Below are 115,343 nucleotides of genomic sequence, written 5' to 3'. Positions count from 1 at the left end.
GACTTACGCCGTTGAAAACCCGGCTAATGGGACGGAGGTCGCGGTGGTTTCTTTTTGCGGCAGGGACGAGACGGGCCGGGCGATCGAGGCGGCCCATTGCGCGCTGCGTGATTGGCAAGCGCTGACGGCGAAAGCGCGGTCTGCGCATCTCGAAGCGTGGCATGACCTTATGATCGCCCATCAGGATGATCTCGCGAAAATCCTCACAGCCGAGCAGGGTAAACCTCTGGCCGAAGCGCAGGGCGAAATCCTCTATGGGGCCAGCTACATCAAATGGTTCGCCGAAGAAGCCAAACGCATTTATGGCGACACGATGCCGAGCCCATCGCCGGACAAGCGGTTTGTAACCATCAAACAAGGCGTCGGTGTTGTCGCCTGTATCACGCCGTGGAACTTTCCAAACGCCATGTTGGCGCGCAAGATTGCGCCAGCATTGGCGGCAGGGTGTACGGTCGTTTGCAAACCCGCCAACCAGACGCCTTTGTCCGCTTTCGCCATGGTGGAGTTAGCGGACCGGGCGGGAATTCCTGCGGGTGTGATCAATATCGTGTCTGGGGAAACTGTCGCCATTGGGGCGGTTTTAACCGCAAGCCTTCTGGTCAGAAAACTGACTTTCACAGGGTCGACGGCGGTTGGTAAGCGCTTGATGAGTGATTGCGCCGCGACAATGAAACGCTTGTCGATGGAACTCGGCGGCAATGCCCCGTTCATTGTGTTTGATGATGCGGATATTGACGCCGCTGTCTCGGGGGCGATGGTGAGTAAGTTTCGGAACGCGGGACAAACATGCGTGTGCGCCAATCGCTTTTTGGTTCAGGCTGGTGTTTATGATCAGTTCGTCGCTGCCCTGTCAGCCGCTATGGCTCAATTAAAAATGGGATCAGGCGACGACCCTAGTGTCACAATCGGACCGCTGATAGATGGCAAAGCCGCCGACAATGTTCGCGCCCTTATTCTAGACGCGACCGATCACGGCGCGACTCAAGTGAATACAGGTGTGAAGGCCGAGTTTGCGCCGACCTATGTCGCGCCGACTCTGCTGACGGACGTGACCTCAAAAATGCGGGTGTTCCGTGAAGAAATTTTTGGACCTGTTGCGCCGATTATCCGATTTGACACAGAAGCCGAGGCCATTGCGATGGCCAATGACACGGAATTTGGCCTCGCGGCCTATTTCTATTCGCGCGATATTGGCCGCGTCTGGCGTGTCGGCGAAGGATTAGAGTTTGGCATGGTCGGTATTAATACGGGCGCGATGTCAAATGAGATGGCACCGTTTGGCGGCGTCAAAGAGTCCGGCCAAGGCCGGGAGGGATCGAAATATGGACTTGATGATTATTTGGAAATCAAGTCCCTTTGCATGGGCGGATTAGACCAATGAAAAACGTACCTTTGAAAGCTGTCGCTGACATTTCGCCGACCAATGCCCGTTGGCAGGACCGGAAGGTCGCTGCCATCGCGCGCGGTGAAGGCAATCTCGCGCCTGTCTATATCGACCGGGCGCTGAACGCCGAAATGTGGGATGTCGAAAGCCGTCGCTATATTGATTTCGGAACGGGGATTGCGGTCTGTAATACGGGGCATTCTCATCCGAAAGTCGTCGCCGCCGTCAAAGATCAAGTCGATCGGTTCAGCCACACCTGCGTGATGGTGACGCCGTACGACACGGCTGTGCGCCTCGCGGAGCAGCTCAACCGTTTAGCTCCGGGCCCGTCGCCAAAGAAATCTATGTTCGTCACAACGGGCGCGGAAGCGGTCGAGAATGCGATAAAAATTGCGCGCGCACATACGCGTCGACGCGGCGTTATTGCGTTTAATGGTGGCTATCATGGGCGCACGAATTTTACCCTCGGTCTGACGGGTAAGAATGCGCCTTATAAGACGAACTTCGGGCCTTTCCCGGCGGACATCTACCGCGTGCCTTACCCGATTGAATATCACGGTGTGTCATTAGACGACACGCTGCACGCGATTGAAATGCTATTCAAATGCGACATTGTCCCCGAAGATGTCGCCGCCATCATTGTCGAACCTGTGCAAGGCGAGGGCGGGTTTTATCCGGCGTCTGACGAATTTTTACGCGCCATTCGCACCATTTGTGACACCCACGGGATCGTCATGATTGCTGACGAAATTCAATCTGGGTTTGGTCGAACGGGTCAGTTCTTTTGCATGGAACATTCCGGCGTCGAACCGGACCTGATGACTGTCGCAAAAGGCATGGCCGGCGGCTTCCCGATTGCAGGTGTGGTCGGCAAGGCCGAGATTATGGATGCGCCCGATCCGGGTGGATTGGGCGGTACTTACGCCGGGTCTCCCGTGGGCTGCGCTGCCGCTCTGGCCGTAATTGAGGTGATTGAGGACGAACAGCTCGTTGATCGCGCCAACCATATCGCGTCCGTGTTCGCAACGCGCCTACAGGCGCTGCGCGCGCAATACCCGGATTTGATTGGGGACATAAGAACGGACCGGGGCGCCATGATGGCAATGGAAATAATCCATGATGGGGACGCGTCAAAACCAAACCCTGATCTTGTCAAAGCCATTGTTGCGGACGCTTATAAACAAGGCCTTGTTATCTTGTCATGTGGTGTTCGAGGCAACGTCTTTCGTTTCCTCCCAGCCCTCACCATCCCAGACGCACTCATTCATGAAGGCTTAGATATTTTTGAGCGGGTCATGGCCAAGGTCACGTCAGAGAGTGCCGTTTCGTTATAAGCAGAGGATCAAACCGCGCTAATGGTGAGGGGGTGCCGGCTTATCCGCTATCGCTGCAATGTGACTTGCGCGTGTTATTTTGCGCGACATTAGGGAGCAGTCGATCAAAGGCTCAGACGTCTGATGATTTTGATTGTCAAATCGGCTGTAGATTTTATCGGGGTCGTTAGACGTCTGCGGGTCCGATAATTATTCACGGACAATAAATCTGAAAGAGTCATGCCATGACACATCTGACAAAAATTACCCTGAGCATCCTCTCTGCAATCAGTCTCGCGGCCTGCAATGGCGAGCCGGACCCTACGGCCACGGCGGATCATGGTGGGGTCGATCACGCGGAGATGGACCACAGCGAAATGGATCCAAAGAGCATGGTCCCTGCGGGACCTATGGAGGGTGAAGGCAAGAGTAATATGGGGCAAACAACCGGCACGCTTGTGTCCGTTAGCCCAGATGGCCAATCAGCGACAATCCAGCATGAAGCTATCGACGGCGTGGGTATGGGGGCGATGACGATGGGCTTTGAGATCACGTCTCGCGTTGATCTATCAGCCTTTACCGCAGGTGACCCGGTTAGCTTTCGGGTCAAGCGCGGTCTCGATGGGAGCTACCGGATCACCGCGATCTGTAATACGGAAACTGACGGCGAGAATTGCTTGCCCGCGCAGATGGATCATTCCGAACGCTAAAGGGGGATGACCCGCGAACTGACAGTCGCGGGTCTAAACTAAAACATGGCCTTGTGACCGTCATCCATGGCTTTTTCCATGGTAAGAAATCTTTCTTCGACCAGCGATCTGGACGGCTGCACGAATAGGCTGACAAGAATTGCGGCTAAGCCAGAGAGAAAGAAGCCCGGCACGATCTCATAAATAACATTTGATAGAGATTGACCCCCAATTTGAACGGGAGCGTAGAGCCAAAATAGCACCGTGACCGCGCCGACAATCATTCCGGCTAAAGCGCCTTCGCGCGAGAGGCGCTTCCAATAGAGGCTCAAAAGAATGATCGGGCCGAACGCGGCGCCAAATCCAGCCCACGCGTTACCGACCAGCGAGAGAATATTGCTCGACCGATCAAACGCGAGTGCGATGGCGGCGAGTGAGACGAGAAGAACAGACACGCGGCCCACAGCCACAAGTTCGGTTTGACTGGCGTCTTTTCTCAAGAAGGTGCGGTAGAAATCTTCGGTCAATGAACTCGACGACACAAGGAGCTGTGACGAAATTGTTGACATGATCGCTGCAAGGATAGCGGCGAGAAGAAATCCAGCCATGTAAGGATGAAAGAGGATCTGGGACAGGAGGATAAAGATCGTTTCAGGGTCGCCCACCTCAAGATCCTGGGACTGGGAATAGGCGAAACCAATAATACCCGTCATGACCGCTCCGATCACGGTCACGATCATCCAACCCATGCCGATATAGCGCGCGGTCGCAATATCTTTCAACGTTCGGATGGCCATGAACCGGACAATGATGTGAGGTTGGCCGAAATATCCGAGACCCCACGCGAGCAGCGAGATCAGCGCCATAACCGTCATGCCTTCTGGCCACCACGTGAAGTAGGATGGATCTATCGAAGCCATTGACGTCGACAGATCACCGGCGCCTTGGAGAACGAAATAAGTCACAAGCGGGACTATAATCAACGCCAGGAACATGATGCAGCCTTGAACGAAGTCCGTCAGGCTAACGGCCAAGAAGCCGCCAAAGAGCGTGTAAGCGACGACGACGCCCGCCGTTAGGAACAAGCCAAGTTGATAGTCCAATCCAAAGGACGCTTCGAACAGTTTCCCGCCCGCAACGATCCCGGCCGACGTGTAAAGCGTGAAAAAGACCACAATGACGACGGAGGATAAAACCCGAAGCGCCCGCGTTTTATCATTGAACCGTTTTTCGAAATAGTCTGGAATTGTGATCGCGTCGTCGGCCATTTCGGTGAACACGCGTAGGCGCGGGGCCACGAAACGGTAGTTGAGATAAGCCCCAATGACCAACCCGACCGCAATCCACGCAGCGCTAAAGCCTGAGATAAAAACCGCCCCTGGCAGCCCCATCAACATCCACCCGCTCATATCCGACGCGCCTGCGGACAGCGCCCCAACAGCCGGGTGTAGTTTGCGCCCGCCCAACATATATTCCGACACATCGCTGGTGGATTTTCGATAGGCGTAGAAACCGATACCCAGCATCAAAGCAAAATAGGCGGTCAGGGAAATCATGGCTTCGATGTTCATGGGGTCGCTTATTTCTAAAATGCCAATGGCCCGCCAGAGACGGCAAGCCGGATGAGAGGGTTAGGCGCGGATTATGGTCGTGTTTGCCCGTTGCCATGAACAAGATATTTGAAACTTGTCAGCTGCTCGAGGCCCACCGGGCCGCGCGCGTGCATCTTACCCGTCGCAATGCCGATTTCCGCGCCCATGCCAAATTCGCCGCCATCAGAAAATTGGGTCGACGCGTTATGCATGACGACCGCGCTATCAATCACTTTCAGAAAGCGCTCAGCGGCTTCGGCGTTTTCTGTGATGATCGCGTCTGTGTGGCCCGACGAATAGGTTGCGACCATGTCTAAGGCTTGATCAAGACCGTCAACAATGCGGATGGATGCGACCGCGTCGAGATATTCTTGGCCCCAATCTTCATCCGTTGCGGGAAAAAGGCGCGCATCAAGGGCGCACGCTTCTGCGTCGCCGCGTAATTCGCAGCCGACCATCGCGTCAGCGAGAGCGGGCACGACATCAGCCGCAATAAGGCGGTCAATGACGATACTCTCCGTCGCGCCACAAACACCTGTCCGTCGCAATTTTGCATTGGTCACAATGTTGACGGCCTTGGTGATGTCGGCATCCGCATGAATATAGCTATGACAATTTCCGTCCAAGTGCAGCAAAGTCGGAACTCGCGCTTGGTCTCGCACCAGCTCGACAAGCCCGCGTCCACCGCGAGGAATAACGAGATCGATAAAATCGACGGCTTTGAGCAATTCGGCGACCGCCTCACGGTCTGTCGTGCCGACCGTTTGAACAACATCGACAGGGAGACCGGCGGTTTTCAATCCGTGTTGCATACAGGCGACGATTTCGCGGGTCGAGTTGCGACTCTCTGAGCCTCCGCGCAGAATGATGGCATTGCCGGACTTTAAACACAGCGCGCTGGCATCAGCGCCGACATTGGGCCGGGATTCATAAATCATACCGATAACCCCAATGGGGCAGGCCACCCGTTCGATTTTCAGCCCATTCGGGCGGTCAAAGGTCGCAAGATTGCGCCCGACAGGGTCGGGCAGGGCGGCAATGTCGTCTAACGCTGTGGCCATGGCCTGGATCCGGTCAGGCGTGAGTTCCAACCGATCAATAAACGCGTCATTCTTACGACCCGCAACACTGGCGACGTCGTCTGCATTGCCTTTTAAAATTGCGTCCATGCGCTCGCGTAAGGCCGCAGCGGCGGCGCGAAGGGCGTTGTTCTTCTGATCCGTACTGGCGGCCGCGATTTCTATACTTGCGCGGCGCGCTCTTTTGCCAAGGTCCGTAATATGGGCTTTGGGAGTTTGGTCCGGGGAAATCATGAAGGGTCCAATGGGAAGAATGAGGGGGAGGTCAAAATGCAAAGACTATCGAAGTTCCACGGCTCGATCATAGGCAGCCCGCGTCGTGGCTTGCAACCGTTGTGTCAGGCCGTCATCGCCATTTAGGGCATTCAGACCCGCTTCGGTTGTTCCGGCTTTGCTGGTGACGGAGTTGCGAAGATCGTCGAGGCCGTCGCCGGTGCTCAGCGCCATTTCGACGGCACCCGACAATGTCCCGAGTACAAGGCGTTTCGCTGTCGCCGCGTCGAACCCTAGGTCAATAGCGGCCTGCGTGTAGGCGCGAGCGATTTCAAATACATAGCCCGGACCACTGCCCGCAATCGCGGTCAAACGGTCAAGGCCATCTTCATCGTCAACTTGGATCACGTCGCCTGTGGCGCGCATGAGGGTCAAGACATGTTGCAGGTGATCAACGGATGCAGAGGGCGTTGCGAACACCCCGCTCATGCCTTTGCCAACGCTGGCGGGCATGTTCGGCATTATCCGGATAACGGACCGTCCGTTTGCCAGTCCTTGTAAGCGGTCACTGGAATAGCCCGCGGCAATGGATACGACCGTGCCCGAAGCTGATAAATGAGACAGATAACCGGGAATAATTTTATCAATGAGCTGCGGCTTCACAGCGACAATCATGAGATCAAACATCTCATCGCCTAGACCGTCCCCATCTTTCAATTTCCGAACCTTCGGGTGGCTGAAATCTGATATGGGGTCGATGACTGTGAAATGAGCCGTCTCGATATCTGTCCAGCGACGCAGCAGGGAAGACCCCATATTTCCGCAGCCGATCATAAGTGATCGCATTTTATCTCCTTGTTCTTGACTCGCACATAGGCGCTAAAATTTAGAATTCAAACCATGTCCGTGCAATTCATCTGTGCTTAGTTAGGGTAATACGTGGACTTTTGCGCCCTCAGACCCCAAATCATCCTTGAAATCAGATATCGCCATCCATGTTTTTATTTTGTAATCAAAGTAAATAGGCATTTTATCGTCATGGACCGGCAAGAGAAAGACTGGAGTGCATCGTGGCGTCAAACAAGCGCATCGTTATAAAAATCGGATCAAGCTTACTGGCGAATGCTGAGCTTTTAACCCCGCGTTGGGCCTTTATTCAGCAATTACTCGAAGATGTGAAGTTGTTGCGTGATGACGGGTTTGAAGTGCTGCTCTGTTCCTCGGGCGCCGTGGCATTAGGGCTTAATATGCTGGGTGAACGCCCGGAAACCGCGGGCTTGCGGGATAAGCAAGCCGCTGCGGCTTGTGGGATGCCGCTATTGCTCAATGCGTATAAACAAGTCGCGCATGAATACGGATTTGGCATTGCCCAAGTCCTTGTGACCCTGCGAGATTTGGAAGATCGTAGTCGTTTTCTCAATACTAAAAACACCGTCCATAGACTTCTCGAATCCGGGATTGTCCCAATCGTGAATGAGAACGATTCCATCACGACGGAAGAAATCCGTGTCGGTGATAATGATCGGCTGGCGGCCAAAGTGGCCCAGATGGTTCAAGCGCACCAGCTTATCATCCTGACTTGCGTGAATGGTCTTTATACCAAAGATCCGGCCGAACCGGGTGCGGAGCTTGTCGAAACTGTGAGTGACGTCACGCCGTATCTGGCGGTGACTGAAGGGGTCAGCAGTCTGGGAAGCGGAGGTATGCTGACAAAAATGCAAGCGGCGAACATGGCCCAAAACGCGGGGTGCGAGACACTCATTGGGAATGGCCAAGCGGAGCGCCCTGTTACATCCTTGCTGGACGGTAGCCGGAAACATACGCGCTGCTTGGCCGCAATTGAACCGGCGTCCGCGTGGACGGCATGGCTCACGGATCGTCTTCAAATGGCCGGGAGTATTGTTATTCCAACCCTGTCCGCCGCCGCACTTTGTCGGGGCGAGCGCGGGGTTCAGCGTGAGGATATTCAATCGGTACAAGGCACTTTCGTGCGCGGCGATGTCATCCATATTTATACAGAGGACGGGCATGAATGCGCGCGCGGGCTCGCGAATTTCACGGCGGAAGAAACCCTGATCATGGCCCGCAACCCAAATATTTCTGCGAAACAATTGCTCGGGTTTCAAACCAATGGGACGTTAGTCAGTCGCGATAATTTGATCGTTCTGGATGAGAGTCATATTCTTTGGGACACACCGCCCGAAGATCAAGTTGAACAAGTCAAAATTGGCTAGAGGGTTTCAACTCTAAGATCCGATTTTAATCTGGTGGCGGGGAAATATCTCCCAACTCGAGAATAGGGGCCGCGTCTATGGATTCCGCATCCATCATCGCCGCTAATCTCTGTAGGCTTGAAACGAGAAGTGTCTTCTCCCAATTTTCAAGATTGTCGAATGTTGCGAGAAATTCTTTTTGTAACAGGGCTGGAGCCGCGTCGAGCTTTGTCCGCCCGGCCTGTGTTAAAATTATATCGACACTGCGCCGATCGGCTTCGCTGCGGGCGCGCGTGACGAGTTCGGCTTTGACCAATCGGTCAACGATTGAGGTGATGGTCGCTTGGCTCAAATGAACTTGCTTGGCGACTTCACTGGGTCGTGCGCGACCCGATTGCCCGACCTGCTGCAGCACAAGTAGTTGCGGCGTCGTCAGTCCAATATCTTTCATCAGAGACTTGGAGTGAAGGTCGATGGCCCGCGTAATCTTACGCAGGGATGTCAAAACATCATTATGGTAGGTCATGACATCGCTCTAGGGTGTTTCGCGGCACTTGTCAGGGAAGCCGCGTAAATCCGCACAGACACGCGCGAGTATGATGCTCGCGCGTCTAATCCAACACAGCCTTGATGCTCGGACCAAAGGGAGAGTTTCCGAGGACGGCGAGCTGGGTCTTGGCGGACACAGTGTTGATCATTTCTTGGGGTCTCGCGACCGGGTGTAACGCGATCCGCAAAGGCCGTGAGCCGATTGGCATCGCAATGGTTTTGGCGATGGCATGCGGGATATCCATCGGATCGGAATCGCCGCCGCCGTTGCCCTCTGTCCCCATCCCGGCTGTTAATTGCGGATAAGCGGTCAGAATATCGTCAGGCAAGCGTGATTTGAGCTCGGACGTCGGCGTGATTTGATTAGTCCAAATTTTTGTAGGGTAGCCGCCGGGCTGTATAATCGTGACTTCAATACCGTGTGAAGCCACTTCATAGGCAAGCTGCTCGCTCATTGCTTCAAGCGCAAATTTTGTCGGTGAATATTGCCCAAAGCCCGGCACAATCACGCGTCCAAGTTGAGAGGTTACATTAAAGATTTGCCCCCGTCCGGCGGCGCGCATTGGCGGGAGAACGGCTCGCGTCATTCTGTGGGCGCCAAAGACATTCGTATCAAAAATGCGTTGTGTTGCGGCCATGTCCTGCGCTTCAATCGGTCCAGAAATTGCCATGCCCGCATTATTGATCAAGACATCCAGCGTTCCGCCTGTCGCTTCGAGGGCTTGAGCGACGCCCGCTTCGATTTGATCGTCAAGGGTGACGTCAATTTCCAGCACCGATATATCTAGGTTTTCGGTGGCGGCTAAAGTTTCAAGCTCCGTGGCTTCAGAGCGCGGCAAATTGCGCATTGTGGCGAAAACTTTCGCGCCAAGCCGTGCATAATGCTCGGCTCCCAATCGACCAAAACCGGATGAACAGCCTGTGATCAAGATCGAAACCCCTGTCAGATCAATGGGGTTTGCCGCTGTGTCGTCAGACGCATAGGCCAGTTTGGTGGTCAAGGTCGCCGCAATGACGCCTGCGCCTAACATCAGATTGCGTCGATTTAGCTTGTAGTTTTCTGGCATGAACAGTCCCTATGGTTGACGTAAGCTTAGCAAGGTTGCGCCGCCTGTCAGCAGGCATTTTCAGACAAAGAGGTCGGCTTCGCCCGACTCACGGTCGCGTCCTTGATTCACAGGGAATTTACCGGCGGGCAATTGTGACCCCTAAAGTTGGTATAAGTGGCATTTTATATTAATAAATCAGTGGTTAAGAGTGTATGGATCGGGATGGCCCTTCTGAAAAATTCGCGCTATGAACACGATCAAGACGACATGATTAGGATGTGAAAATGGGCTCTCTTTTGTTTTCAGAAAGTGCTTTCCTTGAAGCAGCCTCCCGCGAGGAGGATTTCACTAATTTGGGCGCGGGTGATTTTGAGCGCGGCGCAGAGGCGTTCTTAACCAGCTTTTATAAAGACGCCCTCGAAAACGAATTTCTGGATTACAATCTTGCTGACTTGATCCTTTTGGCGCGAGACTTTTGGATGACGGGCAACCGTCGTCTCCCCTCAGAATTTTTAGTATCTGTGAAATCCTCGCCCGTGCTTGTGGAGGCCTCTAAAGCCGACACAGTCGTACAAGTCGTCTGTGATGACATGTCATTTCTGGTCGATTCACTCGTCGCGGCTGTGTCCTCCTTAGGTATAAATGTCAGCGGCCTTTTCCATCCGATTGTCGAAGGGTGGCGCGATGAAAAAGGGAAATGGTGTGCTTCGGGGACCGAAGTCACGGAATCGATGATCTTACTGTTGATCGCCCCACAAGGCCGACGCAGCCAAAAGCGTCTTGAAGAGGAAATTCGTAAAACATTAGAGGAAGTCAAAACCATCAATGAAGACTTCCTGCCGCTTGTACAAAATGTCCGGATGCGCGCAGAGGCGCTCAAACACGCGCACGGGAAGACCTCAAAAGACGATGTCGATGAAGGTGTGGCTTTTCTGGAATGGCTCGCGGACGGGAACTTCGTTCTCTTTGGCGCGCGGAGTTATGATTACACGCAAAGCTCCACGACTGACGCGAGCGATTTTGACTATATAAACCCAACAATTGTGGACGGCGAATCCCTCGGGCTTTTACGCGATCCACTAGTCACGATATTGCGGCAGAGTAGTGAGCCGTCTTCCATTTCCACGAATGTTGAACGGTTCGTGTTGGAAGCCCCACCCGTTACCGTCGCCAAGTCGAACTTGGTCACACGCGTCCACCGGCGTGTCCGGATGGATTATGTTTCGGTCAAACATTTCAGCAAAAGTGGCAAGGTGACAGGTGAAACGCGCTATGTTGGTTTGTTTACTTCGGATGCCTATAATCGGTCCCCTAACTATGTGCCGTTGATCCGGCAGAAGGTCGCACGTGTGACGGAACGATCCGGATGGCAGCCGGGATCGCATAACGCAAAACGGCTTGATTATGTTTTGACGTCGTACCCGCGCGATGAGCTGTTCCAAATTAGCGATGACGAGCTTTTGCGGATTGCGACCGGCGTGGCGCAGGCCTTTGATCGTCCGCGTACGCGTATATTTGTCCGCCGTGACCAGTTTGAGCGGTTCGTCTCTGTCCTCGTGTATGTGCAGCAAGAGCATTATAATACGCGGGTTCGCCAACGCATTGGTGAGCAGTTAAAGGATGCCTTTGGCGGCCGGCTGTCAGCCTTTTACCCGCAATATAGCGACGCCCCGATGGCCCGCGTCCATTACATCATTGGGATGGACCCGGACCAAGGGCTTCACCCGGATATTACAGAACTCGAAGCGCAAGTGGCCCGCATCGCTCAGCCTTGGTTTGAAGGCGTCCGTCACTTGTCAGAGGGCAGCGACGATGATCATGCCTTTAAGGCAATTGATAATTACAAAGGCGCATTTTCCGTCGCCTATCAGGATGAGTATTCATCGCATCAGGCCTTAGCCGATATAATCGTCTGCGAAACACTCTCTGAAACCGATAGCTTATCTGTGCGTGTTTTTGAGACAACGCACATCGAAGACCGCGTGTTTAAAGTGAAAATTTATCAGCTTGGCGAGCGGTTAGAGCCCTCGCGCATCATGCCGGTCTTTAGTCACTTTAATTGTCATATCGTTGAAGAAAGAGGCTATGAAATAACGCGCCAAGACGGGAGCGTAATCTGGGTTCATGATTATGAAATTCGTCTGGATTTTGTGCCGTCTGATACGGACAAGCTGACACAGACATTTGAGACCGCCTTTCTGGCAACTTGGAATGGGCTGAATGAGGACGACGCTTTTAACAAACTTATTTTGCCACAAAATGCTGAATGGCGGGATATCGCGTTCTTGCGTCTCGTAGCCCGATACCGGCGCCAAAGCGGCCTTGATCCGTCAGAGGCGACGCAAATCGAAGCGTTAGAAACCTATCCATCGCTGACACGTTTATTGCTGGCGCTGAAGACGGCGAAGTTTGACCCGTCTGCGTTCAAAAAACACGCGGATCGGAAAGCCGCCTGTGAATCGCTGAAACAGTCAATCACAACTGAGCTCACCTCGGTGTCGTCACTGGAACATGATCGTGTGATCCGCCGGATGGCCGACGTTATTATTGCGGGCCTTCGGACGAATTTCTATCAGCCCGCTGGCGCTCAGGTGAAGCCTTATATTTCTCTGAAAATTAAGAGCGATACGCTTGATAATTTACCCGAGCCGAAGCCCTACCGCGAAGTTTATGTCAGTTCCCCGCGCGTAGAAGGTGTCCACTTACGGTTCGGCCCTGTTGCGCGTGGCGGCCTGCGTTGGTCTGATCGTCGCGATGATTTTCGCACAGAAGTTCTGGGTTTGGTCAAAGCACAGCAAGTTAAGAACGCTGTTATTGTCCCTGTCGGGTCCAAAGGCGGCTTTATCCCAAAACAACTGCCCAAAGACGGGACACGGGATGAGGTTCAAGCTGAGGCGATAGAGGCCTATAAAACGTTTATTTCGGGAATTCTTGATCTGACGGATAATTACATCGGTGATGGCACTGTGCCGCCGGCGAATGTCGTTTGTTGGGATGACCCCGATCCATATCTTGTTGTTGCGGCCGATAAAGGCACAGCGACGTTCTCGGATATAGCGAACGGCATTTCTCAATCCTACGGATATTGGCTTGATGACGCATTCGCCTCTGGCGGGTCTGTTGGCTATGACCATAAAGCCATGGGAATTACCGCCCGTGGCGGCTGGGAAGCTGTGAAACGGCATTTCCGGGAAACGGGCAAAGACATTCAGTCTGATGTCTTCACCGCTATCGGTGTTGGCGACATGTCCGGCGATGTCTTTGGCAATGGCATGCTTTTGTCCAAACACATCAAGCTTGTGGGCGCGTTCAACCATCTCGATATTTTCATTGATCCGGACGCTGATCCTTCGGTGTCGTTTAAAGAACGTCAACGTCTCTTCGCGCTCCCACGGTCCAGCTGGCAGGACTATGATACATCTCTGATTTCGAAAGGCGGAGGAGTCTTCTCTCGCCAAGCGAAATCTATTCCTCTTAGCCAGGAGATCAAAGACCTTACGGGCCTATCCGCAGACAACGTCACGCCCAATGAATTGATGCAAGCCTTGTTGGGGGCTCCTGTCGAACTCTTATGGTTCGGCGGAATTGGCACCTATATCAAAGCCAAGACACAGTCTCATCAGGACGTCGGCGACAAGGCAAATGACTCCATCCGAGTTGATGGGGCCAATGTGAGAGCCAAAGTTATCGGCGAAGGCGCGAACCTAGGTGTCACGCAGGCGGGACGGATTGAGTATGCTCAGGCCGGGGGACGCATCAATACAGATGCGATCGACAACTCGGCTGGCGTTGATTCCTCTGACAATGAGGTGAACATAAAAATTCTATTGGGGGCCGCGATTGAACACGGCGAACTCAAACGGGAAGCCCGCGATGATTTACTCGCGAGCATGACAGACGAGGTCGCAGACCTTGTTTTAGCGCATAATTACGATCAAACGGGCGCGCTCTCGGTCGCGCAAATGCGGGCGACCTTAGACCATGACGCTTATGAACGTTTGATGGTTTCACTGACGGCCAAAGGTGTTTTGAACCGAAGTGTCGAGGGTCTGCCGGGAACGGAGGCCATGCAGGCCATCGCGTCCAGCAATCGCGGTCTGACACGCCCGGAGATTTCTGTTCTCCTTGCCTATGCAAAGAACAGCTTGTTTGATGAGCTTGTTAAGACCGATGTTGCGGACGACCCTTTTATGGCAGATGCCTTAAAAGCGTATTTCCCAACCGCTTTGCATAGTTTCGAAAAGGCCTTGGAAAATCACAGACTGCGGCGGGAGATTATTGTCTCTCGATTGACAAACTTGATGATTGACGTTTGCGGTCCTGTCTTCACATTGCGTCTGCAAGAGCAAACCCAAGGGTCCGTTGATAAGATTGCGAAAGCGTTCGTTGTTGCGTTTGAGACGCTTAAAATCGCTGATTTGCGTGAGAATATCGCCGCGCTCGACAATAAAGTTGAGGCACAGGCGCAGCTTCGATTGCACAATGAAATTTCTAATGTTCTGCAAAGAGTTGTCGCGTGGTTGGTCCGGCATAATGAGACGGAATCGATCGCAGACCGTGTCGCAAAACGCTCTCAGCTCTCGGGTCTCATTGATAATGCGTGGTTAGAGCTTCTGTCACCTTATGATCAAATGCGCGCAGAAAAGCGGATTAAAACCTACACCAAGCTCGGTGTTTCCAAAGATCTGGCGACAGATGTCGCCCTATTGAAATCCCGCGCCTCTGCGTTTGATGTGATGAGCCTTGCTGAGGCGACAGGGTGGTCACCGCAACGCGCAGCAGAGCTGTTCTATGACATTGGCGGTCGTTTTAAAATTGACCGGATCCGGTCGGCTCTTCTCAACACGAAGTCAAATTCGCATTGGGAACGGCTCGCGATGCGGCATTTGCAAGAGGACTTTTTCAAAGCCCAAGCGCGTTTCTCTCAGAACGTAGCCGTTTATGCGGCCACCACTAAGCAAGATCCTGACCTCGCTGTCCGGTCTTTGATAGCTGATTGGGTGCGGGCCGAAATTCCTCAAATGAAGACCTATGAGGAGTCTGTCACAGCGATGTCCCGGGCGGGTGGCTGGACGGTTTCGAAATTTGCGATTGTGAATGCACAACTCAGCGATCTACTGGATGGGATTTAGCAGTCCCTGTCGCTATCGCGCCGTATGGAGGACCATCCACACGGCGACCGCTGCGAGCAGTACGGCCAAAATGCGGGCCGTCGTTTTCCGTAAGCGGTCTTTTTGTAAGACAGGCTGCAAACTCCCTGCGAAGACGACGATCAGCACATGAATGAGAGACGCGATGCTGACGTAAATCAATGTCAGGCCGATGGCGTCTAACACCGTCGATCCCGCGTTGTTATCGCTTGTGTTTAGGTAGGTCGGTAAGATCGCGATATAGAACACGGCTGCTTTAGGGTTCAGCAGGTTAACGGCTAATCCATAGCGAAAGTATTGACGAATTTTCGAAACGCTCGGTTTTAGTTCGAGAAGGCTGCCATCGGCTTCCCGCCATTGCTGCCACGCTAACCACAAAAGATAGGCGCCGCCGCCAAACCGCAGAGTCTCATATAAGAAATCTGATCGGTCGATGATCGTGGCAAGACCAATCGCGGCTAACAGCCCAACGGTGAGTAAACCCAGTGTGATGCCCGCGACCGTGTAAAACCCAAGCTTTCGGCCTTTCGTTGCCGCAACGAGGGCGAGAAAACCCATGTTTGGGCCCGGCGTCAACTCTATGAGAAGACACGTCAGTAAATAGGGTGCGATGGTCGATGATAACATCAACGCAGACTCAAATCAGCGGGATAGAAAAACGGGGCAGGGCGGAGAGTTCAGAATGCTAACCGTCACGCCACCGAATATCCGTTCTCGCAAACGCCTGTGATGATACGCGCCGAGAATCATAAGGTCTGACTCCTCGCCGACCTTTCGCAAGGCTTTGATGTCGCTGCCATGGGCTTTAATATTTTTGTATGACGCGACAATATCATGACGCCCCAACGTTTCGATCATACGCGTGGCGGACTGACGCCTTGCATCCATATCGGCCCTGTCGACATTGACTGAAATTAGCGAACATTGCGCATAGTGACGCAAAATCGGAATTGCATCAAACACGGCCCGTATACATTCACGTGATCCATCCCAGCCGATCGAGACTGTGTCGAATTTCGGATTATAATCCGACTTCTCTGGGACGATAATAATTGGGCGTCCGGCGCCTTCGATGATCTGTCCGAGCGCATCGGACTGCGAGACAGCATTATCGTTCCAATCCGTATCTATCCCGGTGATAAACACATCGGCGAGGCGAACCTGCGCAATCAACGTATCCATCGGGTCCGAGGGTATCGTGCTGACATGCCGAAATTCATAAGACAGGCCTGTATTGGCCAAGGCTTTGGTAATGGCCTCTTCGGCTTTCGCCCGCCATGTTACCTCAATGGCGCTCGTGTCAGGATGGATGTAAGGGCTAGTCAAACTATAAAGGCCCGTGAAGGCCAATCGTGCATGGGTGACATAAAGCCCAACTACATGCGCGTCGTTTTTTCCTGCAAGGGCGACCGCGGCGTTCAAGACATTGTCTCGCGCATCGAATGGGGTGACGTCAACAAGGATGGTTTTCATCGGATGATCTCCTTAATTCGACAGAAGAATAGCGCAGGGAGGATTGCGCAGAATATATTCGGTCGCGCCGCCTAAAATACGCTCTCGTAATCGCGAATGCCCATAGGCCCCGATGACAAGCAAGTCGGAGGCGTTTCTAATCGCCTGCTCAACAATGGCTGGTCCGGCTTTGCTAGGGCTGGAAATCGGATTGTCGGTGATCTTAATATCGTGACGCGCGAGAACGGTGGCAATTTCAGCGCCAGCGATATCGACGTTGCCCGATGGCGTGTCTTGGGGATTGATCCAAACAAGCTCGACCTCAGCCGCCTTGCTGAGCAGAGACACCGAGTCGAAAGCGGCGCGGGCTGACTCGCGGGACGCGTTCCACGCGACGGTCACGCGCTCATACGCGAAAGCCCGTGATGTTTGCGAGGGTAAGGCCAAAACGGGTCGCCCGCTGGCCATGACAATATCGGCAACGCTTTCGACGCTGTCGGCAGTCACTTTGCCGCCAGACTGCCACATTTGCACAATACAGAGATCACTCGTGCGGGCATGAGCAATAATGCCGAGTGAGAGGTTTAAGCTCGTTTGCTCATCAGACCGAAATTCAAATGACAGACCTTCGGTTGTCATGCGTTTTTCGAACGCGGCTTTAACGGTTGGGAGCATCTCTCGAAACCGGGTTCGCATCGTGTCATCAAACGGCACCATGGTCATCGGCGAGGCCACAGGCATCAGGATGGGGCCGGGGATCGGCATATAGCCGATAATATGAGAGCCGTGTTTGTGCGCAATTGTGATGGCGGCATCAAGACTGGTATCAATGTCTTCATCAGGTAGCAGGGCAACAAGAAGCGTTTTCATCGTGTCCTCCAAATTTGGATTTGTACGATGACTATCACAGAAACGGAGCCCATACGACGTGACAGCGGTCACTTCTCATAATGCTTTATATTTACCGTGATTTAGCGACGAGGGTTTTTCCTATGCGCTCAACCGAGAGCCATAAGTGGTTCGTATTTTTCAGGGTCACGGTGGTCGTGTCCCTGTGGGGAGGATGACCACAGGCGCTCGGTCAGGAAGCCGACCGCCCGTAGCGTAGATCCAGCGTATAAGGAAAATGCGGATTAACCCGTTCTATCACGTCCGCGACTTTTCCAGTTGAATGTCCGATCGTCTCGAACCGCGCCATGCGTCGCCCTTCAGCGGCGTTTTCATTGACAGGGTAGGTGTCGAAACTGCGGCCTCCGGGGTGCCTGACATGATACGTGAAACCGCCGACAGATTTGTCATTCAGCAGATCAATCACGTCAAAGATGAGCGGCGCATCCACGGGCAATTGCGGGTGTAGGCTGGAAGGCTGTGCCCAGGCTTTAAATCGGATACCCGCGACCATGCGGCCTTCTTCCTGCGTCGGATTTAGCGGAACAGCCCGGCCATTACAGGTAATCTGGTGTCGCCCTTTGACAAGGCCTTTGACGCTTAACTCGAGGCGTTCAACGGTCGCATCGACTGATCGGCTAATGCCACCACCGGCGGGTTCTTCGCCCATGACAGGCCAAGGTTCCAGCGCGCTGCGGAGTTCTAACGCAATATCCCCAATTTGAGTGCGTCCGCATTCTGGAAACCGGAACGCAAAGAACGGTGTGAACCAGTTTTTGTCAAAGTGGAAACCGGCGTCACGGAGCTTACTCATGACATCCGATAAGTCCTGCTCCACGAAATAGGGCAACATGAATTTGTCGTGCAACTGTGTACCCCAACGGATCAGCTCACCTTTATAAGGGGTCTTCCAGAACATGGCGAGGCAGGCTCGGATGAGTAGGCTTTGCAATAGCGCCATTTGCGGGTGGGGCGGCATTTCAAACCCGCGCATTTCTAACAGCCCCAGCCGTCCGCGCTCACTGTCCGGGCTGAACAGCTTATCGATGCAGAACTCGGCTCGGTGGGTATTACCTGTCAAATCGACGAGCAAATTTCGGAACAAGCGGTCAACCAACCAAGGGGCGATGTCGCCATTGTCAGGGATTTGAGCGAAGGCGATTTCCAACTCATACATGGAATCATGACGGGCTTCGTCGATCCGCGGAGCCTGACTGGTTGGACCGATATAGCTGCCTGCAAACAGGTAGGAGAGGGACGGGTGGTTTTGCCAGAATGCGATAAAGGACCGCAAGACATCCGGACGGCGCAGAAACGGACTATCGTCCGGGTGCATGGCGCCCATGACGATATGGTTGCCGCCCCCCGTGCCGGTGCGGCGGCCGTCGAGCATGAATTTTTCGGTCGAGAGGCGGGCGAGGCGCGCTTCCTCATAAACGGTCTGGGTGATATTTTTGAGCGCAGTCCAGTTTTCAGCGGGCTGCACATTGACTTCAATGACGCCCGGATCGGGTGTGACGCTCATGCTGACCAATCTTGGGTCTGACGGCGCGCCGTAGCCTTCAAGGACGATCGGAATGCTCGTGTCTCTCGCCGTGGCTTCGATGGCAGCGATCAATTCGAGAAAATGTTCGCTCCACGCGATTGGTGGAAGGAAAATATGTAACACGCCGCCGCGCACTTCGGCGCAGATAGCCATTTTGATCAATCCGTTTGGATCATCCCGATAAGAGCCTGTGTCCCAATCTTTATGGCCCGACAGTCGCTCTTTGATCGCAGCGGCCGAGGGTAGCGCGCCTTTCATATCATTATAGGTTCGGTCCGGGACGATTTCAGTTTCCGCTTCAACCGGGTTGGGAAGGCTGGACAGGGGCAGTCGTGTCCCGATCGGTGAATCCCCGGCCAGTAAGACGAGATGACCGCTTTTGAAGGTCCAGAGATTGCTGATCCATTGGTTTCGCGCGTGAGAGTAATGCAGAGGCAGAACGAAACCGACGGGCTTGTTCAGATCGCCATCGAGTAGTTTTTGCAACCGTTCCCGTTCAGCTTTCTCATAGACATCAGCCTCCATGATTTCGTCTGACAATGGCATGCGGCGGTCTTTCCACAGGTAGTAAGGCGTGTCTTCGCGCGCCCCTAAAACGTAGGCTGTGGGAATTCCCAGTGCTTCGCCAAGCGTGGTGAGGAAATCTTTCGCATCGTCCAACGTATGATCAAGGTCAGTATCCGGATCGGCCAATAGCTTTGGGTCTGTCCAAACAGGGACATTATCGGCGCGCCAGATACACGGCATGGCCCAGCGCGGCAAAATTTCGCCCGGATACCATTTGCCCTGCGTGAACATATGCAATGGCCCTGTCGCGAAGCGGTCCTTCAGGCGGTAGAGCATATCCTTTGCGAGCGCCTTCTTATCGCCGCCCAATGCGCCGTAGTGCCAGGCATTATCCTCACGATCATCGATGGAGACAAAGGTCGGCTCCCCTCCCATCGTCAGGCGGACGTCACCGGCTTCCAAATGTTGTTCAACGACGTCGCCGAGCGCATCAATTTTACGCCATTGGTCGTCCGAAAAAGGTTTCGTCACGCGCGGCATTTCAAGGATGCGATCTACGGACATTTCGTGGTGCAGCTCAGCCTTCACACCAGCTTCAAGGCTGCCTGAAATCGGAGCTGCACTCGACGGGTTCGGGGTGCAGCACAAAGGCACATGGCCTTCGCCCGCAAATAAACCTGACGTTGGGTCCAGACCCACCCATCCCGCGCCGGGTAAATAGACTTCGGTCCATGCGTGCAAATCGGTGAAGTCGACATCGGTCCCAGACGGTCCGTCTAAGGATTTTACATCGGCGGCAAGCTGGATCAAATAACCGGACGCAAACCGCGTCGCGAGGCCAAGGTGACGCAAGGCTTGGCATAAAAACCAGGCCATATCGCGACAAGACCCAGACCCTTTTTCAAGCGTTTCTTCGCAGGTCTGCACGCCGGGTTCCATCCGTAGCGTGTAGGCGAGAGACTGGCTCAGCGTTTGATTGACGGCGACGAGGAAATCGATGGTGGGTTTAGGCGTGGTATCGCAGTCCTTCAGCCAAGCCTTCAGGCCGGCCCCCTTATCTTTGATTTCTAAATAAGGTGCGAGCTCGTCTTTGAGGCCTGCTTCATATTGAAACGGGAAGGATTCTGCGGTTTCATCCAAGAAAAAGTCAAACGGATTGAATACCCGAATTTCAGTCACCAACCCTACATCAACCCTGAAGTGCGTGACCTTTTCAGGAAAGGCGACACGCGCGAGAAAGTTGCCAAATGGATCTTGTTGCCAATTGATGAAATGCTCTTGCGGCTCGACCTTTAGGCTATATGATTTTACAAGATTGCGAACATGCGGGGCAGGTCGCAAACGAATAGTCTGCGTGCCAAGCGAGACGGGCTTATCGTACGTGTAGTGGGTCGAATGATTCAAGCTAACGGTGATGCTCATCAATCTAGTCTCCGGTGGGGCTTCACAGCGACGCGCTTCATAAAAGACTATGAGTGCATTTGCCTAATATGTCGTCTCTCTCCCAAGAAAGTAGTCAATTGTTCAAAATACCTGATCTGACCAGCGATATTCTGCTGTTGAACTTTGATGCACCCAGTTCGCCCTCAATCGATATAAATTTGTCCAGCAGTCCGGTGGGGTCACATTCATTGGGGTGGGGTCTCGGCTGGTATCCGGGCAATCAATCCTCCTCAATGGTGATCAAAGATCCGGCGGCCCGGTCGACCCAAGTCTTCACCGACAGTTTGACCGATTGGTCTAATTTTAGATCGAACATCTTCTTCTGTAAGATCCGCGGTGCAGAGAGTGACTATAATCAATCTGAAACGCAGCCGTTCTCGCGTAGCTTTGCGGGCGCAGATTGGTTGTTCATGCATAACGGAGATTTGGACAAACAGGCGCTCACGAAAGTCTATCAAGGCGATAGCCGTTTGCTGGAACCGATCGGGACAACGGATTCTGAACTCGCTTTCTGTAATTTGCTCGCGCGGATGGAAAAACATGGCGCGCGTAGCCTGTCTGATGTTGACCCAGTGGAAATCCTCTCTTGGTTCCAACGCTTCGACCAATTTGGCAGTGCGGATATGTATCTGAGTGACGGCCAAACCATTTGTTGTTTCCAAGGGACGCAGTCGCCCAAACCCCTGCGGTATGCGCGTTTGCTCCCCCCGAATAACCTGCAATCACTGTCATCGGGCACGGTGAATGTTGTCGTCGACAATGCGCATGACACATTCCGGACCGCGCTTGTCGTGACGTCAGCCCAGTTCTCTCATGGGCAATGGACGACGATGCAGCCGGGTCAAATGATCATGGCTAATCGGGGTAAAATCATTTGGAACAGCGCCAATAATGAACCGAAATGGACGCCGCTTCCGAAAATAATTTCCGCGCCGGATGAGCCTTATCTCAGTCGCGTGTTGCATCCCTCGCGCGCGCCGCAGGTTCAGATGTCGCCGTCCGCGTCGACTGGAAGTTCGCTCGTTCAGGATTTTGTCACCACGCCGCGCACCATCACCCAATCCATGGGGGGACGAAGCCTGTCTTGTCGGACATTTGATGTCACCCATTCGACCCATTATGAATATCGTGAGCCAGTTGAGCATAGCACCCATCTCTTTCGCCTCATGCCGACGCATGATTTGGTGCAGGAAGTCTTACACTCCAAACTTAGTCTGACCGCCGGAGCCGAAGAAATTCAGTTCGAGGATGTCTTCGGAAATCAGTCCGTCCATTGCGAAATTGCGATGCCCTATAAAAGCTTGACCGTCACGGCGACGAGCCGGGTGAAGCTTTTTCAGACGCCGCCCGATGATCACGGCGTTCTTCTGCGTCAGACCTCAATTCCGCTAATTTGGATGCCGTGGCAGCGGCAAATGATGCTGCCTTATTTGCTGCCGCCAGAATTGCCGGAATCCCAACTCCGGGAGTTGACTAATTACGCGATGAGCTTCGTTGAACGGAATGACTATAATTTGCTGCGGACGATCGAAGACATAAACACCAGCATTTACAATGATTTTGAATATGTCTCGGGTAGCACAAAAAACAGCACGACGCCGTTTGATGTCTATGCCAGCCGTAAGGGCGTCTGTCAGGATTTCGCGAACCTGTTTATCTGTCTGGCGCGTTTGCTGAGTTTACCCGCCCGCTATCGGATGGGATATATTTACACTGGCGCCAATTACGAAAACAAAATCCAGTCTGAAGCCTCCCACGCGTGGGCAGAAGTCTATCTGCCTTATGTTGGGTGGCGCGGGTTTGACCCGACCAATGGCTGCCGCGCGAACCAAGACCATGTGCGGGTCGCCTGCGGACGAAACTATATCGACGCCACACCGACATCGGGGACAATCTATAAAGGCGGTGGATTTGAGACCTTACGCGTCGACGTCAAAATGACGGAAGTCCTCGAATAAACTGGACTGAAGTTGAGCTTTTGATCGGTCGCGTTTTCTTTGCGCGCTATGTCTCCCTCGCGCCCTGAAGATTGCCACCCGTTAATGATCATCACGAATTTATGATCATCCTGTCACGACTAATGTGCGCCATGGTTCGCCCGTATGTCTTAAGACGAATCTCATGCGCGTTCACAGTCATGTTCGAGATATGATGGTGATCGATGAAATAAATATGGCTGAAGGAACGTCCCGGATGTTCAGATCGAAAAAGGATGAGGATTCGCGTTTTGGACCGACTAAAGTTTAACCAGGTGCCGCGTTCAGGTAAGTCTTTGATGGCAACATGGCTGTGCGTCAGCCTATCGGCGTGTGCATCGATTGATGTGCCGTCCGTCCCTGAACAGCCTGCGCTCAATTTGGAGTCGACATCCTTCGCGAATGTCCCGGTCGCAGACACACCAGACAGCATGAATGATGTGCCAAATTGGTGGACCCTTTTCGATGATCCCGTGTTGGTTGACCTTGTCCAGAGCGCTTTATCCGAAAATCGTGATCTCGCTGTCGCGCAAGCCAATATCACTGCGGCGGATGCGTTACTCAAACGGGCCAGTTTGGACCGGAGCTATAGCACATCCAGCGGGACGGGACTGACACTCGATAACCCCACGCGGTCGAGCGATGTTGATTTAAACCTCAGTGGGACACTCGGGGCGAGCTGGGAAATTGATGCGTTCGGACGTATCGATGAACAAATTCGTGCGCAGACTTTCAATCGCGACGCTTTGGTGCAGGCCCGTCGTGATGTGGCGGTGCTTGTCGCGTCTCAGACGGCGCAAGCCTATGTCGATTTGCGGAGTGCTCAACAACGTCTCGGCGTGGCGCAAGAAAACGCGGCCCTGCAGGCTGAAGGCCTCAGTCTCTTGAATGAATTGGTGGACGCGGGACGCTCAAACGACCTTGATTTGAATCGCTCTCGGGCGCTTTATCTGACGACTCGCGCGTCATTACCGGCGTTTCGGGCCGCCGTCGCATCGGCGACAGCGCGGTTAAATGCCCTGACGGGCGCTTACGCGTCTGGGGATGAAAAAAAGGGTCGATCTATCGCGTCAGAGCAGGGCGCAATTCCGCAACATGTCGGGGCGATGGCAATCGGTTCCCCGGCCACATTGGTTCGCCGCCGACCGGATATTCGGGCGGCCGAAGCCCGCGTTGGAGAACGGCTCGCACTGGGCGAAGTCGAACGCGCCCGCCTTTTCCCGACTTTGTCATTTAATGCCGATATTGGCGCCTTCTTCGGCAGTTTTGGTGATGTGACGGAGGTGAATAGCCTTGGCTTTGGCATTGGTCCGGCGCTGAGCTGGGAAGGACCGGATTTACGCCGGGTCCGCGCCGACATTGACGTGACCGACGCGCAAACTGAGGCAGCTTTCGCGGCCTATGAACAGACGGTGTTTACCGCACTCTCCGAAGTGGAAACAGCGCTGGCGCTCTATGCCGGGGAGGTCGAGCGCCGTGATGATTTGGCTGGCGCAACAGACGCCGCCCGCAATGCGCTCAAATTGGCGCGTCTTCGTTTTGATGAAGGCTTGGATGATTTTTTAGATGTCCTGGATGCGCAACGGACCTTGCTCGATGCGCAGGACGACCTTGTTCAAAATGACACGCTGATAACGACTTATGCGATTTCCGCTTACCGTGCCTTAGGCGGGATGTGGACGGACGCCGAATTGGATGCCCTTGGGCAGCCTACCGAAACTGTAATGAGACCTGACGTCTTACCCGTCGAAAGCCTGACCCCATGATCCGCCCCATGACCCAGATGACACGTTCTCTTCCGCTTATCATGGCCGCGTTCATCCTGATTGGATGTGGCAGTGAGGCGTCTACGGCGGGTGCGCCCGCTGGCGGAGGTCCACGCGCCGCTAATGTCTTTGTCGAAACTTTGCAAGCCCGTGAATTTGCGTCGCGGATTGAAGCGCTGGGGACGTTGAGCCCGAAAGAGCAAGTCGACCTGACCCTAAACGCGGCCGACCGGGTGCAGAGCCTTTATTTCGATGACGGTCAACGCGTCCGCAAAGGTCAAACCTTGGTAAGTCTCGCACAGCGTGAACAGCGGGCGCTTGTCGAAGCCGAGGAGGCCCGCGTGGCCGAAGCCCGGCAACAGCTCGACCGGGTCAATCGTTTGATCGAGAGTAAGGCCGTCAGCCAATCCGAAGTCGATCAGGCGCAGCGGGATCTCGACAGTACGTTAGCGCAGCTGCGCGCGGTGCAGTCCCGCCAAAAAGACCGTGTTCTTGTCGCCCCGTTTGATGGGGTGCTCGGGTTTCGACAAGTGAGCGTCGGCTCCTACGTGCAGCCCGGTGCGGTTGTCGCGCGCCTTGTTGACGATAGTGAAATGAACCTTGAATTTGCCGTGCCATCGATATTCCTGCGCTTAATGGGGCCGGGAACCGACGTGACGGCGCAGACTGACGATCTGCCAGGTCAAATATTCACGGGGACAGTGGCGTCAGTCGATAATGCGATTGATCCTGTGACACGGACGGTAATGGTCCGCGCTAAACTTCCCAATCCTGAGCAGAGTCTTGTGTCGGGGATGTTTATGAATGTCACAGCCCGTGCAGAGGCACGTCGCGTTCCAGCTGTCTTAGAAGAAGCCATCCAGCCCGTCGGGCCGAGGAATTTCGTGTTTGTTGTTGAAACGCGGGATGGCGTTGACGTGGCCGTTCGAAAGGAAGTCCAATTGGGCCTCCATCAAGATGGTTATGTTGAAGTGAAGTCAGGCGTCGCGGCCGGCACACGGATTGTCACAGACGGGATCATCGGCGTGCGCGATGGCGGCGCGGTCAAAATCCAGTCTCCCGATATCCTAAAACCTGTCACAGGGGGGCTGTCCGGGCCGTCAAGTGACGCGCTCGTCAGGGACTAACACCATGGTTCTGTCAGACATTTCTGTAAAACGTCCGGTCTTCGCGTCCGTCATTTCGTTGATTTTGATTATTTTCGGGATCATCTCTTTTGACCGCTTATCCTTGCGTGAATATCCGGATGTGGACGCCCCCATTGTCACGATCGATACGAATTATCGGGGGGCATCCGCGTCTGTGGTGGAAACACGGATCACACAAATTATTGAAGAACGGATCGCTGGGATCGAAGGCATTCGCACGATTAGTTCAAGCTCGACCGATGGCCGTTCGCGCATCAGTCTTGAGTTCAATGTGGGGCGGGACATTGACTCCGCGGCTAATGATATCCGGGACCGAATTTCAGGCGTAGCGGACAATTTACCCGAAGATGCCGATCCGCCTGAAGTCGAAAAAGCCGATTCCAATGATGATGTCATCATTTGGCGCAATCTCGTCAGTTCCAATATGACGACTTCAGAATTGTCTGATTATGCGCGCCGCAATCTTGTGGACCGCATGTCGGCGCTCGACGGCGTGGCGCGGGTTCGCGTCGGCGGTGCCCGAGATTATGCCCTGCGCGTGTGGATCGACCGTCGCAAGCTTGCCGCGCGCGGCCTTGCCGTATCAGACATTGAGACCGCACTTCGCTCTGAGAATATCGAGTCTCCCGCGGGGTCGCTCGAGAGCGCCCGCCGAACCTACACAATGCGAATTGATCGGTCATTTTTAACGCCGGAAGATTTTAGCCAGCTCGTCATCGCGGAAGGCGCAGATGGCTATTTGGTTCGTCTTGGCGACGTGGCGAGGGTGGAACGCGGGACGACGGAGGACCGTAATTTGTTCCGCGGTAATGGCGTGCCCATGGTTGGGCTTGGCGTGGTCAAACAATCGACAGCCAACACGGTCGACGTCGCCCAGAACGTCCGTGATCTTGTCGAGCAGCTCAATAAAACCCTGCCAGACGGCATGTCGATCGAGTCCAGTTTTGATAGTTCTGTCTTTATTTCGGCCTCCATCAGCGAGGTCTATAAAACGCTGTTTATCTCTGTCGCTTTGGTGACATTGGTCATCTTTCTGTTTCTCGGCAGCCTCCGGGTGACGATTATTCCCGCCATAACAGTGCCGATTTCACTCATAGCGACTTTCTCCGTGCTGTTTGCGTTGGGTTTGTCGATCAATCTTTTGACGTTGCTGGCGCTGGTTTTGGCGATTGGTTTGGTTGTCGATGATGCCATCGTTGTGCTTGAAAACATCGTGCGCCGGATGGAGGAGAAGGGCGAAACCCCGTTGGTGGCGGCGTATAGAGGGACACGGCAGGTTGGTTTCGCCGTCGTATCAACGACGATGGTGCTCGTCGCTGTGTTCATTCCGATCACGTTTATTGAGGGTGAAATTGGTCAGCTTTTCCGTGAATTTGCCTTCACGATTTCTGCGGCTGTCATCTTTTCAAGTCTGCTGGCACTTACGCTGACGCCAATGTTGGCGTCGAAACTCCTCAAAGATAAACCGGAAACAGGTTTACTAGCAAAAATCCCCGCCACAATTGATCGGGGCTTCAACGTTGTTTTACGCGGTTACAGCTGGGTGCTGGATAAGCTTTTGCTCCGCCCACTTTTGGTTGGGATCGCCTTTTTTGCGTTGCTTGGCGGGAGCTGGCAACTGTCGCAAAATATCCAACAAGAATATGTCCCGCAGGAAGATCGTGGCGGATTTTTCGTTGGTATCCGGGGGCCGGAAGGCGCGTCATTTGCCTATATGGAACGCTATCTTGATGAGATTGAACGGCGGCTGCTGCCCTATACGGAAAGCGGTGAGATTGAACGGCTTCTCATTCGTGCGCCGGGTTTCGGGGGTAATAGTTTCAACCAAGGCTTTGTCATTGTGACGCTGGATGATTGGGCGCGACGCCGCCCTGCCGACGAAATTATTGCGGAAGTCAATGGCGAGCTGTCTGACTTGCCGGGTATTCGCGCGTTTGCACGGATGCGCCAAGGTCTAGGCGGCGGCACCGGCAAACCGATTCAATTCGTTATTGGCGGCCCGTCATATGAGAAATTGACAGAATGGCGCGACACGTTCGTCGAGGCCTTGGAGGCCAATAACCCTGGAGTTCGGGATATTGATTGGGACTATAAAGAAACCCAACCGCAGTTTCGTGTTAAGGTCGATTATGACCGCGCTGCCGACCTGGGGGTGACCGTCAACGAAATTGGCGCGACTATGCAGACCATGCTCGGGTCCCGAAATGTCACAACCTATATTGACGGCGGGCAGGAATATGATGTCATTTTAGAAGGGGTAAGATCGGAACAAAACAGCCCGAGCGATGTCGACAATATTTATGTCCGCTCGAGCCGTTCAGGCGAATTGATTCCGCTTTCGAACCTCATCAGCATTGAATCCCAAGCGGATAGTGCGACGCTGAGCCGATATAACCGTGTGCGCGCGATTACGATCGAAGCCGACTTGGCTGAGGGCGTGACGATGGGGTCTGTGCTGGACTCGATGACGCAAATTGCCCGCGATGTCCTACCGGAAGACGCGACAATTGATTTCAAAGGGCAATCGCTGGATTACCAAGATAGCGGAAGCTCAATGGGCTTTGTGTTCGGGGTTGGATTGATCATTGTCTTTCTTGTGTTAGCGGCCCAGTTCGAAAGTTACCGTCACCCCGTCATTATTATTCTGTGTGTTCCCGTCACGATTGCGGGCGGATTGCTCGGGCTTTGGCTGACGGGCAACACACTCAATATTTATACGCAGATCGGGCTAATCATGTTGATAGGACTGGCAGCGAAAAACGGCATTCTCATTGTCGAGTTTGCCAATCAGTTGCGCGACGAGGGGCGAGACTTTGACACCGCCATTAAAGACGCCGCTCTAACGCGGTTCCGGCCGATTGTGATGACAAGTTTGACGACGGCGGCGGGCAGTATTCCGTTGATCTTCTCAACGGGTGCAGGCGCGGAAACGCGCGCCGCCATTGGTGTGGTCATCCTGTTCGGTGTGATCGCGGCTGCGCTCGTTACCGTGCTCTTAGTACCAACCGCTTACGCCCTGATCGCCAGAGGGTCAGGATCTCCGAAGGACGTCGCGCGACGGTTGGAAAGTGAGGGCGAAGCGCCCGTGATGGCGCCGGCAGAGTAAGCCCTGAACCGATTAGGCGGTGAGGCCGTACGTCTGGTTGGCCAGCCGCGTCACGGAGACGTAGTCAAGCTTTCCTGTGCCAAGCACAGGGAGACTATCAACGGAAATAATCTTTTTGGGCACGGCGATTTCCGGCACGCCGTGTGTCTGCGCCCATCGCAACAGCTCGGGACGGTTTGGGTCAGGGTGATTTGTGACGAGGATTATCCGTTCCCCTTTTTTGGGGTCGGGGACAATGGCGGCTGCGTGCATATGTTCTGGCCAGACGGCGGACGCACAATTTTCGACCACGGTCAGAGACACCATTTCGCCGCCAATTTTGGCAAATCGTTTGATCCGGCCGCGCACGACGTAATAGCCATCTTCATCGACCGACACGACATCGCCCGTATCGTGCCAGCCCTCATTGAGAGGGATCACTTCGCCGGGTTTGTCCGGCGAAATATACCCTTTCATGATATTCGGGCCGCGAACCCAAAGGCGTCCAGCGTCTTCGAGACCCTCGACAGGCTCTAATCGGGTTTCGATGCCGGGCAACATTTTTCCAATCGTCCCCGCGCGAATGTCGCCGGGTTGGTTGGCGGCGAGGACGGGCGCGCATTCCGTGACGCCATATCCTTCTAACACTTCGAACGAGAACATCTCTTCCGCTTTTTTCCGCGTCTCTTCGCGAACCCGTTCAGCGCCGCACACGGCGATCCGCAGAGAGTTCAGCCCGTCCTTCGCGCTGGCGCGCATATATTGTTGTAGAAACGTATCGGTCGCGAACAGGACTGTGGATTGTGTCTTGAATATTCGTTTTGCGATGGTTTTAGTCTGGAGCGGTGAGGGGTGCAGCACGACCGGGTAGCCGTTAAAAATCGGCCATAACGTGCCTGCCGTCAAACCATAACAATGAAACGTCGGGAGCGGGTTGAAGAAAATATCGCCAGCCTGCAACTGAACATGTTGTTCAATTTGTTCAATATTGGCGAGGATATTGGCGTGGGTTAGCACAACCCCCTTGGGGTTGCCTTCTGTGCCTGACGTAAACAAGATAATCGCCAAGTCATCCGGCGCTGACTTTGGCGCAAAGAGGGCAGGCATTATGGGGCCAAGAACGGCGCGGATCTTGCCCGTAAAGCCGATCTCCTCGCGCATGTCCTCAAGATACAGGACGTTGACGACGCGCGAGAGCTCTTCGATCAAATCGTGCAGCCCTGCGATCTCGATAAATTTATGCGCGGTCACAACTGTTGAAATGGGGGCCGTGTTGATCGCCGCTTTGAGGTTCTTTATCCCGGCCGTAAAATTGAGCATGGCCGGCACCCGCCCCGCCGCATGAATCGACAAAAGGGCGATGACGGCGCCCGCGCCTGTTGGCAAAAGAATGCCAATGTTATCGGTCGGGTCTGTGCATTTGCGCAGCGGCGAGGATAAGGCAAAGGCAGCACGCCGAAGTTCGCCATAGTTTAGCGTACGCCCGTCGCCATCTGTGACGATGTCTTTTTTGGCCCCTTGCGTTTTGCAAGCCTCAAGGAAGGCGTCGAACAGGTTACGTTGAATGCGATCCTGCCCGCGAACAGATAAATCTTCAGATTTTAAGGCTGCAATCTCCACCCAATACTCCCCTGTACCGCTTTTTTTATTGAGCGTATAACACTGACTTCGCTGTGGCGCGAGGGATCATGGTGGTGAGGGCACGGCCCTCTATTTACAATCATATGAGAGACGATCCTAAGACACATCTCAGGCACGCCACCCTTTTTTATGCGTCCGAGACGGAGGGCTAGCCAGGGGCTTTTTGACCCAAGGTCGAGACATAGACAGGGCCAAATTCAACGGTCTGGGCCGCTTTGCCTAACTGATACTCGACTTTCATTGTGCCTGCTGGATAGTCCGCGCCAGCCGTGCCTGTCAGGTTCATGAGTTCCCATTCGCTGCTCGGAAAAATATCTTGAGAGAGGACGTAATCATAGGGTTCTTCGTTACGTCCGATGAACAAGGAGACAACACCCGTGTCACGTCCTGCCGCTGGTTTTACCGTGCGAACATAGAAGTAAATTTGAACCTCTTCGCCTTTCATGACCGCCTCAGAAACTTGAACGCTTAAGTTCGAATCCCACGGCTTGGGTTGCTTCTTTTTAAGACGTGCACTGATGGCTTTGCCTGAAGAAAGCGCCTCGGCGTCAACAACTTTCATTTTCAAATCATTGCCTTTTGCGTCCCATTCTAGGTCGAACGGGTTATGCAGTAGTTGACCGGGGAGCGCGTCATCCAGCGCTTGTAGGGCCGCGGCAGTATCTTGGGCCTGCGCCGTAGGTGTGACCATCATCGCCGATGCGGCCAGTAAGCTCATCAGAGCCGTTTTTGTAGTCAACATTACTATTATCCCCTTCACGCCGTCATTGATTGCGGCCTTGATAAACCCCTGTGAACACAGGGAGTCAGATTTACTGCGCGTCAACAGCCTTGGTAATTTGTTTGGCTAAAACCATAGTAGCCCTTCGCAACGCGTCTAAATCATCACAGCTGAGCCGTTCACACCGTCGTCTTTGTTTGTTGAGCGTCTCGAGTTGCTTGGCCGCTGCCTCGAAATCCGCATCCATCACATCCAAAAGCCCTAAACGCATACGGGCATCATAATTGGTTTCGTCGTAGCGAAGCGACTGTTGCAAGGACACGCGGGCTTCATCAAACTTGCCGAGCTTAATCTCGGATAGTCCTGCCATGTAGCGGGTGAAACCGAAGTCCTCATAGGTGACTTTTCCGTCTGTCAGGATAGTTCGGCCTTCCCCTCGGCGGCTGACAAAATTTGATGTAACGCTGGAATTACTACCGGTTGATCCGGACGATGATGACCCTTGGAAGCCACCCCCGCGTCCCCCTGCACCGGCTTGTGCACCGGTATTATCCCCCGCGCGGGCCTGCATTTGAGTGCGGTCTGCGGATATAACGGCATCCTGCACGGCATTTTCTCGGGCGCTTTCAAACCGCTTCAGGCCCTTAAATTCGCGTTCAAATTCTATTTCTGCCGTTTCGAAATCGCCCATGAAAAAGGCATCCATGCCGTCATGCTGACCCGTGACGATGGTTCCCGACGAAATAATTTCATCAAGTATGGCTGTCTCGGCATCGACGCTCACAGCCTCGGGTTGGGGCGGTATTGAGCTGGTCGCGTCAGAGTTCGCGGTTTGCGCGAAACTGTGACTGGCGCCAAGAAGGAGGGTCGTGCCAGCGAGAAGCGGGAGATAAAGGCGTTTTGCGAAATTCTGCATGATCCGTAGCTTCCAAATTGACGTGGCGACAATGATTGCCTAACCGTAACGGTGTTACCGCTACCATTTTTAAGAATATTGACTGGCAAAAGTCAAATAGGTTCAATTCGGGGAGATAGAAAATATGCACGGCACTAGAAATATTCGGCTGAGCGCAATGGGCGCGGCATCGGTTTTCATTCTTGCAGCGTGTGCGGCATCCAACACGCCCATCACTGAAGACAGCGCGCCGACGGTTGACGCGACAACCATCCATCCGGAAAAATGGCCTGAAATTAAGACGGCGGCCCTTGATCCTGCTGTTGAGGACCGCGTTGATGGTCTTCTGGCTAAAATGACGTTGAAGCAAAAGGTCGGACAAGTGATCCAAGGGGACACGAATTCCCTGACGGCTGAGGATGTCAAAAACTATCGGCTTGGCTCGGTCCTCAGCGGCGGCAACTCTGCGCCTGGGGACAAGCCCTATGCGGCCACACAAGCGTGGTTAGACGCAGCAGATGAATATTATGCCGCGTCAATTGATCCGGAAGGGGTCGAAGTCGCCATCCCGATGATCTGGGGTATTGATGCCGTGCACGGACACACAAACCTGATTGGGGGGGTCGTCTTTCCCCATAATATCGGTCTTGGCGCTGCAAACGATCCAGACCTGATCCACCGTATTTCTGAAATTACCGCGCAGGAACTCAATGTTTCCGGTCATGACTGGACTTTTGCGCCAACATTGGCGGTCCCGCAGAATGATCGCTGGGGCCGGGCCTATGAAGGGTTTTCCGAGAACCCAGACATTGTAAAGTCTTACGGCGGCGAAATCGTCACGGGTTTACAGGGCGAGCTTGGATCTGATGGTTTCATGGGCCCAGACCGGGTTATCTCAACTGCGAAACATTTCTTAGGCGATGGGGGCACTGAAAACGGCATCGATCAAGGGGATGCGCGGATATCTGAGGAAGAGCTGCGCGACATTCACTTGCCCGGCTATGAAACTGCCGTTGCTGCTGGCGCGCAATCCGTCATGGCAAGCTTCTCATCGTGGCAAGGGCAACCGATGCACGGCCAAAAAGAGCTGATGACGGATGTTCTTAAGGGACGCATGAATTTCCATGGCTTCATTGTCGGCGATTGGAACGGCCATGCATTGATCCCGGACTGCACGGCAACCGATTGCCCGCAAGCGCTCAATGCGGGCCTCGACATGTATATGGCGCCCGACAGCTGGAAGGGGCTCTATGAGTCGACTTTAAAGCACGTTGAGTCCGGGCGTATCCCAATGGCGCGTCTTGATGATGCGGTGCGGCGTATTTTACGGGCCAAAGTCAACTCCGGCATTTTCGAAAAGCCGCAACCAAGCCTGCGGCCTTTGTCTGGACGTACGGATTTGCTGGGATCCACGGCACACCGCGATGTTGCGCGCGAAGCCGTGCGTAAGTCTCTCGTGTTGCTCAAGAACAACAACCAAACGCTGCCTTTGGCGGCCAATTCACGGGTTCATGTTGTAGGCGCGGGCGCAGATAGCATCACAAAACTCGCGGGTGGGTGGACCCTGTCTTGGCAGGGGCGTGATCACGTCAATAGTGATTTCCCAAATGGCGAAAGCTTCTTGAGCGCCTTGAAACGGGAAGTCGAAGGGGCCGGGGGTACGGTCACATTTGATGCAGAGGGCGGGACCGTGCCGACCGATGCCGACGTTGTGATCGCAGTCTTCGGGGAGGACCCCTATGCGGAGTTCCAAGGAGATGTTCAAAATGTCGATTTCGTTCCGAATGATTTTGACACGACGCGCTTGAATGGTTTCAAGGCGGCAGGTTTGCCAGTCGTGTCCGTCTTTATCTCCGGGCGTCCGCTTTGGGCTAATCCGGAAATGAATGCGTCTGACGCCTTTGTTGCGGCCTGGCTGCCGGGCAGCGAGGCGGCAGGTATTACCGATCTCTTGTTCCAAACTCAGCCTGATTATGATTTCACCGGACGCCTGTCATTCTCATGGCCAAAGCTTGCCACACAAGTTTTGCTGAACAGGCAACACCCCAATTATGACCCACTCTTTGAGCTCGGCTATGGCCTTTCGTACAGCGACGATGTCGAGCTTGGGAGGCTCCCGGAGGAGAGTGGCGTCGCGCAAGCGGGCGCGCAAAAGGGGGTTTTCTTTGCGAAAGGGGCGACCTCACAGCCATGGCGTCTTACAGTTGATGGCACGACTATTGACCTTCCCTATGATGATGGATCCGTTGCAGTGGCGGCGTATGACATGGCCGCGCAAGAAGACTCTCTGCGCTTGCGCTTTTCCGATGATTCAGTGTTCTCAATCGCGTCAGGCTATACGCTGGACTATGCGCGTGAGGCCAATGGCGCGATGGAATTATCGGTCATGATGAAGTCTCTATCCGGAGATAAAACGGTCCGAATCGGTGCGGGATGTATCGATTTGGATAATTGCACGAATTTTCATGCTGTCGATCTAGGGTCAGATTGGCAAGAAACCCGCATTTCGCTTCGTTGTGCGGTGAAAAATGGCGTGGATATGGCTTATTTGAAGAATGCTTTCACTGTTGAGGGAGAGGCGGGACTCGATCTCGCTGTCGCCGATGTGGTGCTGAAACAGGAAAGCGCAAACTCGATTAAATGTGATTGATGGGCTTAAAATCGTAAGAAGTGTGACAAAAACGTCACGTTTTAGACAGCGACCCACTTTTATTGCGAGAATGTCATTGACAAAAAAACCGTCCTGTGGCGGAAGAATGTTAGCGGTAACTTTTTTGCTGATTTGGCGAAAAAGATCGAAAAATAAAACGTAAATGGCGGAATCGCCAACAGGGGAAGATATATGACTCATGCAGATTCATTGCGCATGCCTTTAGCCAGCCGGCTGTTGCTGTCGGGAACGACAGCTCTCGCGCTGGCCTTTATGGCACCACAGGTGTTCGCCCAAGATGCGCCGGGCGAAGAGCTTAGCGACCTCGCGGACGAAGAAATTGATGAGGTTGTTTCCACCGGTATTCGGAGCGCGCTGCGTAAAGCTCGCGATCTCAAGCGCGATGCCGACACCGCTGTTGACTCGATTACGGCGTCTGATGTCTCGACCCTTCCTGATCTCTCGGTCGCTGAAGCGCTTGCCCGCATCCCTGGCGTGGTTGTGCAGCGTATCGCGCTCGGTGCCAGCGAAGGCGACTTTCCGTCCCCAGAAGGTGGCGGCAACCTTATCCGCGGCCTGACATTGGTCCGGTCCGAATTTAACGGTCGCGATGCGTTCTCTGCCAACGGTGGACGGTCACTTGATTTCGGGACAATTCCCCCTGAGCTCATCGGCGCTGTTGATGTGTATAAGAATACGTCAGCTGATTTGATCGAAGGTGGTATCGGCGGAACGATTAATCTCCGAACTTTGGAGCCGTTTGACCGGAGTGGCCGTATCGCGGTTGCAACGATTGATGGAACTTATACGGATCTACGCGACGAGTGGAGCCCAGATTATAGTATCTTGCTCGGAGATCGCTGGCAGACAGATGCGGGCGAATTTGGTCTTTTGGGCTCATTTTCTTCTTCAGAGTTGAAGTCAGACCTTCACGGGTTCCAAATTGGACAACTTAACCCCCTCACGATTGGTGGCCAGACAGTTGCTGTTCCAGCAGGTGTTCAGCTTCGTACGAACGATGTAGATCGTTCGCGCGACAGCTATTATATCGCAGGACAATACCGCAATAATGAAGGCACCTTCGAAGCCACGGCCAAATACTCGCTAATCGAAAATACAGTCGATAGTGATGAGCGGACTTTGGAATGGTTCTCAGACGGTGAAAGCTGGGGCGGAACATCGGTTCAAGGACTGTTAACGACCCCATTTGACTCTGCCGGAATTCCGCAATGTAACGGCAGTAACGACCCGACACCGGCCAACCCAACCTGTGAAATGACACAAGCCGTGACAGGTCTTTATGAGTCAGGGCTGATTTCTAACAACCTACGAGATTGGACAGGAGCCCGCGGCGCGAACTTCTCTAACCTTGGTATCAATCAGCGTGACACGTCCAAGACTGATGATCTGAGCTTAAACATTAAATGGCGTCCAAGTGATCAGTGGTTTGTGCAACTCGATGGTCACCTCACGTCAGCTGAAGCCACGCGTCGTCGCCTCTGGGCTGGGTCTCGTTTCTTCTCAGACTTTAACTTCAATGCGGATTTGGATGATCCATATCTCACGTTGATACCCGACCCAACAAATAACCCAAGCCGTCGTGCGGGTGGTGGAGCCCCCATTACAGGGTCTCTTAGCGATCCAGAAACAGCGTTCCTGTTGTTCGCGGCAGATGAGTTTGCCGACAATGAAGGGGACATGTATGCTCTTCGCGGCGATGTTGAATATGAATTCGACAATGATGGTTGGTTTGACGGAATTAAGTTTGGCGCGCGTTATGCTGAACGAGATCAAATTAACCGTGCAGCAGGACTAAACTGGGCGGCTGTTGCCCCACCATGGGCAGGCGGCGGCTACCTTCCGTTCTCTGAATTGTCACAACCGTCAACAGAAACTGTTGATTTCAGTGATTTCTTCCGAGGCGGCGTGGTTCGCGGGCCAAATACAGAGGTCGCTTTCGTCGACCGTGCTCTGCTTCAAGATTATGATGCATTTGCAAATTTGATTGCGACTGACCCGCTTATAACCGATCCCGCAAACGGTCGGAATCCTGACTGGAGTCCATTACGCGATACGAGCGGCGTTGTTGATTACGCAGGTCGCGGCAGTATTGGCGATATCACAGAGAAAACGACGAATATTTACGCGCGTCTCGATTTCGGTAATGAATTCAATAATGGCATGTCCATCGACGGTAATGTTGGGGTCCGTTACACGACGTCTGATGTCTCCGGTGACGGCTCACTCCAATTTATCGATGTTGTCGACAGCGGTGTCGTTGGTCAAAGACCATCGGATTTCAGCCCAGAAGCCGTCGCATACTTTGCTCAAGCTGACATTCAACGCAGCGGAAATTTCAGTTCCGATGAACGGTGGTTGCCGTCGTTAAACGTCAAGTGGAATTTGAACGACACTTCATTGATCCGATTTGGCGTCAGTAAAAACATCACACGTCCAAATATCGCGCAACTGCGGTCGGATCAGTCAACGGGCGGAGCCTTTAGGTTCGTTTCGAGCACCGATCCAACAGTTCCCGTGAACCAACGGATCACTGACATTACCCTAAATCAGATCAACATTTATGGTGGTAATCCTGATCTTAAGCCGATCTTGGCGACAAATTATGATCTATCGTTCGAGCATTATTTTGGCGATGAGAACTCATTTACAGTCTCTTTCTTCCGTAAGGAAATCACCGATAATATCATTTATGGGTCAGAAACTGTCGATACTGTCACACTAGACGGCGAGCAGACTGCAATCGTTTATAATGGTGACATTAACCAAGATCAGGCGGACTTAAATGGTGTTGAGGTTGCTTATCAGCAATTTTATGACTTCCTTCCCGGGTTCCTCTCAAATCTAGGCTTGCAGGCCAACTACACCTATATTGATGCGACAACGAACCCACCGTCTGCGAACGTCGCTCAGGACGATCCAAACTTTAACTTTGAGCGGATTTATCGTTACGGTGTTACTGATTTCTTGGGTCTGTCAGAACACGCAGCCAACATTATCGGTATCTATCAGGATGATAAACTTGAGCTACGCCTCGCCTACAATTGGCGCTCGGAGTATCTGAGTTCATATCGTGACTTCGTCACGGGCAACCCGATTTTCCAAGAAGATCGTGGTTATCTGGATGGGTCGGTGAAGTATGACTTTAACGATCACGTTCAGTTCCGTTTCCAGGTAGCAAACATTCTGGATACGAAAGCCAATGCGACGCAGCAAATTGATGCTGCGGGCCAACGCTTTGGTCGGACGAGCTTTGTTGGGGATCGCCGGATCCGTGTTGGTTTCCGCTTCCAATACTAGACTAAACGGACAGATAGATTTGAAAGGAGGGGTTCGCCCCTCCTTTTTTTATGCGTGTGTGTTGGGATAACGAGCACCCGCGAGCGGACGGGATCGATTAGAATTTAGAGATCTGATTTACAATTCGCGTCGATGAACGCTTGATGGTCTGGCATCGACTCAAGACATTTTCCCCATGTCCGATGAATATCGGACATGCGCTGTTCAAGCTCGGTATCCGGCATCATATTGGCCAGTGGATGGTGGCGTTTGGGGGTGAGGCCTTGACCGTGCATCACAGCAAACCAGCTTGCTTCGCCGAAGACTTCATTGTCATGGCGATAAACCCGCGCATTTTCCTTATAGATCGCAATGCGGTCTTTCAGACTTTTCGGAATATCCATCGTCCGACAGTAATTCCAGAACGGGCTGTCATCGCGTTCGGTGACGTAATAATGAAGTACGAGGAAATCTCGGACTTGCTCATATTCCAACCGTGTGCGCGCATTATAATAATCAATATCAGGCTGGTTAAAGCTTTTGTCCGGGAAGTTGGTGAGCAGGCGCGCGATGCCGGTTTGGACCAAATGAATGGACGTCGATTCAAGCGGTTCCATAAATCCGGCCGCGAGACCCAATGTGACAACGTTTTTATTCCATGTTTTCTTACGCATACCTGATTTGAAGCGGAGAAGTTTCGGCTCACCGATGGGCCGACCATCCATACCCTCTTGGAGTATTTTTAACGCCTCATCGTCGCTCATATAATCGCTGCAATAGACATGACCGTTGCCTGTTCGAGATTGCAGGGGAATGCGCCATTGCCAGCCGGCAGATTTCGCCGTGGCTTGCGTATAAGGAGTGGGGGCGCCCGTACTTTCGCAGGCCTGCGCGACGGCGCGGTTGCACGGTAAGACGTCCGACCAATCTTCATATCCGGTTTTCAGCGCTTGTTCGATCAAAAGACCTCGAAAACCGGAACAGTCGATGAAAAGCTCGGCCTCATGACGCTCGCCATTTTCGAGAGTTACGGCGTCGACATGTCCGGTTTCGGCGTTCAAACTCACGTCGTTAATTCGTCCCTCGACCCGTTTAACGCCGCGCGCTTCTGCAAATTCGCGCATAAATTTCGCGTACAGGCTGGCATCGAATTGGAAGGCATAGGTGAGGGTACTAAGCGGTGAATTGGCAAGGTTAATCGGCCGCTGAAACTTTCCAGCATCCGCCGCAAGGATTTGAAGATTATAATCATCGATGGGCGGGACAGGGCCTGTTTTTGTATGACGCATCCAGAAATGATGGAAGTGCAAACCATCCATTGGCACACCATAAGGACCAAAGGAATGGATGTAGCGCTCGCCCAAATGCCCCCAATCCTTGAACTTAATTCCGAGCTTAAACGTCGCATTTGTTTTGTGAACAAAGTCGTCCTCGGTCAGCCCCAAAAGGCGATTGAAATATAATATATGTGGGATGGTGGATTCGCCAACGCCAACGGTTCCGATGGCCTCGGATTCGATCAAGGTGATGTCGACATCGTCGTGCTTGATCAACCGCGATAAGGCGGCCGCCGCCATCCATCCCGCCGTGCCGCCACCCACGATCAGGATTTTTCGGATATTTGTCTCAGGCAGCATATCAACCATTCGCTTTGCAGTATTGACCAATAAAGGCGGCGTGCGTCGGCATTTTTTCGGCCGCATCGGCCATCGCGCGGTGCATAGAGTTCAAGCTATGATCGACTTGTGCTTGTTCAAGCGTGGCCACGATCGGATCGCAAACCTTCGGCACAATATTTTGACCCAGCATCACCGCGATCCAACTGGGGCGAGAAAAGAGCTCATCTTCGTATCGAAACACCCGTCCGGCCTCTCGGAACAACTCGATTTTATGCTCTAAACTATCGGGTATCGCCATTGTCCGACAGTAATTCCAAAACGGACTGTCGTTGCGCTCGGTTGCGCAATAATGGAGGATGATGAAGTCACGCACTTGATCAAATTGCTGGCGCATCTGCCGATTATATTCGGCAACGACAACGGGTTGCAACGCGCCGCTTGGAAAGAGCGAGATGAATTTGCTGATCCCCATTTGGATGAGGTAAAGGGAGGTCGACTCTAAAGGTTCCAAGAACCCGGATGACAAGCCAATTCCGATACAGTTTTTATACCAGAACTTTTCTAAACAACCCGTCTTAAACCGTATGGTCCGAGCCTCGTTGATCGGGGCGCCATCAAGGCCCTGCATTAAAATCTGATGCGCCGTATCGTCGTCCATGAAATCCGTACTGTAGACATGTCCATTACCTGTCCGCGATTGCGTCGGAATACGCCATTGCCAGCCCGCCGAATGCGCGGTTGAGCGGGTGTAAGACGGCAGTATATCTGTATGTTCACACGCGACGGTTTGGGCCGAATTACACGGCAACCAATGACGCCAATCTTCAAATTTTACGCCCAGTGTTTGGCGCATGAGAAGCGAACGAAAGCCCGTGCAGTCAAAGAAAAAATCACCCTCTATGGTCGTCCCATTGTCCAAACGAAGCGTTTGAATATGACCGGATTCTGGGGCGACTGAGACGGTTTCAACCTTCCCTTCAATCCGTGTGACGCCACGTTTCTCCGCGTAAAATCGTAAAAATTTTGCGTATTTCGTCGCGTTGAAATGATAGGCGTAGCGCAGTTTCGACAAGACGGACTTCGGGTTTTGTGAGGGGAGGCAGAACTTGTTGGCTTTACCAGCTGCGGCACAGAGGCTGTAATCCTCAATCGGGTGATCACTGCCGCTTTGGTGCGATAAAAGCCAATATTGGTGGAAATCCACGCCCTGCATATCAACGCCATGTTCGCCGAACGGGTGGAAGTAACTGTCCCCTTTGCGACCCCAATTGGCGAATTCGATGCCGAGCTTAAAGGTTGCGTCAGTCGCTTTCATGAAGTCGACTTCGCTGATTCCTAACATGCGGTTGAAATTGATCATGTCGGGAATCGTCGCTTCGCCGACACCCACTGTCCCGATTTGCTCTGATTCCACCAAAGTGATTTGAATTTTGCGGCTATCGAGCAGACTGGACAGGGCGGCGGCTGTCATCCACCCGGCTGACCCGCCACCAACAATCACGAGACGTTTCAAGCGGATATCATCCATTGCGGGTATATTTTCTCTGTAAGTAAGACAGGAATTTGCCCATATAAATGGGGTGCGGCGGCATTTTTTTGACAACGGACTGAATCGCGTTCTGAAGGGCGTCCAACCGTGTGTCGATCGTCGCAGGATCAACTAAGGCGGCTAAGGGGTCGCGTCGTTGCGGCGTACGCCCCATGCCATCATGGAGAACGGCCCAATCAACGTCGTCAAACGGCTCATTGTCATAGGCCGCTAAATACCCACGGCTCTCATATTGGGTCAGCTTCCGCACCAATTTAGGGTCTTGATTATGAGCGGCGGTCCCCTGCCAATAGGGTGTTTCCGGATAATCAGACATGGCGAAGTGAGCCTGATTAAACAGAGACGCATGCGCGTAATCGTCTCGGAACAGGCGATTATATTCTTGCGCGTCAATCCGCATATCCGTTGAAATTGGGAAGAGTTTAAGGACGCGGTCTATGTCCCTTAGAAGAAGTTTCATGGGGGCCGTCGTAAAGGGTTCTATGACATAGGCGGCCTGGCCAATGGCAATGCAGTTTGTGCGCCATCCCTCGGGTCGGCTCCCGAGGGTTAGGGTTGTGCTGACGTCAGGTCCTGCCGATGTCTCGGTTTGCGCGTTTGCGTCACACACTGTCAGACGACGTGCGCCGGAGCGAAGAATGACCTCTGAACGCCAGCCATAACCCCCACTTCGCACATATTGGAGAGCCGCGCCTAAGGGTGTGCCGGACGTCTGCTTCAGAGTCGCTTTGACCGTGCGGTCTGTCGCGGCGGTTGCCGTTGTTTTTTCTTGCAGTTGCGCGAGGGGGCCTGTGCAATCGATGAAGAGGTCTGCGTGTAGGGTTTGGCCATCAGAGAGGGTGAGTCCGGTAATGCCCGTGCTGGCGCGTTGGACAGATACGATTTGCGCCGTGATAAGCGGGATCGGCCGCCGCAGGGTCGACGCTTTGTAGAGCGCGCTGAGTTGATTTGGATCAACCGCATAACCGTATTCAGCGCGCGATAAAAGGTGTGCCCCGTCTTCTGACGGATGAGCGAAAACGCCCTTCAAACCCGCTTGTGCGGTAATCAATATGGATTGTAATGACGCATGAGGCCGCTGATGGATCAATTTTGTTAGCGGCACGCCGTCCCACACGGGGAGGGGTTGGTGGAACGCTTGGACCCAAGAGCGGTCGGTTTGGGCCCAGCTTTGAAATTGCGTGCCGAGCGCGAACGTCGTGCCTGTGTTGAGCAAGAGTTCAGGTTCTGACAATCCGATTGAGAGATGGAACGCGTAGGCTTGAGGCGGCAGGATTTGGCCGTAAAAAATATCGTCGACAGGATTAACGCCCGTCTCGACTATCGTGACCTGAATGCTGTCAGGGAGGCTACGCGCCAAAGCGGCGGCCGTCATCCATAAGGCTAATCCACTGCCGCAGATTGCGACGGTTTGTACAGGGGCAGATGTCATGATGCAGGCGCGCGGGCCGATGATGCTAACCCGCCTATTTTTTCGATAAAGCTGACATGTGCGGGCGCACGCGCGACGGCGCTTTGGATAGAACGGTGCAGGGTCTCAGTTTCACTCTGTAAGATTTCGGCGCTCAGACGGTTCAAACGCGGGTCTTCTGCGGTTGGCAAAATCCGTTGCCCCGCAAAAACGGCAATCCAACTGGGTGGCAAGAAGACACTAAATTCATAGGACGGGACAAGACCGCGATGGGTCCAAACGTCGATCTTGGATTGCAAGCTATCAGGTAAGGTAAGAGCCCGGAAGTGACGCCACATTGGACTATCGTCACGTTCGGTCGCAACATAATGTAGCAACAGAAAGTCCCGGACGCGTTCGAAATTTAAACTCATCCGTTCGTTATACTCGTCCTGATCGGAGGAGGCGAAAGAGCGGTCAGGGAAAAGCTCGAGCAGGGCGGTAATGCCTTCTTGGATGAAGTGGATTGAGGTCGATTCGAGCGGTTCCAAGAACCCCGCAGACAAGCCAATGGACACAACATTTTTGTTCCAGAACAGATTGCGCCGTCCGGTCATGAAATAGAGCTGCTTGGGTGTGGTGAGGAGTTCCCCTTCAACGGCGCTCAACATTTGTTCACGCGCTTCGTCGTCGGAAATATAGTCGCTGCAATAGACAAAACCGTTGCCCGTCCTGTGCTGGAGCGGGATTCGCCATTGCCATCCCGCCTCGCGGGCCGTGGAGCGCGTATAGGGCGGGATGTCCCCGACGGTTGCGCTTTGCACGGCAACAGCCCGATTGCAGGGCAACCACTCGCTCCAATCTTGATAGCCTGTCTTGAGACATTGTTCGATCAGAAGACCCCGGAAACCCGAGCAATCTATGAACAGCTCACCTTTGACGGTTTCGCCTGACTCGAGCTGTAACGTCTCCACATGGCCCGTCTCTGGATTTTGTACGGTGTTGACAACTTTGCCTTCGATCCGGGTCACGCCGCGGTCTTCCGCGAACTTGCGCAGAAACTTCGCATAGTGAGAGGAGTCAAATTGATAGGCGTATCCGAATGTGGATTCAATCTTGGCTGGGTCTGGATCGGGATGATGAAACCGCCCGCTTTGCGCGGCGATAATCGGGTAGGAAAATTCCTCTAGCGGCGTTTTCAAACCGGATCGTCGTAATTTATTCCAAACGTGGTGGAAATCGACCCCATCAATAGGTTGCCCAAAGTCGCCAAACGGGTGGATATATTTGTCGCCGATCTGACCCCAATCGCAAAACTCGATCCCGAGTTTGAATGTGGCGTTGGTCGCGCGCATAAACTCGGCTTCATCAATGCCAAGCGCCTGATTGAAAAACCGAATATGGGGCAGCGTCGCTTCACCCACACCGACCGTGCCGATTTGCTCCGACTCGACGATTTGGATGCGAACATCAGAATCGTGGAATTTGAATGCCAATGCGGCGGCCGTCATCCATCCCGCTGTGCCGCCACCCAAAATGCAAACGGACATAATCTGCGATGTTTGGTCATTCATGACGGCAAAATCTCCGAAATCATAACACAAGGCTGATTTAATGAGGATTCGATGCCGTAGGCTAGGTCTGAACTTGACATGCTTCTCTCCCCTTAGCATCGATATGAATGTTAGCGTTAGCTTTCGAGATTCTCTGGTGCTTTGTCAATTACATGGCCGTAAGTTCACCAGAGACTTAATATTTAAAATGCCCTGTGATCGTTCACGCGCGATGACAGATATTAGGTAGGGGCGCGAGAACATGACAGAGTCTCGCCATACAGTGAACATTAAATCTCGCCATAGTGTGACTATTAAAGAGGTAGCTGAACGGGCTGGGGTTTCCCTGATGACCGTTTCGCGTGTCGTGAATGACAAAGGACTGGTCAAAGAGGTGACCCGTGAAAAAGTCCAAAAAGCGATTGAGGACCTCAATTATCGGCCCAATATCAGCGCGCGTCGTTTGGCGGGGGGGCAGGCCCTTTTTATTGGCCTCCTTTATCACAACCCCTCTCCGGGTTATCTGACAAAAATTCTGCTCGGCAGCCTGAGCGCGTGCCGCCGCAATGGGCATCACCTATTGCTTGAAGATCTTGGCGAGAAGACACCGGATAGCGAGCCGAAAGAAGTGGCCCGGTCTTTGAAAGCTGCCGGATTGGACGGCGTCATCATCACGCCGCCCATGTCCAACCATATGCCATTGATCAAAGCGATTGAAGCGGCGGGGCTTCCGGTCGTTCGTGTTTCGCCCGATAATATCCATACGACAAAACCGCGTGTTGCCATGGATGATGTCCTCGCCGCCCGGCATATGCTTCAGCATTTGGTCGATAAAGGTCACATTCGAATTGGGTTTGTAAAAGGACCAAGCGATCACCCGTCGGCTCATCATCGATTTGAAGGTTTCGAGGCGGGCATGGCAGAAAATAATCTTGCTCTCGAAGACGCTTTAATTCTCGAAGGCGATTTTACATATCGATCCGGCCTCGATGCCGGACGCATTTTATTATCACTGGATCAACCACCGACAGCGATCTTTGCGAGTAATGATGATATGGCCGCAGGTATTGTGGCTTCGGCGCATATGTTGGGGTTAAACGTTCCCGACGATGTCTCAGTCGCCGGCTTTGATGATACGGAACTCGCAACCAACATCTGGCCGGAGCTGACAACAATTCAACAGCCGATTGTCGAGATGTCCCGCAGAGCGGTCGAACTTCTGATCGCTGTCATCAGGAATGATAAGGACACAGTAAATGCCTATCGTGGACTGATGGATTTCAAACTGATGAGCCGAGATTCTGTTCAGTCAATAGACTAACATGTGCGCTCAATTGATACGTTTGACTTATATAAATGATAGCGCTATCATTTTGTGGGGAGAATAAGTTTTGTATCTTGGAATCGACATAGGCACCTCAGGGGTCAAAGCGGTTATCGTTGATGACGCGGGCGCTGTTTTAACGGACGGTCACGCGACGTTGAGCGTGAATCGTCCAAAGCCGCTTCATTCTGAACAAAACCCGTCCGATTGGTGGGAAGCCACGAACAGTGCCGTTATGGCACTGGAGCCCAAGTGGCGCAAAGCCGTGACGGCCGTGGGATTAACAGGCCAGATGCACGGCGCAACCTTAATCGGTGATGATGGCAAAGCTCTACGACCCGCGATCTTATGGAACGATGGGCGGAGCGCTGTTGAATGTGAAACTTTAGAGCGCTCGGTTCAGGATTTGCGCGCAATCACAGGCAATTGCGCGATGCCGGGTTTTACGGCGCCCAAGCTGTTGTGGGTTAAGAACCACGAGCCGGATATCTTTTCAAAGATTCGTAAAGTGCTGTTGCCGAAGGATTATGTTCGCTTGCGGATGACGGGTGATTACGCCTCTGACATGTCGGATTCAGCGGGGACGCTCTGGCTGGATACAGAGAACCGGCGTTGGTCGGACGCCGTTTTAAATGCGACAGGTTTAACGACCGACCATATGCCTCGCCTTTATGAGGGCACAGAAGTCACGGGACGTTTGCGCGCCGAACTGGCCGAAGCATGGGGCATGGCGCGTGTCGACGTGGTGGCGGGCGGCGGTGATAATGCGGCCGGTGCTGTTGGGTCCGGTGTGGTCGAAAAAGGTGAGGGATTTTTGTCGCTGGGCACGTCGGGTGTGATTTTCTTAGCCGACGATGCGTACCGGCCTCATCCTGACGGGGGTATCCATACTTTTTGTCATGCGCTTCCTAATCGGTGGCATCAGATGGCGGTAATGTTGAGCGCCGCCAGCGCGATCGATTGGGTGGCTGGTATTTGCGGTTTTGATGACCCGGCGGCGCTCTATGCGACGGCGGAGACATCCAACCGTCTCTCGCGCGGTGAGATATTCCTGCCTTATTTGTCCGGTGAACGAACACCGCATAATAATCCTTCCGCGCAAGGTGTCTTTTTTGGTCTGACCCACGCAACAGGGACAGCGGAGTTAGCGCAAGCGGCGCTCGAAGGCGTGGCCTTTGGGTTAGCCGACGGCGTGAAAGCGTTGCGCGACTCAGGGGCTGAAATAAAATCCTTATCTGTCATCGGCGGTGGATCGAAATCAGCGTATTGGGGGAAAATCCTCGCGTCGGTTTTCGACATTCCTTTGATCTACCGCGACAGCGGGTCTGTCGGACCGGCTTATGGCGCCGCGCGCTTGGCCCGCCTTGGTGTGACCAAAGTGTGCATTGAGGATGTTTGTAAGCCCCCCGCGATCCAAAATATTATCGAACCCGACGCCGCTATGCGGGACCATTTGATGGAACGGCTCGGTCTGTTCCGGTCACTATATGCCTCCTTATCCGAGGCCTTCAAGGAGAACCAATCGTGAGCCACCCTTACTTCAAAGACATTCCGAAAATCGCTTTCGAAGGCGCGGAGAGCGAAAATCCGTTCGCTTTTAAACATTACGATAAATCGAAAGTGCTGCTCGGGAAGACGATGGAAGAGCATCTTCGCGTCGCGGTTTGCTATTGGCATAGTTTCTGTTGGGACGGGTTCGACGTATTTGGCGGCGGAACGTTTAATCGGCCTTGGCACGGATCCGTCAATGATAATCAAGCGGCGTTGGCCAAGCTTGATGCGGCTTTCTCTTTCTTCGATAAACTGGGTAATCCGTATTTCTGTTTCCACGATACGGACGTGATGGCAGCGGCGGAAACGCCGCGCGAACATGTCGAAAACTTTCGCTTCATCGTCGATGCGATTGAGGAAAAAATGGACAGCGCAAAGGTCGATCTCTTGTGGGGCACCGCCAATATGTTCTCCCACCCACGCTATATGGCTGGGGCGTCAACCAATCCCGATCCTGAAGTCGTCGCGTTCTCCGCGCTGCAAGTCAAAGAAGCGCTTGAGGCCACGCACCGTCTCGGCGGCTCTGGCTATGTGCTTTGGGGCGGGCGTGAAGGCTACGACACCATTCTCAATACCAATGTGAAACAGGAAATGGATCAACTCGGTCGCTTCCTCAATATGACAGTCGAGCATAAGCATAAGATTGGGTTTAAAGGCGATATTTGGATTGAGCCGAAACCTCACGAGCCGACCAAGCACCAATATGACCGCGACGTTGCGACGGTTTATGGCTTCCTCAAGGAATATGGTCTGGAGAACGAAGTCGGCGTTAATATTGAACCGAACCACGCGACTTTAGCCGGGCATAGTTTCGAGCATGAAGTCGAAATGGCCAATGCGTTTGGTATTTTTGGATCGATCGATTTCAATCGCGGCGATCCCCAAAATGGCTGGGATACGGACCAGTTCCCGAACGATTTGCGCGAAAATACGATGGCGCTTTATTACATTCTCAAAGGCGGCGGCTTTAAAAATGGCGGGGCGAATTTCGATGCGAAAGTCCGTCGTCAAAGTCGGGATGGGGAAGACCTATTCCACGCCCATATTGGCGGAATGGATTTGCTCGCGCGCGCCTTGGAAAATGCGGTCACGTTGATTGAATCCGAAAAACTGAGTTCGTTTGTCGAAGACCGTTACGCCGGTTGGAATACGGGCGTGGGCGAAAAAATGATGGACGGGTCAATGGATCTTGACGCCATGGCCGCCCATGCGCTCGCGCAAAATGTCTCTCCTGAGCCTCGCTCAGGACGACAAGAATTTCTCGAAAACATCGTCACCGCCGCCACGCGTTAGAGCACACACAGGATATTATTATGAGCCAGTCATTTCTTCGCACACTCCTTGTCTCAGCGGCCTTTTTCGGTGTGACAGCTTTGCCCGTCCTTTCAGGTGTCGCCAACGCGAACCCGTCGACAACGACGCAGGGCGATACCATCGATATTGACGCGCTGCTTGCGCAGATGACGCTGGATGAAAAAATCGCTCAGATCACCTGCGTGTGGTTTGGCAAATCTGACATCTACAATACGGATGGCAGCTTCAATCCTGTGGCGATGAAGGAAAAGTTCCCACATGGCATTGGCTGTTTCGCGCGCCCGCAAGACACAATCGGCATGGAAGGTCCAGAAGAAGACAGAGACGTCAATGACTCGACGGTCGTGCGACGCGCATCGGCGCGAACGCCATCGGAAACCGTTGAGCTGACTAACACAATACAGAAATGGATGGTCGAAGAGACACGGCTCGGCATTCCAACCTTATTCCACGAAGAAGGATTGCACGGCTTCCAAGCCCGTTATGCGACCTCTTTCCCGCAAAGCATTGCCTTGGCCTCGACGTTTGATCCAGATCTCGTCGAACAGGTTTTTTCCGTCACGGCGAAGGAAATTCGCGCCCGCGGCGCGCATCATGTGCTCTCACCAGTGGTCGATGTGGCTGTCGATCCGCGGTGGGGCCGGATTGAAGAAACCTATGGCGAAGACCCGTATCTTGTTACGCGTATGGGCGTAGCCGCCGTGAAAGGATTTCAGGGGGACAGTTTTCCGATTGCTGATGACAAAGTGCTGGCGACGCTCAAGCATATGACGGGGCATGGACAACCCGAAGGCGGCATGAATATTGGTCCATCGCAAATCTCGGAACGAATTTTGCGCGAAGTCTTCTTTCCGCCGTTCGAAGCCGCCATTAAGGAAGCTCATGCCGCGTCCGTTATGGCGTCCTACAATGAAATCGACGGCGTGCCGTCACACGGCAATAGCTGGCTGTTAAACGATGTTCTACGTGGGGAATGGGGCTTTGATGGGGCCGTTGTGGCCGATTATTTCGCCATTGCAGAGCTGGGCGTTCGCCACGCCGTGGTTGCCACGCAACCCGAAGCCGGGGCCTTGGCGCTTCGGTCCGGGGTCGATGTTGAACTGCCGGATGGCGCGGCCTTTATTGCCATGAAAGATTTGGTCGCCTCCGGCGATCTGGATCTCTCATATATCGATCAAGCCGTCCGCCGTATGTTAGAGATGAAACAGCGCGGCAATGTCTGGGCGACGACAGTCTCTGATCCCGACTATGCGGACCAGATTACAGGGGATGATAGTGCCCGTGCGTTGGCTCTGGAAGCGGCGCAAAAGGCGCCTGTGCTGTTGAAAAACGAAGGGGGCATCCTGCCGCTGTCCGCGTCAAAATATAAACGCATTGCCGTCATTGGTCCGAATGCCGACGTCACTATTCTGGGCGGCTATTCCGACGAACCGCGTCAGACAGTCTCCATCTTGGACGGATTGAAAGCCAAAGTTGGGAATGACGTCAGCCTGTCACATCATAAAGGTGTCAGCTTGACGGACAACCGGTCATGGTGGGACGATGAAGTCAGCCTTAGCGACGCGGATGAGAATATGTCCTCAATCGCTCGTGCCGTAAAAGTGGCGAAGAAGGCTGACTTGGTCATACTTGCTATTGGCGGTGATGAAAGCACGTCGCGCGAAGCTTGGTCTGAAACCCATATGGGCGATCGCAACGACATTACCTTAATCGGTCAACAAAAAGAACTGGTCGACGCGTTGGCAGAGACGGGTAAACCGATGGTCGCGGTGATTATCTCGGGTCGTCCGTTGAGCCTCGCCAATGTCGAAGATAAACTCCCCGCCATTCTTTATGGGTGGCAGTTGGGTCAGGAAACGGGAACGGCCGTGGCCGATATTTTATTCGGTGATGTGAATCCGGGCGGTAAAATGCCGGTCACAGTTCCGCGCACCGTGGGTCAAATTCCGGCATTTTATTATCATAAACCGTCGGCCCGACGTGGCTACGCCTTTGACGATGCGTCGCCTTTATATGCGTTTGGATATGGTCTCAGCTACACGACGTTCAAAATGTCTGAGCCGACGCTGGATCACGCCGTGATTGCGCCGGATGGCACTGCGACGATGTCCGTGACGATTACAAACACGGGGAACCGCGTCGGTGACGAAGTCGTGCAAATGTATATTCGCGATAAGGTCAGTTCGGTGACGCGGCCCGTCAAGGAGTTGAAAGGGTTCGCCCGTGTCACGTTGAACCCAGGCGAGACAAAAACGGTCTCTCTGCCGATCACGCCCGCCGCGCTTCGCTTCTATAACCTTGAAATGGACCGGGTGGTTGAGCCGGGCGAGTTCGACATCATGGTGGGTAATAGTTCCGACAATGTCCAAACAACCACGCTGACAGTTCGCTAGCGATCAGACATGGCAGTATAGGCGTGCTTGTGTAGGCGTTGCTGTGACGGTGGGGGAGAAACTGGTTTCTTGGAAAGCGTCATGAGTCGCAAACCACAAGAGGACTGAAACCTGTAACACGGCCGTTACAATTTCTGTCGCGCAGGGCCGACGTCAATGCGATAGGGAGACCGTTATGGTAACCCACACGCCCCATATTCTCGTCGTCGATGATCAAGCGTCGATTGTGCATCCGTTGTTGCGCAATCTTGAAACGAATGGATTTCGGGCGACAGGCGCGGAATCAGCAAGCCGTGCGCGCGTCTTGATGAAACGAAATGCGTTTGATCTGGTTATTTTGGACGTGATGATGCCCGGTGAAGACGGGCTTAGCCTTTGTCGCTATTTGCGGGCTGAAACAGATATTCCCGTTATTCTGCTGACGGCGTTGGCCGACGATAGTGATGTCATCCTCGGTCTCGACGTGGGGGCGGATGATTATATGACGAAGCCATTTAACCCCCAAGAATTGGTGGCCCGTATTCGGTCTGTGCTGCGCCGGGTTCAATCGAATTCTCGGATTACGCCGTCACGACGGTTTCAATTGGGGACATGGAAGCTCGACATTGACCGTAGTGAGTTGACCCGATCCGATGGACTGGTCGAGACGCTTAGCACGGGCGAATTAGAAGTTCTGAAAGTGTTCGTCGCGGCTCCTTTTGTCACATTGTCGCGCGATGATATTCTGAACCGGACGAAAGGGCGCGAAGCATTGCCCTTTGAACGCAGTGTGGACGTCATGGTCAGTCGGCTTCTTCAGAAAATTGAACTCTCAAAAGCCAATCCAGATTACATTAAAACGGTCTGGGGGAGGCTACCGTTTGGCCGTGGACGTGACGCAATTATGAGACGATTCCGCCTCAGCGTGGCGCAGCAATTCATGCTCGTATTATTCGCGGTGCTAACCGTTGCACAGGGCGTCAATCTCGTTTTGTTGGTGGGTGAGCGAGCCTTGGTGCGGCAGAATGATTTGAACCAACAGGTTTTGCAGACGGTGGAAGATATTCTTCTTAATCCGCCTGAATTGGAGGGGGTGCGTCTCCCGTTTTATTTGCCCGAAGTGAGAGGCCTGCGCGGTGCGTTTTTCTATTCAGACAGTAACCGCGCGGTTGGTATTCCGACGGGTAAAAGTAAGCCCAAATTAGAAGCGGCACTGCAAAAACAACTCGATGCGAATGGCCTGTCAGTCCTTGGCGTTGATGTGACACTTTTGCGCGAGGGGCCGAATGCCAAGCGCGCAGGGGATGAGACCCTCAGAGTGGCTCAGGCCGATCGACCCGGCGCAAGACCGAGGCCTGGATCAGCAGGCCCGAGGCCGTTGGATGGACGCCCTGATGGCCGTCCGGGGCCGCCTCGACCTGCAGGAGAGCCACACTTTCGTCCGCAGACCCCGCCGGGGGGATCAGGAGGTTTTGCTCCCGGAATTGAGGAGCTTCTCGTCTCTGTCCAAGTGGAAGACGGCTTGTTTTTCAATGCGATGGTTCCACATTATCCAAGAGGGCGTTTGGCGCCGCGAATCCTTTTGGCGACAGGCGTATTGCTTCTTTTGACTTTGCTTGTGGGCGGGTTCTTCATTCAACGCATCGTCTCGCCTTATGGGAAATTCGCAGAATCGGCGAAGCGGCTGGGCCGCGGTGAAACTCCGATTGCCTTGTCAGAGACCGGGCCGGATGATGTCCGTAATGCGGCCATCGCGTTTAACCGGATGCAGGATCGCCTTACGCGATTGATCGAAAGTCAGCGCACCATGTTGCGGGCTGTCGGGCATGATTTGCGCACGCCGTTGACGGCGATGCGTATAAACGTCGAAAATATGCAGGGTGGAGACACGAAAACCGCCTTGATTAATTCTATCGGTGAAATGACGGCGCTAACGGAAGACGTTTTGGGATGGGCCAAAGACCTATCCGGCAATGAGGCGTTAGCGCCCGTTAATTTGCCATCCTTTCTCCATGCGCTTGTCGAAACCTATCACCGACAAGGCGACAGGGTTGCCTATGAAGAGAACGGTCCCATTGTTGTAAAAATGCGCCGTGACGCAATGCGGCGCGCGCTTCGAAATTTAATTGATAATGGCGTGCGTTATGCCGGCGCTGTCACGCTCAGAGCTGAGGCGTCAGACAACCATGTGACGATCTTAATCGAGGATAACGGGCCCGGTATTCCTGACCGAGACTTGTTGCGTGTCCTAGATCCGTTCGTGCGGTTGGAGACGTCTCGGAATAAGAAAACGGGTGGAACTGGGCTTGGGTTGTCAATTGCGCAATCCGTTATTCAAACTGATGGTGGGCAACTCATTTTGGTAAACCGCCCAGATGGCGGTTTACAGGTGAAGGTGATTATTCCGCATTAGCGCGGTTAAGGCATTATCGCGGTGGACGCCCACCACCTTGCCCTTTTTTGCCACCACTGGGTTTGCTTTGAGAGCGGTCTTCAGTGTTGCGCTGTTGAACGTTGAAAATCAATTCTGAGCGCATCAATTTGCCATCTCCATTTTTATCGAGCCGATTAAATTCACCGATCAAGCGGGTCTCAAATTCAGACTCTGTAATCACACCATTCATATTGGTATCAAAGCTGAGAAACGTTGGCATGGCAGACCCGGAACCGAGGGCGTTGAGGCTCCAACTTTGAAATTGCGTAGCGCTCGGGTTGCGGCCAAATTTGGCCCAGTCCATTTTTATACCCGCGTCTAATTCGGTGAGGGTCGTGACCCGGTTATTATCTGTATCATGTCCAACAAAATAAAGCCCAACGGGGTGAGCGAATACGCCAGAGGATTGGCCGCCGCCCCCTCCGCCTTGAGGTCCGCCGCCGCGTTTTGGGCCGGACGCACAGGCCGTGAGGCTGCAAAGCGCGATGAGTATCGCGGGGGTCGTAAGGAAGGTTAGGCGAGCCATGAGCGGTCTTTCAGTGATTTGACCCCGTCCGTAGCGGACAATCCCGTAAAACGCATCTTACAGTCGCTCAATGATGTTTCACCGTTGTTACAATCAACGCCTTTGTCGCGGGGGCGGGCCGTCTCGCCGCGCGTCCGGGTCTGGTGTGCCCATGACGCATCGCGGGACAACCGGATAGTCCGTGGTTAGGAAATAGGCGTAGGTACCATTGGGGAAATCCGGTGTTACCGTCAGTTTTCCATTACACTCATCCAGATCGCCCAAGCCGGGGACATAGACGTAATCTGCCGTAAATGTGCCGTCATAGTTTCCGCCCGGCTGGTCGCCACCCGAGGGGCGCTGACCTGATTTAAGGCGGTAGCTTGACGTCATGTCCGACACTTCGGTTCCGTCGGCATGAGTGTAGCCGTAACGCGCATAGATCGGAAAGCCGTCGACCGCCCATCCAATTTGCTCAGAATGGGTCGAAGCATCCACCGCGAGTCGATCCATCAACCCGGTTGGCAATCCGTGATAATGATATTTCCCAGTCGGCTGGACGTGAGCGTGATTATCATCCAGCCCGAGCGCGACTGCGCCAGACAGAGCTTCATACGACCAACCGAGTGAGGGGTCGCCGCGATAGAATTCGCCTGCGCCCGGATCGAAGGTGACGCCGTTTAAAGCGACCCCTAGATCTTTTACTCGTGTGGCCCGACCGGAATGGACGGGGTTAAGCGGAACGCGAATATCAATCTCAAATTCGGAAATGGTGTTTGGATTGCCGGGGTTGGGGAACGCCCCCGTCAAATGCTTAGAAATAGAATTAGACTTAATATATCGCCATTGCTCATCGACCGTCACGGTCACTTGGTTCTCTGTGATCGGCGGAACCGTGGCAGGATAAATTGTCGGGGCGTGTTCAATTTGAACGATACGGTGATCGCGCATGTGTCGCGGACCGGGTCCTCCCGCTGGACCACCATCAAATCCGACTCTTGAAGTCCCATCACGCATTGATGGCGGCGGGATATGATCCGGGGGGATGATGGTCTCAGTCGCACAGGCCGACGTGAGCAAAAGCAAGGCGAGGGGAAGGTAGGAAAGTTTTGGTGACATAAACTTAGATCGCGCGCTGGACCGTGCAAAACAAGCAATCGAGTGTATCCAAATGTAACGCCTTGATCGCTCGGTTTATGTTGCGCGCAGACCCAAGGGCTGTTTTAAAGGTGATAAGCAAGGATATCATGGCGGCTCGTAAACCAGAGACAGAACAAGGTGAGGAGGCCGTCGTGAAACCGACGGTATTTTTTAGCTATTCTCGCGCCGATCAACCTCAAGCTCTACCCATTATCGACGCGATTGAAGCGGCAGGATATCATGTTTGGTGGGACGGAATGCTTGAGGGCGGAACGGAGTTCCTGTCCCAAACGGAAGCAGCACTCGAATCCGCCAAAGCCGTCGTTGTGCTGTGGTCGCGTCAGGCGGTTGGATCGCATTGGGTACGGGACGAAGCGACGAGTGGTCGAGAGCGCGAACGGCTGATCCCGCTCACCTTGGATGGCACTATGCCGCCGCTCGGTTTCCGCCAACTCCAAGTCATTGATATGCGCAAATGGTATAATCGACCGGACGTGCAGGATGAACTCATGCGGGGGTTGGCCAAGCTGCACGACCGCGAATATGAGCCGCTGGACCCCGCCAACCGCTTTGGCGGGACCGTGTCTTCAAGACCCCGGATGTCACGCCGCACGCTCATGCTGGCAGGCGGCGCCGTGGCTGTCGTTGGAACGGTCTTGACCGTGCGGACGTTCCAAGAGGCTGGACGATCTCTCGGTCGCAATATTGCCGTCCTGCCGTTTCTCAACCGCGCGGGTGAGCCGTCTCTCGACTATGTTGCGGACGGTCTTGCTTCCGCCGTCCGGGACGGGTTGTCGATTAACCCTTTGCTAGAGGTCATCGCGCGCTCATCATCGCAAGAGGCGACGCGTGAAAGTACCGATCCGACGCGGATCGCCAAAGCACTGAGCGTTGATCATATTTTGGAAGGCCGTCTGGAAATATTGCAGGGGCGGCAACAATTTGTGGTGAGCTTGGTCAATGGTCGCAAGGGTGTTGTGCAATGGATAGAAACCTATCCCTATTTAGCGGACCGAATTTCGGTGGTGCGGGACGTTATCATCCAAAATGTTGTCAAGATAATGACGAACTCGACCTCGGAACCGCTCGGCGGCTTAACGGAAAACCCCGAAGCGTATGACGAATATATGCGCGCCAATGAACTCCTTTACCGTGCGGCGACGCCTGAAAATATTGACATTGCCACGCAACGGTTCCGACGGGCGGTTGAACTCGACCCGCAATTCGGACTCGCCCACGCAGCCTTGGCCGAAATATTGCTCCATAAGGGGGCCACGAGCCCGGACAAGGCGGCATCATTGCGTCTAATTGAGCAAGCCATAAAAAGCGCGCGATTAGGCGTTGAGGTCGCGCCAGATGTGGCGAGTACGCATATGACGTACGGCTTTGTTTTGATTTCAGGGCGCGCCGATTTCAAAGCGGCCAAACCCATTTTGGAAACAGCGGAGAGGATCGGGCTCACGCTCGTCAAAGACATCAACCGCTATGCGATCTATCTCGCCGGTGTCGGTCGATCCGAGGACGCGATCAGTATGGCGCAGCGCGGGGTGGCGCGCGATCCGCTCAATCCCAATGCGATGGAGACGGTGGCTTATGCCTATTATTCAGCCGGGCAATTCGAACGCGCCATCACACTTTATCAGAATGTTCTGGCGTCGGATCCGAGCCGTTTAACGGTGCGGGCCTGGCTCGGTCTGGCGAAAATCTATTCCGGTGACGCCGGTGGCGGCCTCGACGCCTGTCAGGACGAAGCCAACTTGATGGAAAAATATACGTGTCAGGCGATTGGGTCGGCGCGGCTCGAAGATAATGTTGGCTCAGCGCGCTATTATACGGCGCTGATGGACCGATTTGGAGATGCTGCCGCCTATCAACAGGCGCAAATCCTTGCTCAAATGGGGGACGTAGACGCCGCTATGGAAACATTGCTAAAAGCGGAGAGGCTTGAGGATACAGGCCTTTCGCTCACCTTGATCGACCCGGCTTTAAGGCCCCTGCGTGATCGCGATGATTTTAACGCGCTGCTTGTGCGTTTGGGATTGGGCGACTAGCATCAACGTATTAACGGGAGCATCATCATGAAACATATTCTTCTCGGCACACTTGCCGCCTTCGCTTTATCCGCCTGTGTACCTGCAGACAACGTCGATGACGCCGAACCGAAGGCCGTGACGGAAGCCGTCGACATGAATACGAAGACAATGGAGATGGAATGCGCTGTGCCCGGCCCGGATGATACGTGTGCTTGCAAAAAAACTGATGCGAATGGTGACTGCGTCGAAGGCGGCGGATCCGGTGTTATTATTCAAGGCGACACCTCAGTTTGTGCCGTAATTGCGCCTGATGGCAGCTGCGCCTGTGAGGTGCTGGATGACAATGGCGACTGTGTCGAAGGCGGCGGCTCAGGCGTGATTATCCAAGGTGGCACCAACGAATAGGCTGAGCCTAGCTCATGGGGTCTGTCGCGGCGCAAAGCGCGGGCAGGTAGGTCGCTTGACCGTCATTCGGCGTGACATTGCAGACGACGTCTTTAATCCAGTCTGTCGCCTTCGGGACTGACGCGAAAGTTGTTGGCGCGTCGTCGGACCAACAGAGACCGGACCCTCGGCTAACCACACCGATTAAATCTGTTCCAGACAGGATCGGGCCGCCGCTATCACCGCGACAGGTTTTGCGGCCCGATCCAAGGGCGCAAAATGCGCTTGGGTCTGTCTGTGATGGTCGAATTGTCCGGCCCGTTCTTGCGGCGTTCGTCGCGTTTCTTTTGTCACGCAGCTCATTGCACGCGTCCCAACTAATCGCGGTGAGGGATAATTTCCGCAACAGGGCAGAGGCAACATTCGTTCTCTCAAAATGGGTTTTGCCCCAACCATAAGCGGACAAATATTCCTCAAGATCAGGATCAGGGTTGGCGATACCCAAACGAACCGTCTGAATGCGGGCCGGGTCGTTAGGCACCGCGGCAAAGGTGGTCCGATCGAGGACTTCGGCGGTATGGATATAGTGCAAGGTTTGTTCGCCGGTTTTCAGATCAAAGAGCCGGACGCGACCATCATCTGTCCACGTCAGCAGACTGTCCTCATTAAAGTCAGTTTTGACGATGTAACCGCCATGAAAGGCTCTGAACGGCACGGTCTCAGTGTCGATGTCCAAAAGTTCCACACTGCCTAACTCACCCTCAATAATGATCAGTCGCTCTGGACCCTGTTTGGCATCATAGACGGGCAGACTATGATTGATCGTTTTTAGGAGTTTTCCAGAGTCTGTTTCGCGAATTTGGCTTTCACCATTTCGAGACCAAAGGTGGAATTTTTTCCCGTCCCTAGAAAAGTGGATTGCATCACGCGGGTAAAAGACGGGAAGGACGTCGAAGATGGCGAGGCGGCGTTTTTGCGGAACACTCCAGACTTCGCCGCGCCCTTTATTGCCAATCAAAATGACCCGCGTTCCGTCTGAGCTGACACCTTCTTTAGAAAACTCCATGGCATTCCGACCAATTTCCGTCCGGACACCTGTGGTCATGTCCGTAACGTAAATTTTGCCAGTAGTCTGGTGCTCTGCGATGTATCGCGGCCTTTGTTCGGGACGATCAACCGCCGCGAAATTGTTCTGAGACAGTCTGCGTGTTTTGGGGTCCAGCAACAGTTTCTGTGAATTAATGTCTTCGATTGCGATCCCTTGCGGCGTGAGCGTGACATCATAAAGACGGTTGTCTTTCGAAATGCCCGTTCCTTCGAACCACGATATTCTACCCTGTGACGCCAAATCGTCAGTGTCGAATTTGACCAAAGCGAGATCATTCAAATTGGTTTTAATGTCGTAACTCGGGTGAATGATAATGTCGGCAACCTTTAAAGTTTTGGACTGTGTTGTGGCAATGTTTTCGACGTCCAAGCGCATTGAGTAGGCGAAAGTTGGAACGCTAAACCCGCTTCGATCTGCATTCGGCGCGACAAAACAATGTGCTGCGGTCAGGGCCCAGCCAGCTGCGATGAGTGACCCGCCGCAGACATGGCGCGCTTCCCATTCCTGCAGATTTGGAAACTTCGCGAGTAATAAATCGGTCGGCGCGCCTTGTTCATTCATCAAAAATTGCACTTGAAAGGGGGCTGCAAACCGAGGGATCGTGATGGCGTTCATTGAGGCGGGCGTCGATATATAGTGGCAAATTAGCGGCATATCTTCCCGCGCACCCTCACACAGACCTGCGGCTTCTGCCGCTTCACGCGCCGCTATTTTTTGATCTATTTCAAGGCTGATCCGCTGTTGCTCGGCCACTTCTGCGGCGATTTCATCTGGGGTTAAAGGCGAAAAAGGATTGGGATCGACCGCAAAGGCCGTCTTCTGTTCAATCTTGTCGAGCATGACGAGCGGTAGATCGACCAAACGATGGTCCGATACCATCGCTGGCGTCACGGCCATTGTTTGTGTCGCCTCTGAGCTTGAGTTGGGGTCGTAGTGTGCGGCTAATTCTGCAGGGTTCGACACAGTCGTGCAGGCGGAGAGCGCGACCGGGATCGCGAGGAACGCGCTGAGTTTGGTCCGAAAAAAGATCTGAATCATAAGTTGCGCCCCTGCGTAAGTTGCTATCACCCAAACCTGTTTTGAACAAATAATCTATGGGCGGCTTTCTTCGTGCCTATGCTTGCTCCGGGCTCGCAAGCTGATAGGCCGTGGCAAGCAGGAGCGCGTTATGAATATCGCCAATCGAGATATGTTCCCCAGTGACGCCACGCAGGCGCGCTTTGCGGATATTGGCCCATTGCTCGAAAATTCGCTGCTTGATGAGGCCTTTCACCAGCATGAGGCGAAGGCGGTGCGCGCCAAACGGATATATCACCGCGTCGGCCGGTTCGCGATCTTGTTGATCGCGATCAGCGCGATTTATACGATTTCAGATGCGCTCGTTTTGGACGCAACCCGGTGGACGACATCCCTCACGCTCGGCGCGGCGGTCTTGGCGATCCTTGGGATTGCGATGCAGGCGATGATCATTGTGACACGGCAAAAGCAAGTCTGGTTGCTCAATCGGTTCGCGTGTGAGCGGATCCGGAGTTTGAAATTTCAGAGCTTCCATCTTGGCGATAATGTGCGGGATAAGGCGGGGCTTCAAACGGCTGTGACAGAATTCACGTCACGGCATTTATCGCGCTTAGAGAATGATCTGAACGCTGGTATGGCCGTGTTGGAACGGTTTAGTCCGGACAAAGCACTGGATACGCCAGACCATGAAAAGTTAGGCGACGCGGACCCGACGATGGCGGCTCAAGCGCGAGAAGCGTTCGAAGAATTGCGCGTCCGCTATCAGATCAATTTTGCCAGTAGTGAGGTCGCGTCTTTGCGCGGCAAAATGCGCAGCGTCACCTCTCTGCAAGACGTGATGTATTTCTCAGCCGTCACGCTGGCTTTTATATCGTTGGGCATCAAAATTTTTGATCCAGCGCACGACTTGCCAACACATTGGGTCGACTTTGCCGCGATCACACTGTTCATTTCCGGCGCGACGAAGGCCATTACCGATAATGCCTTGCTACAAGAACAGTCCCAAGGTCGTTATGAGACTTATATTGGGGCGCTGGAGCACGCCATGGTGGTCGCCAATGGTCGACGCGCGTCACTGGATGAGATCGTGGACGCGATCGAACGTGTTTGCCTCGTCGAGTTGGACCTGTTCTGTCAGGACGCGTTGCGGGTGAGTTACCGTTTCTAAGCCTTCGACCTATTTGCGGTAGATAAAGCGTTTCAGGCCCTCGGCTTCAAACGGTGCCCAGTCACCCTCTGGTTGGGCGAGACGATCAGCCAGAATATTCATGACCAACGGATTGACGCCGAGACCCGTATGGCTGGCCGGGACGCGGATATTTTCTGTCTGGCCACCAGGGGCTTGGATTGACCCGCGCCACGCGACGATGCCGTCGGTTTTCGAGTAAACGGACGTTGTTGGTACCGGGGGCGCGACGGAGAGCGTGGACAGTCGCGTTTGCATATCTTTTGTCGGTGCGCCGTTCATGAATTCATATAAACGACTGGCATTGGTTTGATCCATGTCGCCCGAAATCGGACTGCCGAGTGTGATGACACTGCGGACCGCGTCAGGATTATGCTTGGCCATTTCGCGCGCAAATACGCCGCCAAGGCTCCAGCCAATCAGTGTGACTTTCTGGCTCTCACGTTCATGCACAGTCTTGAGGAGATCGCGCATTTCGCCTTCGCGCTGGTCATTGAATTTCAGGTTTCGCCCGAGGCCCCAGCCATAAGTTGAATATCCGAGATCGGTGAGTAAGCGGCGCATCGGTTGGGTTGACCGATCGCTCGCGACAAAGCCGGGCAGGGCAATGACTGGATGACCGTCGCCTTTGGGCAGCCGCTTCATCAAGAGGCGGAGGGCATAAAAGGAATTAAGCTCAAAGAGGCTTCGTCCTTCAGTGAGTGTCCAAAGAAGGGACGGTGCTTTGCTGGCCATGGTTCTGCTCATATCGTCTTTCGTCATGATCGTCGGCGACCCCTAGGGGGCTGCCTTATGTATTCTTACGCGATTGTTGGTTAACGAATTTCGGCGCATCGGTTAGCCCGAATGGCTGTTGGCCGCTTTCGTGTCCGCTGATTTTGTAATGATAGTCTTGGTTCTGACTGTTTTCGTTGCGGCTTTCACAGGTTTTTTGACAGGCTTTTTCTCAGCCGTGGGTGTGGCGCCTGCAGCTGCCTTACTATTCGTGGATTTTTCCAGCGCGGCGGCGGCGGCCAAATGAGCCTCAAAACTGTTCTGGATACATTCCGAATAGAAATCGGGGTCTGGAATGGCGCTACGGCAGGCCGTGAAGTTCACGGTGATTTCACCACAATAACTGTGGATCACATGGCCCAATTTCACCCCGTCGACGAGGCACAACATACCGTGCATCCCGATCAGTTTCGCGCCCGCTGAATAGATAGGCACGGGCGGTCCCGGGACATTGGTGACGACCGTATTGATGATAGGCTTGATATGATCGGCCAGTTTAAACCGGGAATAGAGCATCGCGCCGATATTCATAACCGGGGCGGGCGCAAGCTTTGACATTTCGGCCATTTGCCGTGCGCCAAGAGCGGTCGTGAAGGATTTCGCTTTGACCGTTTCTTCCGTCACATAGCGAATACGTTCTTGTGCGGACGGGATATGCGAGCCCAATGGTACGAACATCGCCGCGACCTGATTACCTGCTGTGTTCTTCTCATTATCGGACCGAACTGAAATCGGGGCCATCGTTGTGACCGACGTGTCGGGGAGTTCGCCGTAATGATCGAGATAGAGACGCATCGAGCCGCCAACGACAGAGAGCATAACATCGTTCAATGTTGAGCCTGTGGCGAGCGCGCGAATGCGCTTTATGTCTTTCATGTCAAACGTGCGCGCATCAAACATGCGGTGCGGTGACACGACGCCGTTAAACCGCGTTTTTGGCGCTTTCATCAGCGCGCTAAAGTCGAAATCCCGCTGGATCAGTCCTTTGGCCGCACGGACCATGCCCGGGGCTGCATGACGCATGGCCATCGCTTGGCGAACTGGATTGAGTAGGCTGCGGGCATAGCCGCGGGCGAACATGCCAATCTGGCTGGGGTCCGGTTCAGGTCTCCAATTATCGCGGGGCAGTATTTCCGTATCGTCATTCGTCAATGTGTGCAGAACGTTCATCATGTCCACGCCCGACACGCCGTCGATGGCCGCGTGGTGGACTTTTGTCAGCATGGCGTAGGAGCCTTTGGGCACGCCGGGGATGTTGTCTAGCCCTTCGATGATCGTAAATTCCCACGGTGGGCGGTTCAGGTCCAAGGGACGGGCAAATATGCGGGCTGCTTGAATGCAGAGCTGTCGCCAATCACCGGGTTTCGGCAAAGCGATATGACGACAATGATATTCAATATCGAAATTACTGTCCTGAACCCAATAGGGGTAGTCAATCCCGAAGGGGACTTTGACCATCTTCTGGCGCATTGTATCTGACATATGCAGACGGGATTCGATGAAGGACAAGATGTCTTTGAAGCGCACGAAGCCGTCTTTGGCTGTGCTTGGGTCATAGATGAGAAGCGAGCCAATATGAACGGGAGCCGCTTCGCGCTCCATCGACACGAAAACCGAGTCGAGACCCTGCATCTGTTTCATTCTGTTCCCCTTATTTTTTTTCAAGCCTACACGAGAAAATTAGAGGAGTCATACTAATGCATTAGGTTACGTGGTATCTGGCATTAGCGTTTGATTTCATTTGTTTTTATCGTGGGAATTCCCGGATTATTTGGTCTAAGTTTTTCAACAAAGCGTCACGTTTTGCGTCCGCCAAGATCATTTCACCTGTCGCTCCGGTGCGATCAAGTTCCCTCACAATATGCGAAAATGTCTCGCGTCCACTGGTCGTCATATAGAGGTGAGACACGCGACCATCTTGATCAGACGCCTGCCGAATGAGGTAACCTTGTGTCACGAGACTGGCGACGGCGCGTGAGACAATGCCTTTATCCATCGGCGTCATGTCGACGACCTGGCTCGCCGTCCGGCCTTCTTGATCGCCAATCGCCGCGAGGACGCGCCATTGGCTAAGGTTGATTCCACCGACCGTTGCGGCCACATGTGAGACGCGGCGCGCGATGAGATCTGCGATCACAGTGACCTTATAGGCCACGCTATCATCAAGCGGGAGGCTCTGTGGAAGCCCTTCAGTCTCAGGGGCGGATTTCATAGGACTATTCATACTGCTCATGAGGCCGTCCCCTAGTTAAAAGTTGCAATCACAACTGATTGTCTATACAACTATATGCAATGCTGCAACCCAGATAGCGAGTGAATGACGATGGCTGACCTTTTCGAAAATCCTGCAGGCCTTGATGGCTTTGAATTTATTGAATTTTCATCGCCTGAAAAAGGTGTGTTGGAACCTGTCTTTAAAACGATGGGCTTTCAGCATGTCGCGACTCACCGCTCCAAAGACGTTAATCTCTGGCGACAAGGCGGGATCAATCTGATCACTAATTACGAACCCAACTCTGCGGCTTATTACTTCGCCCGCGAACATGGTCCATCCGCGTGTGGCATGGGGTTTCGGGTTCGGGACGCTCAGGCGGCTTACACACATTTGCTAGAACAAGGCGCTGAGCCGGTTGAGGTCAGCACAGGCGCGATGGAGCTACGCATTCCGGGCATTCGCGGCATCGGTAATTCGATCATCTATCTCATTGATCGGTATGCGGATGAGGGGGATGACGGACTGTCGATCTATGACATCGACTTTGAATTTTTGCCCGGTGTTGAGAAATTCCCTGAAGGCTGTGGTTTCAATAAAATCGATCACCTGACCCATAATGTCTATGGGGGGCGTATGGCCTATTGGGCCGATTTCTATGAGAAGCTCTTCAACTTCCGCGAAATTCGCTACTTTGACATTAAGGGCGAATATACGGGCCTCACGTCCAAAGCGCTCACGGCTCCGGACGGTAAAATTCGCATTCCTCTCAATGAAGAAGGCGAAGGCGGCAAAGGCCAAATCGAAGAATTTCTGCGCGAGTATAATGGCGAGGGGATCCAGCACATCGCCTTGATCTGTGATGATCTCGTGGATTGCTGGGACCGCCTGAAAAAGCAAGGTGTCCCCTTCATGACGGCACCGCCAGAGACGTATTACGCTATGCTTGACAGGCGTCTGCCGGGGCATGGTCGTCCGATTGACGCGCTGAAATCACGCGGCATCCTGCTCGACGGGACGACGGAAGACGGCACACCGCGTCTACTTTTACAGATTTTCGCAGAACCACGCGTTGGTCCGGTCTTCTTTGAATTTATCCAGCGCGTCGGCGACTATGCCGACGGGTTTGGCGAAGGCAATTTCAAAGCCCTTTTTGAATCTATTGAACGCGACCAAATTGAACGCGGCGTTTTAGACGTCGCTTAAGCAGCAGAGGCTGTCGCGAAACACTCTATTCTCATCTGAGATAAGAAAGGGACGTTATGAGAATTCCACCCCTCATTATATTCACGGTTCCTGTTCTGCTTGGATGGGTTGCCGCGGGGTTCGGTGTCGTCGGTGACGACCCAATGACGGGGCAGGTACTTTTTGCGTCGGCTCTGTTTTTGAGCGGAATTATTTTCATGGGAGTGGCTGTTTTTGGTTTCAAAATGAAACGCACGACAGTCGATCCAATTCGCCCCGAAGCGGCAAGCGCGCTTGTAACAAATGGGATTTATGCGATTAGTCGAAACCCGATGTATGTCGGCATGGCAGCGTGTTCGATAGGCGTTTGTGTTTTCTTTGGATTGTGGGTCGGTCTCGCGATGGCTGTCATTGCTGTGGCTTACATCACGCAATTTCAAATCAAGCCCGAAGAGAAAGTTTTGACGAAAATTTTTGGCAAAGACTATTCTGATTACCGCCAAAACGTTCGGCGATGGCTATAGAAAGGCACGATATGACATCCACTCCCAAGCTCGGCGGCGTCCACCACGTGGCATACCGTTGCCGGGATGCGAAAGAGACCGTAGAGTTCTACGAACGCGCGCTCGGCATGGAATTCACCAAGGCTTTCGCCGAAGATCATGTGCCGTCCACGGGCGCCTATGATCCCTACATGCATGTCTTCTTGGAAGCCGGGAACGGCAATGTTCTCGCCTTTTTCGAATTGCCTAATCAGGCGGATATGGACCGCGACCGCAATACACCGGACTGGGTGCAGCACTTGGCGTTTAAGGTCGGCTCGGAAGATGAACTCCTGTCCGCGAAAGCGCATCTGGAAGCGATGGGCCTCGACGTGCTTGGCCCCACACACCACGGTATCTTCAAATCGATCTATTTCTTTGACCCGAACGGACACCGCGTCGAACTCGCCGCTGATATTGGCACGGATGAGCAATATGCAGAGCTTAAGCGCGTCTCTCGCCCGATGTTGAATGAGTGGAGTGAGACGAAAAAAGCGCCTCGCCACGCCGCGTGGCTACATGAAATTGCCAATGCCGCGAATGCGAAAAATAAAGCCCCTGAAAAGAAAGAAGACATATGATCGATGCGCTGACACTCTGGGGCTACTGGCGGTCTTCGACCAGCTATCGCATCCGGATTGCGCTGGGTCTCAAGTCGCTGCGTCATGACTATCGTCCGATCAATTTGAAATTGGGCGAACAAAAGAGTGAGGACTATCTGGCCGTCAATCCACACGGAACGGTGCCGCTGTTCCAAGCGGGTGATGTGCAAATGACCCAGTCTCTCGCCATTCTCGATTGGCTGGACGCGACCTATCCGGACCCTGCCTTTGTGCCGACGGATGCGCCGGAACTCTGCCGCGATCTCTATTATGCGGTGGCGACAGAAATTCATGCGCCCAATAATCTCGCGGTTTTGAAATATCTGCGCACTGAATTCGGCGCGGATCAAGCCGCTATTGAGGCGTGGTATGCCACATGGATCGCAAAGACCTTTGCGCCTGTCGAAGCGCGCCTGGCCGCGCATACATGGGCAAGCCCTGACTTACCGTTCGGGCAACCCACACTGTTTGAGATCGTTTTGATCCCACAGGTTTATAATGCCCGCCGTTGGAAGACTGACCTGTTAGCCTATCCGCTGATTGCAAAAATAGACGCGCATTGCGCGACCTTGGAGGCGTTCGACCGAGCGCGTCCTGAAAACCAAATAGACGCTACTTAAGGAAACGCCCGTATGAAACTCGCGACCCTCAAAAATGGCAGCCGTGATGGCGCCCTCATCATTGTCTCCAAAGACCTGTCCAAATATACCGATGCCTCCGATATCGCGCCGACACTGCAATCCGCGCTTGATGCGTGGGCGACGATGGCTCCGCGGTTGAAAACGCTGTCAGAGGCTCTTGAGTCCGGCGACGCGCCGAGCATGCCGTTCGATCAAAGCGCCGTCGAAAGCCCGCTGCCTCGCGCCTATCAATGGGTCGATGGCTCCGCTTATATCAACCATGTTGAATTGGTCCGCAAAGCGCGCGGCGCAGAAGTGCCGGCCAGTTTTTATGATGATCCATTGATGTATCAAGGCGTGTCCGGCCCGAACCTCGCGCCGCATGATCCGATCCCGTTCACGGACATGGCGTGGGGCTATGATATGGAAGGCGAAATCGCCGTTATTACCGATGATGTTCCGCTCGGCGTATCTGAGGCCGACGCGCTCGGTCACATCAAGCTGATCTTGCTGTGTAATGATGTCAGCTTGCGCGGCCTGATTCCAGCAGAACTCGGCAAAGGCTTTGGCTTCCTGCAATCCAAGCCACCGTGTGCGTTCAGCCCCGTTGCGATCACGCCAGACGAATTGGGCGCGCATTGGAAAGATGGTCTCGTCCATCTTGCGCTTCAAATTGACTATAATGGCAAGCCCTTTGGCCGCCCGCTCGCGCATAAAGACGCGACTTTCTCCCTCGCGCGCCTCGTCAGCCACGCCGCGAAAACACGGCCGCTCACGGCGGGCACAATTGTCGGGTCCGGCACTGTGTCGAATAAAGGTCCGGACGGTGATCCGGGTAAACCTGTCTCCGAAGGCGGTCTCGGCTATAGCTGTATCGCGGAAATTCGGATGATTGAAAAAATTGCTACGGGTGAATCCGTGACACCCTTTATGAGTCCCGGTGATACGGTCAAAATCGAAATGCTAGACGATAATGGCCAGTCCATCTTTGGCTCTATCGAGAATGAAGTGAAAGCGGTCTAATGAAGAATAAAGTTTACGATTCAGCCGAGGCGGCGCTCGAGGGTATACTGTTTGACGGCATGACTCTCGCGGCTGGCGGATTTGGCCTCTGCGGTATTCCGGAACTGGCGATTGCGGCGATCCGCGACGCCGGGACCAAAGACTTGACCGCTTATTCCAACAATGCGGGCGTCGATGACTTCGGTCTCGGCCAACTGCTGCAGACCAAGCAAATCAAAAAGATGGGCTCGTCTTATGTCGGTGAGAACGCCGAGTTTATGCGTCAGTATCTGTCCGGCGAACTGGAACTTGAATTCATCCCGCAAGGCACATTGGCCGAACGGATGCGCGCAGGCGGCGCAGGCATTCCGGGGTTCTATACGAAAACGGGTGTCGGCACAGTTATCGCCGAGGGCAAAGAAGAAAAGCAGTTTGACGGCGAGGCCTATATTTTAGAGCGCGGTATCGTCGCTGATCTCGCCATCGTCAAAGCGTGGAAAGCCGACACAACGGGCAACGCCGTTTTCCGCAAGACGGCGCGTAATTTCAACTTGCCTGCGGCGACCTGCGGCAAGATTTGCGTCATGGAAGTCGAAGAGATCGTTCAACCCGGCGAGCTTGACGCCGACGCGATTCACTTGCCCGGCATCTATGTTCACCGCTTGATCCAAGGTGACCATGAAAAGCGAATTGAACAGCGCACCGTGCGGGAGTCAAAATCATGAGCTGGGATAGAAATCAAATGGCTCAGCGCGCGGCGCTGGAGCTGGAAGACGGAACTTACGTTAATCTCGGCATTGGTATTCCGACGCTGGTGGCGAACTATATTCCGGACGGCATGAGTGTCACTTTGCAGTCCGAGAACGGCATGCTTGGCATGGGACCGTTTCCGCTGGCCGGGGAAGAGGATGCAGACCTGATCAATGCGGGCAAGCAGACGATTACAGAGTTGCCGCACACGGCGTTTTTTGACAGCGCGACCAGTTTCGCGATGATCCGCGGCGGCAAAATTGCCATGGCAATTTTGGGCGCGATGGAAGTGGCGGAAAATGGCGATCTTGCCAATTGGATGATTCCCGGCAAACTCGTCAAAGGCATGGGCGGGGCGATGGACCTCGTCGCGGGCGTGGGCCGTGTGGTCGTGATCACCGATCATACGAATAAGCGCGGCGAAGCCAAATTGCTGAAATCCTGCACATTGCCCCTCACGGGTCAAAAATGTGTCGATCGAATTATCACGGATCTGGGTGTCTTTGACGTCACAGAGGCCGGATTGAAACTGGTTGAACTGGCCCCGGATGTCAGCTGGGATGAAGTCGTGTCCAAAACTGAAGCAACTCTCGTTCGCTAAGTGACGGTGAACTGTTAGAGAGGCTCTATGACGCGCCTCACACTCTCGTTTGCCATCGACGCCCCAAAACTCGTCCGTCCTTTCGTCATTTCGACGGGGGCACGAACGCATCAGCCCTATCTGTCAGTCCAACTGTCGGATGGGCTTCATATTGGGCGAGGGGCCGCAGCAGGCCTCCGTTATTTCGGTGAAACGCCGGAGAGTTTAGCCGCGCAAATTGAGACCGTTCGCGCCACGTTAGAGCGCGGCGTCACGCGGGATGCGCTATTGAATATTCTCCCGGCAGGTGGCGCCCGCGCCGCCGTTGATGCGGCGCTGTGGGAGTTAGAGGCCGCGCGCGATCACACGACGGTCGGCGCTGCGCTCAACATCATTCCGAAACCCGTTGCCAGTGCCTTCACCATTGTCTTGGACGATCCAGATGCCATGGCGGCGCAGACGCGGGCGGAAAGCTGGCGGCCTTTGCTCAAGGTAAAATTAGGTGGATCGGCTGAGCTTGAACCCGATCGAATGCGCGCCGTTGCGCAGGCAGCGCCGTCCACGCGAAAAGTCATTGATGCCAACGCCGGGTGGACGGTCACGCAGCTCGGGGCGCTGGCTCCGATAGCGGCGTCCTTAGGCTATGAATTGTTAGAGCAGCCCTTAGCGATTGGATGTGAAACTGACCCCGCAGCCCGGGCGGCCCTGTTGTTGGCTGCGCAATCTCTCCCGCTCTGTGCCGATGAGAGTTTTCAGACAGCCGCTGATTTTGACCGGATCGACGGGCTCTACCAAGCGGTGAATATTAAGCTGGATAAGTGCGGCGGATTGAGCGCGGCCTTAGCCATCCGGAACGCGGCACGGGCGAGGGGGCTGGCCGTGTTTATTGGCTGTATGCTCGCACCGACGGTGGCGATTGCCCCCGCCCATCTATTGGCGCAAGATGCCGATTATGCAGACCTTGATGGCCCGTTCTGGTTTGCGGACGAGCCGGTCACTTTGAACCGAGACGGTTTATTTGAACCGATTGATCCCAGCTTATGGGGCGCAGGCGGTCGCGTGTAAGGCGTAGATACTGTTTATGTTAACGCTCGCATCTTGATTGACACGCTTATCATTATGGCGGATGAAACCCCAAAATAGACCGCCCGAAGGATAAGAGGGTGGTCGGGAAACAAGGGGAAAAATAATGGCGACAGCCACATCAACGCCTGAGGTCGGGCGCGCGAATTCAAGCTTCATTCTGTTAATCACCATTGTCGCGACGCTGGGCGGGTTCCTGTTCGGTTTCGACTCTGGCGTTGTGAACGGAACAATCGATGGCCTCCAGCAGGCCTTTAATTCTGACAGTGTCGGGACTGGATTCTCAGTATCTTCGATGTTGCTGGGTTCGGCAATTGGGGCGTTTTGTGCGGGTTGGCTCGCGGATAAATTTGGTCGACGGAACATGCTGATTGTGGCCGCGGTCTTATTCATCATCTCGGCCTTCGGGTCAGGTATCGCGGGCACGCCATTCGAGTTTATCCTTTATCGTCTTATTGGTGGTTTGGCTGTTGGGGCGGCGTCCGTCATGGCGCCAGCTTACATCGCTGAGATTGCGCCCGCCCACCAACGGGGGCGTTTAACGTCGATCCAGCAGGTTGCGATTATTGTCGGTCTCACCCTCGCGTTCTTGTCGAACTACTTCTTGGCCAAGACGGCGGGCGGATCGACGACGGAATTCTGGGGTGGTTTCCAGACATGGCGTTGGATGTTCTGGATGGAATTGGTCCCAGCGGTCTTGTTCCTTGTCTTATTGTTTTTCATTCCGAAAAGCCCACGCTTCTCAATGTTCAAAGACGATGAAGCCGGCGCAAAAGCAACGCTCTTGAAACTGTTCGGTGATCCGAAGGCGACAGAAAAAGTCTCTGAAATTCGGGCCTCTTTGGCGAACGATCACAAGCCCCGTTTGTCGGATGTGCTGGCAACGAAAACGAGCGGCGGGACAGTCTTCCGTTCAATCGTTTGGGTCGGTATTGGCCTCGCCATGTTCCAACAACTCGTTGGGATTAACGTGGTGTTCTACTACGGCGCTGTGCTGTGGCAGGCGGTGGGCTTCACGGAAAATGATGCCCTGTTGATCAACGTTATGTCCGGCATGTTATCGATTGCAGCTGTGATGATCACCTTGTTTACGATCGATAAAATCGGTCGGAAACCGTTCCTCGTTTGGGGTTCTGTCGGCATGGCGCTGAGCTTGGCGGCTGTCGCCTTTGCCTTTTCGCAAGGCACGCTGGACGCCGAGGGAACATTGCAACTGCCGGGCAAAATGGGCCTCGTCGCCCTGATTGCGGCCAATGCCTATGTCGTATGCTTTAACATGTCATGGGGTCCGGTTATGTGGGTCATGCTTGGTGAAATGTTCCCGAATCAAATCCGCGGCTCCGGCCTCGCGATTGCCGGTTTGGCGCAATGGCTGACCAATTTTGCCATCACGTTCACTTTTCCGATCTGGCTTGCGAGTATCGGGCTTGCAGCGGCTTACTCTATCTACGCGGCGTTTGCGTTGATTTCGGTCTTCTTCGTCATCTGGTTCGTTAAAGAAACCAAAGGCAAAGAGCTGGAAGACATGGAAGGCTAGGGGTTTTACCCGCTTCAAAAAAGTTTCATATCAAGGCGGCTAGCGCGCTGCCTTGAATGCTGCTAAGCTGTCGCCATGATCGAAGCGATAAAAACCTTCTTGCTCGCTGTGCTGATGTTCTTTCTCGCCTTACTTTTAGGCCTTTAAGACTCTCATTCTCGCGTTTGCAGACATAAAAAAACGGGCGCAGCTGCGCCCGTTTTTTGTTGCTTAAATGAGGGCGGGAGCGGCTTAGCTCTCGCGCCGAGTCAAAAACGCTAGCCGTTCAAACAGATGCACATCTTGTTCGTTCTTCAGCAGCGCGCCGTGCAGTGGCGGGATCATTTTTGTCTTATCAGTCTCGCGCAATGTTTCCGGATCAATATCCTCAACCAGTAACAATTTCAGCCAATCGAGTAATTCTGAGGTCGAGGGTTTCTTCTTTAAACCCGGCATCGCGCGGACTTCAAAGAAGCGCTTAAGCGCAGCGGACAGCAGACGCGGCTTTAAGTCTGGGAAGTGGACATTGACGATCTCTGCCATGGTTTGGTCATCCGGGAACTGGATGTAGTGAAAGAAGCACCGGCGCAGAAACGCATCGGGCAAGTCTTTCTCATTATTTGACGTGATGATGATGATCGGGCGTTGTGCCGCTGTAATCGTCTGTCCCGTTTCATAAACATGGAAGCTCATCTTATCGAGTTCGTGCAGAAGGTCGTTCGGGAATTCGATATCGGCTTTGTCGATTTCGTCGATCAGGAGGATCGGGCGCTGTTCGCTCTCAAACGCGTCCCAAACTTTGCCCTTTTTGATATAGTTGGAAATATCATGGACTCGGTCATCCCCGAGTTGGCTGTCGCGCAAACGCGCCACGGCGTCATATTCATAAAGCCCTTGTTGAGCTTTGGTTGTCGATTTGATGTTCCATTCCAACAGCGGTGCATTGAGACCTTTGGCGATTTCATGCGCCAGAACGGTTTTGCCTGTGCCCGGCTCCCCTTTGATCAGCAACGGCCGCTCCAACGTAATGGCCGCATTCACCGCCATCATCAGGTCCTTAGTGGCAACGTAATCTTTTGTGCCTTCGAATCGCATAGGGTCACTTTCACTATCAAAAATCTATCGGGCTATATTTCCAGCGTCTCTCTGAGGGAACGTCGCCTGTTGCAAGGGCGTATCGCGCAAAAAATACGTGTTTTCAAAGGGGCGAATGAAATTATCAGCCATATGTCACGCACCCTCTTGAGCTTAGGGCGATTGCGACATATCGCGTGGCCATGAACGTCGTTCAGTCGCCTCGATGGGATGGGGGCGAAGCGGATTGATAGAAGGCGATAACGCCCAGGAGTCTCTATATCTTTGTGAATCGTTTACTCGGGAAACGACCATGGCCAAGAAAAAGTCCACGACTACTAAAACTGTTGCTGTGCCCAATGATTATGTGCCGGGCGACGACGAAAAATTTATGAATGATCGCATGCGGGAATATTTCCGTAGAAAACTCCTCGCATGGCGCGAAGAGATCACGGCGCAAACGCGCGGAACGGTTGAATATCTTCAAGGCGAACGGGTCAATCATCCCGATCCCACGGATGTCGCAACCTATAATGCGGATCGTCAATTAGAACTTCGCACCAAAGACCGCCTTCGCAAGCTCGTGCGCAAGATCGATAGTGCCATGGCCCGGATTGAAGACGGGACTTATGGCTATTGCGAAGAGACGGGTGATCCCATTAGCCCGCGCCGTCTTGATGCGCGGCCGATAGCGACCTTATCCCTTGAAGCGCAAGAAATGCACGAACGCGGCGAGCGCCTGCGGGCCGGCTAAACGGCCAACCCGCAAACGTTCCGCGACCTAACGGGTCGCGGTGATATAGGCGTTGACCCGTTCTTCCATAATGCTGAGCGGCACAGGGCCGCTGGCAATGATGACATCGTGGAACTCACGAATATCGAACGCGTCGCCGAGCTCGGTCTTGGCGTGTTCTCGCAGCTCCAAAATCTTGATCTTGCCAATCATATAGGCAGTCGCCTGTCCCGGCATGACGATATAGCGTTCAATCGCCTTGGTGATGTCACCTTCAGGGTTGGGCGTATTCTCTTTCAAATAATCGATCGCTTCTTCGCGGGTCCACTGTTTGTGATGCAAGCCCGTATCGACAACTAAGCGACACGCGCGCCACAATTCCATCGCCAGCCGGCCGAAGTCTGAATAGGGATCTTCATAGAAGCCCATCTCTTTGGGGAGAAACTCCGAATAAAGCCCCCAACCTTCGCTATACGGTGTGTAGCGACCATATTTACGGAACAACGGCACGCCTTCGAGTTCTTGCGCAATGGCGATCTGCATGTGGTGGCCGGGAATACCCTCGTGATAGGCGAGTGCCTCCATCTGGTATTTCGGCATCTGGGCCATGTCGTACAAATTGGCATAATAATAACCGGGACGGGACCCATCAGAGGCCGGGGCATTATAGAAGGCTTTGCCCGCGCTTTGTTCGCGGAATGCTTCGACGGCCCGGACTTCTAGGGCTGATTTGGGCTTGCGTAGAAAGACGTCATCCAAGCGGCCTTTCATCACGTCGATTATCGCCGTGGCCTCGGCTAGATAGTCGGCTTTCCCTGCTTCCGTGTTCGGATAGTAGAATTGCGGATCTGTGCGCATGAAGGCAAAGAAGGCCTGTAAATCGCCGTCAAATTTGACGGTTTTCATGATCTCGCGCATTTCTGCGTGGATCCGATCCACTTCACGCAGGCCAATATCGTGGATTTCGTCGGCCGACAGATCGGTCGTTGTCATCAGGTTTAATCGGTACGCGTAATAGTCAGCCCCATCGGGCAGTTTCCAGACACCATCGTCAGCACTGGCGCTGGCTTGTTGACGCCGCAGCTCAGCGTTTAGTCTTGCGTAGGCGGGCCCGACTTGCTCATCCATCGCTTGAATAGCGTCCGCGAACAATGTTTCGCGCGTTTCGTCCGAAAGGTCGAGCAACTCGACTTTCGCGCGGAAGTTTTCGAGCATCAGGTTTAACTCTGCGTCGGGCTCAAACGGGGCGCCGGACGTGATATTATCAATATCGCGGAGCAAATGGGCATAGACGAATTTGGGCGGCGCGATGCCTTTGTCGAAACTGGTCTTGGAGCGTTCGATAACAGGGTCCATCTTTGCGGGAATGGTCTTTAGCCGCGTAACATAGGCTCGCGCATCGGCTTCATTCTCGATTTTATGCTGGTTGAGCAAAAAGGTCGGGATTCCCGAATGCGTGCCGTACATTTGGTTGAAGGAATAATTATAATCATACCAGCGCATGCCTTCGAGCGTGGTCTCGGCGTTTCGGACATACAGGCGGTGCGACAGCGCTGTATCTTCGTCCAGCGCGTCAACATCGACCTCCTGTGTCAGAAATTCGAGATCGGACCGGACACGATCCATACGATCGAGCCAAGCCGCTTTGGTTTCATCATTCCATTCATCATTGCGGTCCTTGCGGCCAAGGCGAGCCAGATATTCAGGACTCTCCATCACATTTTCTTCGAACCGACGTTCGAACCACGCATTCAACATGGCTGATTCTGTTTGCTCACTGCTGGGTGACTCGGCTTGCGCGACGTCTGAGGTCGCGGGCGCTGTCGCTTGGGTCGATGTGTCCGCTTGTGAACAGGCGCCAAGCAGAAGCAGCGTGACGGCGAGGGGGCGAAGATAGGTCATTATTGGTCTTTCTTATCAGCGATATAAATGTCGATATTAGCTTCGAGAATGTCGAGCGGCACGGATCCATTGGTTAGGACGGCATCATGGAATTCCCGAACATCAAAGGCGTCACCCAGCGCGGCTTCGGCCTTGCGGCGCAACTCAATAATCTTGAGCTTACCAATCATATAGGCGGTCGCCTGACCCGGCCAAACGATATAGCGGTCGATTTCCGCGCGCACGTCGCCTTCGGGGTTCGGGATGTTAGCAAGATAATATTGCGCCGCCTCTTCACGCGTCCATTTCTTCGCGTGGATACCCGTGTCGACGACGAGCCGGGCCGCGCGGAAAATCTCCATGCCGAGTTGCCCAAATTCCTTATAAGGGTCGGTGTAGAGCCCCAGTTCCTTCGGAATTTCTTCGGCGTAAAGCCCCCAACCTTCGATGAAGGCCGTGTGGCCGCCGAGGGCGCGAAACTCTGGTAACCCCTGTAATTCCTGCGCAATGGCGATCTGCATGTGATGGCCCGGAATACCTTCGTGATAGGCCAGCGCTTGTTGCAGGAATGTGGGCTGATCCACCATGTCTTTCAGATTGATATAATAGGTGCCTGGCCGTGATCCATCGAGCGCGGGACTGTCATAAAAAGCGCCAAACGCTGTGGCTTCACGGAACGGCTCAACTCGTTTGACGATCATGTCCGCTTTGGGTTTTGTCAAGAACAGGCCGTCTAATCGCGCTTTCATCTCATCAATAATCGCTGTGGCGTCTGTGATATAAGCCGCACGACCATCGTCATCATTGGCGTAAGTGAATTGCGGATCGGACCGGAGAAAGCCATAAAAATCTTGTAAGCTGCCGTCAAACTCAACGCGGTCCATGATGTCTTGCATCCGCGCTTGAATGCGGGCGACTTCGGACAGGCCAATGTTGTGGATTTCATCGGCGGTGAGGTCCGTCGTGGTGTAATGTTTCAGGCGGGTCGAATAATAGGCTTCGGCATTGGGTAATTTCCACGCGCCATCTTCATCCGTTGTCATGGCCGCATGTTTTTCAAACATTACTAGCATGGAATCATAGGCGGGCTTTACGGCGGTCAGGAGCGCCTCTTGCGCGTTTTGGGTCAGTTCCGCTTTCAGGGCCCCGCCAATATCGCTGGCGTCCAATTTGGCTTTGAAATCTTTAAACAGAGGGCTGTCATCACCGGGGGTAAAGGGTGCGCCCGTGATGATGTTTTGGGCCGGGCTTGTGATTTTATCATATACGAAGCGCGGCAGGAGCACGCCGGCATTGGCTTGCGCTTGAGCGCGGGCTTCGGCTTGACCCAAGAAATCATCAAACGCGTTTAGACGAGAGATATAAGCCCGCGCATCGGCTTCCGTTTCGATCTTGTGAAAGTTGATAATGAAACTCGGCAGGCTCGAATGGGGACCGCTCATATGTTGGAAAACATAATCATTTTGAGCCACCGCGTGGGTCGCCAGCCAATCCGCCTGCTCGACCTCGAACAAGGTGTAGGACAGCCGCGTTTGCGTGTCTAAGCGGTCGACATCGAAATCGCGGCGCATTTCCGCGAGCCAGTTCTGGCGAAGGGCAGCTTCTTCATCCTGCGCGATCTGACTATTGTCGTCGAGTTTATCTTGGTTATCGCGCTTGCCAAAATAAGTTTGGCTCATCGGAGACCGGGCGAGGCCTTCGGCAAAGCGCTCAGCGAACCACGCGTTCAGGCGGTCTGATTCTTGTTGGACAATGGTGGCGCGGTCAACATCGGGGCCGCCCCCAGCGCGACAGCCCGGTAGAATCGCCAATCCGATCATGAGACTTGCCAAGGCCGTGGTTGAGAGATGTTTCATCAGCTAGAATTTCCGTAGATTTGCCATAGGTCCGGTGTATGGTCCGAAACTATCGCCACAATGTCAATTTAAACGCTAAAGCGTAACGTCATGAATGATGTGATTCCTAAAGAGACCGATCGTTATCGGTCCCCTGATCAGCGCGCTGGCTGGATCGGCCTCGCTGTGTTGATCATTCTCGTTCTGATCGGCAGTGTTTGGGGCGCATTGGCGTGGAGCAGTCTGGAGCCTGGACTGCAAGTGCTGGTTGGCGGTGTCATTGCTTTGGCAGTCTTGCTGGCAGCAGGGTTGTTGATCGTGATGCGCGCGGGCGGCGGTGAAGATCGCCGGGCCGCCAGTCGGGACTCACTCTATAGTGACGCGTTTTTCAAATCGATCCGCCCGCAGTTGATTACGCGTAATGGCAAGCCGACGCTAGCGAACCGCGCCTATCTCGATGTCGTCAAACAGCTCGATGTTGATGTCTTAGGCGACGCGCTCCCGGCTGTGGACCGCCTCTTTTCGACAACGGAAAAAGATGGTTCGGCCGCGATTTTCCGCCTGCACCACATTGGGCCTGACACGAAACGGGCGGAAGAAGACATAAACCTCGTCTTGCCTGATGGAACGCTGTCGCGTTTTCGCATCACGGTTTCCCGTCTTGCGGCCGGATCAGGGACGGATGTCGTGCTGTGGCAAATCGATGAAGTTGACGCTCTGGATGAATCTGAATCGACTCTCTCGAATGCGCCGATTGGATTGTTCTCTGTCACGCGGGATGGTCGTGTCATTTCTATCAATGCCACGATGCAGCGGTGGTTGGGCGGACCGGAGGCGCTAAGCCCCGCTCATATCAATGAATTTATCGAAGATCCCCTTATACTTCTGGATTCAGAGGCCGTTCACGGGAAAACCGTTCGGGCCGATACGCGGCTGATTACGCGCAAAGGCGTGGTGACGCCCACGGTTATGATCGCGCGCTGGACCGCTACGGACACGGGCGACCTCATCGCGTCTGTTGCCCTGCACGGCCATACGTCGCGCCCCGGCGCAGATCACCGTAAGCCGATCGCCGCCACTCAGCCTGCCGTGGGGCAAATGATCGAACAAGCCTCGGCCTTTGCCTCAGTGCCCTTTGGCGTCCTGCATGTTGATGGCGCGGATATTATGACCGCCCGCGTGACTTATTATAACAAAGCCTTCCGTAATCTCTCGGGCCGCGACGTACCTGCGAACCAATCGTTCCTGTCACTGTTTGACGGGGCGACGGTGCAACAAACTTTAGCGGGGCATTCTCCGGCGGATATGGCCGAGCTGGGCGCGATCGACGTGCTTCTGGCTGGACCCAAGGCCGTTCCCGTCGCGCTTTACGTTGTGCCGGACCCGGTCATTCCAGAGCGTCTTTGGGCCTATCTCGTCGATATTAGTGCGCGCAAGTCGCTCGAAGAGCAGGTGCGCCAGAGCCAGAAGATGCAGGCCATTGGACAGCTGACCGCGGGGGTCGCCCATGATTTCAATAATTTGCTCACCGCAATTCGTCTGAACACGGATGAGTTGCTACAACGCCATCCTGTTGGCGATCCGTCCTATCCGGAGCTGCAAAATATTAATGCCACCGGCGCGCGCGCAGCCGCGTTGGTCAAAAAACTGCTCGCCTTTTCTCGGCAACAGACGCGGCGCGCTGAACGGATTGATGTGTCCGAAGCCCTGTCGGACATGTATCTGACGCTGAAGCAAACCTTGGGTGGTCAGGCGCAATTGGAACTGAGTCACGCGCGCGATTTGCCCGCCGTGATGGTTGACCGATCACAGTTTGATAATGTCGTCATGAACCTGTGCGTGAATGCGCGTGACGCGATGGAAGCCCAGGGTGGCGGCCGCATTACAATCGAATCTGAACGGCTCTCCCGCCCTCATATTAAAGATCAAGTCTTGCTCGCGGCTCTGCGTGATTTCCCATCAGATGATGTCGTGCGTATTGCGGTGTCTGATACGGGCACCGGGATGACCGATGCGGTCAAGGCGAAGATTTTTGAGCCGTTCTTCACGACAAAGGACTTGGGCAAGGGGACCGGATTGGGTCTCGCCACCGTTTACGGCATTATCCAACAATCGGGCGGACACCTCGCCGTTGATAGTCAGCTCGGTCAGGGCACGACCTTTAATATCTATCTGCCTGCGGCCTCAGAGCCGACCGCCGAGGAAAAAGCGGCGGCAATTCCTGTTGTTGTGGCCGAGCGTAAGCCTGCCGATCTCGCGGGGCAGGGCAACATTCTATTCGTCGAAGACGAAGCCGCTGTGCGAATTATTGCGGCCAAAAGCCTGCGCAAGCGCGGCTATCAGGTGACAGAGGCCGAGGACGGCGAAGAAGCGCTCGAGATTCTCGAAGATGCGGTTGAGCCGTTTGATTTACTGTTGTCGGATGTCGTCATGCCGGGGCTCGATGGTCCGGGCTTGCTGAAACAAGGGCGCGCACTTCTCGGGAATGCCCGGATCGTGTTTATTTCGGGCTATGCGGAAGAGAAATTCTCAGACCTTCTGGCCGAAGAACCCGATGTCACGTTCTTGCCTAAGCCCTTTACGCTGGCAGAGCTGGCGGAGAAGGTGAAGTCCGAGATTGGTGAGGCGCAATAGGAGCGGGCTTTCGGGAGCGTACATTTTCTAATGGCGCGGGTGGGCGTGTGTCCATCGTCTGCTCTTTTGGTGCAGGGCCGAACTGCGACAATCTGTACCCGGCACACAATAGGCTGTGTCTGTGACCTTAAATAATCTTACGGGCACAAGATGTTGTGCTAATGTGACCTGATAAAATTGTTCGGTGTTTGTTCTTTTTGCTTGCGGGGTGAGAACAAACATGAAACATAGTGCATCACGGCAGTCCGATTAAAGCCGTTATATCTTGGGGCGCCGAAGGGCTCCGGTCCCCGCGATTGGAGAAGTCTCATGGCGAGAAATAGCACCCCCCTCAAGGTTGTCTCAAAGGCAACAGACAAGAATCGATCAGCGGCGCTCGACGCGGCTCTGTCACAAATCGATCGATCCTTCGGCAAAGGCTCGGTGATGAAGCTGGGCGATAAATCATCTATGGATGTGGAGAGCATTTCGACGGGCTCGCTCGGTCTGGATATCGCGCTCGGTATTGGCGGTCTGCCCAAAGGCCGGATCATTGAAATTTATGGCCCGGAAAGCTCCGGTAAAACAACGTTGGCGCTGCATGCCATCGCGGAATGCCAAAAAACAGGCGGTGTTGCGGCCTTTATCGATGCCGAACATGCGCTCGACCCGGTCTATGCGGGCAAGCTGGGTGTTGATGTCAACGAATTGCTGATCGCTCAACCGGATACAGGGGAACAGTCCCTGGAGATTGCCGATACATTGGTGCGCTCAGGCGCCGTCGATATTCTCGTGATCGACTCGGTTGCGGCTCTGACGCCGCGCGCCGAACTCGAAGGCGATATGGGCGATAGCCTTCCCGGTTTGCAGGCGCGTCTGATGAGTCAAGCGCTGCGCAAACTGACCGGGTCGATTTCCAAATCGGGCTGTATGGTCATCTTCATCAACCAAATTCGGATGAAAATCGGCGTCATGTACGGGTCTCCGGAAACAACAACGGGCGGGAATGCGCTGAAGTTCTACGCCTCTGTGCGTCTTGATATCCGCCGGATTGGGGCAATCAAAAACCGCGACGAAGTGGTCGGTAATCAGACCCGCGTAAAAGTCGTGAAAAACAAAGTCGCGCCGCCGTTCCGTCAAGTCGAATTCGATATCATGTATGGCGAAGGCATTTCTAAAACGGGTGAATTGATCGACATGGGCGTGCTCGCCGATGTGATCGAAAAGTCCGGCTCTTGGTATTCCTACGGTGATGAGCGGATCGGCCAAGGGCGAGAAAATGTTCGCAGCTTCTTGATCGAGCACCCAGAGATGATGGCCGAGATTGAGCAGAAAATTTTGCGCGCAAAAGGGCTGTTGGATGAGGAATTGCTGATGCCGTCTGGCGAACGTGTCGAAGACGATGGCGATGAGCCAAAGGCAGAACTGAGCGCTTAATGTGACGTTTCTGACGGGGGCTGGCGTAACCGCCATCACCCGTCAGATTAGCACGCTGAGATAAAAGGACACGGCCCGCGTAAGGGGGGCGCGTCTTTTTTGTTTTATCGTCAAGTCTGAGCCCCAAAGCCGCGTATTTTGACTGCAGAATACCGCTTCGAGGGACCGCGCAGGGACAAGTCCTGACTTGGCACTGATGACGGGCCTGCTTATAGGCGGGCCCATGACATCCCTCGCTGACATTCGCGCCCAATTCCTCGATTATTTCGACCGCAACGACCATTTGGTCTTGCCGTCTGCGCCGCTCGTGCCGGACAATGACCCGACCCTGCTGTTCGTCAATGCGGGCATGGTGCCGTTCAAAGATAATTTCACCGGCCAAAGAACGCCGGAGAGCCCGCGTGCGACATCTTCGCAGAAATGCGTCAGGGCTGGCGGCAAACACAATGATCTTGATAATGTTGGCTATACCGCGCGCCACCATACGTTCTTTGAAATGCTCGGTAATTTCAGCTTTGGCGACTACTTTAAAGAGCGCGCCATCCATCACGCTTGGGAATTGGTGACCAAGGATTATGGCCTCGACAAAGACAAGCTATTGGTCACGGTTTACCACACAGACGATGATGCGTTTGATTTGTGGAAAAAAATCGCGGGCCTGCCGGATGACCGCATTATTCGGATTGCGACCGATGATAATTTCTGGGCTATGGGCGACACAGGCCCGTGCGGACCGTGTAGCGAAATTTTCTACGACCACGGCCCCAGCGTCGCAGGGGGTCCGCCCGGATCACCGGATGAGGATGGCGACCGTTTCATCGAGATTTGGAATCTCGTGTTCATGCAGTATGAGCGCCACGCCGATGGTCGCCAAGCCGACTTGCCAAAACCGTCGATTGATACGGGCATGGGTTTGGAACGCATTGCCGCGATCCTGCAAGGTAAACACGATAATTACGATACGGATTTATTCCAAACATTGATTGGCGCGTCCGTTGATCTGACGGGGGCGAAAGCCGAAGGCGACGCCAAGTTTAGTCACCGCGTCATTGCGGATCATCTTCGCTCCTGTTCGTTTCTGATGGCCGACGGGGTCAGCCCGTCCAATGAAGGGCGCGGCTATGTGCTGCGCCGTATTATGCGCCGCGCCATGCGCCACGCCCATTTGCTCGGTGCGAAAGATCCGCTGATGCACCGCTTAGTGCCGACCCTCGTCACTGAAATGGGGGGCGCTTATGGGGAATTGAAACGGGCGCAAGCCACGATTGAGGCCACCTTTGAACAAGAAGAAGAGCGTTTTCGCCGGACATTGGGCCGGGGTATGGGCTTGCTTGAAGACGCGACACAGGGCTTTGGCGCCGGCGATGAACTGCCCGGCGAAACCGCGTTCAAACTTTATGATACGTTCGGCTTCCCGCTGGACCTGACGCAGGATGCGTTACGCGGACGGGGGATTGGCGTTGACGTGATGGGCTTTGAGACCGCGATGGAACGACAACGGGCGCAGAGCCAAGCCGATGGCGGGAAGTTTGATACAGACGAAACCGAAGATGTTTTCAAAGCCATCCGCGAAGAAAGCGGCCCAACCGCCTTTACCGGGTTTGAACGGCTCTCTGAGACGCACGCCATTGTCGCGATTTTACAAGATAATCAGCGCGTGGAAAACGCTGTGCCGGGGCCTGTCATGTTCCTGACCCAAGAAACGCCGTTCTACGCGGAATCCGGTGGACAGGCGGGAGACCGGGGTGTTGCGCAGTTCGACAATGGCGCGCGCATCGACATTACCGATGTTCAGAAAAAAGCGGGGGACCTTCACGTTCATATCGGCACATTAACCGGCGAGATATCGGTCGGCGCGACCCCGCTAATTTCGGTCAATCCCGATTGGCGCGAAAAGACCAAGCGCAACCACTCCGCGACCCATCTAATGCACGAGGCTTTGCGCCGGGTGCTCGGCGATCACGTCACCCAAAAAGGGCAGATGGTAGACGCGGATCGGATCCGGTTTGATATTAGCCACGGCGGCGCGATTACGCGCGAAGAATTAGCGCGTGTCGAAGACGCGGTGAACGCGGTCATTCAACAAAACGCCGAAAGTTCAACCCGCCTTATGGCCCCAGAGGCCGCGATTGAGGCTGGTGCAATGGCGCTGTTTGGCGAAAAATATGGTGATGAAGTCCGCGTTTTGGCGCTGGGCAAAGATACGGACGGCACGGATTATTCGGTCGAGCTTTGCGGCGGAACGCATGTCGCGCGGACGGGCGATATCGCGTTGTTCAAAATCGTCTCTGAGGGCGCTGTCGCTGCGGGTATCCGTCGCGTCGAAGCCGTAACGGGCGAAGCGGCGCGGCAATATCTCGAACAACAGGCGGGTTTTGCGCGGGCGGCAGCTGATCAATTGAAATCCAAACCGGACGATGTTGTCGCCCGGATCGAAGGTCTGATGGCGGAACGCAAACAGCTCGAAAAAGACTTGTCCGAAGCGCGCAAACAACTCGCCTTAGGCGGCGGCGGGAAATCCAGTGGCCCAGAAGAGATCGGCGGCGTGCCTTTCGTTGGCCGCGTTCTCGAAGGCATCGGCGGTAAAGAATTACGCCCCATGCTGAATGAGCAACTCGATAAGTTGGGCTCAGGGATCGTTGCGTTTATTGCCCGCGAAGGCGGAAAAGTCGCCGTGGCCGTGGCTGTGTCGGATGATTTGACCAAAACCTACTCAGCGGTCGATCTGGTAAATGCGGGCGCCGTGGAAGTTGGCGGCCGGGGCGGCGGAAAACCGGGCATGGCTCAAGCTGGCGGAAGCCAGCCGGATAAAGCCGAGCAGGCCTTGGACGCGATCAAAGCGGCGCTCGCGGGTTAGCCCGCTTTTGCGGCGGCATAGGCCTGCGTGCCGCGCGTGATAATTTGGTCGTCCTCGATCAAGTCGGTGACGGTGTAGCGCGTTTCATCCGCGCTCAGTCGGTCATAGATCGGCCCGAAATCTTGCTGGGTCGCGCCGAGTAATTGTTCGAAACTCTCGATCACGACGTAGAGCTGCTGATAATCGTCAATGATATAATCCGTGCGCATAACCCGTTCCAAATCAAAGCCGATCCGGTTCGGGGATGGGCTGTCTAACGAGAACGGCGTTTCCCCCGCAGAGCTGACAATCCCGGCGCCGTAAATTTTCAAACCGCTGGGGCGCTGGATCAGACCGAATTCAACCGTGTACCAATAGAGCCGGGCGAGTTCTTTGAGACGGCCGAGCGATTTCGCGCGTAATCCACCACGACCGTAAGCCTGCATATAATTGGCAAAAACGGGCAGCGTGAGCATCGGCACATGGCCGAAAATATCGTGGAAAATATCAGGCTCTTCTAAATAATCGAGCTGGGTGGGCTTGCGGATAAAACGACCCGCTGGGAAACGGCGATTGGCGAGATGGGTGAAAAACACCTCATCCGGGACGAGGTGAGGGACCATGACAACTTCCCAGCCTGTGAGCGCCTTTAGCTTGGGATTAATGACATCCAAGTCGGGGATGCCACCTGAGCCTAGATCAAGCAGCCCGAGGCCTGTTCGAAATTCTTTGACGGAGCGTTCGCGCGTAATCTCGACCTGACGGGCGTAAAGCGTGTCCCAAGCCGCGTGTTCTTCAGCAGTATAACGGTCCCATTTCTGCGCGATGGTAAAGTCGGCAGCGGGGGTCTGCTCGTCAATAACAGGGTCGAAAACGGCCATAAATTACGCTCCTTCAAGGGCAGACTATACTGGCCTATAAGCCCGGTGCGTTGCAATCGTCCGGTTGAAATGGATTATTACGCCTAACCTATGCCTCAATCCCGTTTTTTCTTGCCAAACAGTCCCCGCAACGCATCTTCAACCTTTTCCTCTGGCGTTGGGTCTTTGTCCGCAGATTCGGAGGCCTCCTCTGGCGTGTCTGGCGTTTCCGTCTCAATGGGGGCTGGGCTTGCCGTTGACTCGGGCGTTTTCGTATTGCCGCCTAAGATAGAGCCGAGCACGCCGCCAACGACATTTCCGCCCGTTCCGCCAATCCGGTCCGAAATTAAGTTTTTCGCTTCCGCAGCGGCCCGGGCCTGAATGACCTGTCCGAGGAAATCCGAATCAAGCTGCGGTTTTGCGGCGCCAAAAGGCCCCGTAAAGCGCAGCGGGATACCAAACGCGGCGAGCCCTTTGGCATTGTCACCGACGGTTTTTGGACGAAGACGGACATCCAAAGTTTGATTGCCCAGATCAATTTGACCGGAGCCTTCGACTTGCACTTGCGCCGCGGAGAGCGCGAAGGCGTCAATTTTTGCGACGCCCTCCATCATCGAAAACTTACCGATTAGATTGTTAAACTGTGTGGTTTTTGATGGCCCTAATCCGCCGGGTAAGGACCGCGCCGTTAGCGCTTGCTGCAATCCGGTGAGAAATTCGCCCGCATCAATCCCGCTAATGGACCCGTCTTTGACTGAGAAACTCCCAAGTCCGGTCAGCGATTGCATAATCGCGGCTTGGCTTGTGCCCTGACCGCTCAATGAAATTTCAGTCGCGCCCATACCGGTGGCGTGTGTGAAACCCGCAACAGCCCCGAGAAAGTTTTGCGCTTGCAGGCTATTCAGCCCGGCTGTGAGATTGATTTTTGGTTCTGCCGTACGACCATCGAGTGTGAAGGTGGCGTTTCCGGACCCGCCATAGAGACCCACTTCGGGGATCGTTGTCTTCAGAACGCCGTCTGTGAGCCGCGCGCGAGCCTGCGTTGCGCCGAGCGAAAGGCGTGTCAGTTTAATGTTCGGCGTGGAGAGCGAGAGGTCCGCATCAAGGGCGCGAAGCCCTTCGGTTGGGATTGCGGTTTTGCTCCAGGGTTGGATCGCGCCTGCGGGCTGTTGCGCACTATAGGCCGCCATATAGGGCCGCAGATCGAGGCCGGGGAGGGTGAGCGTCCCCGTCAGTTTAGGTTGTTCTCCGTCCATCGACAGGGTGAACTGACCTGTGGCTGAGAGCTGGTCCAGACGAAGCGCGGCGTTTGAGAGCGCCATATCATCGACCGGGCCCGTGACCCTCCCGGATAGGGCGAAGGCTTCAAACACGGCGCCTTTATCGGTCGATGGCGGTAAAACCGTGCCAGAGCGCGCTGCCAACGCACGCAAAGAATCGCCGGAGACAGACAAATCACCCGCAAGTGAGACCGCGTCTGCCAAGGTCGCTCGACCCTTGAATTGGCCGTTAATCTCACCGTCGCTGAGGTCTGCGACGAGGGCTTCAATCCGCAGATTGTCAGATTGGCCGGAGACGCGGCCTGTCGCGCTCACTTTGCCGATGGCGTCACTATAAGGAATGTCCTTTTGCGTCGCGGCATTGAGCGCGGTTACAGACGGGAGCGTGGCGATGAAATTACCGTCCGCCCCGAGTGTGTCGCCGACCATGGACACGGCGCCGTCATATCGGGTGGTCGCGACGGCGCTGTTCGTTTCTGCCACGAGATTGGTTATTTTAACTGTGTCGCCGTCCAGCATAATCGCACCTTTGGCTTTGACGGTCCCGGCAAGATCCGCATCTCGCGTCAGGTCCGGAACGAAACGGCGCGCGAATGGGCCAGCATCCGCGATCAAGACGTCAAATTGAGCCGCGCCAGACAGGATATCGCCACGTTTGGAAAACGCGCCGGAGATATCACCATCAAGATCCGCGCTTCTTGTTGTCGCGGTCATGTCTTTGACGGACACGTTTGTGCCGTTGAGGGTGACAGTGCCCGCAGATTTCGTTGGACCAACGACGTCGAGACCTTTGATATCTGGCGCGAAGGGCGCGGCAAGGGCGGCTATATCTGTCGCCGTGAGATCATAACGGCCTGTCAGCGAGACCTCGCCATCATATTGCCCGGATCCCGCAAAGGTGAGGGCGAAGGCGTTGCCTTTGGCGCTCAGGTCGAGCTTAGAAAATTTTGTGACGCCATTGGTGCCATCGCTGGATAGATCGGCAGATAGTTTGGCCGTCTTAAGCAGGGCCAGTCCGGGAATAGGCTCAGACAAAAAGTCCTGAATGAGGGCAACATTGCTGAGATCGCCGTTGACCGAGCCGTCAAAGGCGATCTCTGTTCCGGGCGGGACTGTGCCGTCGAGCGAGAGGGTGGCCCCATCGGTCTCAACGCGCGCATTCAACCGGGTTTCGCGGCCCTCCAGGAAATCGCGGGGGCTATCCAGTGTGACGTCAAGTGTAAGCGGGTCGCCGTCCATCACGAGCGTCCCGATCAAATCGAGCGCTTTTGTCATGGCGGGGAGCGACAATTGCACATTGATCTCGGTCAGTTCTCGACGGGTGTCGGTTGTTCCGTCAATATAAAGCAAGCGGCCGTTCTCTATCCGAAACGCCCCCAGACTCGGATCGACGGCGGCGTATCGGCCATCGCGTTTAAAGGGCCCTGTCGGTTCAGATGGTGTCTCAGAAGTCGTTTCTGTGTCTAATGACGGCGCGCCGATCTCCCAATTCACCTGTCCATCAGGGAGGCGTTCGAGCAGAATATCGGGGTCAATCAAGGTGAATTGGGCGATCTCAACGCGTTTTGAAAAAAGCGGCAACAGTTTAATGCGCGCTTCGAGCCCTTGAATCGAGGCAAGCGAATCGCGGGAAAACCCGGACGGGTTGGCGATGGAGGCGCGGCCGGTTTTGGCTTTCACAACGGGGAAGGTCGAGAGGCTGACATCACCCTCAATACGGACCTCGCGGCCAAGTTCCTTCGTCAATTGGTCTTGGATCGTTGTGCGGTATGTCTCTGAGGGAACCAGACTAGGTACGATGAATAGCGTTCCGAGAATGACAACAACCAATAGACTAATGCCAATGATAAGGGCTCGCATGCGTCTCTCCTTAAGGTCACATAACCGAACAACGTCCGGCGCGCCGATACGGGCCATAGATGACACGAAATGAACGGAAACTAACTGACCTTTTCATGACATTTGCAGCGTATGACAATTGGAACTATACTGTGTTCAGCTTCGTTAGATTATGGGCCGTCGTTCATAGTCCGCGTCTTAGGAGGATCATTGTATGTGTAATGCACATCAAACGCCAACAACCAACATTCAGGCGAAACCTGATCCGGAAACGCTGTATCGTCGCCAGTTTTTAAAATATGCGGGCGCGACGAGCATGATCGCCGCGGGCGGGGCAATTGCCTCTTGTGCGACCAACGCTGAAACGGGTCGGTCGCAATTCATCGCGCTGTCGCCGAGCGAAGAATCATTGGCACAAGCCGCCGCGCAGAGCTGGACTGACGTGAAACGTCAGACCCCCACCAGCAATGATCCACGCTACACCGGACGGCTGCGCAATATTGGCTCGCGTATCTCCCAAGGGGCGGGACGGGCGGATCAAACGTGGGATTATGCGGTTTTCGATGAAGACACAAAAAATGCCTTCGTTCTACCGGGCAACCGCGTGGGCTTTTACAAAGGCATGATGGATTTTACCGATAACGATGATCAAATCGCGGCGATTATGGGCCACGAAGTGGGTCACGTCACCGGCGCGCACGCGCAAGAGCGGTATAGCCAGATGATGCTGGGCCAGTTGGCCATTGCAGGCGGAACGATTTTGGCCGGATCTCAATTGAGCAAACGTTGCCGCAAAGAAACATCACAACGCGCCTATAATGACTGCATGAACAGTGCGGGTCGCAACACGCAATATTTGCAAGCGGCCCTCGGCATGGGTTTTCAACTCGGTGTTGTTCTGCCCTATGGTCGGAGACAAGAACTCGAATCCGATCAACTGGGTGCGAAATATATGGCGAAAGCGGGCTATGATCCTTATCAGGCCGTGCGCCTGTGGGAAAAGATGGGCGCGGAAAGCAGTGCGTCTCGGGGTCCGGAATTTCTCTCAACACACCCGACGCCCGAACGTCGCGCGCAAGATTTGTCTGACTATATCACGGCACAACAAAAGCTGGGTAGTCGCGGGTTTGAGCAACTTGATATCCCAGCAGATGCATAAGGGTATGAAATTAGCGGCAATCACCGCTTGAAGCGTTCGGACGCCTTGTTTAAAGGCGTCCGAATTAGAGTGCCGCCTTAGCTCAGTTGGTTAGAGCGCCTGCTTGTGGAGCAGGAGGTCTCTGGTTCGAGACCAGAAGGCGGTACCATTTTTCTCATTAAATTTTATGCTCATGGCGGCCTCTGGTAAGCCTGAGTTAACCCTGTTCCCATAGCTGTTACCCGAACGAAACGGAGACAGATCGTGGCGCTAGGCCCCGTCCCCAATCAGATGATAGAAACTGCGATCGGCAATCCGTCGACCGAACAGCGTGCGCTTGCAGCGCAGGCGATCGGCCGTATGGTGCGTGATCTTCCGTTGTCAGACGCTGAACGGCGTCTGTCCAGTCAGATTTTTGAAGTGCTGTCGCGGGACGTGTCAGAAGAAGTGCGTCGTGCGCTCGCGGTCACACTGCGATTGTCGAACAACTTACCGCGCTCTGTTGCGAACCGTTTGATCAATGACATTGATAGTATCGCCGTCCCGATCCTCGCCTCCTCGCCTTCCGTCAGCGATGATGATTTGATTGCGGTTTTGCGCTCACGCGCGGGTGTGAAAACACAGGCCATTGCCTCGCGTCACAGACTTTCGCAAAAGGTTAGCCAAGCCGTGATTAGCTTTGGCGATCTGTCGTCCATCGCCACACTGGCCGCCAATGATAGCGCGTTGATCTCGAAATCTGATGCGGCGCGTATGGTCAAATTGGCTGAGCACGACGATTTGATTCGCGAAGCCGCGCTGTGCCGCCAGGACATGCCGCAGGATCTCGCGGTCGCATTAATCCATCAGCAGGTCGATCAAGTTGATCAGAACCTCGCGCCTGAAACTGACGAACATGCACAGATCGCCCGTGAAACCGGGGAGCGCGCCAAAGCCTCTTGGTCTGCGGCCGATTGGTCGCCGGATGCGATTTCTGCTTATGTCGATGCGTTGATCGAAAGAAAGCGTCTGGACGAGGCAACGATTGCCCGCGCTGCCGGGCAAGGGGATTGGCGTTTTGTGCAGTTGGCGTTGGCGAAGCTGGCGGGGATATCATCAACCAAAGCCGGGATGATCGTCTTGGACACGCGGACATTTGGCTTGAATGCTTTACTGCACCGATCCGGCCTCGGCGAAGCGGCGCGCGAACTGGTTGTCGCCAGCGCCGTCGCTTTTCGCGATATAGAACGCAGTGGCGCTTATGTGTCGCGTGCGCGGTTCCAACGATTGATGGGCGAACGGATCGCAAGCCACCCTGCCGCGACTGAGTTTGGAGATATCTGGTTAAATTGGCTGGATGATGGCCTCGGTCCGCAAGCCATATAAGCGCTGAAAATCCGCTTAAGCCCGCACCGGGGCTTCAAATACAGTCTAAGTCGAGAACTGCTCGCGCAATATCCGCTCGTCTAAGCCGTGATCGGAATCAAACAGAAGCGTCAATTTGGTGGCGTGATCCTGTTCAACATCGACGCGGTGAACATTCCGAATTTCCAAATTATCGGCGGACGCGGACACGGGTCTACGTTCTGGGTCCAGCACTTCGAGCGAGACTTTGGCGGAATTGGGCAACAGCGCCCCACGCCAGCGCCGTGGACGAAACGCACTAATCGGGGTCAGCGCGAGAATATCAGCGCCAAGCGGTATCACGGGGCCGTGGGCGGACAGATTATAAGCTGTCGACCCCGCCGGGGTCGCGACAAGAACGCCGTCGGCCATGAGGTGATCCAACCGAACCTTATTATCGACCATAATTCGGATATGGGCGGCTTGTTGAGTTTGGCGGAATAAGGAGACTTCGTTGAAGGCGAGTTCTGAAATCGTCCCGCCTTTGGCTACCGCGTCCATGCGTAAGGGTGAGACGATGGCTTCTTTGGCTTGTTCTATCCGGTCCGGCAGGTCGTTGATGCCGGGATGGTTCATGAGAAACCCGACCGTACCGCGATTGATACCAAAAACAGGCAGTCCGCGCCGAATTAGGGCCATATAACGGCGCAGAGTTTTGAGCATATAACCATCGCCGCCAATAGGGACGATCACATCGGCTTCGCCCGCATCGTGATTGCCGTAAATCGCGACGAACTGGTCCATGAGTGTCTTTGCACCGGGCTTCTGGCTGGCGGTGAAAGCAATTTTCATGAGGCAGATATCCTAGCGCAATGCGAACTGAAGGGCCGCTATAGCATTTGACGCGCGCGTGGCGAGGTGAATATGGTCTGGTGTGAGAGGTCGGGGGACAATCTTAGGCGGAATAGGGCTGTGGTTCGCCTTTTGTCCGCAGGCCTATGCCTCGGCATGGAACCCCGATCCGTGGCACGGAGAAATTATCAGCGGTTATGTCTATGCCTCGGCAGACACGGCAAAGGATGATTTTGGGCAGACTGTAAGCCTTGATATCTACAATAAAAAAATCGTCCAAACTTACGGTAATATGGGCTTAACCCCGCGCCTGGCTTTGATTGGCACATTCGACTGGCAAGACACTCAGATCGTGGGTCCGGGACTGAATACGCGCTTTTCCAAACCGTCTTCCATCTCTGCCGGACTGCAATATCAAATCAGTCGCCGCGAAGGCCACGCCACCGCGTTGGCACTAAGTTATGTTGATGGAATTGACCTGCCCGACGCGCTTTTGACTCTCGAGAGCCGGAAACCGACGATTGAGTTGCGGGGGTTGTGGGGGGAAAGCCGGACGATTTGGGGCCGTAATGTTTTCGCTGAATTACAGGGGGCGGGACGGGTGACACCGGGGGGTGAGTTCGCGAGTTCCCATGCGCAATTCACACTTGGTTTTGAACCGCTGCCCCGCATTATGCTGCTGGCGAAGACACATTACACAGATATTGAACCGGGCGTTTTCGAGCGGCTCGATATTGCCCGCCAATCGCGATGGGGCATCGAATCCAGCGTTGTCTACCGTCTTCGTAAACGCGACTATTTGGAATTGGGCTATACGACGACACTGGAGGGTCGCAGCGCTGTGCTGGAAAGGGGCTGGAAAATCGGGCTCTGGCGGAAATTTTAGCCGCCTGATGTGTCTTCTGCGCCCAGAGCCTCTGCGCCTGTGTTCGCGCGCAAATATTCGATAACGGCTAGACGGTCTTTTTCTTTGCGCAGCCCAGCAAAACTCATGCGGTTGCCGGGGAGATAGGTGCTGGGCTTTTCGAGATAGGCCGAGATTGTGGCGTCCGTCCAAACAATATCAGACCCGGCCATAGCGGCGGAATAGTTGAAATCGTCACGGGTGCCTGAGGTTTGTCCGAATACACCCCAAAGGTTGGGTCCGACTTTATGACGGTCGCCTTGATCCAGCGTGTGGCATGCGCGGCAGCGCTTAAACAGGATCGCCCCCCGTTCCATGGATGTCATTGGCGCCACAGCCGCGCTAGAGCTCGCGACGCTCACGTTTGTCGCGTCATTATCGCCACCACTTCCGCAGGCCGCTAAGACAAGCGTGGAAAAGACGATGAGGGTAGCGCGATACATAGGGGCTTCTTCGCCCTTATTTTAACAGTTCGCAACCGGGGGTGCGACGAAAAAATCCTACATATTGCCGCAAGTGCATGGCATAGCGCAGCTCTAATTTCGGAGAATCCCATGAGCTTCACACCGCCCGTCAATGCGATCGGCTATCTTTTGCGCCACGGCGTCGACTTAGATGCGATTGGACAAACCGGATCGTTCGAGGACACGCCGCCTGATCTACTCGACGCAATTCTGGGTGGTGCGGCTGATTTTGCGCGAGATGTGTTCGCGCCAATCAATTGGGACGGCGACCAAAATCCAGCGACGTTAGAAGACGGCAATGTCACGGCGTCACCGGGCTTCAAATCGGCCTATAAACAATTTGTCGATGGCGCGTGGCAAACGGTTGCGCTTCCCGCTGAGATCGGCGGCATGGGCTTGCCGAGTACTGTCAGCGTGGCGACCAATGAAATGCTCTACGCGGCGAATATGGCATTGGGCCTCTGCCCGATGCTGACCAGTTCTGCGATAAAAGCGATCGACGCGCATGCGAGTGACGCTTTGAAAACGACTTACTTGCCGAAAATGTTGGCGGGTGAGTGGACAGGGGCGATGTGTCTGACTGAGCCGCAGGCGGGGTCGGACCTCGGGCCTGTGCGGTCCAAGGCAGTCGATAATGGCGATGGCACTTATGCGATTTCGGGCCAGAAAATCTACATCACGTGGGGTGATCATGATTGTGCGGACAATATTATCCATCTGGTCTTGGCACGGTTGCCCGATAGCCCGGCGGGCTCGCGCGGAATTTCGCTCTTCATCTGCCCAAAATATCTCGTCAATGAGGACGGCTCACTTGGGGATCGCAATGATTTCCAGCCGATTGGTCTGGAACATAAGCTCGGCATTCACGGCAGTCCGACCTGTACGATGGAATTTAGCGGTGCGACCGGATATCTCGTCGGTGAGGTGAACCGCGGTCTCGCGTCGATGTTTATCATGATGAACGAAGCGCGCCTCTTTGTCGGGGTGCAAGGCGTCGCGATTGGCGAACGCGCCTATCAGGCCGCGCTACAATATGCGCATGACCGGGTTCAAGGCGTGCCACCGGGCCAAGAGGCCGGCGCGCCGATCATTGATCATCCCGATGTTCGCCGCATGTTGATCGATATGAAAGCCAAACTCATGGGCGCGCGATCGATTTGTCTCGCGACGGCCGAGGCGGGCGATTTAGGCAATCACGCGCGCGAGGGTCTCCTAACCCCGATAGCCAAAGCCTATGGCTCTGACACCGGTGTCGATGTGTCGAGTGTCGCCGTGCAAATTCACGGTGGCATGGGCTTTGTTGAGGAAACGGGCGCGGCGCAACATTACCGCGATTCTCGAATCGCCCCGATTTACGAAGGCACGAACGGTATTCAGGCGATGGATTTGATCGGTCGCAAGCTCCGTCGCGATGGGGGGGAGGCCATGCGTGATCTTATTGCTGAGCTGCGCGACGGCGTGAAAACGGTGCAGGGCGCGTCTGGCCAAGGCGGTGTTGATCTGTCTGTCTGCGCGGCAGCGATGGAGCAGGGGTTGGAAACCCTGACCACGGCAACGGATATCATCCTCAGCGCAACAGATGTCGATGCGCTCGGTGTGGCCACGACCTATCTGGAATTGTGTGCGAAAGTCATCAGTGGATCATTATTGGCGCGCACAGTTGCGCGCGGCGTTGTCGCGGGGGATGAGCAGTCCGCAGCGATGGCCAGCTTGGCGCGATACCACGCCCTGCGGATTATGCCGACGGCGGGCGGTCTGCTGATATCCATTCGGGCTGGCGCGGACCCGATCTATGACTTCCCCCGCGACCAATTGGCGGACCTCTAATGTCAGCACAGCCTCAACCTCCCTCTGATAGCCGGCCTCATTCCCGCCCAGTCAAACGGACCCGACGAGTCACGGCCCCGCAAATTACGGGCCGTAAAGGGGGCGAACCCATTGTGTGTTTGACCGCCTATGACGCGCCAACGGCGGAAATAATCGATCCGCATTGCGACCTGATCTTGGTCGGCGATTCTGTCGGGATGGTTGTCCACGGCCTGCCCAGCACGGTCGGGGTGACGATGGATATGATGATTATGCACGGGCAGGCGGTGATGCGCGGGTCCAAGACGGCGATGGTCGTCGTTGACCTGCCGTTCGGGTCCTATGAAGGCACGCCGGATACGGCGTTCGCCTCGGCCTCACGTGTGATGATGGAAACAAGCTGCCAAGCTGTGAAAATCGAATCCGGCTCTTATGCGGCCAAGACGATTGCCTATCTGGTGGAGCGCGGCATTCCGGTGATGAGCCATGTCGGATTGCGTCCGCAATCCATGCATGTTCTGGGCGGGTTCCGGGCGCGCGGTCGGAACCAAAAGGTCGCGGATGAAATTCTTCGCAACGCGGTCGCCGCCGCCGAAGCAGGATCGTTCGCCGTCGTCGTCGAAGGTGTTTCGGCTGAAATTGCGGAGCGGGTGACAAAAGCGGTCGATATTCCAACCATCGGAATCGGCGCCTCGCCCAATTGCGATGGCCAAATTCTTGTTACGCCCGATATGTTGGGTTTGTTCGATCGGGTGCCAAAATTTGTCCATAAATTCGGGAATATGCGTGAGCAGATCGATGCCTCTGTCAGTCAATATGCGGATGAGGTGAAATCCCGAACCTTTCCGCGGGCTGAAAACCTTTACGTATTCAAGGATTGAGGCGCCTATAAACCGTCGATTCTGACTGAAACGTCATGCCGTTTGCGGTTGCGGGGGCGGGGTCACAAAGTTAGAGCAGGTGGCAAACCTGCCGCACGTATTATGAGCTTTTCATACTGCGTTTTGCTGGCTTCACCACACTGGGATAATCATGGTCGATTTCATCTCCGAAGTCGAAGAGGAACTTCGCAAGGACGATTACAACAAGTTCCTGCGTAAATTCGGACCTCTTATCATCGGCATGCTGGTTGCGATTGTTATCGCCGTCGGTGTCGTCGAATGGCGCGACTATAGCAAGGACCGCACGGCTCGTGCCGCGTCTTATAGCTACCTTGAAGCGGATACGTTGTTGCAAGACGGCAAGGTCGATCAATCCCGTTTGGCCTTTCTGGCTCTCGCGGATGTCGCTCCGGATGGGTATGCGGGGCTGTCTTTGATGCGCGCCGCGATTATTTCGGCAGAGCAAGGCAATGACGCTGAAGCGATCCGTCTTTATGATGCGGCGAGCAACCGCTTTAAGCTGGAGCGCCATGCACAGCTGGCCGCGCTAAAATCGACTTATATTGTCGCGAACCGCGGCGAATGGGGCGATGTCGAACAGCGCGCCTCGCGCCTCTCGGTCCAAGGCGCACCCTATGAATTTCTTGCCCGCGAATTGCTGGCGACGGCGGCCCTTAATCAAGGGAAATTGGATCAAGCCCGCGCTGAATTCGCGTATCTTGATACTATTCCCGGTGTGCCGGACACGGTCGCGCGGCGGGCTCAACAAGCACTTGTCCTGATGGGGACGACCGCTGCAACAGGGCAAACGCCGAGCTTGGATGCCCCTGAGGCTCCGACGATGGAGCTGCCCAACGAGTCCACTGTTGAAGAGGGTTCCGATAATGAAGAGGGGTCCGACAATGACGACACACCTTAAACCGTTTCTGACAACTGCGCTGGCGACTGTCTTGCTGACAGGGTGTTCAACGCTGAGCTCAATCAACCCCTTTAGTGGCGATGGTCCGGATCAGGGCGACGTTGCCGGCTCAGACCGCCGTATTTCTATTCTTGAACTTAACGACACGCTATCGGTTGACGGGACTGTCACCCCTGAGCAAATCGTTTTGCCGCCTGTTTACGTCAATACCGACTGGCCGCAATTGGGCGGCAATGTCGCCCACGTAGTGCAGCATACCGGCGCATCAGGACCGCTCGAGAAAATTTGGTCTAAAGATGTGGGTGACGGGTCTAATCGTAAGGGCTTTATCGCCGCGCCGCCCGTAGTCGCCAATGGGGTGATCTATGTGATGGACGCGGATAGTACGGTTCGGGCTTTTGATGAAGCCGGCGGAAAGCGCATCTGGGATTTTGAAATCGAGGTTTCAGAGGCTGAGACGACCCGGACGAAAGGTACGTCGATCATTGACCGCATTCGCGACCCCCGGTCGTTTATTGATGGATCGGGTAAGGATAAAGACGGTGTTGGCGGCGGCGTCGCCTATGACGGCGGCGTGCTTTATGTCTCGTCCGGCCTCGGTGTTTTGTTGGCGCTCGATGCTAAATCAGGGGATGAGTTATGGCGTAAGCGCGTTCGCGTTCCGCTCCATTCCGCGCCTACTGTGGCCAATGGTAAAGTTTACGCTATTACCGATGATAACGAAATTATGGCCTTTGACGCGCGCGATAAAGGCGCCGTCCTTTGGACCTACCAAGGGATTGTCGAAACGGCCCGCATGCTGACTGTTCCTGCGCCCGCCGTAATGAATGATGTTGTCGTTGCGCCGTTCTCCTCTGGGGAACTGGTTGCGTTGCGCGCACAAAATGGCGGTGTGTTGTGGCAGGATGCTTTGGCGTCCTCGACGCGTTTGACACCGCTGGCTGCGCTTAATGATATTGCCTTTGGCCCTGTCATTGCGGACGGTTACGTTATTGCGACAGCGCAATCCGGTGTCATGACGGCGTTCGATTTCCGCACAGGTCAGCGTGTTTGGTCGCAGCCCGCCGGGTCCATCGGCATGCCGTGGGTTGCCGGGGATTTCATCTTCACCGTTACAACAGACGGCAAGGTTGCGGCCCTGTCTAAACTCAACGGATCCGTAATCTGGATCCAGCAATTAGAGACATTTAAGAAGCCCAAGAAACGGAAAGACCGCATTGTCTGGTCCGGTCCTGTTCTTGCGGGTGACCGTCTTGTCGTGGCGTCTAGCCGTGGCCGCATGATGATCATCAATCCTTATGATGGCTCCATCATTGAAGACCGCAAATTGGGTGACACCGTCATGGTGCCGCCGATTATCGCGAATGAAACCGTCTATATGTTGACGGACAAAGCCAAATTGATCGCCCTCCGATGAAAAAATATAGAGACGAGGTCGAAGACGACATCGACCCGGACGCCCCTAAAATGCGTCCCCCCCGGATTGCAGTCGTTGGGCGTCCCAATGTTGGTAAATCGACGCTGTTCAATCGTCTCGCGGGCAAGAAACTCGCGATTGTCGATGATACGCCGGGCGTGACGCGCGATGTGCGCGAAGCAAAATCCAAAATCCGCGGCCACGAAATGACGTTGCTGGATACGGCGGGTTATGAAAACGCCAAAGGTGACAAGTTGGAGGCGCGGATGCGCGCCGGGACAGAAGCGGCCGTTATGGGCGCTGACCTCGTCTTGTTTGTGTATGACGCGCGCGCTGGCGTGACAGCGTTGGATCGTATCTTCGCTCAATTCGTGCGTAAGAGCGGTAAACCCGTCGTGCTGGTCGCCAATAAGGTCGAAAGCTCGGCTGCGGATGTCGGCGTTACCGAAGGCTATTCGCTCGGTATGGGGGATCCGGTTGAAGTCGCGGCTGAGCATAATCTCGGTTTTGTCGATTTAGACGATGTGATCGAGATGGCACTGCGCGAGATCGATCTGACTGAACCCGAGGAGATGGACTTTAGTGAAGCCCCGGTTCGGATTGCGATCATCGGTCGGCCTAATGCAGGGAAATCGACGCTGATCAACACCATGATTGGCAAGGACCGTTTGTTGGTTGGCCCAGAAGCCGGTGTGACGCGGGATAGCATCACGATTGATCATATTTGGCAGGGCCGCCGCGTTCAATTCCACGATACGGCGGGCATCAGGAAAAAAGCCAGAGTTCATGAGAAGCTCGAAGTCATGAGTGTGTCGGACACGATCCGTGCGCTCCGTTTCGCCCAAGTCGTAATTATGTTGATGGATGCGACATCGCCTTTCGACAAACAGGATTTGCAATTGGCGAGCCTGGTTGAACGCGAAGGCCGCGCCATGGTGATTGGTGTGACCAAATGGGATCTCGTCGAAAATAAATCTGAACTTTCCAAAGCGCTACGCGAAATGGCCGGGCGTTTACTGCCACAATTTGGCGGTGTTCCGGTTGTGACCTTCTCTGGTCTGACGGGTAAAAGCGTCGATAAATTGCTGCCGGCGATTGAGCGTATTCACAATGATTGGTCGGCCAAAATCAAGACGTCAGAGCTCAATGACTGGCTGATTGAAAAAGTCGCGCGACATCCCCCGCCCGCCGTCGCGGGTCGTCGGATCAAGCCGAAATATATCAGCCAAACCAAAACGCGTCCGCCAACCTTCGTGTTGAAATGTTCGCGCGCCGAAAAATTGCCGGAAAGCTATCGCCGTTATCTGGTCAATGGCTTGCGGGAAGACTTCGGGTTGCCCGGTATTCCGATCCGCATGATCGTGAAAGCCGACGAAAACCCCTATGATAATATCAAACGGATCAAAGGCCGCGAACCGCTTGGCGAGAAGAAACGCTAGGTGATGTAACATATATTTGACATTACGCGACTTCACCCTATGTAAGGTATATCTTACATGGAGGGGCGAATGTCGATTATTACTGATATGAGTGAGCCGGAACGGCAGAGCTGGATAACGCTACTGGCGGATGGGTTTGTGTTCGTTTGGTTCTGGAAAGCCATTGCGCCGGGTTGGTCGCTCAATCCGTCCAATCTGTCACCGGGTGAGACCGGAGAATTGTTTCTTAAACTCGTAATCATCACAATATTTTACCATGCAGTGATCGGGATTATATTCTCCGTTCGTCGCCGTCAGGGTGAGGTAGATCGGGATGAACGGGACGTGGCAATTCAGTCTTTCGGATCGCGGGTCGGCTACATAGCACTGCATGCAGGCGTTGGGCTGACAACTGTCGGTATTTTGATGAGCTACATCATTGCGGACGAATACACAGGTTCAATCGCGTTTGAAACGCCCGTTGAAATCCTATTTTCTTTGGTTTTTGTAAGCTACGTTGCTGACCTGATGCGACACGGGGCGGTCGTTCTTCGCTATCGAGCGACCTAATGGGCGGTAAGAAATCCCATATTGCCAATCAGATCAAGCGCATCCGTGTGGCGCGCACGGACCTGACGCAAGCCGAGCTTGCGCGCCGTGTGGGGGCGACGCGCCAGACGATTATCGCCATTGAGGCCGAAAAATACTCGCCCTCGCTCGAACTTGCCTTCCGCCTGTCTCATGTTCTCGGCGAGCCGCTTGAAGAGCTGTTTCAATTCAGTGGGGAATGGGGTTAAAAGGGTCGACCAAGCTCGGAGCCTATTATGACTGACATTAATGCCTACGCCGCGACAGAAGCCGGTGGGTCGCTGGCGCCATTCTCCTATGATCCGGGGTTGATTGGTGCGGATGAAGTTGAAATCAAGATTACCGCCTGCGGCGTCTGCCATTCCGACGTGTCCATGATCAATAATGATTGGCGCGGCAGCCGATATCCCTTGGTGCCCGGTCACGAAGTTGTCGGCGAAATTGCAGCGGTCGGGTCGGGTGTCACCCATCTGAAAGTTGGCCAAATGGTCGGCGTTGGTTGGACGTCCCATAGCTGCCAGCATTGCTCGCCTTGCCTGTCAGGCCGTCAACAGCGTTGTCAGACGGGGACGTCTACGATCGCGGGACGGGGCGGGTTTGCCGATCGTATCCGCGTGCAGCACATCTGGGCCGTGCCGTTGCCGGACGGCATCGACGTCAAATCTGCGGGCCCGCTTTTTTGCGGCGGCATCACGGTATTCGCGCCGTTCCTTGATTTCGATCTCAAACCGACGGACCGTATCGGCATTATCGGCATTGGCGGGCTGGGCCATTTAGCCGTGCAATTTGCCAATGCATGGGGCTGCGAAGTGACGGCGTTCACATCCTCTATGGATAAGGAAGATGAGTTGAAAGCGCTGGGCGCGCATCGCATCGTCAATAGTCGCGACGACGCCGCGATTAAGGCGGAGCGAGGCTACTTTGATTATATTCTGACGACCGTAAACGTCAGCCTGAATTGGCCCTTGTATATGCGCGCGCTGCGTCCCGAAGGGAAACTGATCACGGTCGGGATTATCCCAGAGCCGATGGGCATCCCCGCCAACGCGTTAGTGGGCGGTGCCCGCATGGTCGCGGGCTCAGACACAGGGCCGCCTGATATGGTCGCTAAAATGTTAGAATTCTGCGTTCGTCACGATATCAAACCGATGATCGAGACGTTCCCCATGTCGGAATGCAATGCCGCGATCGAACGGCTTGAGTCTGGGAAGGCCCGTTACCGGATCGTACTGGAAAACTAGCGCCTTCAGGGGCGTGATAAAATGCTGACGCCCATCGGCGTCAGCATACTCGTCTATTTCAAATAGGTGTCGAGGAATTCGACATAGGCTTGTGACGCCTTAATCCGGTTTTCGCGCTTGCGAAAACCATGGCCTTCATCGTCAAACAACACATATTCGACCGGGACATCGTTGGCGCGAACGGCCGCGACGAGTTCGTCGGACTCGACCTGCAAAACGCGGGGATCATTCGCCCCCTGAACGACCAGAAGGGGCCGAACAATATTGCTAGCGTGGAATAGTGGCGAGATCGCGCGGTGACGCTCGCCATCCGTGGCGGGGTCGCCCATCTCATCAAACAAGGATTCGCGGAAACTTTCCCACCACGGCGGAATAGAGTCCAAGGTGCGAACCCAATTCGTCACACCAAAAATATTGACCCCGACATCGAACACTTCAGGCTCAAACGCGAGGGCCGCCGCGACCATATAGCCGCCATAGCTGCCGCCCATTATCCCGATCCTGTCGGCGTCGATCCAATCCATGTCGCCAAGGAAGTCTTTTGACGCCACAACATCTTTCAAATCGACATCGCCGTGACGTTTGTCATCCAAATGAAAGAAGGTCTTGCCGTACCCAGAGCTACCGCGATTATTGATCCCGTAAACGGCGTAGCCGTGATTCACGAGATGCTGGATCATGGCGCTGTAACCGCGCCGCGTTTGACCCCCGGGGCCGCCGTGGACCAAAACGAGGGCGGGCGCAGGATTGGCGGCGCTGGCTGTTTTCGGGCGGTAGAGAATGCCGGGTATTTCAAGCCCGTCATAGCTCTCAAATCGCGCGACCGAACTATCGACCATGATTGCCGGGTCAATGGCCGGGTTTAGCGCAGACGTCAGAACACGCGCGTCTCCCGTCATCATGTCGGCGACATAAATGTTGGACGGCGATGTGCTACTATTGACGATAAAGGCGACGCGACTTTCGTCCCCATTGAAGCGGACATTGCGAATTTCCCCGTTCGGGATATTATTCAGCGTGACCGCGTTTCCTGTGTGTGTGTCCGTTAGCGTCAGAACGCCGGTCGCATCGGCATTTTCAATACCAATCCGATAGCGCCCCGACGGCGACTCGCCGAAATAATTGACGTCCCAATCGGCGGCCATGGCGTCAGCTTTCGTCCCGGTTTTCAGATCATAGCTGACCGCTCGAGTGAATTCTCCGCCTTCATTCGTGCCGAAATATAAGTGGCCATTATCCGATGAAAAGCCGAAGGCCGCGTGGCCAACATTGCCTGTATGCTCTGTGATAAGGCTGGGGTCAGTGCCAGCGGCGAGGTCGGCCACATAGACATTGGAATCAGCCGATGTGCGCGATTTTGTCAGGCCAATATATTGGCCATCACCGCTGATCGCATTGACGTCAAAAAGGCTGTTTTCAAACACGAGGGTCTGGGAGTAATCGTCTGCCGAATAGGCGTAGACATCGAACGTTTTTGCGTCCCGCTCATTACTCAGCAGGTAAAAGGTGCTGCGATCATCAGACCAGCCCAAGAAGCTCGCCTTGACCGGATTACCCGGCGTGAGATCCTGAACGGATCCATCTGTTTTTCGAACAAAAACGTGGTCGAGTTCATCCCCGCCGCCATCTTGGCTGAAGAGAATACGATCATCATTGGGAAACCAACTGATGGGAAAAATTGGATTGGTGGTTGAGCTGGTTAGGGCTTGACGATTACCGGTTTGCGAATTCATGCGATAGGCGTTGAATACGCCCGTTTCATCCGATGAAACGAGAATATCGCCTGTCTCGGCGCTAAATGCGGCACCGTCTCCAGACGGAAGGCCAAAGGAGGTCGTTTGGAAAAACGCGTCTGCCGAATAGGTCGTATGGCTCGCAGCGCTGGACTGTGACTCCGTCTCGGTTTGAACGGGTGCGTCAGCTGAGCACGCTGCCAATGTGCAGAGGGCGAATGCGGTCGCCGCGGTCGTAAGAAAATGTTTCATCTGTATATCCCCGATCATTTTTTTGATCGTAACACAGGCAAAGACTATCTTTAAATTATTCCGCCTGCGCTTTCGCCCAATCCCGATACGAGACGAGCGTATCATGCGCCGTGTAATCTGGGCCCAACATTTCCGCGATCAGAGGCGCGACGTCATAGGGTGTCGGTAGCGTTGACTTGTCTTCGCCGGGCATAGCCTTGGCCCGCATCTGTGTGTCTGTGCCGCCTGGGTTCAGCAGGTTGACACGAATTTTGGTGATGTCCGCGATTTCTTCGGCCCAACAGCGCACGAATGTCTCCATCCCGGCTTTAGACGCCGCATAGGCCGCCCAATAGGCCCGCGGTGCCCGCGCCACTGAACTGGTCATAAAGACAGCCCGTCCTGCGTCGCTCACACGGAGCAAGGGGTCAAGCGAGCGGATAAGGCGGTAAGGGGCCGTCATATTGACGTCGATAATCCGCATCCAATCCTTGGGCGTGACGTGATTGGCCGGTGTAATATCGCCGAGAACACCTGCGTTACAGAGCAAGCCATCAAGACGACCGTAGCGGTCGTTCAACAGACCGCCCAATCGGTCAATTTGATCGAAATCCCGCAAGTCCATCGGCACGAGCGAGCAGGTCCCGCCCAAGGCTTTGATCTCATCATCGAGGGATTCAAGCCCGCCTTGTGTGCGGGCGACAGCGATGACGTGGCTCCCGGCGGCCGCGAGGGCTTTCGCCGCAGCGTAGCCAATGCCGCGCGACGCGCCGGTGACAAGCGTGATGCGACCGTCCAAAGGTTTAGTCATTGATGAATCCTACGCGACTTTTATGCGGCCCATCAGGCCGCTCAGACAAGGCCCGTCAGGCCACTTCGACAAGTCCGGCTAAGCGACTTCGACAAGAAACGAGAGTTGCTTGCCGCCACCCGCCAGCTCACGCTCACGGTCAATAAGAGGGGTCGGATAGTCACCCGTAAAGCAATGATCCGTATATTGCGGCGCGTCATCATTGCGCATGTCTTCGCCCATCGCCCAGTAAAGACCCTCAACAGAAAGAAAGCCGAGACTATCCACTTCGAGCATGTGCCGCATCTCTTCTAGCGAATAGTTTGATGCGATGAGCTTGTCTTTGCTTGGCATATCAATGCCGTAATGATCCGGGAACTTGATCGGCGGGGAGGCAGACCGGAAGTGAACTTCCTTCGCGCCAGCGGCTTTGATCATGCGAACAATTTTCGTTGAGGTCGTGCCGCGAACAATCGAATCGTCAACGAGCAGAACGCGTTTGCCTTCGATCATGGAGCGGTTGGCGGAATGTTTGAGGCGCACGCCCATATCGCGCATGCCTTGGGTCGGTTGGATAAAGGTCCGGCCGACATAATGGTTGCGGATAATACCGAGTTCGAATGGAATGCCGGTTTCTTGTGAATAGCCGAGCGCGGCGGGGACACCGGAATCAGGCACGGGGATGATGACATCAACATCGGCGGGTGTTTCTTGTGCCAAACGTTGGCCCATCCGTTTGCGGACTTCATAAACGCTTTTGCCGCTGACGATAGAATCGGGGCGGGAAAAATAAACGAATTCAAAAATGCACGGGCGTTTGATCGCATTTGGAAACGCGGTGAAGCTCCGCATACCGTCTTCATTAATGACCACGACTTCGCCGGGGTCGATTTCCCGAATAAATTTTGCGCCAACCATATCGAAGGCGCAGCTCTCGGAGGCTAACACATAACTGTGGTTGATGCGTCCGAGTAGGAGCGGGCGAATCCCGAATCGGTCCCGTGCGCCGATCATGCAATCTTTGGTCATGGCCACAAAGGCATAGCCGCCATCAATCTGTCGGATCGCAGAGACGAATCGGTCTGATAAGTCCTTGCCGCTTGAGCGGGCAACGAGGTGAATCATGACCTCAGTGTCAGACGTGCTTTGAAATAGAGCCCCTTTTTCGACGAGCGCGCTTTTGATGGTGAAAGCATTGGTGATGTGACCATTGTGGGCAATCGCGAACCCGCCAATATTCAACTCGGAATAAAGCGGCTGTACGTCCCGAAGCCCATGCTGACCGGCTGTTGAATATCGATTATGCCCAATGGCAATATGGCCGGGCAGGCGCTCTGACGGATCATCGCCGGTAAAATTATCGCCGACGAGGCCGAGGTGGCGTTCAGTGTGAAAAATCTCCCCGTCCGAGGTGGCGATGCCGCAGGCTTCTTGTCCACGGTGCTGCAAAGCATGAAGGCCAAGGGCGGCAAAACTCGCCGCGTTATCAACGCCGAAAACGCCGAAGACACCGCATTCCTCGCGGATACGGTCATCCTCAATGTCGATGTCTGTTGAAACAGTGGGGGCGTCGATCATGATCGAATCTCCTCGGCGATCCCATCGAGGTCGCCGTCTTTGATGCGATCGGCATATGAGCGCATATCCGCGAAAGGCAAGGCCCGGATTACACCCCCAATGCGGTCGAGTAGGGGATAAAACGTGGAATCGACGAAAAGGCCAGGCAATTCAGTGGGTTCGGCCTCTAATTGATCGCGCATGGATTTCGGCATTTTTGCGACAACGTCTGGCGGGAAACTCTGTGGGTTGCTGGCGATATAGTCGTTAAACTCACGCGCGTCTTGGGATGCCCGGTAATCCGCTGACCAGAAAATGACAAAGAGTGACGCGACGAGTAGCCCGCGCGCTACGCCAAAGGCCGCCCCTAATAGACGGTCAATAAACCCGGGTTTCTCCCCGCCGATTGTCTTGCCAATCTTGGCCATCACGATAGCGGCGACGAAATAGGACAAAAAGCCCGTGCCGAGTATCAGAATGCCATCGGCGAGTTCGGCTGGGGAGATCAAGCCCCGCGCCGTAAAGCGAAACTGGCCATAGACGAAGAGAGTTACAACCGCCGCGAAGAGGAGCGCCGTGATGGAAATGATCTCGCGCATGAAGCCGCGCGCAAAGGCATAAAGCCCTGAAATGATCAGCAAGATCAAAACAGCTGTATCGAACCCGTTGAAAGTAAAGGATCCGATGGAAATGAGTCCCGACAATTGAGGGACCCCGAAAAGTTGAGCGAAAAAAGTTTCAGCAGGCAAAATCTGGGCAAACATGGGAATCCTGTGGCCTGATCGTTGCCGAATTGTCGTTAGGCGGCCCAGCTCTCCGGCGTATCCGGACCACGTTCTGCGGCGGCTTCTACACGCCGAATGAGGTCTCGCAAAGAGCGGATTGCGATGATCGGGATGGCAGCATTGTCATTGCGGCCTTCGCGCTTGGGGGACGGGGCGGCGAGGGCGCGTTCAAACCCTAATTTGGCCGCTTCTTTCAAGCGCGCGTCGGCGCGGCTGACGGGGCGCACATCACCGGACAGGCTGATCTCTCCAAAGACGACGAGATCAGACGGCAGTGACACATCAAACGAGGAACTGGCAATCGCGGCCGCGACGGCGAGGTCCGCCGCCGGTTCATTGATCCGAAACCCGCCCGCAACATTAAGATAGACATCCTTGCCCGCGAAACTCAGCCCGCAGCGCGCTTCGAGCACCGCCAAAACCATCGCCAGCCGACTACTGTCCCAGCCGACAACGGCGCGGCGCGGGGTGCCAAACGCGGCGGGCGCAACCAGCGCTTGGATTTCGGTCAGGACCGGACGCGATCCCTCCAGCCCGGCAAAAACGGCTGAGCCTTCGGACGCATCGCCGCGTCCGTCGAGGAAGAGCGCGGACGGGTTGAGCACCTCTGACAGGCCCGTATCACACATCTCGAACACGCCGATCTCATCCGTCGGGCCAAAGCGATTCTTATGCGCGCGTAAAATCCGGAATTGGTGTGCGCGTTCGCCTTCGAAATAGAGCACCGCATCGACCATATGTTCGACCACGCGGGGTCCGGCAATCTGTCCGTCCTTGGTCACATGGCCGACCAAAATGACGCAGGACCCGGACTTCTTGGCGAAGCGGACGAGTTCTTGTGAACAGGCGCGGACTTGCGCGACGGTCCCCGGCGCAGCGCCTAATTGATCGGTCCAGAGGGTTTGGATTGAATCAATGATGACGACATCGGGTTTGGTCGCCGTGAGCGCGTCCAAAATCGGGGTGAGGGACGTTTCCGACGCCAGACTGACGGGTTGATCGGCGACGCCGAGCCGTTTGGCGCGTCGCTGGACTTGGCCAACCGATTCTTCGCCGGAAATATAGGCGACTTTTTTGCCCTGCTTGGCGAGCGCCCCAACGGCTTGCAGTAAAAGTGTCGATTTCCCAATGCCCGGATCGCCGCCGACCAGCAGCGCGGAGCCGGATACCAGACCGCCGCCCGTGACCCGGTCAAGTTCGCCAATGCCGGTGACAAGCCGGGGGACGTCCATCGTCTCAGCGCCCAGATCAACGAAGTCCAATCCGCGCCCTTTGCGACGCTTATGAGCCGGGGCCGCGTTCTGGCTTTTGGCTTCCTCGACGAGCGTGTTCCACTCGCCGCAGGCATCGCATCGCCCGGCCCATTTACCGTGGACGGACCCGCAGGATTGACAGACGAAGACGGATGTTGGCTTTGGCATTCTTCGTCTATCGCGCGAATTGACGGGGAATGCAATAAAAGTTCTTCTTTTGTTCCAGTTTTCTCTAAGCGCTATCGGGGCCGACTGATTTTACTGCAACTGATCATAGGTGAGGAAACTTGAGCGTGAATTGGGGGATTCTTGCGGGAAGTCTTCGCGGAAATGTCCGCCACGGCTTTCTTCGCGCGCCAATGCGCCAGCGGCAATCATTCTGCTGGCAATAAGAGGATTGGCGCGTCCGACGCGGTCGATCAACCCGTCGATAATATCAAGGAGACGGTTGAGCCCAGCCCCACTGCGGCGAACTCCACAATGTTCCGTCATGGAGTGGCGCAGAGATTGGCTAACCGAGGGTCCCATCGACAGCCAAGGCTGCACGCGCACACCTTCGGCGCGGCGTTCCGGCAGAAGAGCGCTATTAATATGCGCGGCGGCCCGTCCGCCAAAGACGATGGCTTCGAGCAGGCTATTACTCGCCAGACGATTGGCCCCATGCAGGCCTGTCGCGGCGCATTCGCCGATCGCATAGAGACCGGGTAAGGAGGACTGCCCGACATCATTCGTCGCGACGCCGCCCATATGGTAATGCACGGCGGGCGCGACGGGGATTAGATCTGTACGCGGATCAATTCCGGCGCTCATACAACTCTCAAATACGGTCGGGAATTCGTGGGGGAAATGCGCGCCAACACTCTTGCGGCAATCTAAAAACGGGGCGCGTCCGGCTTGTATTTCGGCAAAAATCGCGCGGGCTACATCATCACGCGGGGCGAGTTCGCCTTGGGGGCTGTAGCGCTGCATGAAGCGGCGGGCATTGGCATTGACCAATGTCGCGCCTTCACCGCGCAGGGCTTCGGTCGCGAGCGGGGCGGGGTCGCGGCCAATATCGATCGCGGTCGGGTGGAATTGGACAAATTCCATATCCCGGAGTTTCGCCCCGACGACGGCCGCCATACCCAGCGCATCGCCGCGGGCCGTACGCGGATTGGTGGTGACAGAAAACAACCCGCCGACACCGCCCGTGGCCAGCACGGTCACGTCGGCTTCTAAGGCTAGGAGCGTGCCATCATCTTGCCGCGCCAGTGCGCCGGCGATGCCGCCTGCGCCGTCGAGCAAAAGGCTTTCCGCACGCCACCCAATTAAACCTTCGATATGCTCAGCCGCTTGGGCGTGTTTGAGCATAACATTAATGATTTCGCGGCCTGCCGTATCGCCTTTGACTCGCGCGACGCGGGGTAGGGAATGAGCCGCTTCGAGCGAGAGATAAAGCTCGCCCGCGTCATTGCGATCAAACGGCACACCCAGCGCGGCGAGATCGTGGACGCGGGACGCACCTTCGGCGGCGACCATATGCGCGATTTTCGGATCGACGAGGCCGTCGCCCGCAGCAATTGTATCTGACGCGTGGCTTTCCGGACTGTCTTCATTGGATAGAGCGGCGGCGATTCCGCCTTGCGCCCACGCCGAGGCCGACCCTTTGGTCGAGCGGCGCGACGTCAGCACATAGACCGGGCGCGGCGCGAGCTTGAGCGCAAGGTAGAGCCCAGCCAGTCCGGCCCCAACGACAAGCACAGATCCGGCAGGCAGACGCTTACGGTCGAGTGATCCTATGGCAGTGGTCAAGCAATCCCCTTCACAAAGGCGTCACCTAGCCGAAGCCCCCTTGTGAGGGAAGGGCGATGCGCTACAGACCCGCTATGCAACTTTATGACTATCTGCCGTCGGGCAACAGCTACAAGGTCAGGTGGGTCGCGGCCCAGCTCGGCCTGCGTTATGATCATATTGATGTCGATATTCATGCAGGCGAGACACAGTCCAAAGATTTCCTCGCGTTGAACCCGGCGGGTCAAATCCCGTTGCTGATTCTGGACGACGGGCGCACGCTGGCCGAAAGCAATGCGATTATCCGCTATCTGGCGGACGGCTCAGATTTGGTGCCGACGGACCCCTATGATCATGCCAAGATGCTGCAATGGCAGTTTTGGGAGCAATATCGTCACGAGCCCGCCATCGCGGTGGCGCGGTTTATTCGTAACTATGCGCATGATACACGCAGCCATGAGCTGGCGGCATTGATGCCACGGGGGCATGCGGCGCTGGCGGTGATGGAGGCGCATCTTCGTCATCATGACTGGTTCGTTGGGGCGCAGTGTAGCCTCGCGGATGTGTCGCTCTATGCTTACACCCATGTCGCAGAGGAAGGCGGATTTGATCTGTCGCAATACTCGGCCTTGCAAACATGGCTCGCGCGGTTTTCTGCGCAAGCCAACCATATTGTGATCACAGCAAAACCGAACGACTTGGCCTGGTCATGCGTAGGAACATCATGAAATCACTTCGACTCTCCGCTTTACCCGGCCTTGCTATGTTGCTCGTCGGCTGTTCCGCCGCCGGTGTTCTGAACGGAATAACGCCGTCCTCAAGCTTCGACCGAGATAAGAACATCGCCTACGGCGACAAAGATCGCCAAACGATGGATATTTATCGCGCGTCAAACGCCAAGGCGAACGCACCCGTCATCGTTTTCGTTTATGGTGGAGGTTGGACCCGCGGCGAAAAGGGCATGTATAAATTTGTCGCTGAAGGGTTCACCAAAGAAGGCTATGATGTCGCCGTCCCGGATTATCGCCTTTACCCCAATTCTGTTTATCCTGATATGATCACGGATACAGGCAAAGCTGTGAACGCCGTTGCGGACGCCTTTCCGGGTCGCTCGCTCGTTCTCATGGGGCACTCCGCCGGGGGCTATAATATCTTGATGACAGTGATGGCGCCGGATCTGTCTGAGGTCGTGGCCTGTGACCGTATTGCGGGTCTTGTCAGCTTGGCAGCGCCCACGGGCGCTTACCCGATGACGGATGCGCCCTACACGACCATTTTTCCGGATCGGTTCCAAGGACAAGACGCGCCGATGAACCGCGTGAATAGTGATCTGCCGCCGATCATGCTGATTAATGGCAAGGACGATACGACGGTGGGCTACGGGAATGCCGTCAAACTGTCCAAGCGCCTCGATGCGGCGGGGCATAAAACCACCTTATCAATCTATGACGACATGAACCACATTGATCCGGTTCGCGTGTTGTCGCGTCACTTTGACGGGGGAAGTACACTCAAGGCCGACATCCTGTCGTTCATTGAAGGCTTGCCCGCGCCGCAGTGTCCGGCTGAATAAGGCTAAGCGCCAAGCCGAACGCGCTGGCGATCTGCTATAGCGAGTTTTAAACCATCTCATCACGTCTTCTTTCGCCCGGAAAAGATGTTGTTCTGACGCGTTTAGATGGCAGGAAAACTGCCTGAATGAGGTCGACCGCCCGTTAATGGCGTCGCGTCATTTCGTGATCCTGCCTTTTCAATCGGGAAACGGCCCGCTAACGCGGCGCGATGAGTATTGAACCAACTCCTGCGCCGCTCCGGCTGCATTCATTGCAATCGCTGCGCGCGGTCGCCGCTCTGTTGGTCGTTATTTTCCATAGCGTGCAAATTTGGCGAGAACTGGTCGGCACTTCAGAGTTTACGGGCGTATGGGATCGCGGCTGGGCCGGGGTCGATTTGTTCTTTGTTATTAGCGGGTTTGTGATGGTTTGGGTGGCGGGGGGCCGGGCGGCAGGCGTTGGAACGGCCGCTCGATTTTTATGGGACCGTGTCACGCGGGTTTATCCACTCTGGTGGGTGTTTTGCGCCCTCATGGCGCTCTATTTTCTCGTGACTTATGGGCAGCCCGCGTCGCCCGCCACGCACACATCTGCCACGGCATGGGGCATGTTTGCCCGCTCCATGCTGCTCTGGCCGCAGGGCGAGATGCCCGTGCTCGCGGTCGGTTGGACGTTGATCTATGAAATGGCGTTTTACGGTGTGTTTGGTTTGTTACTGCTTGTCTCGGCAAAGTGGCGTCCAATAGGGCTGATCGCGTGGGGCGTGATCTTGTTATTACTTTGGAATGTCACACCCGCAGATAGCGGACTTCCGTCTAGTTGGTCTTTGACGCTAGCTAATTCCCTGTGTCTGGAGTTCTTGATCGGGGCCGCTGTGGCCTATGGTCTAAAAGCGGCGCGCATTCCGGCCCCTGCGGCGCTTGCCGTTGCCGCAATCGGCGTTTTGGCCTTCATCGCGGCCATGGTTTTTGCGAGCGGATTTGACGCAGACGCGTTGAACCGGAGCCGGGTGCTGGGGTTTGGCCTATCGTCGGGGTTAATTGTGTTTGGCATTGTCGGATGGGAAATATCGGGACACGGGCAGATTGCGGGATGGCTTCGCAAGGTCGGGGACGCATCATACACGCTCTATCTGTCGCATTTTTTGGTTTTGCTCGTGTTAAAGCGTGTCTTCGAACAGGTCGGTCTGTTCACCGACGTGTCGGTGATGTCTGTGGTCGGGTTTACGGTCGTGGGTGTGGGGGGCAGCGTCATTAGTGCGCTCATCCTCTACCGTTTGGTTGAACGCCCGCTGCTGCGACTGACACGCGTAGCCCTTGCCAAACGCGCCGCGCCGCGTCAGAGTTAACATATCCGAGGGGCACCGTAGCGGTCCGGCGGAGCCGGAATTTTTGCTCAAAGCAAAAATAGCGAAGGTGCAGCAGCGTCTAGCCTGCTGACCGATGCGAAGCAGCGGCTCCGATGGTTGTTACGGTTGAGACGCACTCTTTGAACTTGATCCCCGTATGGGGCGGAAGGACGGACATGAGATTGAACCTGAAACAGGGTTTCACCCAATTTTTCGCGTCAATCGCGATGGTCGGCTTAGCGGCCTGTGCCTCTGCGCCCGAACCAACGGACGTTATCGTCACGCAGACGCATGCGCCTGCAACAATTTTCCTCGTACGCCATGCCGAGAAACTGACAGAGGATGATCCGGACCTGACGCCCGAAGGACACACCCGCGCCGACGTGCTCGCGGATCTGCTGATCGACGCCGAAATCGAGCGCATTCACAGTAGCGATTACGCCCGAACCCGCCAAACCGCTGGGCCGCTAGCCGAGCAATTAGGTCTCGAAGTCGAGCTTTACGATCCGCGTGATTTACCGGCCATGGCCGCGCAATTGAAAGCCGACGGCGGCCGACATCTGGTCGTCGGACATAGCAATACGACGGGGGAGTTGGCCGAGGCCCTAGGCGGTGACGGCGGCACGCCAATCGTCGAAGCGACAGAATATGATCGGTTGTATGTTGTGACGATGGGCGCGGATGGAAAAACGGTCAGCACGTTGCTGCGGTTCGGCGCGACGGCTGAAAGCTATAGTGACACTCCGTGATGCAAATTTGGACGCAACGTGCTGATCTTACCAAGCGAAATGCAGATAGCTGTCCGCCAGGTTTAGGGCTCGTAAGAGAGGACCAAAACATATTGCATGTTTGTCCAAAGTCCGAAGAATCTATGATGGCCTTTTGGCACAGGCCGCAGCCGCGTCGACTATTCAGTTTCCGCAAACGCCACTCTCCGCCAAGCCCGTCTGACGTAAATACAATCGAAATCGTAAATACAATCGAAATTAGTCATATCGTCGAGTTGTGCTTTTCTCGCAACGATCTCGCCCTCGCACAAATCTTAAAAGTGAGTTTCCCATGAATAAACCCGTCGATCAAAGCCAGTTTGTCACGCCCACCGTCACGACGGGGCCGTTGCCTGCCTCTGCGAAAGTGTACACGGCGCCAGCGGCTGATCCGTCTTTGCGCGTGCCGCACCGTGAAATTTCGCTACATCCGACAGCCGAAGAGCCGCCGGTCAAAGTCTATGACACGTCCGGCCCTTATTCTGACGCGAGCGTCGAAATTGACGTTGAAAAAGGCCTGCCGCGTCCGCGTACTGCGTGGGTCAAAGCCCGCGGCCATGTGCGTGAGTATGACGGCCGCGATATGAAGCCGGAAGACAATGGCGGCGCATCGGGCAAATATCTCGCCCGCGCCTTTCCGGTTATTCACCGCCCCCTCGTCGGAGACGGCACGGGGCCCGTGACCCAATATGAGTTCGCCAAAGCGGGCATCATCACCAAAGAAATGATCTATGTCGCCGAGCGCGAAAACCTCGGCCGCCAAGCGCAGCTCGACGGCGCGCAGGACCGTGTCGATGCGGGCGAAAGCTTCGGCGCGGAAATCCCCGCATTCGTCACGCCGGAATTCGTGCGGAGCGAGATCGCGCGCGGCCGTGCCATCATCCCGTGCAACATCAACCATGCGGAGTTGGAGCCACAGATCATTGGCCGCAATTTCCTTGTCAAAATCAACGCCAATATCGGCAACTCCGCCGTCGCGTCATCCGTCGAAGAAGAGATCGAGAAAATGGTCTGGGCGACGCGTTGGGGTGCGGATAATGTTATGGACCTCAGTACGGGCCGCAACATCCACAACACGCGCGAATGGCTGATCCGCAACGCGCCTGTGCCGATCGGCACCGTACCAATTTATCAGGCGCTCGAAAAAGTCGACGGCGTGGCTGAGGACCTGACATGGGAGGTTTACCGTGACACCTTGATCGAACAGGCCGAGCAGGGCGTGGATTATTTCACCATCCACGCCGGTGTGCGCCTCGCCTATATTCACCTGACCGCGAACCGCGTCTGCGGCATCGTCTCGCGTGGCGGCTCGATCATGGCGAAATGGATGCTCGCCCACCATAAGGAGAGCTTCCTCTACACCCATTTCGAAGAGATTTGCGACATCATGCGCGCCTATGACGTCTCGTTCTCACTCGGCGATGGCCTGCGCCCCGGCGCGATTGCCGACGCCAATGACCGCGCGCAGTTTGCCGAGCTGGAAACCCTCGGCGAGCTGACGCAAGTCGCGTGGGCCAAAGGCTGCCAAGTCATGATCGAAGGGCCGGGCCACGTGCCGATGCATAAGATCAAAGTGAATATGGAAAAACAGCTACGCGAATGCGGCGAAGCGCCATTCTACACGCTTGGCCCCCTCACAACAGACATCGCGCCGGGCTATGACCATATCACGTCGGGCATTGGCGCGGCCATGATCGGCTGGTTCGGCACCTCCATGCTCTGCTACGTCACACCGAAAGAACATTTGGGCCTGCCAGATCGCGACGACGTCAAAGTCGGCGTCATCACCTATAAACTCGCCGCCCACGCCGCCGACCTCGCTAAGGGCCACCCCGCCGCGCAATTGCGCGACGATGCGCTCTCCCGCGCCCGGTTCGAGTTCCGCTGGGAAGACCAGTTTAACCTGTCGCTCGACCCTGAAACCGCGCGCGATTACCACGATCAAACCTTGCCGAAAGACGCGCATAAAACCGCCCACTTCTGCTCCATGTGTGGCCCGAAATTCTGCTCGATGGAAATCACCCGCGAAGTCCGAGAATATGCGGACGGGCTCAGCGATAATGAGAAAAAAGCGCTGAACCTCGCGGCAGAAGAGGGGATGAAGGAGATGAGTGAGAAGTATAAGGAAGTGGGTAGACAGATATACATAGACATCTGATAGTACGCGATATGGCACCTAAAAAATCTGGAAATGATTTCGATCTTGTGGGAATAGGGGGAGTTTTAGATACTCCCCTTCAAGTTCCAAAACATCAGCGTGAATATTCTTGGCAAAATAACGAAGTTCAGCAGTTGCTAGACGATTTAAGTGAGGCCAAATCATCTACTTTAGAATATTTTCTAGGTACGATTGTTACTGTCAAAAATAAAGATACGAAACGACTTGATGTAATCGATGGTCAACAAAGGCTTACTACAATATCACTAATCTATAGCGCCTTGGTGAGTGAACTTAAATCACTTCAAGCAAATGAAAAAGTTATTCGGAAAATCGAGGAAGAAAGACTCTCTGATTTTGATTAATGATGTGCCCCTAGCTTTATAGACACCTTGCTACTTCATTTTGCTGTCATCTCAAATTCGACGGGTGACAACATCCCGTTGTTAGCATGCCTGCGTTTCGGAT

General features: G+C 54.6%; 84 protein-coding genes and 1 tRNA gene (1 of these 85 running past the window's edge). 50 read left to right on the top strand and 35 right to left on the bottom strand.

All coding sequences use genetic code 11. The annotated features are described in order from the left end of the window. The 3 genes from IE105_RS10525 to IE105_RS10515 all read left to right on the top strand — a co-directional run. Nucleotides 1-1,381 carry the 3' portion of an NAD-dependent succinate-semialdehyde dehydrogenase gene (locus tag IE105_RS10525; RefSeq protein WP_189498227.1) on the top strand. The gene continues 83 nt to the left of window position 1, outside the view, so 1,381 of the gene's 1,464 nt are visible here — the last part of the coding sequence; the start codon falls outside the window, past its left edge; it ends in the stop codon at nt 1,379-1,381. Next, on the top strand, nt 1,378-2,718 hold the full coding sequence (gene gabT, locus IE105_RS10520; protein ID WP_189498225.1) for a 4-aminobutyrate--2-oxoglutarate transaminase: 1,341 nt from the start codon (nt 1,378-1,380) through the stop codon (nt 2,716-2,718). Before IE105_RS10525 ends, gabT begins: the two co-directional genes overlap by 4 nt. Nucleotides 2,719-2,942: 224 nt before the next feature. Next, entirely contained in the window at nt 2,943-3,407 is a 465-nt protein-coding gene (locus tag IE105_RS10515) for a copper-binding protein (protein WP_189498223.1), read from the top strand. 38 nt (nt 3,408-3,445) lie between these two features. On the opposite strand, the gene putP is transcribed toward IE105_RS10515, so the two are convergent. From putP to IE105_RS10500, 3 genes are all read right to left on the bottom strand, one after another. Next, nucleotides 3,446-4,957, bottom strand: coding sequence for a sodium/proline symporter PutP (putP, locus tag IE105_RS10510; protein ID WP_189498221.1), 1,512 nt, complete (start codon nt 4,955-4,957; stop codon nt 3,446-3,448). 71 nt (nt 4,958-5,028) lie between these two features. Then, complete coding sequence (locus IE105_RS10505; protein WP_189498219.1) at nt 5,029-6,291, bottom strand: glutamate-5-semialdehyde dehydrogenase; 1,263 nt, start codon at nt 6,289-6,291, stop codon at nt 5,029-5,031. 45 nt (nt 6,292-6,336) lie between these two features. After that, on the bottom strand, nt 6,337-7,116 hold the full coding sequence (locus IE105_RS10500) for a pyrroline-5-carboxylate reductase family protein (RefSeq protein WP_233354101.1): 780 nt from the start codon (nt 7,114-7,116) through the stop codon (nt 6,337-6,339). Nucleotides 7,117-7,340: 224 nt separating this feature from the next. Here IE105_RS10500 and proB point away from each other — a divergent pair, with 224 nt between their 5' ends. Then, nucleotides 7,341-8,504: a glutamate 5-kinase gene (proB, locus tag IE105_RS10495; protein ID WP_189498217.1), complete on the top strand. Its 1,164-nt coding sequence runs from the start codon at nt 7,341-7,343 to the stop codon at nt 8,502-8,504. A gap of 25 nt (nt 8,505-8,529) precedes the next feature. Here proB and IE105_RS10490 read toward each other — a convergent pair whose 3' ends face one another. Both IE105_RS10490 and IE105_RS10485 read right to left on the bottom strand, forming a co-directional pair. Further along, a complete protein-coding gene (locus IE105_RS10490; protein ID WP_189498215.1) occupies nt 8,530-9,009 on the bottom strand; it encodes a MarR family winged helix-turn-helix transcriptional regulator in 480 nt (159 codons plus the stop codon). A gap of 85 nt (nt 9,010-9,094) precedes the next feature. Beyond that, nucleotides 9,095-10,099, bottom strand: a complete 1,005-nt coding sequence (locus tag IE105_RS10485; protein ID WP_189498213.1) for an SDR family oxidoreductase — start codon at nt 10,097-10,099, stop codon at nt 9,095-9,097. 266 nt (nt 10,100-10,365) lie between these two features. Here IE105_RS10485 and IE105_RS10480 point away from each other — a divergent pair, with 266 nt between their 5' ends. Beyond that, on the top strand, nt 10,366-15,213 hold the full coding sequence (locus IE105_RS10480) for an NAD-glutamate dehydrogenase (RefSeq protein ID WP_189498211.1): 4,848 nt from the start codon (nt 10,366-10,368) through the stop codon (nt 15,211-15,213). A 12-nt stretch (nt 15,214-15,225) separates the two neighbouring features. Here the strand turns inward: IE105_RS10480 and IE105_RS10475 are convergent, their stop codons facing one another. From IE105_RS10475 to IE105_RS10460, 4 genes are all read right to left on the bottom strand, one after another. After that, nucleotides 15,226-15,858 (bottom strand): LysE family translocator, encoded by a 633-nt coding sequence (locus IE105_RS10475; protein WP_189498210.1) that lies wholly within the window; start codon nt 15,856-15,858, stop codon nt 15,226-15,228. Between the two features lie 15 nt (nt 15,859-15,873). Beyond that, nucleotides 15,874-16,704: a universal stress protein gene (locus tag IE105_RS10470; protein ID WP_189498208.1), complete on the bottom strand. Its 831-nt coding sequence runs from the start codon at nt 16,702-16,704 to the stop codon at nt 15,874-15,876. Between the two features lie 12 nt (nt 16,705-16,716). Then, a complete protein-coding gene (locus tag IE105_RS10465; RefSeq protein WP_189498207.1) occupies nt 16,717-17,553 on the bottom strand; it encodes a universal stress protein in 837 nt (278 codons plus the stop codon). A 211-nt stretch (nt 17,554-17,764) separates the two neighbouring features. Beyond that, a complete protein-coding gene (locus IE105_RS10460; protein ID WP_189498205.1) occupies nt 17,765-21,046 on the bottom strand; it encodes a transglutaminase family protein in 3,282 nt (1,093 codons plus the stop codon). Nucleotides 21,047-21,114: 68 nt separating this feature from the next. On the opposite strand from IE105_RS10460, the gene IE105_RS10455 reads away from it, so the two are divergent. From IE105_RS10455 to IE105_RS10440, 4 genes are all read left to right on the top strand, one after another. Beyond that, on the top strand, nt 21,115-23,025 hold the full coding sequence (locus tag IE105_RS10455) for a class II glutamine amidotransferase (RefSeq protein ID WP_189498202.1): 1,911 nt from the start codon (nt 21,115-21,117) through the stop codon (nt 23,023-23,025). Nucleotides 23,026-23,342: 317 nt separating this feature from the next. Continuing rightward, nucleotides 23,343-24,809 carry a TolC family protein gene (locus IE105_RS10450; protein ID WP_189498199.1) on the top strand — a complete coding sequence of 489 codons (1,467 nt, stop codon included), beginning with the start codon at nt 23,343-23,345 and terminating at the stop codon, nt 24,807-24,809. Nucleotides 24,810-24,817: 8 nt separating this feature from the next. Further along, nucleotides 24,818-25,936 (top strand): efflux RND transporter periplasmic adaptor subunit, encoded by a 1,119-nt coding sequence (locus IE105_RS10445; RefSeq protein WP_233354099.1) that lies wholly within the window; start codon nt 24,818-24,820, stop codon nt 25,934-25,936. A 4-nt stretch (nt 25,937-25,940) separates the two neighbouring features. Beyond that, a complete protein-coding gene (locus tag IE105_RS10440) occupies nt 25,941-29,063 on the top strand; it encodes an efflux RND transporter permease subunit (RefSeq protein WP_189498197.1) in 3,123 nt (1,040 codons plus the stop codon). Between the two features lie 12 nt (nt 29,064-29,075). On the opposite strand, the gene IE105_RS10435 is transcribed toward IE105_RS10440, so the two are convergent. From IE105_RS10435 to IE105_RS10425, 3 genes are all read right to left on the bottom strand, one after another. After that, the gene (locus tag IE105_RS10435; RefSeq protein WP_189498195.1) at nt 29,076-30,662 is read right to left on the bottom strand and encodes an AMP-binding protein; all 1,587 of its coding nucleotides are present in this window, start codon (nt 30,660-30,662) and stop codon (nt 29,076-29,078) included. Between the two features lie 169 nt (nt 30,663-30,831). Continuing rightward, on the bottom strand, nt 30,832-31,425 hold the full coding sequence (locus IE105_RS10430) for a carbohydrate binding domain-containing protein (RefSeq protein WP_189498193.1): 594 nt from the start codon (nt 31,423-31,425) through the stop codon (nt 30,832-30,834). Nucleotides 31,426-31,495: 70 nt separating this feature from the next. Next, complete coding sequence (locus IE105_RS10425) at nt 31,496-32,320, bottom strand: tetratricopeptide repeat protein (protein WP_189498191.1); 825 nt, start codon at nt 32,318-32,320, stop codon at nt 31,496-31,498. Nucleotides 32,321-32,444: 124 nt separating this feature from the next. Here IE105_RS10425 and IE105_RS10420 point away from each other — a divergent pair, with 124 nt between their 5' ends. Next, the gene (locus tag IE105_RS10420; RefSeq protein WP_189498189.1) at nt 32,445-34,949 is read left to right on the top strand and encodes a glycoside hydrolase family 3 protein; all 2,505 of its coding nucleotides are present in this window, start codon (nt 32,445-32,447) and stop codon (nt 34,947-34,949) included. A gap of 192 nt (nt 34,950-35,141) precedes the next feature. Beyond that, nucleotides 35,142-38,267, top strand: coding sequence for a TonB-dependent receptor (locus IE105_RS10415; RefSeq protein ID WP_189498187.1), 3,126 nt, complete (start codon nt 35,142-35,144; stop codon nt 38,265-38,267). Nucleotides 38,268-38,371: 104 nt separating this feature from the next. On the opposite strand, the gene IE105_RS10410 is transcribed toward IE105_RS10415, so the two are convergent. The 4 genes from IE105_RS10410 to IE105_RS10395 are packed head-to-tail and all read right to left on the bottom strand — an operon-like array spanning nt 38,372 to nt 44,378. Then, nucleotides 38,372-39,883, bottom strand: a complete 1,512-nt coding sequence (locus IE105_RS10410) for a tryptophan halogenase family protein (protein ID WP_233354098.1) — start codon at nt 39,881-39,883, stop codon at nt 38,372-38,374. A gap of 1 nt (nt 39,884) precedes the next feature. Continuing rightward, a complete protein-coding gene (locus tag IE105_RS10405) occupies nt 39,885-41,393 on the bottom strand; it encodes a tryptophan halogenase family protein (protein ID WP_189498184.1) in 1,509 nt (502 codons plus the stop codon). Next, nucleotides 41,386-42,846 (bottom strand): tryptophan 7-halogenase, encoded by a 1,461-nt coding sequence (locus IE105_RS10400; protein ID WP_189498182.1) that lies wholly within the window; start codon nt 42,844-42,846, stop codon nt 41,386-41,388. The genes IE105_RS10405 and IE105_RS10400 overlap by 8 nt, the downstream gene beginning before the upstream one ends. After that, a complete protein-coding gene (locus IE105_RS10395; protein ID WP_189498180.1) occupies nt 42,843-44,378 on the bottom strand; it encodes a tryptophan halogenase family protein in 1,536 nt (511 codons plus the stop codon). The genes IE105_RS10400 and IE105_RS10395 overlap by 4 nt, the downstream gene beginning before the upstream one ends. A 241-nt stretch (nt 44,379-44,619) precedes the next feature. Between IE105_RS10395 and IE105_RS10390 the strand changes: the two genes are divergently transcribed. The 5 genes from IE105_RS10390 to IE105_RS10370 all read left to right on the top strand — a co-directional run bounded on the left by IE105_RS10390 (nt 44,620) and on the right by IE105_RS10370 (nt 53,331). After that, the gene (locus IE105_RS10390; RefSeq protein ID WP_267904675.1) at nt 44,620-45,678 is read left to right on the top strand and encodes a LacI family DNA-binding transcriptional regulator; all 1,059 of its coding nucleotides are present in this window, start codon (nt 44,620-44,622) and stop codon (nt 45,676-45,678) included. Nucleotides 45,679-45,748: 70 nt separating this feature from the next. Beyond that, nucleotides 45,749-47,209, top strand: a complete 1,461-nt coding sequence (gene xylB, locus IE105_RS10385; protein WP_189498178.1) for a xylulokinase — start codon at nt 45,749-45,751, stop codon at nt 47,207-47,209. Continuing rightward, a complete protein-coding gene (gene xylA / locus IE105_RS10380; protein WP_189498176.1) occupies nt 47,206-48,525 on the top strand; it encodes a xylose isomerase in 1,320 nt (439 codons plus the stop codon). The genes xylB and xylA overlap by 4 nt, the downstream gene beginning before the upstream one ends. A gap of 20 nt (nt 48,526-48,545) precedes the next feature. Then, nucleotides 48,546-50,939 (top strand): glycoside hydrolase family 3 N-terminal domain-containing protein, encoded by a 2,394-nt coding sequence (locus IE105_RS10375; RefSeq protein ID WP_189498174.1) that lies wholly within the window; start codon nt 48,546-48,548, stop codon nt 50,937-50,939. A gap of 175 nt (nt 50,940-51,114) precedes the next feature. Beyond that, nucleotides 51,115-53,331: a response regulator gene (locus IE105_RS10370; RefSeq protein ID WP_189498172.1), complete on the top strand. Its 2,217-nt coding sequence runs from the start codon at nt 51,115-51,117 to the stop codon at nt 53,329-53,331. 13 nt (nt 53,332-53,344) lie between these two features. On the opposite strand, the gene IE105_RS10365 is transcribed toward IE105_RS10370, so the two are convergent. Together IE105_RS10365 and IE105_RS10360 are read right to left on the bottom strand one after the other, a co-directional pair. Further along, complete coding sequence (locus IE105_RS10365) at nt 53,345-53,878, bottom strand: EF-hand domain-containing protein (RefSeq protein ID WP_189498170.1); 534 nt, start codon at nt 53,876-53,878, stop codon at nt 53,345-53,347. 93 nt (nt 53,879-53,971) lie between these two features. Next, nucleotides 53,972-54,808 (bottom strand): YHYH protein, encoded by an 837-nt coding sequence (locus tag IE105_RS10360; protein WP_189498169.1) that lies wholly within the window; start codon nt 54,806-54,808, stop codon nt 53,972-53,974. A 296-nt stretch (nt 54,809-55,104) separates the two neighbouring features. Between IE105_RS10360 and IE105_RS10355 the strand changes: the two genes are divergently transcribed. Both IE105_RS10355 and IE105_RS10350 read left to right on the top strand, forming a co-directional pair. Beyond that, nucleotides 55,105-57,048 carry a TIR domain-containing protein gene (locus IE105_RS10355; RefSeq protein WP_189498167.1) on the top strand — a complete coding sequence of 648 codons (1,944 nt, stop codon included), beginning with the start codon at nt 55,105-55,107 and terminating at the stop codon, nt 57,046-57,048. A gap of 27 nt (nt 57,049-57,075) precedes the next feature. Beyond that, nucleotides 57,076-57,435, top strand: coding sequence for a hypothetical protein (locus IE105_RS10350; RefSeq protein ID WP_189498164.1), 360 nt, complete (start codon nt 57,076-57,078; stop codon nt 57,433-57,435). 7 nt (nt 57,436-57,442) lie between these two features. Here IE105_RS10350 and IE105_RS10345 read toward each other — a convergent pair whose 3' ends face one another. Continuing rightward, entirely contained in the window at nt 57,443-59,560 is a 2,118-nt protein-coding gene (locus IE105_RS10345) for a trypsin-like serine protease (protein ID WP_189498163.1), read from the bottom strand. 130 nt (nt 59,561-59,690) lie between these two features. Here IE105_RS10345 and IE105_RS10340 point away from each other — a divergent pair, with 130 nt between their 5' ends. Beyond that, entirely contained in the window at nt 59,691-60,707 is a 1,017-nt protein-coding gene (locus IE105_RS10340; RefSeq protein WP_189498161.1) for a hypothetical protein, read from the top strand. A 9-nt stretch (nt 60,708-60,716) separates the two neighbouring features. On the opposite strand, the gene IE105_RS10335 is transcribed toward IE105_RS10340, so the two are convergent. From IE105_RS10335 to IE105_RS10325, 3 genes are all read right to left on the bottom strand, one after another. Then, entirely contained in the window at nt 60,717-61,460 is a 744-nt protein-coding gene (locus IE105_RS10335) for a lipase family alpha/beta hydrolase (RefSeq protein WP_233354097.1), read from the bottom strand. A 102-nt stretch (nt 61,461-61,562) separates the two neighbouring features. Beyond that, a complete protein-coding gene (locus IE105_RS10330; protein ID WP_189498157.1) occupies nt 61,563-63,140 on the bottom strand; it encodes a WS/DGAT/MGAT family O-acyltransferase in 1,578 nt (525 codons plus the stop codon). Between the two features lie 106 nt (nt 63,141-63,246). Further along, entirely contained in the window at nt 63,247-63,711 is a 465-nt protein-coding gene (locus IE105_RS10325) for a MarR family winged helix-turn-helix transcriptional regulator (protein ID WP_189498155.1), read from the bottom strand. Nucleotides 63,712-63,822: 111 nt separating this feature from the next. Here IE105_RS10325 and hppD point away from each other — a divergent pair, with 111 nt between their 5' ends. The 9 genes from hppD to IE105_RS10280 all read left to right on the top strand — a co-directional run bounded on the left by hppD (nt 63,823) and on the right by IE105_RS10280 (nt 71,612). After that, nucleotides 63,823-64,917, top strand: coding sequence for a 4-hydroxyphenylpyruvate dioxygenase (hppD, locus tag IE105_RS10320; protein WP_189498153.1), 1,095 nt, complete (start codon nt 63,823-63,825; stop codon nt 64,915-64,917). A 56-nt stretch (nt 64,918-64,973) separates the two neighbouring features. Further along, nucleotides 64,974-65,420 carry a methyltransferase family protein gene (locus IE105_RS10315; RefSeq protein ID WP_189498151.1) on the top strand — a complete coding sequence of 149 codons (447 nt, stop codon included), beginning with the start codon at nt 64,974-64,976 and terminating at the stop codon, nt 65,418-65,420. 11 nt (nt 65,421-65,431) lie between these two features. Further along, complete coding sequence (locus IE105_RS10310; protein WP_189498149.1) at nt 65,432-66,019, top strand: VOC family protein; 588 nt, start codon at nt 65,432-65,434, stop codon at nt 66,017-66,019. Further along, a complete protein-coding gene (gene maiA, locus IE105_RS10305; RefSeq protein ID WP_189498147.1) occupies nt 66,016-66,660 on the top strand; it encodes a maleylacetoacetate isomerase in 645 nt (214 codons plus the stop codon). Before IE105_RS10310 ends, maiA begins: the two co-directional genes overlap by 4 nt. 12 nt (nt 66,661-66,672) lie before the next feature. Further along, entirely contained in the window at nt 66,673-67,683 is a 1,011-nt protein-coding gene (locus tag IE105_RS10300) for a fumarylacetoacetate hydrolase family protein (RefSeq protein WP_189498145.1), read from the top strand. Continuing rightward, the gene (locus IE105_RS10295; RefSeq protein WP_189498143.1) at nt 67,683-68,387 is read left to right on the top strand and encodes a CoA transferase subunit A; all 705 of its coding nucleotides are present in this window, start codon (nt 67,683-67,685) and stop codon (nt 68,385-68,387) included. The genes IE105_RS10300 and IE105_RS10295 overlap by 1 nt, the downstream gene beginning before the upstream one ends. After that, entirely contained in the window at nt 68,384-69,013 is a 630-nt protein-coding gene (locus IE105_RS10290) for a CoA transferase subunit B (protein WP_189498141.1), read from the top strand. Before IE105_RS10295 ends, IE105_RS10290 begins: the two co-directional genes overlap by 4 nt. Nucleotides 69,014-69,040: 27 nt before the next feature. Beyond that, complete coding sequence (locus tag IE105_RS10285) at nt 69,041-70,057, top strand: dipeptide epimerase (RefSeq protein ID WP_189498139.1); 1,017 nt, start codon at nt 69,041-69,043, stop codon at nt 70,055-70,057. A 124-nt stretch (nt 70,058-70,181) separates the two neighbouring features. Further along, the gene (locus IE105_RS10280; RefSeq protein ID WP_189498137.1) at nt 70,182-71,612 is read left to right on the top strand and encodes a sugar porter family MFS transporter; all 1,431 of its coding nucleotides are present in this window, start codon (nt 70,182-70,184) and stop codon (nt 71,610-71,612) included. Nucleotides 71,613-71,843: 231 nt separating this feature from the next. On the opposite strand, the gene IE105_RS10275 is transcribed toward IE105_RS10280, so the two are convergent. Next, nucleotides 71,844-72,686: an AAA family ATPase gene (locus IE105_RS10275; protein WP_189498135.1), complete on the bottom strand. Its 843-nt coding sequence runs from the start codon at nt 72,684-72,686 to the stop codon at nt 71,844-71,846. Between the two features lie 292 nt (nt 72,687-72,978). Here IE105_RS10275 and dksA point away from each other — a divergent pair, with 292 nt between their 5' ends. Then, nucleotides 72,979-73,419 carry an RNA polymerase-binding protein DksA gene (gene dksA, locus IE105_RS10270; protein ID WP_189498133.1) on the top strand — a complete coding sequence of 147 codons (441 nt, stop codon included), beginning with the start codon at nt 72,979-72,981 and terminating at the stop codon, nt 73,417-73,419. A gap of 27 nt (nt 73,420-73,446) precedes the next feature. Here the strand turns inward: dksA and IE105_RS10265 are convergent, their stop codons facing one another. Continuing rightward, on the bottom strand, nt 73,447-75,300 hold the full coding sequence (locus tag IE105_RS10265; RefSeq protein ID WP_189498131.1) for a DUF885 domain-containing protein: 1,854 nt from the start codon (nt 75,298-75,300) through the stop codon (nt 73,447-73,449). Further along, nucleotides 75,300-77,135 carry a DUF885 domain-containing protein gene (locus IE105_RS10260; RefSeq protein WP_189498129.1) on the bottom strand — a complete coding sequence of 612 codons (1,836 nt, stop codon included), beginning with the start codon at nt 77,133-77,135 and terminating at the stop codon, nt 75,300-75,302. Before IE105_RS10260 ends, IE105_RS10265 begins: the two co-directional genes overlap by 1 nt. A 90-nt stretch (nt 77,136-77,225) precedes the next feature. Here IE105_RS10260 and IE105_RS10255 point away from each other — a divergent pair, with 90 nt between their 5' ends. The 3 genes from IE105_RS10255 to alaS all read left to right on the top strand — a co-directional run bounded on the left by IE105_RS10255 (nt 77,226) and on the right by alaS (nt 84,021). Then, nucleotides 77,226-79,748, top strand: coding sequence for an ATP-binding protein (locus tag IE105_RS10255; protein ID WP_189498127.1), 2,523 nt, complete (start codon nt 77,226-77,228; stop codon nt 79,746-79,748). A gap of 309 nt (nt 79,749-80,057) precedes the next feature. Continuing rightward, on the top strand, nt 80,058-81,164 hold the full coding sequence (recA, locus tag IE105_RS10250) for a recombinase RecA (RefSeq protein ID WP_189498125.1): 1,107 nt from the start codon (nt 80,058-80,060) through the stop codon (nt 81,162-81,164). Nucleotides 81,165-81,387: 223 nt separating this feature from the next. Next, the gene (gene alaS, locus IE105_RS10245; RefSeq protein ID WP_189498123.1) at nt 81,388-84,021 is read left to right on the top strand and encodes an alanine--tRNA ligase; all 2,634 of its coding nucleotides are present in this window, start codon (nt 81,388-81,390) and stop codon (nt 84,019-84,021) included. Here alaS and phhA read toward each other — a convergent pair. Further along, nucleotides 84,018-84,881, bottom strand: a complete 864-nt coding sequence (phhA, locus tag IE105_RS10240) for a phenylalanine 4-monooxygenase (protein WP_189498120.1) — start codon at nt 84,879-84,881, stop codon at nt 84,018-84,020. The two genes, alaS and phhA, sit on opposite strands and share 4 nt — an antisense overlap. A gap of 95 nt (nt 84,882-84,976) precedes the next feature. Further along, nucleotides 84,977-88,000: an AsmA family protein gene (locus IE105_RS10235; RefSeq protein ID WP_189498118.1), complete on the bottom strand. Its 3,024-nt coding sequence runs from the start codon at nt 87,998-88,000 to the stop codon at nt 84,977-84,979. A 193-nt stretch (nt 88,001-88,193) separates the two neighbouring features. Here IE105_RS10235 and IE105_RS10230 point away from each other — a divergent pair, with 193 nt between their 5' ends. The 3 genes from IE105_RS10230 (at nt 88,194) to IE105_RS10220 (ending at nt 90,482) form a co-directional block, all read left to right on the top strand. Next, complete coding sequence (locus tag IE105_RS10230) at nt 88,194-89,138, top strand: M48 family metallopeptidase (RefSeq protein ID WP_189498116.1); 945 nt, start codon at nt 88,194-88,196, stop codon at nt 89,136-89,138. 71 nt (nt 89,139-89,209) lie between these two features. Then, nucleotides 89,210-89,286, top strand: a tRNA-His gene (locus IE105_RS10225). A gap of 122 nt (nt 89,287-89,408) precedes the next feature. Continuing rightward, nucleotides 89,409-90,482: a DUF2336 domain-containing protein gene (locus tag IE105_RS10220; RefSeq protein ID WP_189498114.1), complete on the top strand. Its 1,074-nt coding sequence runs from the start codon at nt 89,409-89,411 to the stop codon at nt 90,480-90,482. Nucleotides 90,483-90,527: 45 nt separating this feature from the next. On the opposite strand, the gene IE105_RS10215 is transcribed toward IE105_RS10220, so the two are convergent. Then, a complete protein-coding gene (locus tag IE105_RS10215; RefSeq protein ID WP_189498112.1) occupies nt 90,528-91,292 on the bottom strand; it encodes an NAD kinase in 765 nt (254 codons plus the stop codon). Nucleotides 91,293-91,374: 82 nt separating this feature from the next. Between IE105_RS10215 and IE105_RS10210 the strand changes: the two genes are divergently transcribed. Then, complete coding sequence (locus IE105_RS10210; RefSeq protein WP_189498111.1) at nt 91,375-92,178, top strand: hypothetical protein; 804 nt, start codon at nt 91,375-91,377, stop codon at nt 92,176-92,178. Here the strand turns inward: IE105_RS10210 and IE105_RS10205 are convergent. After that, nucleotides 92,175-92,639: a c-type cytochrome gene (locus IE105_RS10205; protein ID WP_189498109.1), complete on the bottom strand. Its 465-nt coding sequence runs from the start codon at nt 92,637-92,639 to the stop codon at nt 92,175-92,177. The two genes, IE105_RS10210 and IE105_RS10205, sit on opposite strands and share 4 nt — an antisense overlap. 111 nt (nt 92,640-92,750) lie before the next feature. On the opposite strand from IE105_RS10205, the gene IE105_RS10200 reads away from it, so the two are divergent. From IE105_RS10200 to ahr, 8 genes are all read left to right on the top strand, one after another. Continuing rightward, nucleotides 92,751-94,487, top strand: coding sequence for an acyl-CoA dehydrogenase family protein (locus tag IE105_RS10200; protein WP_189498107.1), 1,737 nt, complete (start codon nt 92,751-92,753; stop codon nt 94,485-94,487). Continuing rightward, nucleotides 94,487-95,347, top strand: coding sequence for a 3-methyl-2-oxobutanoate hydroxymethyltransferase (gene panB / locus IE105_RS10195; RefSeq protein ID WP_189498105.1), 861 nt, complete (start codon nt 94,487-94,489; stop codon nt 95,345-95,347). The genes IE105_RS10200 and panB overlap by 1 nt, the downstream gene beginning before the upstream one ends. A gap of 151 nt (nt 95,348-95,498) precedes the next feature. Next, on the top strand, nt 95,499-96,266 hold the full coding sequence (locus IE105_RS10190; protein WP_189498103.1) for a tetratricopeptide repeat protein: 768 nt from the start codon (nt 95,499-95,501) through the stop codon (nt 96,264-96,266). Then, nucleotides 96,250-97,683 carry an outer membrane protein assembly factor BamB family protein gene (locus IE105_RS10185; protein WP_189498101.1) on the top strand — a complete coding sequence of 478 codons (1,434 nt, stop codon included), beginning with the start codon at nt 96,250-96,252 and terminating at the stop codon, nt 97,681-97,683. Before IE105_RS10190 ends, IE105_RS10185 begins: the two co-directional genes overlap by 17 nt. Next, the gene (gene der / locus IE105_RS10180) at nt 97,680-99,122 is read left to right on the top strand and encodes a ribosome biogenesis GTPase Der (RefSeq protein WP_189498099.1); all 1,443 of its coding nucleotides are present in this window, start codon (nt 97,680-97,682) and stop codon (nt 99,120-99,122) included. The genes IE105_RS10185 and der overlap by 4 nt, the downstream gene beginning before the upstream one ends. A gap of 69 nt (nt 99,123-99,191) precedes the next feature. Then, nucleotides 99,192-99,671, top strand: a complete 480-nt coding sequence (locus IE105_RS10175; protein WP_189498096.1) for a hypothetical protein — start codon at nt 99,192-99,194, stop codon at nt 99,669-99,671. Beyond that, a complete protein-coding gene (locus tag IE105_RS10170) occupies nt 99,671-99,898 on the top strand; it encodes a helix-turn-helix transcriptional regulator (protein WP_189498094.1) in 228 nt (75 codons plus the stop codon). The genes IE105_RS10175 and IE105_RS10170 overlap by 1 nt, the downstream gene beginning before the upstream one ends. 27 nt (nt 99,899-99,925) lie before the next feature. Continuing rightward, nucleotides 99,926-100,930 carry an NADPH-dependent aldehyde reductase Ahr gene (gene ahr, locus IE105_RS10165; RefSeq protein WP_189498092.1) on the top strand — a complete coding sequence of 335 codons (1,005 nt, stop codon included), beginning with the start codon at nt 99,926-99,928 and terminating at the stop codon, nt 100,928-100,930. A 53-nt stretch (nt 100,931-100,983) separates the two neighbouring features. On the opposite strand, the gene IE105_RS10160 is transcribed toward ahr, so the two are convergent. The 6 genes from IE105_RS10160 to IE105_RS10135 form a co-directional block, all read right to left on the bottom strand. After that, nucleotides 100,984-102,915: a S9 family peptidase gene (locus tag IE105_RS10160; RefSeq protein ID WP_189498090.1), complete on the bottom strand. Its 1,932-nt coding sequence runs from the start codon at nt 102,913-102,915 to the stop codon at nt 100,984-100,986. Nucleotides 102,916-102,970: 55 nt separating this feature from the next. Continuing rightward, nucleotides 102,971-103,705, bottom strand: coding sequence for an SDR family NAD(P)-dependent oxidoreductase (locus IE105_RS10155; RefSeq protein WP_189498087.1), 735 nt, complete (start codon nt 103,703-103,705; stop codon nt 102,971-102,973). A gap of 78 nt (nt 103,706-103,783) precedes the next feature. Next, the gene (purF, locus tag IE105_RS10150) at nt 103,784-105,262 is read right to left on the bottom strand and encodes an amidophosphoribosyltransferase (protein ID WP_189498085.1); all 1,479 of its coding nucleotides are present in this window, start codon (nt 105,260-105,262) and stop codon (nt 103,784-103,786) included. Further along, on the bottom strand, nt 105,259-106,005 hold the full coding sequence (locus IE105_RS10145; RefSeq protein ID WP_189498083.1) for a CvpA family protein: 747 nt from the start codon (nt 106,003-106,005) through the stop codon (nt 105,259-105,261). The genes purF and IE105_RS10145 overlap by 4 nt, the downstream gene beginning before the upstream one ends. Nucleotides 106,006-106,040: 35 nt before the next feature. Then, entirely contained in the window at nt 106,041-107,447 is a 1,407-nt protein-coding gene (gene radA, locus IE105_RS10140; protein WP_189498081.1) for a DNA repair protein RadA, read from the bottom strand. Between the two features lie 90 nt (nt 107,448-107,537). Next, complete coding sequence (locus IE105_RS10135) at nt 107,538-109,070, bottom strand: L-aspartate oxidase (protein WP_233354096.1); 1,533 nt, start codon at nt 109,068-109,070, stop codon at nt 107,538-107,540. A gap of 56 nt (nt 109,071-109,126) precedes the next feature. On the opposite strand from IE105_RS10135, the gene IE105_RS10130 reads away from it, so the two are divergent. The 6 genes from IE105_RS10130 (at nt 109,127) to IE105_RS10105 (ending at nt 115,240) form a co-directional block, all read left to right on the top strand. Continuing rightward, entirely contained in the window at nt 109,127-109,777 is a 651-nt protein-coding gene (locus IE105_RS10130; RefSeq protein WP_233354095.1) for a glutathione S-transferase family protein, read from the top strand. Then, complete coding sequence (locus IE105_RS10125; protein ID WP_189498079.1) at nt 109,774-110,622, top strand: alpha/beta hydrolase; 849 nt, start codon at nt 109,774-109,776, stop codon at nt 110,620-110,622. Before IE105_RS10130 ends, IE105_RS10125 begins: the two co-directional genes overlap by 4 nt. A gap of 209 nt (nt 110,623-110,831) precedes the next feature. Then, nucleotides 110,832-111,950, top strand: coding sequence for an acyltransferase family protein (locus IE105_RS10120; RefSeq protein WP_189498077.1), 1,119 nt, complete (start codon nt 110,832-110,834; stop codon nt 111,948-111,950). Between the two features lie 176 nt (nt 111,951-112,126). Next, nucleotides 112,127-112,699 (top strand): phosphoglycerate mutase family protein, encoded by a 573-nt coding sequence (locus IE105_RS10115; protein WP_189498075.1) that lies wholly within the window; start codon nt 112,127-112,129, stop codon nt 112,697-112,699. A gap of 310 nt (nt 112,700-113,009) precedes the next feature. Next, the gene (gene thiC / locus IE105_RS10110) at nt 113,010-114,875 is read left to right on the top strand and encodes a phosphomethylpyrimidine synthase ThiC (RefSeq protein WP_189498073.1); all 1,866 of its coding nucleotides are present in this window, start codon (nt 113,010-113,012) and stop codon (nt 114,873-114,875) included. An 11-nt stretch (nt 114,876-114,886) separates the two neighbouring features. Further along, the gene (locus IE105_RS10105; RefSeq protein ID WP_189498071.1) at nt 114,887-115,240 is read left to right on the top strand and encodes a DUF262 domain-containing protein; all 354 of its coding nucleotides are present in this window, start codon (nt 114,887-114,889) and stop codon (nt 115,238-115,240) included. Nucleotides 115,241-115,343: the final 103 nt, after the last annotated feature.

Origin of the sequence: Algimonas arctica (assembly GCF_014652695.1) — a bacterium.
In the GTDB taxonomy this organism is placed as follows: Bacteria; Pseudomonadota; Alphaproteobacteria; order Caulobacterales; family Maricaulaceae; genus Litorimonas; species Litorimonas arctica.
This window is presented reverse-complemented; position numbering and strand designations above follow the sequence as displayed.

What these genes read in the sequence shown, in the direction of transcription:
- gabT (WP_189498225.1), top strand. Translation starts at nt 1,378, where the DNA reads ATGAAAAACGTACCTTTGAAAGCTGTCGCTGACATTTCGCCGACCAAT.
- IE105_RS10515 (WP_189498223.1), top strand. Translation starts at nt 2,943, where the DNA reads ATGACACATCTGACAAAAATTACCCTGAGCATCCTCTCTGCAATCAGT.
- putP (WP_189498221.1), bottom strand. Translation starts at nt 4,957, where the DNA reads ATGAACATCGAAGCCATGATTTCCCTGACCGCCTATTTTGCTTTGATG.
- IE105_RS10505 (WP_189498219.1), bottom strand. Translation starts at nt 6,291, where the DNA reads ATGATTTCCCCGGACCAAACTCCCAAAGCCCATATTACGGACCTTGGC.
- IE105_RS10500 (WP_233354101.1), bottom strand. Translation starts at nt 7,116, where the DNA reads ATGCGATCACTTATGATCGGCTGCGGAAATATGGGGTCTTCCCTGCTG.
- IE105_RS10490 (WP_189498215.1), bottom strand. Translation starts at nt 9,009, where the DNA reads ATGACCTACCATAATGATGTTTTGACATCCCTGCGTAAGATTACGCGG.
- IE105_RS10485 (WP_189498213.1), bottom strand. Translation starts at nt 10,099, where the DNA reads ATGCCAGAAAACTACAAGCTAAATCGACGCAATCTGATGTTAGGCGCA.
- IE105_RS10480 (WP_189498211.1), top strand. Translation starts at nt 10,366, where the DNA reads ATGGGCTCTCTTTTGTTTTCAGAAAGTGCTTTCCTTGAAGCAGCCTCC.
- IE105_RS10475 (WP_189498210.1), bottom strand. Translation starts at nt 15,858, where the DNA reads ATGTTATCATCGACCATCGCACCCTATTTACTGACGTGTCTTCTCATA.
- IE105_RS10470 (WP_189498208.1), bottom strand. Translation starts at nt 16,704, where the DNA reads ATGAAAACCATCCTTGTTGACGTCACCCCATTCGATGCGCGAGACAAT.
- IE105_RS10465 (WP_189498207.1), bottom strand. Translation starts at nt 17,553, where the DNA reads ATGAAAACGCTTCTTGTTGCCCTGCTACCTGATGAAGACATTGATACC.
- IE105_RS10460 (WP_189498205.1), bottom strand. Translation starts at nt 21,046, where the DNA reads ATGAGCATCACCGTTAGCTTGAATCATTCGACCCACTACACGTACGAT.
- IE105_RS10455 (WP_189498202.1), top strand. Translation starts at nt 21,115, where the DNA reads ATGTCGTCTCTCTCCCAAGAAAGTAGTCAATTGTTCAAAATACCTGAT.
- IE105_RS10450 (WP_189498199.1), top strand. Translation starts at nt 23,343, where the DNA reads ATGGCAACATGGCTGTGCGTCAGCCTATCGGCGTGTGCATCGATTGAT.
- IE105_RS10445 (WP_233354099.1), top strand. Translation starts at nt 24,818, where the DNA reads ATGACCCAGATGACACGTTCTCTTCCGCTTATCATGGCCGCGTTCATC.
- IE105_RS10440 (WP_189498197.1), top strand. Translation starts at nt 25,941, where the DNA reads ATGGTTCTGTCAGACATTTCTGTAAAACGTCCGGTCTTCGCGTCCGTC.
- IE105_RS10430 (WP_189498193.1), bottom strand. Translation starts at nt 31,425, where the DNA reads ATGTTGACTACAAAAACGGCTCTGATGAGCTTACTGGCCGCATCGGCG.
- IE105_RS10425 (WP_189498191.1), bottom strand. Translation starts at nt 32,320, where the DNA reads ATGCAGAATTTCGCAAAACGCCTTTATCTCCCGCTTCTCGCTGGCACG.
- IE105_RS10420 (WP_189498189.1), top strand. Translation starts at nt 32,445, where the DNA reads ATGCACGGCACTAGAAATATTCGGCTGAGCGCAATGGGCGCGGCATCG.
- IE105_RS10415 (WP_189498187.1), top strand. Translation starts at nt 35,142, where the DNA reads ATGACTCATGCAGATTCATTGCGCATGCCTTTAGCCAGCCGGCTGTTG.
- IE105_RS10410 (WP_233354098.1), bottom strand. Translation starts at nt 39,883, where the DNA reads ATGCTGCCTGAGACAAATATCCGAAAAATCCTGATCGTGGGTGGCGGC.
- IE105_RS10405 (WP_189498184.1), bottom strand. Translation starts at nt 41,393, where the DNA reads ATGGATGATATCCGCTTGAAACGTCTCGTGATTGTTGGTGGCGGGTCA.
- IE105_RS10400 (WP_189498182.1), bottom strand. Translation starts at nt 42,846, where the DNA reads ATGACATCTGCCCCTGTACAAACCGTCGCAATCTGCGGCAGTGGATTA.
- IE105_RS10395 (WP_189498180.1), bottom strand. Translation starts at nt 44,378, where the DNA reads ATGAATGACCAAACATCGCAGATTATGTCCGTTTGCATTTTGGGTGGC.
- IE105_RS10390 (WP_267904675.1), top strand. Translation starts at nt 44,620, where the DNA reads ATGACAGAGTCTCGCCATACAGTGAACATTAAATCTCGCCATAGTGTG.
- IE105_RS10375 (WP_189498174.1), top strand. Translation starts at nt 48,546, where the DNA reads ATGAGCCAGTCATTTCTTCGCACACTCCTTGTCTCAGCGGCCTTTTTC.
- IE105_RS10370 (WP_189498172.1), top strand. Translation starts at nt 51,115, where the DNA reads ATGGTAACCCACACGCCCCATATTCTCGTCGTCGATGATCAAGCGTCG.
- IE105_RS10365 (WP_189498170.1), bottom strand. Translation starts at nt 53,878, where the DNA reads ATGGCTCGCCTAACCTTCCTTACGACCCCCGCGATACTCATCGCGCTT.
- IE105_RS10360 (WP_189498169.1), bottom strand. Translation starts at nt 54,808, where the DNA reads ATGCGCGATCACCGTATCGTTCAAATTGAACACGCCCCGACAATTTAT.
- IE105_RS10355 (WP_189498167.1), top strand. Translation starts at nt 55,105, where the DNA reads ATGGCGGCTCGTAAACCAGAGACAGAACAAGGTGAGGAGGCCGTCGTG.
- IE105_RS10350 (WP_189498164.1), top strand. Translation starts at nt 57,076, where the DNA reads ATGAAACATATTCTTCTCGGCACACTTGCCGCCTTCGCTTTATCCGCC.
- IE105_RS10345 (WP_189498163.1), bottom strand. Translation starts at nt 59,560, where the DNA reads ATGATTCAGATCTTTTTTCGGACCAAACTCAGCGCGTTCCTCGCGATC.
- IE105_RS10340 (WP_189498161.1), top strand. Translation starts at nt 59,691, where the DNA reads ATGAATATCGCCAATCGAGATATGTTCCCCAGTGACGCCACGCAGGCG.
- IE105_RS10335 (WP_233354097.1), bottom strand. Translation starts at nt 61,460, where the DNA reads ATGGCCAGCAAAGCACCGTCCCTTCTTTGGACACTCACTGAAGGACGA.
- IE105_RS10330 (WP_189498157.1), bottom strand. Translation starts at nt 63,140, where the DNA reads ATGAAACAGATGCAGGGTCTCGACTCGGTTTTCGTGTCGATGGAGCGC.
- IE105_RS10325 (WP_189498155.1), bottom strand. Translation starts at nt 63,711, where the DNA reads ATGAAATCCGCCCCTGAGACTGAAGGGCTTCCACAGAGCCTCCCGCTT.
- hppD (WP_189498153.1), top strand. Translation starts at nt 63,823, where the DNA reads ATGGCTGACCTTTTCGAAAATCCTGCAGGCCTTGATGGCTTTGAATTT.
- IE105_RS10315 (WP_189498151.1), top strand. Translation starts at nt 64,974, where the DNA reads ATGAGAATTCCACCCCTCATTATATTCACGGTTCCTGTTCTGCTTGGA.
- IE105_RS10310 (WP_189498149.1), top strand. Translation starts at nt 65,432, where the DNA reads ATGACATCCACTCCCAAGCTCGGCGGCGTCCACCACGTGGCATACCGT.
- maiA (WP_189498147.1), top strand. Translation starts at nt 66,016, where the DNA reads ATGATCGATGCGCTGACACTCTGGGGCTACTGGCGGTCTTCGACCAGC.
- IE105_RS10300 (WP_189498145.1), top strand. Translation starts at nt 66,673, where the DNA reads ATGAAACTCGCGACCCTCAAAAATGGCAGCCGTGATGGCGCCCTCATC.
- IE105_RS10295 (WP_189498143.1), top strand. Translation starts at nt 67,683, where the DNA reads ATGAAGAATAAAGTTTACGATTCAGCCGAGGCGGCGCTCGAGGGTATA.
- IE105_RS10290 (WP_189498141.1), top strand. Translation starts at nt 68,384, where the DNA reads ATGAGCTGGGATAGAAATCAAATGGCTCAGCGCGCGGCGCTGGAGCTG.
- IE105_RS10285 (WP_189498139.1), top strand. Translation starts at nt 69,041, where the DNA reads ATGACGCGCCTCACACTCTCGTTTGCCATCGACGCCCCAAAACTCGTC.
- IE105_RS10280 (WP_189498137.1), top strand. Translation starts at nt 70,182, where the DNA reads ATGGCGACAGCCACATCAACGCCTGAGGTCGGGCGCGCGAATTCAAGC.
- IE105_RS10275 (WP_189498135.1), bottom strand. Translation starts at nt 72,686, where the DNA reads ATGCGATTCGAAGGCACAAAAGATTACGTTGCCACTAAGGACCTGATG.
- dksA (WP_189498133.1), top strand. Translation starts at nt 72,979, where the DNA reads ATGGCCAAGAAAAAGTCCACGACTACTAAAACTGTTGCTGTGCCCAAT.
- IE105_RS10265 (WP_189498131.1), bottom strand. Translation starts at nt 75,300, where the DNA reads ATGACCTATCTTCGCCCCCTCGCCGTCACGCTGCTTCTGCTTGGCGCC.
- IE105_RS10260 (WP_189498129.1), bottom strand. Translation starts at nt 77,135, where the DNA reads ATGAAACATCTCTCAACCACGGCCTTGGCAAGTCTCATGATCGGATTG.
- IE105_RS10255 (WP_189498127.1), top strand. Translation starts at nt 77,226, where the DNA reads ATGAATGATGTGATTCCTAAAGAGACCGATCGTTATCGGTCCCCTGAT.
- recA (WP_189498125.1), top strand. Translation starts at nt 80,058, where the DNA reads ATGGCGAGAAATAGCACCCCCCTCAAGGTTGTCTCAAAGGCAACAGAC.
- alaS (WP_189498123.1), top strand. Translation starts at nt 81,388, where the DNA reads ATGACATCCCTCGCTGACATTCGCGCCCAATTCCTCGATTATTTCGAC.
- phhA (WP_189498120.1), bottom strand. Translation starts at nt 84,881, where the DNA reads ATGGCCGTTTTCGACCCTGTTATTGACGAGCAGACCCCCGCTGCCGAC.
- IE105_RS10235 (WP_189498118.1), bottom strand. Translation starts at nt 88,000, where the DNA reads ATGCGAGCCCTTATCATTGGCATTAGTCTATTGGTTGTTGTCATTCTC.
- IE105_RS10230 (WP_189498116.1), top strand. Translation starts at nt 88,194, where the DNA reads ATGTGTAATGCACATCAAACGCCAACAACCAACATTCAGGCGAAACCT.
- IE105_RS10220 (WP_189498114.1), top strand. Translation starts at nt 89,409, where the DNA reads ATGATAGAAACTGCGATCGGCAATCCGTCGACCGAACAGCGTGCGCTT.
- IE105_RS10215 (WP_189498112.1), bottom strand. Translation starts at nt 91,292, where the DNA reads ATGAAAATTGCTTTCACCGCCAGCCAGAAGCCCGGTGCAAAGACACTC.
- IE105_RS10205 (WP_189498109.1), bottom strand. Translation starts at nt 92,639, where the DNA reads ATGTATCGCGCTACCCTCATCGTCTTTTCCACGCTTGTCTTAGCGGCC.
- IE105_RS10200 (WP_189498107.1), top strand. Translation starts at nt 92,751, where the DNA reads ATGAGCTTCACACCGCCCGTCAATGCGATCGGCTATCTTTTGCGCCAC.
- panB (WP_189498105.1), top strand. Translation starts at nt 94,487, where the DNA reads ATGTCAGCACAGCCTCAACCTCCCTCTGATAGCCGGCCTCATTCCCGC.
- IE105_RS10190 (WP_189498103.1), top strand. Translation starts at nt 95,499, where the DNA reads ATGGTCGATTTCATCTCCGAAGTCGAAGAGGAACTTCGCAAGGACGAT.
- IE105_RS10185 (WP_189498101.1), top strand. Translation starts at nt 96,250, where the DNA reads ATGACGACACACCTTAAACCGTTTCTGACAACTGCGCTGGCGACTGTC.
- der (WP_189498099.1), top strand. Translation starts at nt 97,680, where the DNA reads ATGAAAAAATATAGAGACGAGGTCGAAGACGACATCGACCCGGACGCC.
- IE105_RS10175 (WP_189498096.1), top strand. Translation starts at nt 99,192, where the DNA reads ATGTCGATTATTACTGATATGAGTGAGCCGGAACGGCAGAGCTGGATA.
- IE105_RS10170 (WP_189498094.1), top strand. Translation starts at nt 99,671, where the DNA reads ATGGGCGGTAAGAAATCCCATATTGCCAATCAGATCAAGCGCATCCGT.
- ahr (WP_189498092.1), top strand. Translation starts at nt 99,926, where the DNA reads ATGACTGACATTAATGCCTACGCCGCGACAGAAGCCGGTGGGTCGCTG.
- IE105_RS10160 (WP_189498090.1), bottom strand. Translation starts at nt 102,915, where the DNA reads ATGAAACATTTTCTTACGACCGCGGCGACCGCATTCGCCCTCTGCACA.
- IE105_RS10155 (WP_189498087.1), bottom strand. Translation starts at nt 103,705, where the DNA reads ATGACTAAACCTTTGGACGGTCGCATCACGCTTGTCACCGGCGCGTCG.
- purF (WP_189498085.1), bottom strand. Translation starts at nt 105,262, where the DNA reads ATGATCGACGCCCCCACTGTTTCAACAGACATCGACATTGAGGATGAC.
- IE105_RS10145 (WP_189498083.1), bottom strand. Translation starts at nt 106,005, where the DNA reads ATGTTTGCCCAGATTTTGCCTGCTGAAACTTTTTTCGCTCAACTTTTC.
- radA (WP_189498081.1), bottom strand. Translation starts at nt 107,447, where the DNA reads ATGCCAAAGCCAACATCCGTCTTCGTCTGTCAATCCTGCGGGTCCGTC.
- IE105_RS10130 (WP_233354095.1), top strand. Translation starts at nt 109,127, where the DNA reads ATGCGCTACAGACCCGCTATGCAACTTTATGACTATCTGCCGTCGGGC.
- IE105_RS10125 (WP_189498079.1), top strand. Translation starts at nt 109,774, where the DNA reads ATGAAATCACTTCGACTCTCCGCTTTACCCGGCCTTGCTATGTTGCTC.
- IE105_RS10120 (WP_189498077.1), top strand. Translation starts at nt 110,832, where the DNA reads ATGAGTATTGAACCAACTCCTGCGCCGCTCCGGCTGCATTCATTGCAA.
- IE105_RS10115 (WP_189498075.1), top strand. Translation starts at nt 112,127, where the DNA reads ATGAGATTGAACCTGAAACAGGGTTTCACCCAATTTTTCGCGTCAATC.
- thiC (WP_189498073.1), top strand. Translation starts at nt 113,010, where the DNA reads ATGAATAAACCCGTCGATCAAAGCCAGTTTGTCACGCCCACCGTCACG.
- IE105_RS10105 (WP_189498071.1), top strand. Translation starts at nt 114,887, where the DNA reads ATGGCACCTAAAAAATCTGGAAATGATTTCGATCTTGTGGGAATAGGG.